The sequence below is a fragment of the Roseomonas aerilata DSM 19363 genome (assembly GCF_000711725.1).
Lineage (GTDB): Bacteria > Pseudomonadota > Alphaproteobacteria > Acetobacterales > Acetobacteraceae > Roseomonas > Roseomonas aerilata.
This window is the reverse complement of sequence record NZ_JONP01000015.1, coordinates 1-111,327: the sequence shown is the minus strand read 5'-3', so window position 1 is coordinate 111,327 and position 111,327 is coordinate 1. Positions and strand designations below refer to the sequence as shown.

104 protein-coding genes and 2 tRNA genes (1 of these 106 only partly in view) are annotated in these 111,327 nt (G+C 70.3%); 52 read left to right on the top strand and 54 right to left on the bottom strand.

All coding sequences use genetic code 11. The annotated features are described in order from the left end of the window. The 6 genes from BO39_RS17895 to BO39_RS17865 form a co-directional block, all read left to right on the top strand. Positions 1 to 223 carry the final stretch of an FAD binding domain-containing protein gene (locus tag BO39_RS17895; RefSeq protein WP_043835902.1) on the top strand. 569 nt of this gene lie to the left of the window's left edge, so the window shows 223 of its 792 coding nt (coding positions 570-792); its start codon lies off the left edge, out of view; it ends in the stop codon at positions 221 to 223. After that, positions 213 to 1,520 carry an NAD(P)/FAD-dependent oxidoreductase gene (locus tag BO39_RS17890; RefSeq protein WP_052402258.1) on the top strand — a complete coding sequence of 436 codons (1,308 nt, stop codon included), beginning with the start codon at positions 213 to 215 and terminating at the stop codon, positions 1,518 to 1,520. Before BO39_RS17895 ends, BO39_RS17890 begins: the two co-directional genes overlap by 11 nt. 82 nt (positions 1,521 to 1,602) lie before the next feature. Continuing rightward, positions 1,603 to 2,376: a cold shock domain-containing protein gene (locus BO39_RS31180; RefSeq protein ID WP_084698218.1), complete on the top strand. Its 774-nt coding sequence runs from the start codon at positions 1,603 to 1,605 to the stop codon at positions 2,374 to 2,376. 178 nt (positions 2,377 to 2,554) lie between these two features. After that, on the top strand, positions 2,555 to 3,391 hold the full coding sequence (locus BO39_RS17875; protein ID WP_043835894.1) for a flagellin: 837 nt from the start codon (positions 2,555 to 2,557) through the stop codon (positions 3,389 to 3,391). Between the two features lie 86 nt (positions 3,392 to 3,477). After that, positions 3,478 to 4,665, top strand: a complete 1,188-nt coding sequence (locus BO39_RS17870) for an acetyl-CoA acetyltransferase (protein WP_043835891.1) — start codon at positions 3,478 to 3,480, stop codon at positions 4,663 to 4,665. Continuing rightward, on the top strand, positions 4,662 to 5,804 hold the full coding sequence (locus BO39_RS17865; RefSeq protein ID WP_043835976.1) for an acetoin utilization protein AcuC: 1,143 nt from the start codon (positions 4,662 to 4,664) through the stop codon (positions 5,802 to 5,804). The genes BO39_RS17870 and BO39_RS17865 overlap by 4 nt, the downstream gene beginning before the upstream one ends. On the opposite strand, the gene ispD is transcribed toward BO39_RS17865, so the two are convergent. After that, positions 5,782 to 6,927 (bottom strand): 2-C-methyl-D-erythritol 4-phosphate cytidylyltransferase, encoded by a 1,146-nt coding sequence (gene ispD, locus BO39_RS17860; RefSeq protein ID WP_043835889.1) that lies wholly within the window; start codon positions 6,925 to 6,927, stop codon positions 5,782 to 5,784. The two genes, BO39_RS17865 and ispD, sit on opposite strands and share 23 nt — an antisense overlap. Positions 6,928 to 7,053: 126 nt before the next feature. Between ispD and dusB the strand changes: the two genes are divergently transcribed. The 10 genes from dusB to BO39_RS17810 all read left to right on the top strand — a co-directional run bounded on the left by dusB (position 7,054) and on the right by BO39_RS17810 (position 18,639). Further along, positions 7,054 to 8,163, top strand: coding sequence for a tRNA dihydrouridine synthase DusB (gene dusB, locus BO39_RS17855; RefSeq protein ID WP_043835887.1), 1,110 nt, complete (start codon positions 7,054 to 7,056; stop codon positions 8,161 to 8,163). 10 nt (positions 8,164 to 8,173) lie between these two features. After that, the gene (locus BO39_RS17850; RefSeq protein ID WP_052402257.1) at positions 8,174 to 9,310 is read left to right on the top strand and encodes a two-component system sensor histidine kinase NtrB; all 1,137 of its coding nucleotides are present in this window, start codon (positions 8,174 to 8,176) and stop codon (positions 9,308 to 9,310) included. Between the two features lie 44 nt (positions 9,311 to 9,354). Further along, on the top strand, positions 9,355 to 10,797 hold the full coding sequence (gene ntrC / locus BO39_RS17845) for a nitrogen regulation protein NR(I) (protein WP_043835885.1): 1,443 nt from the start codon (positions 9,355 to 9,357) through the stop codon (positions 10,795 to 10,797). 22 nt (positions 10,798 to 10,819) lie between these two features. Continuing rightward, on the top strand, positions 10,820 to 13,069 hold the full coding sequence (locus BO39_RS17840) for a sensor histidine kinase NtrY-like (protein WP_043835883.1): 2,250 nt from the start codon (positions 10,820 to 10,822) through the stop codon (positions 13,067 to 13,069). Beyond that, positions 13,059 to 14,459, top strand: coding sequence for a nitrogen assimilation response regulator NtrX (ntrX, locus tag BO39_RS17835; protein WP_043835881.1), 1,401 nt, complete (start codon positions 13,059 to 13,061; stop codon positions 14,457 to 14,459). The genes BO39_RS17840 and ntrX overlap by 11 nt, the downstream gene beginning before the upstream one ends. Positions 14,460 to 14,515: 56 nt before the next feature. Continuing rightward, positions 14,516 to 15,391 carry a D-amino-acid transaminase gene (locus BO39_RS17830; protein WP_043835878.1) on the top strand — a complete coding sequence of 292 codons (876 nt, stop codon included), beginning with the start codon at positions 14,516 to 14,518 and terminating at the stop codon, positions 15,389 to 15,391. Beyond that, positions 15,388 to 16,050: an HAD family hydrolase gene (locus BO39_RS17825; RefSeq protein WP_084698217.1), complete on the top strand. Its 663-nt coding sequence runs from the start codon at positions 15,388 to 15,390 to the stop codon at positions 16,048 to 16,050. Before BO39_RS17830 ends, BO39_RS17825 begins: the two co-directional genes overlap by 4 nt. Positions 16,051 to 16,185: 135 nt before the next feature. Further along, complete coding sequence (gene hfq / locus BO39_RS17820) at positions 16,186 to 16,518, top strand: RNA chaperone Hfq (RefSeq protein ID WP_043835875.1); 333 nt, start codon at positions 16,186 to 16,188, stop codon at positions 16,516 to 16,518. Next, positions 16,499 to 17,806 (top strand): GTPase HflX, encoded by a 1,308-nt coding sequence (gene hflX / locus BO39_RS17815; RefSeq protein WP_043835873.1) that lies wholly within the window; start codon positions 16,499 to 16,501, stop codon positions 17,804 to 17,806. The genes hfq and hflX overlap by 20 nt, the downstream gene beginning before the upstream one ends. After that, positions 17,803 to 18,639, top strand: coding sequence for an inositol monophosphatase family protein (locus tag BO39_RS17810; RefSeq protein WP_052402256.1), 837 nt, complete (start codon positions 17,803 to 17,805; stop codon positions 18,637 to 18,639). The genes hflX and BO39_RS17810 overlap by 4 nt, the downstream gene beginning before the upstream one ends. On the opposite strand, the gene mazG is transcribed toward BO39_RS17810, so the two are convergent. The 9 genes from mazG to BO39_RS17765 form a co-directional block, all read right to left on the bottom strand. Further along, entirely contained in the window at positions 18,636 to 19,433 is a 798-nt protein-coding gene (mazG, locus tag BO39_RS17805) for a nucleoside triphosphate pyrophosphohydrolase (RefSeq protein WP_043835870.1), read from the bottom strand. The genes BO39_RS17810 and mazG overlap by 4 nt on opposite strands. Before the next feature lie 42 nt (positions 19,434 to 19,475). Beyond that, positions 19,476 to 20,273 (bottom strand): MBL fold metallo-hydrolase, encoded by a 798-nt coding sequence (locus BO39_RS17800; protein WP_043835967.1) that lies wholly within the window; start codon positions 20,271 to 20,273, stop codon positions 19,476 to 19,478. A gap of 10 nt (positions 20,274 to 20,283) precedes the next feature. Further along, positions 20,284 to 21,057 (bottom strand): TatD family hydrolase, encoded by a 774-nt coding sequence (locus BO39_RS17795; protein ID WP_043835868.1) that lies wholly within the window; start codon positions 21,055 to 21,057, stop codon positions 20,284 to 20,286. Further along, positions 21,057 to 22,613 carry a methionine--tRNA ligase gene (gene metG, locus BO39_RS17790; protein ID WP_043835866.1) on the bottom strand — a complete coding sequence of 519 codons (1,557 nt, stop codon included), beginning with the start codon at positions 22,611 to 22,613 and terminating at the stop codon, positions 21,057 to 21,059. Before metG ends, BO39_RS17795 begins: the two co-directional genes overlap by 1 nt. A 32-nt stretch (positions 22,614 to 22,645) precedes the next feature. Further along, positions 22,646 to 23,662 (bottom strand): DNA polymerase III subunit delta', encoded by a 1,017-nt coding sequence (locus tag BO39_RS17785; protein WP_043835863.1) that lies wholly within the window; start codon positions 23,660 to 23,662, stop codon positions 22,646 to 22,648. Further along, positions 23,659 to 24,282, bottom strand: a complete 624-nt coding sequence (gene tmk, locus BO39_RS17780; protein ID WP_043835861.1) for a dTMP kinase — start codon at positions 24,280 to 24,282, stop codon at positions 23,659 to 23,661. The genes BO39_RS17785 and tmk overlap by 4 nt, the downstream gene beginning before the upstream one ends. After that, the gene (locus BO39_RS17775; RefSeq protein WP_043835966.1) at positions 24,272 to 25,486 is read right to left on the bottom strand and encodes a D-alanyl-D-alanine carboxypeptidase family protein; all 1,215 of its coding nucleotides are present in this window, start codon (positions 25,484 to 25,486) and stop codon (positions 24,272 to 24,274) included. The genes tmk and BO39_RS17775 overlap by 11 nt, the downstream gene beginning before the upstream one ends. Positions 25,487 to 25,534: 48 nt before the next feature. Beyond that, positions 25,535 to 26,365, bottom strand: coding sequence for a septal ring lytic transglycosylase RlpA family protein (locus BO39_RS17770; protein WP_156963733.1), 831 nt, complete (start codon positions 26,363 to 26,365; stop codon positions 25,535 to 25,537). A 74-nt stretch (positions 26,366 to 26,439) separates the two neighbouring features. Further along, positions 26,440 to 27,414: a lytic murein transglycosylase gene (locus tag BO39_RS17765; protein ID WP_043835964.1), complete on the bottom strand. Its 975-nt coding sequence runs from the start codon at positions 27,412 to 27,414 to the stop codon at positions 26,440 to 26,442. Positions 27,415 to 27,605: 191 nt separating this feature from the next. Between BO39_RS17765 and BO39_RS17760 the strand changes: the two genes are divergently transcribed. Beyond that, positions 27,606 to 27,695: transfer RNA gene (locus BO39_RS17760), tRNA-Ser, on the top strand. Positions 27,696 to 27,831: 136 nt separating this feature from the next. Beyond that, the gene (locus BO39_RS17755) at positions 27,832 to 28,635 is read left to right on the top strand and encodes an amidohydrolase family protein (protein ID WP_043835859.1); all 804 of its coding nucleotides are present in this window, start codon (positions 27,832 to 27,834) and stop codon (positions 28,633 to 28,635) included. Positions 28,636 to 28,641: 6 nt separating this feature from the next. Here BO39_RS17755 and BO39_RS17750 read toward each other — a convergent pair whose 3' ends face one another. The 3 genes from BO39_RS17750 to BO39_RS17740 are packed head-to-tail and all read right to left on the bottom strand — an operon-like array spanning position 28,642 to position 31,562. After that, entirely contained in the window at positions 28,642 to 29,526 is an 885-nt protein-coding gene (locus BO39_RS17750; protein ID WP_043835856.1) for an amidohydrolase family protein, read from the bottom strand. Between the two features lie 4 nt (positions 29,527 to 29,530). Beyond that, positions 29,531 to 30,505, bottom strand: a complete 975-nt coding sequence (locus tag BO39_RS17745) for a tripartite tricarboxylate transporter substrate binding protein (RefSeq protein WP_043835854.1) — start codon at positions 30,503 to 30,505, stop codon at positions 29,531 to 29,533. Between the two features lie 25 nt (positions 30,506 to 30,530). Continuing rightward, the gene (locus BO39_RS17740) at positions 30,531 to 31,562 is read right to left on the bottom strand and encodes a Bug family tripartite tricarboxylate transporter substrate binding protein (RefSeq protein ID WP_052402255.1); all 1,032 of its coding nucleotides are present in this window, start codon (positions 31,560 to 31,562) and stop codon (positions 30,531 to 30,533) included. Between the two features lie 288 nt (positions 31,563 to 31,850). Between BO39_RS17740 and BO39_RS17735 the strand changes: the two genes are divergently transcribed. The 5 genes from BO39_RS17735 to phnE (BO39_RS17715) all read left to right on the top strand — a co-directional run bounded on the left by BO39_RS17735 (position 31,851) and on the right by phnE (BO39_RS17715) (position 36,746). Next, positions 31,851 to 33,086, top strand: coding sequence for a CoA transferase (locus BO39_RS17735; RefSeq protein ID WP_043835852.1), 1,236 nt, complete (start codon positions 31,851 to 31,853; stop codon positions 33,084 to 33,086). Between the two features lie 84 nt (positions 33,087 to 33,170). Continuing rightward, complete coding sequence (phnC, locus tag BO39_RS17730; protein WP_043835850.1) at positions 33,171 to 33,977, top strand: phosphonate ABC transporter ATP-binding protein; 807 nt, start codon at positions 33,171 to 33,173, stop codon at positions 33,975 to 33,977. A 34-nt stretch (positions 33,978 to 34,011) separates the two neighbouring features. After that, a complete protein-coding gene (gene phnD, locus BO39_RS17725) occupies positions 34,012 to 34,929 on the top strand; it encodes a phosphonate ABC transporter substrate-binding protein (RefSeq protein ID WP_043835849.1) in 918 nt (305 codons plus the stop codon). A gap of 66 nt (positions 34,930 to 34,995) precedes the next feature. Continuing rightward, the gene (phnE, locus tag BO39_RS17720; protein ID WP_043835848.1) at positions 34,996 to 35,886 is read left to right on the top strand and encodes a phosphonate ABC transporter, permease protein PhnE; all 891 of its coding nucleotides are present in this window, start codon (positions 34,996 to 34,998) and stop codon (positions 35,884 to 35,886) included. Then, a complete protein-coding gene (phnE, locus tag BO39_RS17715) occupies positions 35,883 to 36,746 on the top strand; it encodes a phosphonate ABC transporter, permease protein PhnE (protein WP_052402254.1) in 864 nt (287 codons plus the stop codon). The genes phnE (BO39_RS17720) and phnE (BO39_RS17715) overlap by 4 nt, the downstream gene beginning before the upstream one ends. Here phnE (BO39_RS17715) and phnN read toward each other — a convergent pair. The 9 genes from phnN to phnF are packed head-to-tail and all read right to left on the bottom strand — an operon-like array spanning position 36,743 to position 43,707. Beyond that, a complete protein-coding gene (phnN, locus tag BO39_RS17710) occupies positions 36,743 to 37,291 on the bottom strand; it encodes a phosphonate metabolism protein/1,5-bisphosphokinase (PRPP-forming) PhnN (protein WP_043835846.1) in 549 nt (182 codons plus the stop codon). The genes phnE (BO39_RS17715) and phnN overlap by 4 nt on opposite strands. Further along, positions 37,288 to 37,989, bottom strand: a complete 702-nt coding sequence (phnL, locus tag BO39_RS17705) for a phosphonate C-P lyase system protein PhnL (RefSeq protein ID WP_043835843.1) — start codon at positions 37,987 to 37,989, stop codon at positions 37,288 to 37,290. Before phnL ends, phnN begins: the two co-directional genes overlap by 4 nt. Further along, entirely contained in the window at positions 37,986 to 38,762 is a 777-nt protein-coding gene (phnK, locus tag BO39_RS17700; RefSeq protein ID WP_043835841.1) for a phosphonate C-P lyase system protein PhnK, read from the bottom strand. Before phnK ends, phnL begins: the two co-directional genes overlap by 4 nt. After that, complete coding sequence (locus BO39_RS17695) at positions 38,759 to 39,604, bottom strand: alpha-D-ribose 1-methylphosphonate 5-phosphate C-P-lyase PhnJ (protein WP_043835840.1); 846 nt, start codon at positions 39,602 to 39,604, stop codon at positions 38,759 to 38,761. The genes phnK and BO39_RS17695 overlap by 4 nt, the downstream gene beginning before the upstream one ends. Beyond that, complete coding sequence (locus BO39_RS17690; RefSeq protein ID WP_043835839.1) at positions 39,601 to 40,731, bottom strand: carbon-phosphorus lyase complex subunit; 1,131 nt, start codon at positions 40,729 to 40,731, stop codon at positions 39,601 to 39,603. The genes BO39_RS17695 and BO39_RS17690 overlap by 4 nt, the downstream gene beginning before the upstream one ends. 4 nt (positions 40,732 to 40,735) lie before the next feature. Continuing rightward, complete coding sequence (phnH, locus tag BO39_RS17685; RefSeq protein WP_043835838.1) at positions 40,736 to 41,311, bottom strand: phosphonate C-P lyase system protein PhnH; 576 nt, start codon at positions 41,309 to 41,311, stop codon at positions 40,736 to 40,738. Next, positions 41,308 to 41,778, bottom strand: coding sequence for a phosphonate C-P lyase system protein PhnG (gene phnG / locus BO39_RS17680; RefSeq protein ID WP_052402253.1), 471 nt, complete (start codon positions 41,776 to 41,778; stop codon positions 41,308 to 41,310). Before phnG ends, phnH begins: the two co-directional genes overlap by 4 nt. Then, positions 41,775 to 42,944 carry an alpha-D-ribose 1-methylphosphonate 5-triphosphate diphosphatase gene (locus BO39_RS17675; protein WP_043835837.1) on the bottom strand — a complete coding sequence of 390 codons (1,170 nt, stop codon included), beginning with the start codon at positions 42,942 to 42,944 and terminating at the stop codon, positions 41,775 to 41,777. The genes phnG and BO39_RS17675 overlap by 4 nt, the downstream gene beginning before the upstream one ends. Beyond that, positions 42,931 to 43,707, bottom strand: coding sequence for a phosphonate metabolism transcriptional regulator PhnF (gene phnF, locus BO39_RS17670; protein WP_043835836.1), 777 nt, complete (start codon positions 43,705 to 43,707; stop codon positions 42,931 to 42,933). The genes BO39_RS17675 and phnF overlap by 14 nt, the downstream gene beginning before the upstream one ends. Before the next feature lie 252 nt (positions 43,708 to 43,959). Here phnF and BO39_RS17665 point away from each other — a divergent pair, with 252 nt between their 5' ends. Both BO39_RS17665 and BO39_RS17660 read left to right on the top strand, forming a co-directional pair. Next, complete coding sequence (locus tag BO39_RS17665; RefSeq protein WP_052402252.1) at positions 43,960 to 44,634, top strand: LbetaH domain-containing protein; 675 nt, start codon at positions 43,960 to 43,962, stop codon at positions 44,632 to 44,634. A gap of 23 nt (positions 44,635 to 44,657) precedes the next feature. Further along, entirely contained in the window at positions 44,658 to 46,103 is a 1,446-nt protein-coding gene (locus tag BO39_RS17660; protein WP_052402251.1) for an alkaline phosphatase family protein, read from the top strand. A gap of 46 nt (positions 46,104 to 46,149) precedes the next feature. Here BO39_RS17660 and BO39_RS17655 read toward each other — a convergent pair whose 3' ends face one another. The 8 genes from BO39_RS17655 to BO39_RS17620 all read right to left on the bottom strand — a co-directional run bounded on the left by BO39_RS17655 (position 46,150) and on the right by BO39_RS17620 (position 56,401). Continuing rightward, positions 46,150 to 47,037 (bottom strand): ABC transporter permease, encoded by an 888-nt coding sequence (locus tag BO39_RS17655; RefSeq protein WP_156963732.1) that lies wholly within the window; start codon positions 47,035 to 47,037, stop codon positions 46,150 to 46,152. Beyond that, a complete protein-coding gene (locus BO39_RS17650) occupies positions 47,037 to 47,972 on the bottom strand; it encodes an ABC transporter permease (protein ID WP_043835835.1) in 936 nt (311 codons plus the stop codon). Before BO39_RS17650 ends, BO39_RS17655 begins: the two co-directional genes overlap by 1 nt. Next, positions 47,972 to 48,991 carry an ABC transporter ATP-binding protein gene (locus BO39_RS17645; protein WP_043835833.1) on the bottom strand — a complete coding sequence of 340 codons (1,020 nt, stop codon included), beginning with the start codon at positions 48,989 to 48,991 and terminating at the stop codon, positions 47,972 to 47,974. Before BO39_RS17645 ends, BO39_RS17650 begins: the two co-directional genes overlap by 1 nt. Beyond that, the gene (locus tag BO39_RS17640; protein WP_043835831.1) at positions 48,988 to 49,968 is read right to left on the bottom strand and encodes an ABC transporter ATP-binding protein; all 981 of its coding nucleotides are present in this window, start codon (positions 49,966 to 49,968) and stop codon (positions 48,988 to 48,990) included. The genes BO39_RS17645 and BO39_RS17640 overlap by 4 nt, the downstream gene beginning before the upstream one ends. After that, on the bottom strand, positions 49,968 to 51,599 hold the full coding sequence (locus BO39_RS17635; RefSeq protein ID WP_043835829.1) for an ABC transporter substrate-binding protein: 1,632 nt from the start codon (positions 51,597 to 51,599) through the stop codon (positions 49,968 to 49,970). The genes BO39_RS17640 and BO39_RS17635 overlap by 1 nt, the downstream gene beginning before the upstream one ends. Continuing rightward, the gene (locus BO39_RS17630; protein WP_043835827.1) at positions 51,599 to 53,227 is read right to left on the bottom strand and encodes an ABC transporter substrate-binding protein; all 1,629 of its coding nucleotides are present in this window, start codon (positions 53,225 to 53,227) and stop codon (positions 51,599 to 51,601) included. Before BO39_RS17630 ends, BO39_RS17635 begins: the two co-directional genes overlap by 1 nt. Beyond that, a complete protein-coding gene (gene pehA, locus BO39_RS17625; RefSeq protein ID WP_043835825.1) occupies positions 53,224 to 54,762 on the bottom strand; it encodes a phosphoric/sulfuric ester hydrolase PehA in 1,539 nt (512 codons plus the stop codon). The genes BO39_RS17630 and pehA overlap by 4 nt, the downstream gene beginning before the upstream one ends. Before the next feature lie 139 nt (positions 54,763 to 54,901). Further along, positions 54,902 to 56,401 carry a CYTH and CHAD domain-containing protein gene (locus tag BO39_RS17620; RefSeq protein WP_169742778.1) on the bottom strand — a complete coding sequence of 500 codons (1,500 nt, stop codon included), beginning with the start codon at positions 56,399 to 56,401 and terminating at the stop codon, positions 54,902 to 54,904. A 335-nt stretch (positions 56,402 to 56,736) separates the two neighbouring features. Here BO39_RS17620 and BO39_RS17615 point away from each other — a divergent pair, with 335 nt between their 5' ends. Next, positions 56,737 to 57,699, top strand: a complete 963-nt coding sequence (locus BO39_RS17615; protein WP_245615240.1) for a glycosyltransferase family 4 protein — start codon at positions 56,737 to 56,739, stop codon at positions 57,697 to 57,699. A 40-nt stretch (positions 57,700 to 57,739) separates the two neighbouring features. On the opposite strand, the gene asd is transcribed toward BO39_RS17615, so the two are convergent. Beyond that, positions 57,740 to 58,678: an archaetidylserine decarboxylase gene (gene asd / locus BO39_RS17610; protein ID WP_211257477.1), complete on the bottom strand. Its 939-nt coding sequence runs from the start codon at positions 58,676 to 58,678 to the stop codon at positions 57,740 to 57,742. Between asd and BO39_RS17605 the strand changes: the two genes are divergently transcribed. After that, a complete protein-coding gene (locus BO39_RS17605) occupies positions 58,653 to 60,329 on the top strand; it encodes an aminotransferase class III-fold pyridoxal phosphate-dependent enzyme (RefSeq protein WP_043835819.1) in 1,677 nt (558 codons plus the stop codon). The genes asd and BO39_RS17605 overlap by 26 nt on opposite strands. Before the next feature lie 27 nt (positions 60,330 to 60,356). Here the strand turns inward: BO39_RS17605 and BO39_RS17600 are convergent, their stop codons facing one another. Next, positions 60,357 to 60,968, bottom strand: a complete 612-nt coding sequence (locus BO39_RS17600) for a hypothetical protein (RefSeq protein ID WP_043835816.1) — start codon at positions 60,966 to 60,968, stop codon at positions 60,357 to 60,359. Between the two features lie 28 nt (positions 60,969 to 60,996). Beyond that, positions 60,997 to 61,662 (bottom strand): class I SAM-dependent methyltransferase, encoded by a 666-nt coding sequence (locus tag BO39_RS17595; RefSeq protein WP_043835814.1) that lies wholly within the window; start codon positions 61,660 to 61,662, stop codon positions 60,997 to 60,999. Between the two features lie 453 nt (positions 61,663 to 62,115). Between BO39_RS17595 and BO39_RS17590 the strand changes: the two genes are divergently transcribed. Continuing rightward, positions 62,116 to 63,255 (top strand): ceramide glucosyltransferase, encoded by a 1,140-nt coding sequence (locus BO39_RS17590; RefSeq protein ID WP_043835811.1) that lies wholly within the window; start codon positions 62,116 to 62,118, stop codon positions 63,253 to 63,255. Positions 63,256 to 63,291: 36 nt separating this feature from the next. On the opposite strand, the gene BO39_RS17585 is transcribed toward BO39_RS17590, so the two are convergent. The 5 genes from BO39_RS17585 to BO39_RS17565 form a co-directional block, all read right to left on the bottom strand. Further along, positions 63,292 to 64,107, bottom strand: a complete 816-nt coding sequence (locus BO39_RS17585) for a UDP-2,3-diacylglucosamine diphosphatase (RefSeq protein WP_043835808.1) — start codon at positions 64,105 to 64,107, stop codon at positions 63,292 to 63,294. 264 nt (positions 64,108 to 64,371) lie between these two features. Further along, positions 64,372 to 64,938: a PqiC family protein gene (locus BO39_RS30105; protein WP_052402250.1), complete on the bottom strand. Its 567-nt coding sequence runs from the start codon at positions 64,936 to 64,938 to the stop codon at positions 64,372 to 64,374. Between the two features lie 8 nt (positions 64,939 to 64,946). Beyond that, a complete protein-coding gene (locus BO39_RS17575) occupies positions 64,947 to 66,656 on the bottom strand; it encodes a PqiB family protein (RefSeq protein WP_084698223.1) in 1,710 nt (569 codons plus the stop codon). After that, positions 66,653 to 67,933 (bottom strand): paraquat-inducible protein A, encoded by a 1,281-nt coding sequence (locus BO39_RS17570; RefSeq protein ID WP_052402249.1) that lies wholly within the window; start codon positions 67,931 to 67,933, stop codon positions 66,653 to 66,655. The genes BO39_RS17575 and BO39_RS17570 overlap by 4 nt, the downstream gene beginning before the upstream one ends. A 209-nt stretch (positions 67,934 to 68,142) precedes the next feature. Next, on the bottom strand, positions 68,143 to 69,276 hold the full coding sequence (locus tag BO39_RS17565; protein WP_052402248.1) for a YihY/virulence factor BrkB family protein: 1,134 nt from the start codon (positions 69,274 to 69,276) through the stop codon (positions 68,143 to 68,145). Positions 69,277 to 69,443: 167 nt separating this feature from the next. Here BO39_RS17565 and BO39_RS17560 point away from each other — a divergent pair, with 167 nt between their 5' ends. After that, complete coding sequence (locus tag BO39_RS17560; RefSeq protein ID WP_052402247.1) at positions 69,444 to 69,650, top strand: heavy-metal-associated domain-containing protein; 207 nt, start codon at positions 69,444 to 69,446, stop codon at positions 69,648 to 69,650. A gap of 155 nt (positions 69,651 to 69,805) precedes the next feature. After that, positions 69,806 to 70,057 (top strand): hypothetical protein, encoded by a 252-nt coding sequence (locus BO39_RS17555; RefSeq protein ID WP_043835806.1) that lies wholly within the window; start codon positions 69,806 to 69,808, stop codon positions 70,055 to 70,057. A gap of 48 nt (positions 70,058 to 70,105) precedes the next feature. Here BO39_RS17555 and msrP read toward each other — a convergent pair whose 3' ends face one another. From msrP to BO39_RS17535, 4 genes are all read right to left on the bottom strand, one after another. After that, the gene (gene msrP, locus BO39_RS17550) at positions 70,106 to 71,047 is read right to left on the bottom strand and encodes a protein-methionine-sulfoxide reductase catalytic subunit MsrP (protein WP_043835804.1); all 942 of its coding nucleotides are present in this window, start codon (positions 71,045 to 71,047) and stop codon (positions 70,106 to 70,108) included. Positions 71,048 to 71,139: 92 nt separating this feature from the next. After that, positions 71,140 to 72,132, bottom strand: a complete 993-nt coding sequence (locus BO39_RS17545; protein WP_043835801.1) for a Bug family tripartite tricarboxylate transporter substrate binding protein — start codon at positions 72,130 to 72,132, stop codon at positions 71,140 to 71,142. A 90-nt stretch (positions 72,133 to 72,222) separates the two neighbouring features. Beyond that, complete coding sequence (locus BO39_RS17540) at positions 72,223 to 73,650, bottom strand: glycosyltransferase family 39 protein (RefSeq protein ID WP_245615238.1); 1,428 nt, start codon at positions 73,648 to 73,650, stop codon at positions 72,223 to 72,225. Beyond that, a complete protein-coding gene (locus tag BO39_RS17535) occupies positions 73,647 to 74,750 on the bottom strand; it encodes a glycosyltransferase (protein ID WP_043835796.1) in 1,104 nt (367 codons plus the stop codon). The genes BO39_RS17540 and BO39_RS17535 overlap by 4 nt, the downstream gene beginning before the upstream one ends. Before the next feature lie 99 nt (positions 74,751 to 74,849). On the opposite strand from BO39_RS17535, the gene BO39_RS17530 reads away from it, so the two are divergent. After that, positions 74,850 to 75,629, top strand: a complete 780-nt coding sequence (locus BO39_RS17530) for a sulfite exporter TauE/SafE family protein (protein ID WP_052402245.1) — start codon at positions 74,850 to 74,852, stop codon at positions 75,627 to 75,629. Further along, positions 75,626 to 77,383, top strand: coding sequence for a chloride channel protein (locus BO39_RS17525; RefSeq protein ID WP_043835794.1), 1,758 nt, complete (start codon positions 75,626 to 75,628; stop codon positions 77,381 to 77,383). The genes BO39_RS17530 and BO39_RS17525 overlap by 4 nt, the downstream gene beginning before the upstream one ends. Before the next feature lie 11 nt (positions 77,384 to 77,394). Here BO39_RS17525 and BO39_RS17520 read toward each other — a convergent pair. The 5 genes from BO39_RS17520 to ssb form a co-directional block, all read right to left on the bottom strand. Continuing rightward, positions 77,395 to 77,470, bottom strand: a tRNA-Lys gene (locus BO39_RS17520). Positions 77,471 to 77,533: 63 nt separating this feature from the next. Next, on the bottom strand, positions 77,534 to 78,052 hold the full coding sequence (locus BO39_RS17515; protein ID WP_420493644.1) for a peptidylprolyl isomerase: 519 nt from the start codon (positions 78,050 to 78,052) through the stop codon (positions 77,534 to 77,536). Between the two features lie 94 nt (positions 78,053 to 78,146). Further along, on the bottom strand, positions 78,147 to 78,650 hold the full coding sequence (gene coaD / locus BO39_RS17510; protein ID WP_043835791.1) for a pantetheine-phosphate adenylyltransferase: 504 nt from the start codon (positions 78,648 to 78,650) through the stop codon (positions 78,147 to 78,149). Further along, positions 78,643 to 81,333, bottom strand: coding sequence for a DNA gyrase subunit A (gene gyrA / locus BO39_RS17505; RefSeq protein WP_408735173.1), 2,691 nt, complete (start codon positions 81,331 to 81,333; stop codon positions 78,643 to 78,645). Before gyrA ends, coaD begins: the two co-directional genes overlap by 8 nt. Positions 81,334 to 81,457: 124 nt before the next feature. Then, entirely contained in the window at positions 81,458 to 82,018 is a 561-nt protein-coding gene (gene ssb, locus BO39_RS17500) for a single-stranded DNA-binding protein (protein ID WP_043835789.1), read from the bottom strand. Between the two features lie 358 nt (positions 82,019 to 82,376). Here ssb and uvrA point away from each other — a divergent pair, with 358 nt between their 5' ends. Continuing rightward, complete coding sequence (gene uvrA / locus BO39_RS17495) at positions 82,377 to 85,274, top strand: excinuclease ABC subunit UvrA (RefSeq protein ID WP_408735172.1); 2,898 nt, start codon at positions 82,377 to 82,379, stop codon at positions 85,272 to 85,274. Between the two features lie 6 nt (positions 85,275 to 85,280). On the opposite strand, the gene BO39_RS17490 is transcribed toward uvrA, so the two are convergent. Further along, positions 85,281 to 86,063: a squalene/phytoene synthase family protein gene (locus BO39_RS17490; protein WP_043835932.1), complete on the bottom strand. Its 783-nt coding sequence runs from the start codon at positions 86,061 to 86,063 to the stop codon at positions 85,281 to 85,283. A 141-nt stretch (positions 86,064 to 86,204) separates the two neighbouring features. Here BO39_RS17490 and BO39_RS17485 point away from each other — a divergent pair, with 141 nt between their 5' ends. Then, positions 86,205 to 86,840 carry a superoxide dismutase gene (locus BO39_RS17485; RefSeq protein ID WP_043835788.1) on the top strand — a complete coding sequence of 212 codons (636 nt, stop codon included), beginning with the start codon at positions 86,205 to 86,207 and terminating at the stop codon, positions 86,838 to 86,840. Between the two features lie 86 nt (positions 86,841 to 86,926). Here BO39_RS17485 and yajC read toward each other — a convergent pair whose 3' ends face one another. Beyond that, positions 86,927 to 87,274, bottom strand: a complete 348-nt coding sequence (gene yajC / locus BO39_RS17480) for a preprotein translocase subunit YajC (protein WP_043835785.1) — start codon at positions 87,272 to 87,274, stop codon at positions 86,927 to 86,929. 116 nt (positions 87,275 to 87,390) lie between these two features. Here yajC and BO39_RS17475 point away from each other — a divergent pair, with 116 nt between their 5' ends. Both BO39_RS17475 and BO39_RS17470 read left to right on the top strand, forming a co-directional pair. Continuing rightward, positions 87,391 to 88,242: an ATP-binding protein gene (locus BO39_RS17475; protein WP_043835783.1), complete on the top strand. Its 852-nt coding sequence runs from the start codon at positions 87,391 to 87,393 to the stop codon at positions 88,240 to 88,242. Further along, complete coding sequence (locus BO39_RS17470; protein WP_043835781.1) at positions 88,239 to 89,192, top strand: MBL fold hydrolase; 954 nt, start codon at positions 88,239 to 88,241, stop codon at positions 89,190 to 89,192. The genes BO39_RS17475 and BO39_RS17470 overlap by 4 nt, the downstream gene beginning before the upstream one ends. Here BO39_RS17470 and BO39_RS17465 read toward each other — a convergent pair. Together BO39_RS17465 and prpB are read right to left on the bottom strand one after the other, a co-directional pair. Then, on the bottom strand, positions 89,189 to 89,656 hold the full coding sequence (locus BO39_RS17465) for a DUF192 domain-containing protein (protein WP_043835778.1): 468 nt from the start codon (positions 89,654 to 89,656) through the stop codon (positions 89,189 to 89,191). The two genes, BO39_RS17470 and BO39_RS17465, sit on opposite strands and share 4 nt — an antisense overlap. After that, entirely contained in the window at positions 89,656 to 90,597 is a 942-nt protein-coding gene (gene prpB / locus BO39_RS17460; protein ID WP_043835776.1) for a methylisocitrate lyase, read from the bottom strand. The genes BO39_RS17465 and prpB overlap by 1 nt, the downstream gene beginning before the upstream one ends. A gap of 256 nt (positions 90,598 to 90,853) precedes the next feature. Here prpB and BO39_RS17455 point away from each other — a divergent pair, with 256 nt between their 5' ends. The 12 genes from BO39_RS17455 (at position 90,854) to BO39_RS17400 (ending at position 101,311) form a co-directional block, all read left to right on the top strand. Beyond that, a complete protein-coding gene (locus BO39_RS17455; protein WP_043835773.1) occupies positions 90,854 to 91,624 on the top strand; it encodes an SRPBCC family protein in 771 nt (256 codons plus the stop codon). Positions 91,625 to 91,629: 5 nt separating this feature from the next. Further along, positions 91,630 to 92,541, top strand: coding sequence for an AAA family ATPase (locus BO39_RS17450; RefSeq protein WP_043835771.1), 912 nt, complete (start codon positions 91,630 to 91,632; stop codon positions 92,539 to 92,541). Beyond that, positions 92,538 to 93,701 (top strand): vWA domain-containing protein, encoded by a 1,164-nt coding sequence (locus BO39_RS17445; RefSeq protein WP_043835768.1) that lies wholly within the window; start codon positions 92,538 to 92,540, stop codon positions 93,699 to 93,701. The genes BO39_RS17450 and BO39_RS17445 overlap by 4 nt, the downstream gene beginning before the upstream one ends. Next, positions 93,698 to 94,018: an XdhC family protein gene (locus BO39_RS17440; RefSeq protein ID WP_043835766.1), complete on the top strand. Its 321-nt coding sequence runs from the start codon at positions 93,698 to 93,700 to the stop codon at positions 94,016 to 94,018. The genes BO39_RS17445 and BO39_RS17440 overlap by 4 nt, the downstream gene beginning before the upstream one ends. After that, complete coding sequence (locus BO39_RS17435; protein WP_043835764.1) at positions 94,015 to 94,698, top strand: XdhC family protein; 684 nt, start codon at positions 94,015 to 94,017, stop codon at positions 94,696 to 94,698. Before BO39_RS17440 ends, BO39_RS17435 begins: the two co-directional genes overlap by 4 nt. Next, complete coding sequence (locus BO39_RS17430; RefSeq protein WP_043835762.1) at positions 94,695 to 96,317, top strand: NTP transferase domain-containing protein; 1,623 nt, start codon at positions 94,695 to 94,697, stop codon at positions 96,315 to 96,317. The genes BO39_RS17435 and BO39_RS17430 overlap by 4 nt, the downstream gene beginning before the upstream one ends. A gap of 321 nt (positions 96,318 to 96,638) precedes the next feature. Continuing rightward, on the top strand, positions 96,639 to 97,142 hold the full coding sequence (locus BO39_RS30100; RefSeq protein WP_245615237.1) for a hypothetical protein: 504 nt from the start codon (positions 96,639 to 96,641) through the stop codon (positions 97,140 to 97,142). Then, positions 97,139 to 97,495 carry a hypothetical protein gene (locus BO39_RS17420; RefSeq protein ID WP_043835759.1) on the top strand — a complete coding sequence of 119 codons (357 nt, stop codon included), beginning with the start codon at positions 97,139 to 97,141 and terminating at the stop codon, positions 97,493 to 97,495. Before BO39_RS30100 ends, BO39_RS17420 begins: the two co-directional genes overlap by 4 nt. Before the next feature lie 6 nt (positions 97,496 to 97,501). Continuing rightward, on the top strand, positions 97,502 to 98,767 hold the full coding sequence (locus tag BO39_RS17415) for an MFS transporter (RefSeq protein WP_052402243.1): 1,266 nt from the start codon (positions 97,502 to 97,504) through the stop codon (positions 98,765 to 98,767). After that, positions 98,767 to 99,744 (top strand): Gfo/Idh/MocA family protein, encoded by a 978-nt coding sequence (locus BO39_RS17410; RefSeq protein ID WP_043835757.1) that lies wholly within the window; start codon positions 98,767 to 98,769, stop codon positions 99,742 to 99,744. The genes BO39_RS17415 and BO39_RS17410 overlap by 1 nt, the downstream gene beginning before the upstream one ends. 99 nt (positions 99,745 to 99,843) lie before the next feature. Beyond that, the gene (locus BO39_RS17405) at positions 99,844 to 100,194 is read left to right on the top strand and encodes a RidA family protein (RefSeq protein ID WP_043835755.1); all 351 of its coding nucleotides are present in this window, start codon (positions 99,844 to 99,846) and stop codon (positions 100,192 to 100,194) included. 283 nt (positions 100,195 to 100,477) lie between these two features. Further along, a complete protein-coding gene (locus BO39_RS17400; RefSeq protein ID WP_245615236.1) occupies positions 100,478 to 101,311 on the top strand; it encodes a CHAP domain-containing protein in 834 nt (277 codons plus the stop codon). 207 nt (positions 101,312 to 101,518) lie between these two features. Here BO39_RS17400 and BO39_RS17395 read toward each other — a convergent pair whose 3' ends face one another. The 3 genes from BO39_RS17395 to BO39_RS17385 all read right to left on the bottom strand — a co-directional run bounded on the left by BO39_RS17395 (position 101,519) and on the right by BO39_RS17385 (position 105,030). After that, positions 101,519 to 102,889, bottom strand: coding sequence for a PleD family two-component system response regulator (locus BO39_RS17395; RefSeq protein WP_043835753.1), 1,371 nt, complete (start codon positions 102,887 to 102,889; stop codon positions 101,519 to 101,521). A 300-nt stretch (positions 102,890 to 103,189) separates the two neighbouring features. Continuing rightward, positions 103,190 to 103,831, bottom strand: a complete 642-nt coding sequence (locus BO39_RS17390; RefSeq protein WP_043835751.1) for a VOC family protein — start codon at positions 103,829 to 103,831, stop codon at positions 103,190 to 103,192. Positions 103,832 to 103,845: 14 nt separating this feature from the next. Next, positions 103,846 to 105,030, bottom strand: coding sequence for a pyridoxal-phosphate-dependent aminotransferase family protein (locus tag BO39_RS17385; RefSeq protein WP_043835749.1), 1,185 nt, complete (start codon positions 105,028 to 105,030; stop codon positions 103,846 to 103,848). A gap of 134 nt (positions 105,031 to 105,164) precedes the next feature. Between BO39_RS17385 and atzD the strand changes: the two genes are divergently transcribed. From atzD to BO39_RS17365, 4 genes are all read left to right on the top strand, one after another. Continuing rightward, positions 105,165 to 106,268 carry a cyanuric acid amidohydrolase gene (atzD, locus tag BO39_RS17380; protein WP_043835924.1) on the top strand — a complete coding sequence of 368 codons (1,104 nt, stop codon included), beginning with the start codon at positions 105,165 to 105,167 and terminating at the stop codon, positions 106,266 to 106,268. 87 nt (positions 106,269 to 106,355) lie between these two features. Beyond that, positions 106,356 to 109,274, top strand: coding sequence for an FAD-binding and (Fe-S)-binding domain-containing protein (locus BO39_RS17375; RefSeq protein WP_052402242.1), 2,919 nt, complete (start codon positions 106,356 to 106,358; stop codon positions 109,272 to 109,274). A 275-nt stretch (positions 109,275 to 109,549) separates the two neighbouring features. After that, on the top strand, positions 109,550 to 110,305 hold the full coding sequence (locus BO39_RS17370; protein WP_052402241.1) for an OmpA family protein: 756 nt from the start codon (positions 109,550 to 109,552) through the stop codon (positions 110,303 to 110,305). Positions 110,306 to 110,461: 156 nt separating this feature from the next. After that, positions 110,462 to 111,327 (top strand): outer membrane protein (locus BO39_RS17365; protein ID WP_043835746.1); only part of this gene is annotated, 866 nt, incomplete at its 3' end.

Genomic DNA, 111,327 nt, shown 5'->3' with positions numbered 1-111,327 from the left:
GCGCGGCCCGGCTGGCGTGCGGGTGGTGGTGAACGGCGCCGGCCCGGGCGTGTTCCGCCAGGCGGAGATGGAGGCGGCGCTCGCGGCCAACTGGTCGCCGGAGGCGGTCGCCAATATCCGCCAGTCCGCGGACGGACTGAACGGCGACATCCACGGCAGCGCCGAGTACCGCGCCCATCTCGTCACCGTCATGGCGAAGCGCGCGATCGTCGATGCCGGCTGATCCGGCCGGGGCCGGATCGAGCAGCGGCCCCGGAGCGGGGAACCACCTGGTGGTGATCGGCGCCGGCATTGTCGGCGCCTGCACCGCTCTTTCGGCCCTCGACCGGGGCCTGCGCGTCACCATCCTCGACCCCGGTCCGCCCGGCGGGGAACAGGCCGCTTCCTATGGGAACGGCTGCTGGCTCTCGCATATGTCGGTCATCCCACCGGCGACGCCGGGGCTCTGGCGGAAGGTGCCTGGCTTTCTGATGGACCCGCTGGGGCCGCTGGCCATCCGCTGGTCCTACCTGCCACGGGTCCTGCCCTGGCTCCTCGCCTATCTCCGCTCAGGCGCCACCGAGGCGCGGGTGCTGCGCACCGCCGAGGCCCTGCGGACCCTCCTTCGGGACGGGCCAGCCCTCCACCGCGCCCTGGCCGAGCGCGCTGGGGTGTCGGGGCTGATTCGACGGGATGGCCTCATGTATGTCTATCCTTCCCGGGCGGAGTACGAGGCGGAGGCGCTCGGCTGGCGCATCCGCCGCGCGGTGGGGCTCGATTGGAAGGAGATCGGGCCGGAGGAGATGCGCCAGCTTCAGCCCGAGCTCGACCGCCGCTACGGCTTCGGCGCCCTGTTCGAGGAAGCCGGGCACTGCACCGATCCGGGCGCCTACGTGGCTGCCCTCGTGGCCCAGGCCCAGGCGGAGGGGGCGACCCTCCTGCAGGCGACCGCCACCGGCTTCCGGATCGAGCGCGGCCGCCTCTGCGCCGTGACCACGGGGGAGGGGGAGATCGCCGCTGATCGGGCCGTCATTTGCGCCGGCGCCCGATCCCGGGCGCTGGCTGCCCAGGCCGGCTCGCGCGTGCCGCTCGAGACGGAGCGGGGCTATCACGCCGTGGTGCGGGGGGCCGAGACCGGGCCGCGCATCCCCATCATGCCCTCCGACGGGAAGATGGCGATCACCGCCACCCGCGCCGGGCTCCGTGTCTCCGGGCAGGTCGAGATCGCGGGGCTGGAAGCGGCCCCGAACTGGGCGCGCGCCGGCATTCTGCGGGACCACCTGAAGCGGTGCTTTCCGTCGCTTCCGGCCGATCTGCCGGAGGATCGCGTCTCCCTGTGGATGGGCCACCGCCCCTCGATGCCTGATGGCCTACCCTGCCTCGGCCATTCACGCGCCACGCCGGATGTGATCCTCGCCTTCGGGCACGGCCATGTCGGGCTGGTCGGCGGGCCGCGGAGCGGGCAGGTGGCGGCAGCCCTGGCGGCGGGTGCCAAGCCCCCGATTGACATCGCCGCCTATGACCCGCGTCGATTCACCTAGCATTCCTTGCAGGACCGTGCGAGCATGACGATACCGGTCCTGCATCCCGTCGGGCCGACTGGTTTGCGGAAATAGAGATACAGTGTTCCCCGAGAATGAATCGCAGGGTGGCACCGGGCCCGTAGAGGCTGAGGTGAAGTGGTACAACGGCCGCAAGGGCTTTGGCTTTGTGCTTGGTCCCGATGGGCAGGACGTTTTTTTCCACGCATCCGCAATGGCTGAGGCCGGCATCCAGTCGGCCGAGACGGGCGACAAGCTCGTCTGTGAGATCGGGACCGACCGTCAGGGCCGCCGCCTCGTGACCCGCATCGTGGAGCTGAAGCCCGGTCCGGGTGGCGCCGCGGGTGGTGGTGGCTTCGGCGATCGTCCGCCGCGCCGTGATTTCGGTGGTGGCGGTGGTGGTTTCGGCGATCGTCCGCCGCGCCGTGATTTCGGTGGTGGCGGTGGGGGCTTCGGCGATCGTCCGCCGCGTCGTGACTTCGGTGGTGGCGGTGGTGGTTTCGGCGATCGTCCGCCGCGCCGTGACTTCGGTGGTGGCGGTGGTGGTTTCGGTGCCCCCGGCGGCGGTGGTGGCTTCGGCGCCCCGCGCCGTGATTTCGGTGATCGCCCGCCGCGCCGCGACTTCGGCCGCGACGAGGGTGGCCCGACCTACGCCGTGAACGGCACCGTCAAGTGGTTCGACCAGGTGCGCGGCTTCGGCTTCGTCACCCCGGATGATGGCGGCCAGGACGTGTTCCTCCACTCCTCGGTGCTCCAGCGCGCCGGCGTGACCGACGTGCAGCAGGGCCAGAAGGTGGCGCTGGATGTGCGCGACGGCCAGCGCGGCCGCCAGGCCGTCCAGTACAAGGGCGACTGATCGCCGCTTCGCGGCTCGATCATGGAAGGCCCCGGCCCCCGCGCCGGGGCCTTCTGATTCCGGCAGGTCGGTCGCCCATTGGCCGCGTGGACTCGGACGCCGTTAGCCTTTCCTTCACCTCCAGGGCCCATCCTCGTCGAGAGGGCAGGAAACCTGCCGACGCGAAGGGAAGACCCCGATGGCGACGAACTCGGTCAATACCAACATCGGCGCGCAGGTCGCGCTGCAATCGCTTAACCGGACCAATGAGTCCCTTGCTGCGACGCAGAAGCGCGTCTCCACTGGCTACCGTGTGGCAGATGCGAAGGACGATGGCGCGGCCTTTGCTGTTGCCCAGTCGGTCCGCGCTGACATTGCCGGCCTTACCTCCGCCAATGAGCAAATGGGCAGCGTCAAGGGAATCCTGGACACCACGCTCGCGGGCCTGAACAAGGTCTCCGAGTCGATGTCGCAGATCCGCGGCGTGCTCGTGAAGCTGGCGGACGGCACGCTGTCCGAATCACAGCGCACCCAGTACCAGTCGCAGTATACCTCCCTGCGCACGCAGGTCTCGAACTTCATCTCGGATGCGACCTATAATGGGCGCACCCTGCTGACGACCTCCACCGAGGCCGGCGGTGGCGACATCGCCACCACACGGAACGAGCAGGCGACCCTCTTCACCCTGACCGCCGTGGCGGGGGCTGAGACGCTGATCGTCGAGGAAGCGCCGACCACTGCGGAAGCCGCAGCCTCGGCCCTGGCGGCCGGGGGCGACTTCGTGACGAAGATGACGTCGGTGAACACCGCACTGAACACCTTCGGCTCGAACTCGAACTACCTCGACGCCCAGATGAGCTACAATAAGGAGAAGCTGGACGCCCTCGACACCGGGCTGGGCTCGCTCATCGACGCGGACCTCGCGAAGGAGAGCGCCCGGCTCGAAGCCCTGAAGATCAGGCAGCAGCTCGGCACGCAGGCGCTCGGTATCGCCAACCAGTCGCCGCAGGGCCTGCTCAGCCTCTTCCGCGGCTGATCCCGGTCCGGCGGCGGTCGCCGCCGGCCATTACAGTTCGCCGGGCGCCGCCCTATCTTTCCCGCTGACAGGGAGAGGAGGGCTGAATGTCCGCACCGGCGAACAACGGGGCCTGCATCGTTGGCTGGTCCCACACGCCCTTCGGCAAGCTGGAGGACGCGCCCGACGCGGAGGCCCTGATCGGCCGCGTCGCCAGGGCCGCCATTGAGGACGCAGGGATTGATCCCTCTGAGGTGGACGCCGTCTATGTCGGCCACTTCAACGGCGGGTTCCAGAAGCAGGATTTTCCCTCCTCCCTCGTTCTGCAGTCCTTGCCGGAGCTTCGCTTCAAGCCCGCTACTCGGCTCGAGAACGCCTGCGCCACTGGTTCCGCCGCGATCCACGGCGCGATGGACTACCTGGGCGCCGGGCGAGGCCGCTTCACCCTGGTCGTAGGCGTCGAGAAGATGACGGCCATCCCCGGCGCGCAGGTAGGGGATGTGCTTCTCGGTTGTGCCTACCGGCGCGAGGAAGGCGAGATCCCCGCTGGCTTCGCCGGCGTTTTCGCCCGGATCGCGGACGCCTATTTCCAGCGCCACGGCGACCAATCGGACGCCCTCGCTGCCATCGCCGCGAAGAACCATCGTAACGGGGTGGACAATCCCTATGCCCAGATGCGCCGGGACCTCGGCTACGAGTTCTGCCGCACCGAGAGCGAGCGGAACCCGGTGGTGGCCGGTCCGCTCAAACGCACGGATTGCAGCCTCGTCTCCGACGGCGCGGCCGCCCTTGTCCTGACCGATGCCGGGACGGCCGCGGCGATGGGCAAGGCGATTCGCTTTCTGGCGGCGGAGCAGGTGAACGATCTGATGCCGATCTCGGCCCGCGACATCACGCGCTTCGAGGGCGCGCGCGAGGCGTGGCGGCGAGCTTACGAGTCGGCTGGCATCGGTGTCGGCGACCTCTCCTTCGCCGAGGTGCACGACTGCTTCACCATCGCCGAGCTGATCGATTACGAGGCCATGGGGCTTGTGCCCGAGGGCCAAGGTGCCCGCGCCGTGCTCGACGGGACCGTGGCCAAAGGCGGGCGGCTGCCGGTGAACCCCTCGGGCGGGCTGAAGTCGAAGGGTCATCCGATCGGGGCTACTGGCGTCTCCATGCACGTGCTCGCGGCCATGCAGCTGGCGGGGGAGGCCGGCGGGATGCAGGTGCCGGGCGCGACGCTCGGCGGTGTCTTCAACATGGGTGGGGCGGCCGTGGCCAACTACGTTTCGATCCTGGAGAGGCTGCGCTGACGGTCCCACGCCCGCTTCTCATTGGCTCCGAGATCTATCGCGGCTCTACTTATGGGCCAAAGCACCCGCTGGCCATTCCGCGCGTGCCGGCGACACTGGACCTTCTGCGTGCGCTCCGCTGGATCGACCCGCGGCGCTATCTCGACAGCCCGCGGGCGACGGTGGAGCAGCTCACGCGCTACCACACGCTCGACTACGTCGCCGCCCTCCGCCAGGCGGAGGAGGACCAGTCCGTCTCACCGGCGATCCGCGAGCGGCACCACATCGGCGCCCACGGCAACCCCGTTTACCGGGAGGTCTTCCGTCGCCCCGCCACCAGCGCCGGCGGGGCCATCCTGGCAGCACGGCTGACGCGGGGAGGGGGTGTTGTCCACGTCCCCGGCGCCGGCACCCACCACGCCCTGCCCGATCGCGCCAGCGGCTTCTGCTACATCAACGACCCCGTGCTCGGTCTGCTGGAATGGCTGGACCTTGGGCTGACCAACATCCTCTACGTCGATATCGACGCGCATCACGGGGATGGCGTTGAGCTCGCCTTCCGCAACGATCCTCGGGTCTTCACCCTTTCCATCCACGAGGCCGGCCGTTGGCCTTTCACCGGCCGGCTGGAGGACCGCGCGGGCGGCCATGCGCGCAACATCCCCGTTCCCGTCGGCTTCAACGACACGGAGATGGACCACGTGCTCCACGCGGCCATCCTGCCGATCCTGCGGCATCTCCGCCCCCAGGCCGTCATGCTCCAATGCGGCGCCGACGCGCTGGAGGAGGACCCTTTGGCGCGCCTCTCCCTCTCGAACAACAGCCACATGGCCGTCACACGCGCCCTGAGGGATGAAGCACCGCGGCTGATCGTCACGGGGGGAGGGGGCTACAACCCATGGACGGTCGCCCGTTGCTGGTCGGCGATCTGGGGCACGCTGGACGACCGCCCTATGCCCACCTTCCTGCCGCCGGCGGCGGAAGCGGTGCTGCGCGGTCTTGAATGGCACCGCGCGGCCGGCCGCAACCCTCCGGAGCACTGGTTCACTACTCTGGTGGACCCCCCGCGCCCCGGGCCTTTGCGCGATGAGGTCGTCGCCGCCTGCGCCGCCGTGACGCGGGACCTGCCGGAGCCCGCTACGCCGGCACCAGCAGGCTGACAGCCGCCTGCGCGGCGATGCCCTCTTCGCGCCCAGGGAAGCCCAGCCGCTCGGTCGTCGTCGCCTTCACCGAAACGCGCCCCTCGTCCACGCCGAGCAACGAGGCAACCCGCGCGATCATGGCGGGCGCGTGGGGGGTAATCTTCGGCCGCTCGCATACGAGGGTCACGTCGGCATTGGCCAGCACGCCTCCGCGCGCCGCGATCCGGCCAGCGGCGTGGCGGAGGAAGGCGGCACTGTCCGCGTTCTTCCACTGCGCCTCGCTCGGCGGGAAGTGACGGCCGATGTCGCCCTCCGCCAGCGCGCCGTAGATCGCGTCGCAGAGGGCGTGCAGGCCGACATCCGCGTCCGAATGCCCGTCCAGCCCCATGCTGTGCGGCACTTCCACGCCGCAGAGGAAGAGGGGACGACCCGCCACCAGCCGGTGCACGTCGAAACCGGTGCCGACTCGCGGTAGCATCTCTCTCATTATGGTGGCCTCCACTCTCTCGAGGTCACCCGGCAGGGTGATCTTCACATTGCTCTCAGACCCGGGCACCAGCCGTACCGCGTGGCCGGCGGCCTCCAGGAGGAAGGCGTCGTCGGTCGCGCCCTCCGGCGCGGCACGGTGCAGGGCCAGCAGAAGGGGGAAGCGGAAGCCCTGCGGCGTCTGCGCCCGGAACAGACTGTCGCGGGGTATGGTGCGCAGCACGGTCTCGCCCTCGGCCAGCTTCAGGGTGTCGGCCACGGGCTGAGCGGGGATGGCGCCCTCGGCCTCCGCCAGGGCGGCAAGAAGCGAGGCGACGGTGCCGCCTGGCAGCACCGGCCGCGCCGCGTCGTGAACGAGCACGAAGGCAGGCGCGCGGTTCTCCAGTGCCTCCAGCCCGGCGCGCACGCTCGCCTGGCGCGTGGCACCGCCGGCCACGGCAGGCAGGGCGGCGAGGCCTTGCAGCATGTCGTCCACCCGCGCGCGCTCTGCTTCCGCGCAGACGGGCTGGATCGCGTCCACCAACCCGTCACGCAGCAGCGCTTCGGCCGCGCGGCGCAGTACCGGCAGGCCGAGCAGGGGCAGGAACTGCTTCGGTTCCGCCCCGCCGAGGCGTTCCCCGCGCCCCGCCGCCATCAGCAACGCCGCCACCTTCATCCGGCCATCCCCTTCCGAGCGGCGCGGAACCTAGCCGCAGCCGCTGCTCGCGCCCAGGCCCGCTCCGGCACTTGCCGCGGCATTGCCGCTTGACCGCGCGCGTGCCCGTTTGATAGGCACTTGCCCATGCCGACACCTTCATCCCACGCAGAGGCTGCCCAAGCTGGCGGCAGGCCGTCGCTGCGCCCGATCATCCTGGGCGATGTCAGCATCGATCGCCCCGTGATCCTCGCGCCGATGTCTGGCGTGACGGACCTTCCCTTCCGGCAGGTCGCGCGGGGGCTCGGCACGCCAATGGTGGTGAGCGAGATGATCGCGAGCCAGGCCATGGTGCGCGAGAACCGCCAGACCCTGAAGATGGCGGAGACGGACGGCTTCGGCGGCCCGGCCAGCGTGCAGCTCGCCGGCTGCGATCCGGAGGTGATGGCCGAGGCCGCGCGCCTCGCCGTCGACCACGGCGCCGCGCTGGTGGACATCAACTTCGGGTGCCCCGTGAAGAAGGTCGCGGTCGGCCAGCAGGCCGGCAGCGCCCTCATGCGCGACGAGGTCAAGGCCGCCCGCATCCTGGAGGCGACGGTTCGCGCCGTGCCGGTGCCCGTCACCCTGAAGATGCGGATGGGCTGGGATCATTCGACCCTGAATGCCCCCAACCTCGCCCGCATCGCGCAGGAATGCGGGATCCGCATGGTCACCGTGCACGGGCGCACCCGCCAGATGCTCTATACGGGCACGGCGGACTGGGCCTTCGTCGCGCGCGTGAAGGCCGCGGTCACCATCCCTGTCATCGTCAACGGCGACATCCTCGGCCCGCTGGATGCCGAGGAGGCGCTGCGCCAGTCGGGCGCGGACGGGGTGATGATCGGCCGCGGTGCCTATGGCCGCCCCTGGCTGCCCGGCCTCGTGGCGGACTACCTCGCCACCGGGATCATGCCAGAGGCGCCGCCGCTGGCCGAGCAGTACGCCACGCTGCTGGCCCATTACGCGGCCATGCTTTCGCACCACGGCAGCAACCCCGGGCTGCGCCTCGCCCGCAAGCATGTCGCCTGGTACTCGCGCGGCCTGCCCGGCAGCGCGGAGTTCCGGGTGCGCATCAACGCCGCCGACACGGTCGAGGAGGCGATGGCGGCCATCGAGGGCTTCTACCGTCCGCTGCTCGACGCCGGGGTGGAGGGCGTGCGCGACATGTACCGCGACGCCGGCCGCGGCCACGACGACAACGCCGCCCTGGCCGCCTGAGGGAGCCGCCATGCCCGACACCTCGTTCGCCGATCCTCTGGCCGGGCTGCCCAGCAGCACGCACCTGCTCTCGGCGCTGCCGGTTCCGGTGGTGCTGCTGGACGCGGAGGAGCGGTTCCGCTTCGCCAACCCCGCGGCGGAGCTCTTCCTCGGCATTTCGGCCGCGAGCCTGCGGCAGATGCAGCTGACGGACCTGCTGCCGGAGGACTCGCGCCTGCCCGCCCTCGTTCGCCAGGTGCGCGCGGCGGATGCGCCGGTCTCGGACCACGACCTCACCCTGCAATCCCCACGGATCTACCGCGATGGCGTCTCGGCCCGCGGCGCGACGCTGCCGGAGATGCCCGGCGCCGTGCTGCTGACCCTGCAGGACGGCTCCACGGCCCAGAAGCTCGACCGCCAGCTCAACTTCCGCGGCGCCGCGCGCGGAGCCAGCGCGATGGCCGCGATGCTCGCCCATGAGGTGAAGAACCCGCTCTCCGGCATCCGCGGTGCCGCCCAGCTCCTGGAGCAGGCGGCTTCCGAGGGCGACCGCGAGCTCTGCCTCCTCATCCAGGACGAGGTGGACCGCATCCGTGACCTCGTCGAGCGGATGGACATGTTCTCCGAGCGCCCGATCGTCCAGGAAGCCGTGAACATCCACGAGGTGCTGGACCATGTGCGCCGCATCGCCTCGACCGGCTTTGCCTCGCATATCCGCATCGTCGAGGAGTACGACCCCTCCCTCCCCCCGGTCTGGGGCAACCGAGACCAGCTGGTCCAGATCCTGCTGAACCTCGTGAAGAACGCGGCGGAGGCGGTGGATCCGCTGAAGGGCGAGATCGTCCTCTCCACCGCCTATCGCCACGGGGTCCGCCTCGCGGTGCCGGGCTCGCTTGAGCGCGTCCACCTGCCGCTCGAGGTCAGCGTGCGCGACAACGGGCCGGGGATCGACGAGGAGGTGCGAGCGAGCCTGTTCGAGCCCTTCGTCACCACCAAGCGGGGCGGCCAGGGTCTTGGCCTCGCGCTCGTCGCCAAGCTCGTGGCCGATCACGGCGCGCTGATCGCCTGCGACAGCCGGCCCGGCCGCACCTCCTTCCGCCTGTCCCTTGCCATGCCCCCCGCCAGCAGCGCGCCGCCCGCCCGCGCGCGGCTGAGACAGCCCGCCTGAACGCCAGCGCCGCCCCAGTCCGCCCGAGCAAGCCAGCGAAGTAGATGACCGAACGCACCATCCTGATCGCCGACGACGACCGCGCCATCCGCACCGTGCTGGCCCAGGCGCTCGGCCGCGCCGGCTACAACGTGCGCGCCACCTCCTCCGCTGCCACGCTCTGGCGTTGGGTGGAGGATGGGGAGGGCGATCTCGTCATCACCGACGTGGTGATGCCCGACGAGAACGGCCTCGACCTCGTGCCGCGCATCCGCCGGGTGCGGCCGGAGCTGCGGGTGGTGGTGATGAGCGCGCAATCCACCTTCGCGACGGCGCTGAAGGCCGCCCAGCGCGGCGCCTTCGACTACCTGCCCAAGCCCTTCGACCTGAAGGACCTTCTCTCCCTCGTCGGCCGGGCCCTCGCGGCGCCCGTGGCCCCGGAGCCCGAGTCGGAGGATGCGGAGGAGGAGCGGCTGCCGCTCGTCGGCCGTTCGGCGGCCATGCAGGAGATCTACCGGACCGTCGCCAGACTCACGACGACCGACCTGACCGTGATGATCACGGGGGAGTCCGGCACCGGCAAGGAGCTGGTTGCGCGCGCCTTGCACGACTACTCCCGCCGGCGCAGCGGCAGCTTCGTGGCCGTGAACATGGCGGCCATACCGCGTGACCTGATCGAGGCGGAGCTGTTCGGCCATGAGCGCGGCGCCTTTACCGGCGCCATGTCCCGGGGCGTGGGGCGCTTCGAGCAGGCCGCCGGGGGCACGCTCTTCCTCGATGAAATCGGCGACATGCCGGCGGAGGCCCAGACCCGCCTCCTCCGCGTGCTGCAGGAGGGGGAGTTCACGACCGTCGGCGGCCGAACGCCGATCAAGGCCAATGTACGGATCGTTGCCGCCACCCACCGGGACCTGCGGCAGTCCATCCGCCAGGGCCTCTTCCGCGAGGACCTTTTCTACCGCCTCAACGTCGTGCCGATCCGCCTGCCGCCGTTGCGGGAGCGGGCCGAGGACATTCCGCTCCTCGCCCGGCACTTCCTCGACCGCGCGCGGGAGGCCGGATTGCCTGCCAAGTCGCTGGACAACGGCGCCGTGGAGCGGCTGAAGTCCCATCCATGGCCAGGCAACGCGCGCGAGCTCGAGAACCTGATGCGGCGCCTCGCGGCGCTCTACCCGCAGGAGGTCATCGGCGAGGACGCGGTGGCGGCCGAGCTGGCGGAGGCCGAGCCCGGCCCCGGCGCCCCCCCGGTCCCTACCAGCGCCGAGACGCTGGAGCAGGCGGTGGAGCGCCACCTCGCCACCTTCATGAGCGCCCAGCGGGACGGGTTGCCCGTTCGCGACCTCTACGAGCGCGTGTTGGCCGAGGTGGAGCGGCCCCTGCTGCGCCTCGCGCTCGCCAATACGCGCGGCAACCAGATCAAGGCCGCTGCCATGCTCGGCCTGAACCGCAACACCCTGCGGAAGAAGATCCGGGAACTGGAACTGCCGGTGGTGCGCGGCCTCTCGTGACCGGCGTGATCGTGGCGGGCGCATGAGCCGCCCGCGGGAGCAACCCGTCGGCCTCGGTCGCCGACTGGCGGACATGCTTCTGGGCCGGGTGATGACCCTCGCGCTGGCGGTGGGCGCCCTGCTGCTCGGCGTCGCCTCTTTCGCGGTGCTCTCGGGCGGCAACCCCTTCGGCCCGACCAGCCCCTCGCAAACCGCCGTTCTCGTCTTCTTCAACGCGGCGGTCGTGCTGCTGCTGCTGGCGAGCCTTGCGGGTCGCCTCGTGCGGGTCTGGGCGGAGCGGCGGCGGGGCAGTGCGGGCTCGCGCCTGCATGTCCGGCTTGTAATGCTCTTTGGCGTCGTTGCCGTCGTGCCCGCGCTACTCGTCGCGGTCTTCGCCGCTTTCTTCTTCGAACTGGGCATCCAGGCCTGGTTCGGGGACAAGGTGCGCGACACGCTGGAGGCGAGCCTCGTGGCCTCCCGCGCCTATCTCGACGAGAACCGCAACACGATACGCGCCGATGCCCTGGCGATGGCCGCCGACCTGAACCGGGCGGCGCCTCTGCTGCCGGACAACACCATCGGGTTCAGCCGGGTACTGACGACCCATACGGCGCTCCGCGGGCTGACGGAGGCGATCGTTTTCGAGCCGGTGCTCGGCCGCGTGATCGCGAGCGCAGGGCTCGGCAGCTCGCTCGTCATCGACCCGCCGCCGGCCTGGGCGATGGAAATCGCCCGCCAGGGCGATGTTGCCGTGCTCGCCTCGGAGGGTGAGGAGGGGCGGGTGAGGGGCCTCGTCGCCCTCGACATTGACCCCGGGCTGATGCTGCTGATCAACCGGCCGCTCGATCCCTCCATTATAGAGCACATGCAGCGTACCGAACTCGCCTTTCAGGAGTATGACCAGCTCGATCGCAACCGCTCGGGGTTGCAGATCACCTTCGTGCTGATCTTCGCGATTGCGACCCTCCTCGTGCTGCTCGCGGCGGTTCTCATCGGGCTGGTCATGGCAAACCAGATCGCGCGTCCCATCTCTCGTCTCATCAACGCAGCGGAACGGGTGAGGGGAGGCGATCTCTCCTTCCGCGTGGAGGAAGGGCGGGCAGATGACGAGGTCGGTAGCCTATCCCGGGCCTTCAACCGCATGACGAACCAGTTGGCCGCGCAGCGAAGCGAGTTGCTGGAGGCCTATCGCCAGCTCGACGACCGCCGGCGCTTCACCGAGGGCGTGCTGGCGGGCGTCTCGGCCGGCGTGATCGGCCTCGATGCGGATGGGCGGATCAATCTGCCGAACCGCCCGGCAAGCGAGCTGCTCGGCCGCGACCTGGAAGCCGCGGTGGGCGAGAAGCTGGAGGAGGTGGTGCCGGAGTTCCGTGCCTTCCTCCACGCCGCCGCCGCGACCCCGGAGCGCGCGCGGACGGAGGAGATCCCCGTGCCCGGCCCTTCCGGCCGCCGTACCCTGCTCGCGCGCATCGGCGCGGAGTTCGACGCGGGCGGGCTTTCGGGTTATGTTCTCACTTTCGACGATATCACCGCCCTGCTCTCCGCCCAGCGCACCGCCGCCTGGGCGGATGTCGCCCGGCGCATCGCGCATGAGATCAAGAACCCCCTGACCCCCATCCAACTTTCGGCCGAGCGGCTGAAGCGCCGCTACCTGAAGCAGATCTCGGACGACCCCGACACATTCCGCGCGTGCACCGACACGATCGTTCGCCAAGTGGGCGATATCGGGCGCATGGTGGACGAGTTCTCGGCCTTCGCGCGGATGCCGCACCCGGTGATGCGCCCGGAGGATCCCGTGCGCCTCGTGCGCGAGGCGCTGGTCCTCCAGCGGGATGCGCACCCTGCCATCCGCTACGACCTCCTCATGCCAGAGAATACGCCGGCGGTGCGCTGCGACCGCCGGCTGGTGAACCAGGCGCTGACGAACCTTCTTCAGAACGCGGCGGACGCGATCGCCATGCGCCCTCAGGGCGAGGCGGACGGCCGGGTGACGGTGGAGGTCTCCGTCGCGGGCGCCTGGGTGCATATTGCGGTGGAGGACAACGGCATTGGCCTGCCCGGCGATGCCGAGCGGGACAGGCTCACGGAACCGTATGTGACCCATAAGGTGAAGGGAACCGGCCTCGGGCTTGCCATCGTGAAGAAGATCATGGAGGACCATGGAGGCGGGCTGACGCTCGCGGATGGATCGGACGGCGGCGCCCGTGCGACGCTCACCTTGCCCCAGAACGGAACGGCGGAGCCCGAAGGATTGCACGACAGAGGAACGGAGATGCTGCGCCATGGCGCATGACATCCTGATCGTGGACGATGAGCCGGATATCCGGGCCCTGATCGACGGCGTTCTCGCCGACGAGGGCTACGAGGTCCGGCAGGCCGCGAACAGCGACCAGGCGCTGGCGGCCTTCCGCCAGAAGCGACCCAACCTCGTTATCCTCGATATCTGGTTACAGAATTCCCGCCTGGACGGCCTCGGTATCCTTGAGGCCATCCATCGTGAGGAGCCGCGCGTGCCCGTGGTGATGATCTCGGGCCACGGCACGATCGAGACCGCGGTGCAGGCGATCCAGCAGGGCGCCTACGATTTCATCGAGAAGCCCTTCAAGTCGGACCGGCTGCTGCTGATCGTTGCCCGCGCGCTGGAGGCTGCCCGCCTCAAGCGCGAGAACAGCGAGCTGAAGCTCCGCGGCGGCTCGGAGACGGAGCTGGTCGGCACCTCCTCCCTCATTGCCCAGATCCGGAACGCCATCGAGAAGGTGGCGCCCACCGGATCGCGCGTGCTGATCACCGGCCCCGCGGGCTCGGGCAAGGAGGTCGCGGCGCGCGCCATCCATGCCCGCTCCCGCCGAGCGGACGAGCCCTTCGTTGCCCTCAACTGCGCGACGCTGAACCCCTCCCGCTTCGAGGAGGAGCTCTTCGGCGTGGAGGGCGGGCCCGACCCGATGACCCAGCCCCGCCGCCCCGGCGTGCTGGAGCGCGCCCATGGCGGCACGCTCCTGCTCGACGAGGTCGCGGACATGCCGCTGGAGACCCAGGGCAAGATCGTACGCGCCCTGCAGGAGCAGGGCTTCGAGCGGATTGGCGGCGCGACCCGCGTGAAGGTGGACGTGCGCGTCACCGCGACCACCAACCGCGACCTGACCGCCGAGATCGCCGCCGGCCGGTTCCGCGAGGACCTCTTCTACCGCCTCGCCGTCGTGCCCATCCGCATGCCCGCCCTGCGCGAGCGGCGGGAGGATGTGCCGGCGCTGGCCCGCCACTTCATGGCGAAGTCCGCCGAGAACTCGGGCGTCCCGGCGCGCGAGATCAGCGAGGACGCCATGGCGGCGATGCAGGCCTATGACTGGCCGGGCAACGTGCGCCAGCTGCGGAACCTCGTGGACTGGCTGCTGATCATGGCCCCGGGCGGCCCCGCCGACCCGATCCGGCCGGAGATGCTGCCGCCCGAGGTGGGTTCCTCCGCCCCTGCCATGCTCAAGCTGGACCGTTCCAGCGAGATCATGACCTTGCCGCTGCGCGACGCGCGGGAGCTCTTCGAGCGCCAGTATCTCGAGGCACAGCTTCTTCGCTTCGGCGGTAACATCAGCCGCACGGCCAATTTCGTGGGAATGGAGCGTTCGGCCCTGCACCGTAAGCTCAAGTTCCTGGGCGTGCAGGCGGAGGACCGGGCATCCGTTTCGTGATAGAAGCGGCCGCCTGAGTCGCCCCCTGTAAGTGCCTTCGTGAACGGACGGTCCCTATGTCGCGCATTGCCTATGTGAACGGGCGCTACGTCGCGCAGCGCGACGCCTGCGTGAACGTCGAGGACCGTGGCTACCAGTTCGGCGATGGCATCTACGAGGTGGTCCATCTCTACGATGGACGCTTCGTGGACGCCGACCTGCACCTTGCGCGGCTGGAGCGCTCGGTGCGTGAGATCCGGCTCGACCTGCCGATGCCGCTGGCCTCTCTCCGCCTCGTGCTCACGGAGGTGGCGCGCCGCAACCGGGTGACGGAGGGCCTGCTCTACATGCAGGTCGGCCGCGGCGTGGCCCGGCGCGACCATGCCTTCCCGAAGGTGCCGGTGCCGGTGAGCCTCGTGGTCACGGCGCGCCGGATCCCGCCCTATCCGTCGAGCCTCGACGGCTGGAGCATGACGGCCATTACGCAGCCTGACCACCGATGGACAAGGCGCGACATCAAGAGCGTGAACCTCCTGCCCAACGTCCTCGCCCGCCAGGCCGCGCGGGAGGCCGGGGCAGGGGAGGCGATCCTCTACGATCCCGCGACCCGCATGGTGTCAGAAGGCGCGGCAACCAGCTTCTGGATCGTGGACGCGGCGGGCACCATCCGTATCCCGCCACTCGGGGAGTCCATCCTGCCCGGCTGCACTCGCGCTGCCCTGCTCGCCGAGATGAAGGCGCACGGCCTTCAGGCAGAGGAACGGCCCTTTTCCCTGGATGAACTCGCAGACGCTCGAGAGGCCTTCATCACCTCCGCCACCTCCTTCGTAAAGCCCGTGCTTGCCGTGGACGGCCGCCGGGTGGGGGAGGGGGTGCCTGGCCCCGTGACCCGCCGCCTCTTTGACATTTTCACCCGCCACGTGAAGGGCGGCCCCCGCAACAGCGCTGCATGATACGCCCCCGCGCCATCGTCTGGGATTGGGACAACACCCTGGTGGACGGTTGGCCAGCCATCCAGGCGGGGCTGAACGCGGCGCTGAGCGATGCCGGCCTGCCGGAATGGACGCTTGAGGAGGTGCGCGCCCGGGTGCGCCACTCCCTCCGTGACAGCTTTCCCGCCCTGTTCGGCGACCGCTGGGAGCACGCGCGGGACATCTTCTACGCCGCCGTGCGCGCGACTCACCTCTCGGTGCTGCGCCCGATGGAAGGCGCCGAGGCCCTGATCCGGCAGGCAGCCGAACTTGCCCCCCTCGCGGTCCTCTCCAACAAGTCGGGCCCACTGCTGCGTGCTGAGGCCGCGAGCCTCGGCTGGTCACGGCTGTTCCGGGCGCTGGTCGGCGCCGGCGACGGCGTGGCGGACAAGCCTGATCCCCGGCCCATGCGCCTGGCCTGCGCCGCCTGCGGCATCCCAGCCGGCGAGGCTGTCTGGTATGTGGGGGATAACGCCCTGGACATGGAGGCCGCCCGCCGCGCCGGCTGCGTGCCGGTGCTGCTGGGCGATGCCGCCCATGACGGGGGGCCTGCAGCATCTGCCCCGGCGCACCACTTCCTGACCGCCGCGCAGATGACGATTGCGCTATCCGCGCTTGCCAACACCCGCCCCGCGGGCTGAGTTACAGGACTTCCACAGGGCGAGGGTGCGCGCCCCGGAAGGACGGGCCGCAGGGATGCGGGCCGTGAAAAAGAACCGCACCCTTCATCCGCCACGGCAAAGCCGGGTGGAACACGAAAAGAAGGACATCAGCCCATGGCTGCCGACAAGTCCCAGAACGTTCAGGACGTGTTCCTGAACCATGTCCGCAAGAGCAAGACCCCGGTCACGGTCTTCCTCGTCAACGGCGTGAAGCTCCAGGGGATCATCACCTGGTTCGACAACTTCTCGGTGCTTCTGCGCCGCGACGGGCACACGCAGCTCGTCTACAAGCACGCCATCAGCACGGTGATGCCGGGCGCGCCTATCATGCTCTTCGACGCCTCCTCCGCCGGTGCCCAGGCACCGACCCAGGGCGGCGCCCCAGTCCGCGAGACCACCATGACCCTCACGCCCCGCGAGCCGAGCCCTGTCGGAAGCCACGACTGATCCGGCGGGGCCGACCCCGGCCGCTGTCATCCTGCCATGGGAGCGACCCCACGGCATCCCCGATGGAAGGGGCGCCACCCGCGCCGCCGAGGCACGGTTGGCCGAGGCGGTTGGGCTGGCCGCCTCGATCGGTGTGGCCATCGTCCACACCGCCATCTTTCCCCTCCGCGCCCGCCGGCCGAGCACCCTGCTCGGCGAGGGGCAGGTGGAGGCAGCCCGCGCCGCCATGGCGGAGCACGGCGTGCAGGTCGTCGTGGTGGACGCCGCACTCAGCCCGGTGCAGCAGCGCAACCTCGAGCGCGCCTGGGGCTGCAAGGTCATCGACCGCACCGGTCTGATCCTCGAGATCTTCGGCGAGCGCGCCCGCACGCGGGAGGGCTCGCTGCAGGTTGAGCTGGCGCACCTCTCGTATCAGCGGACCCGCCTCGTCCGGTCCTGGACCCACCTTGAGCGGCAGCGCGGCGGCTTCGGCTTCCTCGGCGGCCCCGGTGAATCGCAGATCGAGATCGACCGGCGCCTGATCGACGAGCGCATCGTCAAGCTGAAGAAGGAGCTGGAGCAGGTGCGCCGCACCCGCGGCCTGCACCGCAAGCAGCGCGGCAAGGTGCCCTACCCGATCGTCGCGCTCGTCGGCTACACGAACGCGGGCAAGTCCACCCTCTTCAACGCCCTGACCGGTGCGGGCGTCTACGCGCAGGACCAGCTCTTCGCGACGCTGGACCCGACCATGCGCGCGATCCGCCTGCCCTCCGGGCGCACCGTCATCTTGTCGGACACGGTCGGCTTTATCTCCGAGCTGCCAACGCAGCTGGTGGAGGCCTTCCGCGCCACGCTGGAGGAGGTCGCGGCCGCGGATGTGATCCTGCACGTGCGAGACATCGCCCATCCGGACAGCGCCGCCCAGCGGGCCGATGTGATCGGCGTGCTGAACGACCTTGCCTCCGGCGATGACGCCCCGCTGGACGAGGACTGGGAGTCGCGCGTCATCGAGGTGCTGAACAAGACGGACCTGCTGGAAGGGCCGCCGCCGGCGACCGCCTCCTCCGTCCCGGTCTCGGCGCTGACGGGGGAGGGGCTGGAGCCGCTTCGCACCATGCTTGATGAGCGTGTGGCGGCTGGCTACGTCACCGAAGCCTTCACGCTCGAGCCTGGCGACGGCGCGGGCCTTGCCTGGCTGTACCAGCACGGCGAGGTCATCGAGCGCAACGATGAGGAGGACGCGATCCGCCTTTCCGTCCGCCTCTCGCCCACGGATCTCGCCCGCTTCGCCCAGCGCGGCGCAGCGTGAAGGGCCTCGACGCCGCGGGCCTCCTGGCCGTGGACGCCATCCTGCGCGAGGCGGCGCGCACGGAGATCATGCCGCGTTTCCGCCGCCTCGCCGCTGCCGACATCCGGACCAAGACCGGACCGTTGGACATGGTGACGGATGCGGACGAGCTGGCGGAGCGGGCTATTGCCGCGGCGCTCACCCGGGCCTTCCCCGGATGCCTGGTGGTGGGGGAGGAGGGCTGCTCAGCCGATCCTACCCTCGCCGACCGGCTGGCGACCGAGGAACTCGCCTTCGTGGTGGATCCCGTGGACGGCACCGCGAATTTCGCGGCGGGCATGCCGCTCTTCGGCTGCATGGCCGCGGCCTTCCTGCGGGGCGAGGTGGTGGCCGCCTGGATCCACGACCCGACCGGCGACGACACGCTGATGGCCGCGCGCGGGGAGGGGGCCTGGCTCGCCGCCGCGGATGGCAGTCGGAGCGCACCGCTCCGCGTGGCGCCCTCAGCCCCTGTCGGTGCCATGGTCGGCTGCGTCTCCTACGGCTATCTCGCGGAACCCCTGAAGAGCCACGTCGCCGCCCGGCTACCACGACTGGCGAAGACTTGGCAGCTCGGCTGCGCCGCCCATGAGTACCGCCTACTGGCCGGCGGCCACATTCATGTCTCGCTCTACAATCGCCTGATGCCCTGGGACCACGCGCCGGGCTGGCTCGTTCACCAGGAGGCGGGTGGCCACGCCGCCCATTTCGACGGGAGCGCCTACGACCCGGCGCGGGATCGCGCCGGCGGCCTGATCTGCGCGCCGGACAAGTCCTCCTGGGACGCGGCCTGGGGCGCGCTGCTCGGGGACTAGCGGCGCTCTGCTGCCTTCGCCGCAGTCCAGAGCGCCTCCATCTCCTCCAGGCTCGCCTCGACTGGGGTCCGGCCCTGGCGGGAGAGCCCGTCCTCGATGGCGCCGAAGCGTCGCTCGAACTTCGCGTTCGCGCCGCGCAGGCATTGCTCGGGATCGAGATCGAGCTTCCGCGCGAGGTTGGCGACGACGAAGAGCAGGTCACCGACCTCGTCAGCCAGCCGGGCCGGATCGGCGCCGGGCAACTCGGCCCGAAGCTCGGCCGCCTCTTCCTCCAGCTTGTCCAGCACCTGTCCAGCGTCCGGCCAGTCGAAGCCGACCCGCGCGGCCCGGCGCGTGAGCTTGGCCGCGCGGGCGAGGGAAGGGAGGTTGCCCGAAACCCCTGCCAGCGTGCCCGTCTCCGCGCGAGAGGCACGCTCGGCGGCCTTCTGGACCTCCCAGGCAGCAGTCTGCTGTGCGGCATCCCGCGCAGCATCCTCGCCGAAAACATGAGGATGGCGGCGGATCATCTTCTCATTGATGGATTTTGCCACGTCGGCGAAGGCGAACCATCCGGCTTCCTCTGCCATGCGCGCGTGGTAGACGACCTGGAGCAGCAGGTCGCCCAGCTCGTCCTGCAGCCCCGCCCAGTCCTGCCGGGCAATGGCGTCAGCGACCTCATGTCCTTCCTCGACCGTGTAGGGCGCGATGGAGGCGAAATCCTGTACCTGGTCCCAGGGGCAGCCGTCCGGCGCCCGCAGCCGGGCCATGATTCCGAGCAGGCGCAGCAGCTCGGCGGCGGGAGCGGACTCGCTCATTCCTGCGCCGCCCCGAACCGCGTAATGTAGATTATGTAAAAATCACGCGCCATCTTGGGGGCTCTCCAGCACCATGCCGTCGTAACCAGGCTCCAGGCCCTCCGGCAGCGACTGGCGCATCCAGGCCCAATCCAAGTCTGGGCCCATATGGGTCAGCACCGTCCGCGCGGCACCCACCCGCCGGGCCCAGTCGATCGCCTTCTCGACATGCGCGTGCACTGGATGCGGCGCACGCTGAAAGCAGCCCACCACCCAGTCCCGCACGCCTGCCAGGGCTTCAAAGCCAGCCTCCGGCATCTCCACGACATCCGTCGAGTAACCAAAGCCGTCGATCCTGAGACCCAGCGTCTCCATGACCTTGTGGTCCTGCGAGAAGAGCCGAACGTCGAGCCCCGCCATCCGGACCACCTGTCCGGGCTCCACGGCCACCGCCTCGAGCGCTGGCCGGAAGAAGCCCGGTGTGGGCGGCCGAAATGCGTACTCGAAACGACCGGTCACGTCGGCCAAGGTCCGTGCCGTGCCGTAGATCGGCAGTGCCTTTCCCATAATCCGGTTCATGATCCGCAACTCGTCCAAGCCCATGACGTGGTCCGCATGAGCATGGGTCAACAGCACGGCGTCCAGCCGCCCGATGCCGTGGCTCAGGAGTTGAGCCCGCAGGTCCGGTCCTGCATCCACGAGAATTGTTTGACCTTCAGTAGACTGGATCACGATGCTCGACCGTGTCCTCCGGTTGCGGGGTTCGGTCGGATCGCACGCACCCCAGGCGCCGTGGCCATCGTCCCCACCTAAAAGCGGAACGCCACCAGAGCCGCCGCAGCCTAGAAGTATTATTTTCAAGATCAAAGCCTTACCGGCATCGGCTGAACAAACGCATGAAGTTGGTGGTGGTCACCTCAGCCGTGCGCGCGACATCCCAGCCGCGCACTCGCGCCAGCACTGCCGCGGTGTGGGCCACCAGCGCCGGTTCGTTACGCTTCCCGCGCTGCGGCACCGGCGCCAGGTATGGGCTGTCGGTCTCCACAAGCAGCCGGTCCTCCGGTAGGTCCGTCGCGATGGCGCGGAGTTCCTCGCTCTTTGGGAAAGTCAGGATGCCCGACAGCGAGACATAGCCCCCGTCTGCCACCACCTGCTCTGCCAGCGCCCGGGTGGAGGAGAAGCAGTGCAGCAGTGCCGGAAAGTCGCCGCCAGCGGCGCGCTCCTCCGCGAGGATCGCCGCGATGTCTTCGTCGGCGTCGCGCGCGTGGATCACCAGCGGCAGGCCCGTCTGCTGGCTGGCCCGGATATGCCGGCGAAAGCTCTCCTGCTGCACCTCGCGCGGGGCCTTGTCGTAGAAGTAGTCGAGGCCCGACTCACCGATGCCGATCACCCGCGGGTGGTCTGCCAGGGCGACAATCTCCTCCACAGTCGGGATCGCCTCTTCGCCCGCGTTCTGCGGGTGGACTCCGACCGTGCCCCAGACTTCCGGGAAGCGCTCCGCCAGCGCCTTTACTGCGGCCCCTTGCTCCATCCGCACGCCGATCGTCACCATCCGCCCGACGCCGGCCGAGCGGGCACGGTCCATGACGGCGTCGATCTCCTCCTCGCCGAAGTAGTCGAGGTGGCAGTGGCTATCGACAAGCATCAGGCGGCCTCGTCGATCTTACGGAACAGCGGCGCCGGCGGCGGCAGGGCCGTCCCGTCGGCCAGGGGAGTCGCGAGGTCCGACAGGCCACGAGCCCCCTCCCCGACCGCCAGCTGGTCGAGCATCGCCGCCATGGTTCCGGGCATGAAGGGCTGGAGGATGGTGGCCAAGCCCCGCAGCAGCGTGTGCAGGCTGCGCAGAACGGCCTCCATCCGCACGGGATCGGTCTTCTTCAGCGACCAGGGCTTCTGGGCGTCGATCCAGGAATTGCCGAGACGCACGACGGTCCAGATCCGCTCCAGCGCCTCGCCGAAGGCCTGGCGGGAGATCGCCTCGTCGACCGCGGCCGGCAACGCCTCCAGCGGCCCGAGCAGCTCCCGGTCCGCTTCCGTCGGCGCCGTCAGCGCGGGCAGGCGCCCCTCGCAGTTGCGCTGGATGAGAGAAAGGCTGCGCTGGGCGAGATTGCCGAGGTCGTTCGCCAGCTCGCTGTTCAGCCGCCCGACGACCGCCCGGCGGGAGAAGTCGCCGTCATTGCCGAAGGGCACCTCCCGCAGGAGGTAGTAGCGCAGGGGATCGAGCCCGAACTCCTCGGCCAGCAGCAGCGGGTCCAGCCCATTGCCGAGGGACTTCGACATCTTCTGCCCCTCGATGGTCAGCCAGCCGTTGGCATAGACGCGCTTCGGCGGCTCCAACCCGGCCGCCATCAGGAAGGCCGGCCAGTAGACGCAATGGAAGCGCGTGATCTCCTTGCCGACCATGTGCACGTCGGCCGGCCAAAAGCCCCACCGGTCCGCGCCGGTGTCCGGATAGCCCGCAGCGGTGATGTAGTTCGTCAGGGCGTCGAGCCAGACATACATCACATGGGCCTCGTCGCCCGGAACCGGCACGCCCCACTTAAAGGAGGTGCGGGAGATCGAGAGGTCCTGCAGCCCCGCGCGCACGAAGGACACCACCTCGCGCCGCGTGCTGGCCGGCGCCATGAAGTCCGGGTTGGCCTCGTAGAAGGCGAGCAGCCGGTCGGTCCAGTCGGAGAGGCGGAAGAAATAGGAGGGCTCGCGCGTCCACTCCACCGGCGCGCCGGAAGCGATGGCCACCTTCTGCCCGTTGCGGTCCTCGATCTCGTCGGGGCCGTAGAAGGCCTCGTCGCGCACCGCGTACCAGCCCTCGTAGTGCCCGAGATAGATGTGCCCACCGGCCGCCAGCTTCTCCCACAACGCCGCGCAGGAGCGCTTGTGCCGCTCCTCCGTCGTGCGGATGAAGTCGTCGAAGGAGATGCCGATGCGCTCCGCCATGGAGCGGAAATCGCCGGCCAGGCGGTCCGTGAACTCCTGCGGCGAGAGCCCGGCCGCGACCGCCGCCTGCTCCACCTTCTGCCCGTGCTCGTCCGTGCCGGTCAGGAAGAAGACGTCGTGCCCGCTCAGCCGCTTCCAGCGCGCCAGTACGTCGGCCGCGATGGAGGTATAGGCATGGCCGATATGGGGCTGGCCGTTCAGGTAGTAGATCGGCGTGGTGACGAAGAAACGTCCCCGTGTTCCCGCCGTGCCGCTTTCACTCATGCCAAGACCCCGCGCCGATAGCGGCTGGTCCGTCAGGTCGAGAGCCGCGAGAGGCCCGTCAGCACGGCCTGCTTGCGGTCCAGGTTGAGCGTCTCGGTCTCATCGGCCAGCCGGCCGAGCATGTCCCACAGCCCCGCCCAGTCGGCAAGGCCGCGGCCCGCCAGCCAGGGCGGCGCCCCCTGCCCTCGCGCGGCCCCGCGCAGCGCCGCGGCCAGACTGGCGCGCAGCAGGGCCATGAAGGTGACGAAGGCGCTGCCGTCCCGCTTCGCCGCCAGGCGGTCGGCCAGCGCGTGCAGTTCCGTGGGGTCCGGGCGGGGCAAGCGGGCGAGGAATCCCTCCACCTCCCGCGCCATGGCCAGCCCCTCGCCCTCTGCGAGCACGAGGGCGCGCCCTGGGCTGCCGCCGGAGAGGCGCGCAAGGGCCGCGCGGTCCCCCTCCCCCATCTCTGGCAGCCAGCGCTCCAGCACCTCGTCCATCAGCGGCGCTTCCAGAGGAAAAAGGTCCAGGCGCCGCACGCGGCTGCGGATGGTCGGCAGCAACCGGTCTGGCGCGGAGGTGGTCAGCACCAGCACGGCCCGCGGCGGCGGTTCCTCCAGCGTCTTGAGGAGGGCATTCTGCGCCGCCTCGTTCATCGCCTCCAACGTCTCAATGACCACGACGCGCCAGCCGCCCTCGGCCGGCGTCATGGCGAGGAAGCGCGTCAGCTCGCGCACCTCCTCCACCCGGATCATCACCTTCTTGCCCTTCTCTCCGGTGCCGGGGACCAGCGCCCGAAGGTCCGCATGGGCGCCAGCCGCGACGCGGGAGAAGATCGGCTCGGCCGGCGGGAGAAAGAGCGGCGCCTCGCCTGGCGTGACCGCGCGCGGCATGCCCGCGAGCATCCAGCGCGCATAGCGCCAGCCGAGCGTCGCCTTGCCGACCCCCTCGGGCCCGGCCAGCAGCCAGCCGTGATGCATCCGGCCAGACAGCGCCGCGTCACGCAACGCCGCCGCCGCCTGATCATGGCCGTAGAGTGCGGGATTGGCGCGGGGTTCGGGAGGAGGGCTCATGCGGCGAGCGCTAGGTCGAGGGCCGCGTCGAGGACCTCCAACGGCGGGCGGGAAGCGTCGAGCACGGCGCAGCGGTCCGGCTCCGCCGCCGCGATCGCGAGGAAGGCCGCGCGCACCCGGGCGTGGAAATCCGCGTCCTGCAACTCGTAGCGGTTGGCATCCCCGCGCTGGAGCGCCCTGCCCATGCCCCTCTCCGGCGGAAGGTCGAGGACGAGGGTCAGGTCCGGCCTCAGCGATCCTAGCGCGAGGTCGCAGAGCCGCTCCCATACCTCCCGCGACAACCCCTGCCCCGCGCCCTGATACGCAAGGGTGCTGTCGGCGAAGCGGTCGCAGACAACCCAGATCCCGGCTTCCAGCGCGGGCGCGATGGTGCGCGCCACGTGCTCCCGGCGCGCGGCGAAGTGCAGCATCGCCTCGGCCACCGGGTCCCAGGGCCCCTGCCCCAGAATCAGCCCGCGCACCGCCTCCGCCCCGGGCGCGCCGCCGGGTTCGCGGGTCCGCAGCACCGGCACGCCTTCCTCAGCGAGGCGTGCCGAGAGAGCGCGGGAGAGGGTCGTCTTGCCCGCCCCCTCGCCGCCCTCCAGCGTGATGAAGCGTCCCCGGCTGCCCTCAGGCGCCACTGACGAGCCGCCCCAGCACTGCCGGGATGCGCGGGATCAGCCCAAGCTTCGGCACGTCCACCCCGGCCAGCAGCGGCACGGACATCGGCGGCACCCCCGCGCCCGAGACCTCCAGCTTGCCCAGTTCCTGCCCCTTCGCGATCGGCGCGGGCACCGGGCTGTCGTAGCGGAGCCTCACCTGCAGGCTGCGCCGCCACTGCTTCGGCAGGGTCAGCACCACGTCGCGCCCGCCCACCAGCGGCACCTTCAGCCGCTCCCCGAGATAAACCGGTGCTTCCTCGATCGTGTCGGAGGCGCGGAAAAGGGCCACGTTCTCGAACTCGCGGAAGCCCCACTCCATCAGCCGCTCGGTCTCCTCCCGCCGCGCCGCCATGCTCGACAGCCCGTTTGCGACGAGGATCAGCCGGCGGTCGCCGCGCTTGGCGGTGCCGGTCAGGCCGTAGCCGGCTTCATCCGTATGGCCGGTCTTGAGCCCGTCCGCCCCGGCGACGCGGCCGAGCAGCGGGTTCCGGTTCTCCTGCGTGATGTTGTTCCAGACGAAACTCCGCTCGGAATAGATACGGAAGTACTCCGGGAAGTCGTTGATCAGCCGCCGCGCGAGGATCGAGAGATCGCGGCAGGTCATCCGATGCTCTGGATCCGGCCAGCCGGTCGCGTTGCGGAAGCTGCTCGCGGTCAGGCCGATCTTGCGGCCATAGTCGTTCAGCATCTCCGCGAACTGGGTCTCGCTGCCCGCGATCCCCTCGGCCAGCACGATGCAGGCGTCGTTGCCGGACTGGATGATCACGCCGCGGATAAGGTCCTGCACCTTCACGCTGGTGCCGAGCTGGACGAACATCTTGCTGCCGCCCATCCGCCAGGCGCGCTCGCTGACCGGCAACTCCTGCTCCATGGTCAGCCGCCCCTGCTTGAGCAGGTCGAAGACGACGTACATCGTCATCAGCTTCGACATTGAAGAGGGCGGCATGCGCTCGTCCGCGTTCTTCTCGAGCAGCACCGCGCCCGTATCGGCGTCGACGATCAGCGCGAGCCGCGCGGCGGTGTCCACGGGGCCGAGAGGCGTGCTCGCCGGGCTGCCCGGCGGCGGGGGCGCGGGCCCTCGGGCCGGGCGCGGGCGGGCCTGGGCCCTCGCCTCCCCGGACAGCACTCCCCCGGCAAGACCGATGGCGGCGACCGCCCCGATCATGTCCCGACGCTTCGGCATCTTCACGCCCCCAAATCCCCGCCGCCATCCAGGCACAGGCGGCGGCCCCTAGTCCACGGTGATCCGCGCCTCCGATACGCCAGCGCGCAGGGCGCCGTCGAGCGCCCTGTCCGCCTCTGCCGGATCGAGGAAGGGGCCGAGGCGCACGCGCCACTCCGGCTGCCGCGCCGGGCCGGTGGCCTCAATGCGCGCGCCACCCATCCGCACCGCCTGCCGCTGCGCCGCAGCCCGGCTGGAGAAGCTGCTTCCCTCGACGAAGAGGCGCCCCGGCGCCGGAGAGCCCTGAACCACTCGCTCCGGCAGCACCGCGGCCGCGTTGGCTCTTCCCGGCCCCGTCTCCGCCACTGCCAGAACGGGCCCCCTGCCCTCTCTCACCCGGTCGGCCTGCCTTGCGCCGGGGGGTGGGGCCAGCGTCTCACGCTCGACGCCTCCCGTCGGCGCTGCCTCGATACGCGGGCGCAGCCCCTCCGGCACGGGCAGCCCCGCGGACAGCGCGCGCGAGGCATCGCCCTGCACCGCCAGCCGTACCTGGGCCGGCCGGCCGGGCGCGATGCCGAGGAGTTCGCCCGCGCGTCGGGATAGCTCCACCACCCGCCCGGGATCAGCGGGGCCGCGGTCGTTCACCCTCACTTGGAGCGTGCGCCCGTTCTCGAGATTGGTCACTGCGACCACAGCTGGAATCTGAAGCGTCCTATGGGCCGCCATGAGCGCGGCGGGGTCGTGCACCTCGCCATCGGCGGTCCGGCGCCCCGACCGTGAGTCGGCCGCCACCGAGGCGAGCCCCGCCTCGACGAGGCCGAAATCCTCCCGCGGGTAGTACCACCGGCCCCGCAGCTGATAGGCCTCGCCGACCACGTAGCGCGGCTCTCCCGCTGGCACAGGCGCCTCCGCGCTCCAGCAGCCGCTGAGAAGGATGAGCGGGAGAAGCCGTACCCCGCGCGCCAGTCCGCGACTCACGCCACGCGGTCCGAGAGCAGCCCGACCGCCAGAGCGTAGAAGTTCGAGGGGTTGTAGCGCCGGATGGCGTTGAAATTGCTGAGAACGAGGAAGGCCTGGGTGCCGCCGTTCGGCAGCCCGGGGATCAGCACCGCGCCCCCCGTGTCGCTCGCCGGCAAGGCGGTGCCGTCCGTGAAGACGAGGCCCTGCCGCGCCCATTCCCGCAGCGGCCGGACGTTCTCCCGCGTGGCGGTCGCGGTGTCGAAGCCATCCGGCAGGCGTATCTCGCGCCCCCATCGCTCCTCCTCCCGCCAGCCGGAGCGGGCGAGATAATTGGCGATGGAACCCAGCGCGTCCGCTCGGCTGTCCCAGATATCCTTTCGCCCGTCACCGTCCGCGTCCACCGCCAGGCGCTCAAAGCTGCTCGGCATGAACTGCGGCTGCCCCATGGCCCCGGCCCAGGAGCCGCGCATCCGCTCCGGCGTGACATGCCCGGCCTCGATGATGCGGAGTGCCGAGATCAGCTCGCCCCGGAAATAGGCCGCCCTTCGCCCTTCCCAGGCGAGCGTCGCCAGGGCCTCCACCACGCCGAAGCCGCCCGTGTTCGTGCCGTAATTCGTCTCCATCCCCCAGATCGCCACGATGACCCGGCCAGGCACGCGGAAGCGGTCCTGCAGCGAGTCGAGAAGCGCGCGGTTGTCGGCATAGGCGCGACGGCCATTGTCGATCCGCGTCTGGTTGACAATGCGGTCCCGGTACGCCTCCCAGGTGAGGCTACTCTCGGGCTGGCGCCGATCCAGCTCGATCACGCGGTCCACCGGGCGGATGCTGCCGAGCGCCCGCTGAAGGGTCGCCGCCGAAATCCCGGCCCGCCGCGCCTCGACGCGAACCCCGTCGAGGAAGCTGTCGAATCCCTCCGTCTGCGCGAGCGCCGGCCCAGCCAGCATGAGGAGGGGAAAGGCGAGGACGGACCGGCGGCCAGGGCGGTTCATGCCGGCAGAGGTGCCATTTTCGGCCGCCCGGGGCAACGGAGGGCTGGGCCCCGCACGAACTTCCCGGCCGTTCGTGGCGGCGGAGCGGCTCGGCCCAGCGACGGCGGTCGCCGCAGGTGGTTTCCTTGGCACCGCCACGGGTGTAACCCGCAACGCGCAAGGTGCCGTTCAGGCGCCGTGCCCGCCTGTCCGGATGGGTGGCCGAGCGGTCTATGGCAGCGGTCTTGAAAACCGCCGTGGGGGCAACCTCACCGTGGGTTCGAATCCCACCCCATCCGCCATCCCGGTCCGGACGAGGCGCACCAGACCGCCCCTCCGCGGCCCACCGCCTTGCTGCGGAAAGCCGGTGCTGGTCTAGTCCCCCCACACGCCGCCCAGGACGCCGGCGCAAGCTGGGGAGGGGCAAGGCCCAACCGCATGACCACGCACCCGATCATCGACTGCCACTTCCATCTCTACACGACGGACATGCCGCGCGTGGCGAGCGCCTGGCACCAGCCGCCTTTCGACGCGACGGCGGAAGGCTTCCTTGAGATCATGGACGCGCACGGCGTCGCCTTCGGCGTCATCGCTGCCGCCAGCATGTACGGCGAGTACAACGACTACACGATCCGTGCGACGCGCCGGCACAAGCGCTTGCGCGGCACCGTCATCCTCCCGCCCGAGGCGGATTTCTACCGCATGGAGAGGATGAAGGAGGACGGCATCGTCGGCATCCGGATCTTCTACCGGCACGTTGCCAGCCCGCCCGACCTGAAATCCCCGGAATACCGGCGCCTGCTCCGCCGCGTGCGGGACCTCGACTGGCACGTGCACGTCCTCGCCGAGAGCCACGACCTGCCCGCGGTGATCGAGGGCGCGGAAGAGGCGGGCGTAAAGCTCGTGATCGACCATTTCGGGCGCCCGGACCCCGCCGAAGGCGTGAACTCGCCCGGCTTCAGGGCCATGCTCGCGGCGGTGGAGCGTGGCAATACCTGGGTGAAGATCTCGGCGGGCTACCGCATGCCCTCGCCAGAGGCGGCGCGCGACTACGCGGCCGCCCTGCTGCGCGTCGCCGGCGGCGAGCGCCTCGTCTGGGGAAGCGACTGGCCCTTTGCTGCCTTCGAAGACCGCGTGACCTACGCCGACGCCGTCGCCACCCTCGCCGAATGGGTGCCGGACGAGCGGGTCCGCCAGCAGATCGCCGGCGAAACCCCGCTCCGCCTCTATTTCAGCGACTGAGGCCGGTCAGGCCCTCTTTGGTGAAGGGAAATCGTAAAGCGCCCGTGCCTGGTCCGAGAGGATGCGGTTGCGCACCGCCTCATCCGGCACCCATTCGAGCATGAGGTCCAGCAGGTCGCCGTCATTTGGCATGACGCGACCGGCCATGTTCACATGCGGCCAGTCCGAGCCCCATACCAGCCGCTCCGGGGCATGGGCCACCAGCGCCTGCGCGATCGGCGTAACGGAGGGATAGGGGAAGTCCTCCTTCGTGCAGCGCATCGGACCGGATATCCGCACCCACACCCGCCCGGTGTCGAGCATCCGCAGCAAGGTCCGGAAGGCCGGCTGATCGGTTCCTCCCGCCGCTGGAATGGCCGCGAAATGGTCGAGAACGATGCGCCCGGGCAGCGCGAGCAGGCGATCCGCGAAACTCTCCAGCTCGCCCTGGCCGGGATAGAACTGGGTCACCCAGCCCAGCTCGGCGGCCATGGCGGCCACCCGCTCGGATATCTGCGGCAGGTGCGTGCCGTGGCGCGGGCTGACGAAGCGGGTGCCGCGCACGCCCAGCCCGTGCAGTCGCTCCATTTCCGCCATCGATGTCTCCGCGGGCAGCAGCGCCACGCCGCGGAAGCGATCAGGGAAGCGCCGCAACGTGTCGCAGAGGTGACGCGTATCCATCCCGTACCCCCCGCCGCTGACTATAACAGCGTGGTCCAGCCCGAGGATGTCCTGGATGCGGATGGACTCCTCCGGCAGCATGTCCTCGGAGACGTATTTGCTCCCGGGATCGAAGGGATACTCGGTGGCGGGCCCGAAGAGATGGATCTGGCAGTCCACGGAGCCGGGCGGGCAGCGCAGCTTTGGTGCCTTCGGGTTCGGGTCCGGCGGGGGCGTCAGCGGCGGGCTCATTCTTCTACTCCGGTCGGATGTTCGCGTCGCGGATCACGTCGCGCCACTGGGGGATCTCCTTCGCGATCCGGACGGCGAATTCCTCGGGCGTGCTGCCCACAGCCTCGACTCCCTGCTGGGAGAGAACGCCCGCCACCGAGGGTGAGCGCACCGCGTCCCGCACCGCCCTGGCGACTCGGTTCACCGCGTCCGTCGGCGTCCCGGCGGGCGCGAGGTAACCCATCCAGAGAATTCCTTCGAAGCCCGGCAGGCCCATTTCCGCGATCGTCGGCACGTCAGGTGCCGCCGGGGAGCGCTGGGCGCTCGCGATCGCGAGCACGCGGATGGCCCCGGCCGCGATCTGCGCGGCGGAGGTGGCGTAGGAGTCGAGCTTCAGCTGCACACGGCCCGCCACCAGATCCGTGAAGGCCGGCGCCGCACCGCGATAGGGGACGTGCAGCACATCGAGGCCCAGCCGGTGCAGCAGCAGCTCCATTGTCACATGCGGGTGCGAGCCGATACCGGCGGAGGAATAGGTCAGCTCGCGCGGGTGGGCGCGGGCATAGGCGACGAATTCCTGGAAGGTCCGGAAGGGCGCGTCCTTGTGGCAGACAAGGATCTCCGGGATCTGCGCGCAGAGGGAAATCGGCGCGAAGTCCTTCTGCGCGTCGAACCCCGCATTGGGCATGAGCCCCGGGTTGATCGTGTGGTTGGGCGCGGTGAAGAGCAGCGTATACCCATCCGCCGCCGCGCGCGCGACGCGCTGCGTGCCGACATTGCCGCCCGCGCCGGGCTGGTTGTCGATGACGATGGGCTGGCCCAGCAGGTCGGAGACGGCGGCCGCGATAGGCCGGGCGGTGACGTCCACCGTCCCGCCCGGCGGGAACGGCACGACGAGCCGGATCGCGCGGTCGGGGTAGCCCGCCGCCAGCGCCGGGCGGGCCAGCGCCGCACCGGTCGCGCCCAGCAGCGCGCGGCGCGGCAAGGAGAGATCGCTCATCCCAGTGTTTCCTCCGCAGCGGGTTCTACTGCCGCTGAATATTAGCCTTCTCGATCACGCTCGCCCATGTCGCGACATCCTGGCGAAGCCGCTCCCCCATGGACTCCGCCGTGCCCGGCGCGGGCTCGATGCCGAGGTCGAGCAGGCGCTTCCGGATCTCCCCCGTTTGCAGCACATCCGTCACGTGCCGGTTCAGCAGGTCGACAACGGGCTTCGGCGTGCGCGCGGGGGCAAAGAGCGCGTTCCATCCCACCACCGCGTAATCGGCCAGCCCGCTCTCCCGCAGGGTCGGCACATCCGGAAGAAGGCTGGACCGGCTGGAGCCGGTGCTGCCGACGGCGCGAAGCTGACCGCCTTCCAGCAGGCTGCGCGCCGTGGCGTAGGTCTCGAACCCCAACTGCACGTCGTCCCGCTGCACCGCCGTCAGCACATCCGCCGTCGTGCGATAGGGGACGATGGTCGCGTCCATCCCGGCCGCGACGCGCAGCCATTCCCCCGCGAGGTTCTGCGTGCTGCCGGGACTGATCGTGCCGATGGCCAAGCCCTCCCGCTTGGCGGCGAGCACGTCCGCCACGCTGCGCAGCCGCGAGTTGGCGGCGACGAGCAGCAGCAGGTCGAAATTTGCGAGGCCCGACACGGGCGTGAAATCCGTGACGGGATCGTAGGGCAGGTGCCGGAAGAGGGTTTTGTTGATGGCGTTGCCGGTGCTCAGGATGGCCAGCGTGTGCCCGTCCGGCGCGGCCGGAACCACGGCCATGGCGGCCGGCGTGCCGGCGCCGCCCGGCCGGTTGTCGATCACCACCTGCTGGCCCAGCCGCTGCGACAGCGCCTCCCCAATGACCCGCACGGTGATATCGGCCAGCCCGCCCGCTGCAAAGCCGACCACCACCCGGATCGGCCGCGACGGGTATCCTCCAGTGTCCTGCGCTCGCGCGATGGAGGGGCCGGCGAGTGTTCCAGCCAGGGCAAGAAGCTCGCGGCGACCGGGAGCGCCGCGGGCGGGAAGCGGCGCAACGGGGGCGCGGCCGTGGATGAGGCTGCCGAAACCACGGTGCATGGACTTCCTCCTGGCCCCTCTGAGATGAGCCGTCTCACGATCTTTGATTGTCCCGTAGGGCGGAAGATCACCCCAGTCGCATCACTTTTCCAAGCCTTCCCGGTTCAACCTTGCCCGGCGTTAAGCTGCGGGTCCGGGCAGGCGGGGCGCATGTGCCGTACTCTTCCGCGGACCCCTCTCGCGCCGGGCCTGTTGTCCCCTGGGGAAGGGCTGCGCCAAACTCTGGCGCCGCGCCCCGTCCCGAAGGGCGGAACGGCCCCCTTCCCCGAGTGAGAGGCAGGCCAACGCATGGCTGGTTCCCCGCCCATCCTGTCCGGCCTGCGCGTGGTCGAGGTCTCGGCCTTCATCGCCGCACCCCTGGGCGGGATGACCCTCGCGCAGCTCGGCGCCGAGGTGATCCGCATCGACCCGATCGGCGGCAACATCGACTACCGCCGCTGGCCGCTCGCGCCAAGCGGGGCGAGCCTCTACTGGTCGAGCCTGAACAAGGCGAAGCGCTCGGTGCAGATCGCCCTCAACCGCCCCGAGGGTCGGGAGATTGCCCAGGCGCTGATCGCCTCCCCCGGGGAGGACGCGGGCATCCTCCTCACCAACCTCCCGGCCAGCGGATGGATGGACTACGAGACGCTCCGTGCCAGGCGGCAGGACCTCATCATGCTGCGCCTGACCGGCAACCACGACGGCACGGGGGCGGTGGATTACACCGTCAATTGCGCCAGCGGCTTCCCCATCGCCACCGGGTCCGACACGACGCCGATCAACCACGTTCTCCCGGCCTGGGACATCGCGGCAGGGCTCTACCTCTGCACCGGTCTCCTCGCGGCCGAGAGGGCGCGGCGGCGCGACGGCAAGGGCCAGGAGATCACGTTGGCGCTCTCGGATGTCATGCTCGCCTCGGTCGCCAACCTTGGCTATGTCGCGGAGGTTCAGGTCAACGGCACCGTCCGCCCACCCATGGGCAATGATCTCTACGGTGCCTTTGGACGCGACTTCGAGACGTCGGACGGGCGCCGGGCCTTCCTCTGCGCCATCTCCAACCGCCAGTGGCGGGCGATCGGCAAGGCGACCGGCCTCGCGGCGAAGCTCGCCATGATCGGCCCGATGATGGAGGTGGACCTCGACGACGAGGGCGGCCGCTTCCAGGCCCGGCACGCCATTGCCGCCGTGCTGGAGCCCTGGTTCGCCGCGCGCAGCCTCGCAGAGGTCACCGCGGCCTTCGCGGGCAGCGGTGTCCTCTGGGGCCCTTACCAGGATTTCGGCCAGCTCGTGCGCGAGGACCCCCGCTGCTCCGCGGCAAATCCGCTTTTCGCCGAGGTGACGCAGCCAGGGATCGGCACGGTCCTGACACCAGCGGCGCCGCTGGGGTTTGAGGGCACGCATGGGCGCCGGCCCCCCTCCCCCTCGCCGCGCCTCGGGGAGCATACCGACGCCGTGCTGGCCGAGGTGCTCGGCCTGTCCGGCGCCGCAATTGGCCGGCTGCACGACGAGGGCGTCGTCGCGGGTCCGGAGGCCAGTACGGTCTGAGCGGCGCTGCGGCGGCGGCCTCTGTCATCATTCCTTCACCGCGCCGTCATCGCCGCGTCAGTCGCCCTCACTAAGCCGCCCACCATGTTGGTGATCGAAGGACTGACCCGGCGCTTCGGCGACCGCGTCGCCGTGGACGACATGTGCCTCGAGGTGCCGCGCGGCGCCTTTGTCGGCGTGATCGGCCGTTCTGGAGCGGGAAAGTCTACCCTGCTCCGCATGGTCAACCGCCTGGCCGAGCCAAGCGCGGGACGCATCCTCTGGGACGGCGCCGATGTCTCGGCGCTGCGCGGGCGGGCGTTGCGGGACTGGCGGGCGCGCTGTGCGATGGTCTTCCAGGGCTTCAACCTCTCGGGACGGCTGGACGTGCTCACCAACGTCCTCGTCGGGCGGCTGAACAAGGTGCCCGCGCACCGCTCGCTCCTGCGCCTGTGGTCCGATGCGGACCGCGCTATTGCCCTCTCCGCCCTGGAACGCTTCGACATCGCCGAACTCGCGGCGCAGCGGGCCGAACATCTCTCCGGCGGCCAGCAGCAGCGCGTCGCCATTGCGCGTGCCCTGGTGCAGGAACCTGAGATCATCCTCGCGGACGAGCCGATCGCCTCGCTGGACCCGCGCAACACGGGGCTGGTCATGGACGCCCTTGCGCGCATCAACCGCGACTACGGCATCACCGTCCTCTGCAACCTTCACTCGCTCGATATCGCGCGCCGCTACTGCGACCGGCTCGTCGGCCTCTCGGCCGGGCGCCTGGTCTTCGATGGGCCACCGGATGCGCTCGACGCCGATGCCGCTCGCAAACTCTACGGCCTGGAGGCCGCCGAGGTGATGGACGCGGCGCCATCTGCACCGGCCCATCCCTCCGCGGTCCCTTTCCTGGCCGCCACCTGACGGGCCCCCGCCCGCCGACACGAGAGAGGTCATTATGATCACCCATCGCCGCGCCCTGCTGGGCGCCACGGCCGCGCTGCTGGCTGCCCCCTCGGTCCTGCGCGCGCAGGGCGCCGCGCCCTGGGCCTCCCGCTACCCCGAGCTCGTCTTCGCGATCATCCCCTCCGAGAACGCCTCCGGCGTGACGGAACGCTACGGCCCGTTCATCGACTACCTCTCGCGCCGCCTCGGCACGAAGGTGACGCTGCGCATCGCCAACGACTACGCGGCGGTGATCGAAGGCCAGCGCTCGGGCAACGTGCACATCGCCTCCTATGGCCCCTCCTCCTTCGCGCGCGCGCTGATGACGGGCTCGCAGATCACGGCCTTCGCGATCGAGACGAACCTCGACGGCACCAAGGGCTACTACTCCGTCTTCTACGTGAAGAAGGACAGCCCCTATCAGCGCGTCGAGGACCTCCGTGGCAAGAACCTGGGCCTCGTGGACCCCAACTCCACCTCCGGCAACAACGTGCCGCGCTTTGCCCTCAACAAGATGAACATCACGCCCGAGCAGTTCTTCGGCCGCGTCGTCTACACCGGCAGCCACGAGAACGCGGTGATCGCGCTCAACCAGGGCACCGTCGACATGTGCGCGAACTGGTGGAACGACGAGCAGGAGAGCAACCTGCTTCGCATGGCCCGCAAGGGGATGGTGAAGGCCGAGGACTTCCGCATCGTCTTCAGGTCCGACCAGATCGTGAACTCGCCGATGGCCTATCTCAACGCCCTGCCGGATGACCTCAAGTCCGCCATCCGCACCGCGGTGCTGGAGCTGGCGACCGCCGACAAGAAGGCCTTCGATGCGATCTACGAGGGCAAGCAGGGCCCGCTGATGGCCGTGGACAATGCCGCCTACGACCCGATCATCGAGCTGAACCGCTTCGTCGACAACCTGCGCCGCCGCGGCTAGCAGCCCGGGCCCGCCGCCCCGGCATTCCGGCCGGGGCGGTCGGTCCATCTTGAGAAAGCCGGTCCCCTGGCCACCACCCTTCCCCCTCTTCCCAACGCGCGACTTGCCGAGCTGCTGGATGGATACCGTGCCTCCGGCCAGGCGCCGCGGCGCCGCGCCCTGATCCTTGCGGTCACGATCGCAGCCCTCACTCTCCTGGCCGGTCACGTCGCCGAGGTCGATCCCGCGAGGCTCTGGAAGCATCTCGGTGACTTCTTCGGGTATTTCGACCGCATCACCAGGCTGGAAGCCGGCGGCGGTCGGGTATGGACTGATCCCGGCGAGTGGTTCTGGGGCTGGAGGAAATGGGGCCTGCTGCTCGCGGACACCCTGCTGATCGCTTATGTCGGCACGGCTCTCGGCGCGATCGGCGGTTTCCTCCTCTCCTTCGTCGCGGCCGCGAACCTTGTGCCGAACCCGTGGATCCGCGGGACGGCCAGGCGCTTGCTCGAATTCTGCCGCACCGTGCCGGATATCGTCTTCGCGCTGATCTTCGTCATCGCCTTCGGGCTGGGGCCAGTGCCGGGCGTTCTCGCCATCGCGATCCACAGCATGGGCGCACTCGGCAAGCTCTTCTCCGAAGTGGTGGAGAACATCGACCCCAAGCCGGTGGACGGCGCGGTGGCGGCCGGTGCGTCCTGGGCAGCCATGGTGCGCTTTGCCGCGCTGCCCCAGGTGCTGCCCAACTTCGCGAGCTACGCCCTGCTGCGCTTCGAGGTGAACGTGCGTCAGGCCTCGGTACTCGGCTTCGTCGGCGCGGGCGGCATCGGACAGGACCTGATCGAGGCCATCCGCAAGTTCTACTATAACGACGTCGCGGCCATCCTCCTGCTCATCATCGTGACGGTCATGATCATCGACCTCGGCACCGAACGCCTGCGCCACAGCCTGATCGGGTCCATGGAGCGCGGCGCATGAGCGCGTCGCCCGTCCTCACCTTGCGCGAGGCCGCGCTTGCCGACCGCACAGGCCTTGCCGCCCGCCACCCGGAGGTTTTCCGCCGCATCACCGGCGCGCGGGTCCAGACTGTGCTGCTCATCGCTGCCGCCCTCGGACTCCTCGTGTTCGGCCTGTGGCGGCTCGAGTTCTCACCCGGCCGCATTGCGGGCGGCTTTGGCCAGCTCCTGCAATTCCTCGGGCTGATGCTGCCGCCGGATCCTGGCACCACCTCGCGAGCCCTGCTGATCCTGCGCGGCCTTGGGGAGACCTTGGCCATTGCCTTCCTCGGCACGCTTCTCGCCGCAGGCATCGCCTTTCCGCTCAGTTTCCTCGCGGCCCGCAACACCTCGGCCGGGCGGCTGGTGCATTTTCTCTCCCGCCGCGCGCTCGACAGCATCCGTGGCATCGATGCGCTGATCTGGGCGCTGATCTGGGTGAGCGTCGTCGGCCTCGGCCCCTTCGCCGGCGTGCTCGCCATCGCGACGGGCGATATCGGCACTTTCGGTAAGCTCTTCTCCGAAGCGATCGAGGCCGCTGACCGCCGGGCGGTGGAGGGTGTCACCTCCACGGGCGGCGGCAAGCTCGCTGGCATCCGCTTCGGCGTGCTGCCGGCCGTGCTGCCAGTGATGGCCGGCCACGTGCTCTACATGTTCGAGAGCAACACGCGCTCCTCCACCATCATCGGCATCGTCGGCGCGGGCGGGATCGGGCTGATGCTGTCAGAGATGATCCGCACCCTCGAATGGGGCGTCGTCTCCTTCATCGTGCTGCTGATTCTGGTCGCCGTTGCCGTGATCGACGCGATCTCCAGCCGACTGCGCGCGGGGCTGGCCGGCTAGGCCCGGCCGCCCCGGAGCACCCGGACCACCCGCTCCGCGCCGGCTTCCACGCTGCCGTCGTTCACCACCGTCTCCACCGGTAGACCCGCCGGCAGCGGCACCTGGCGCGAGAGCCGGCGGGTGACATCGGCCGCGCTTTCCCGACCCCTGGCGGCGAGGCGGGCCGCGAGGGTGGCGGGCGAGGCCGTAATCTCCAGCACCCGCAGCGGGTGGCGCGCCGCCGCCTCGCCCAGCACCCGCCGGGAGAGGTTAGCGACCGCGACCCGTCCGGAAGCCACCGCCTCTTCCAGCGCCGCGCGCGGCAGGCCATAGAGAAGCCCGTGCGCCTCCCACCAAAGCGCGAAGCCGCCGGCCTCACGCTCAGCGATGAAGGCCTCGCGCGAGAGCGGAAGGTGATCCTCCCCGCCGGCCTCCGCAGGGCGGGTTACGGCGCGGCGGATAAAGGTGATCCGCTCGTCGCCAGCCAGGGCCGCGCGGGCCGCCTCCATCAGCGTGTCCTTGCCGGCGCCGGAAGGGCCGACAACCGCCACCAGCACGCCGGTCACGCTGCCTCCTGCAGCGGCGCCACATCGAGGACCCGGTCCGCCACGCGGTCGCGCACCTCCGCATCGTGGAAGATACCGACGAGGGCCGCTCCCCGCGCCTTGACCTCGCCGATGAGGGCGATCACCACTTCACGGTTGGCCGCGTCGAGGCTCGCGGTGGGCTCGTCGAGCAGCATGAGCGGAAAATCCGCCACGAAGCCCCGCGCGAGGTTCACGCGCTGCTGCTCCCCGCCCGAGAAGGTGGCGGGCGGGAGGGCATGCAGCCGCTCCGGCAGGTTCAAGCGGTGCAGCAGGGCCGAGGCGTGGACGCGCGCCTCCTCGCGAGGGATGCCGCGCGCGACCAGCGGCTCCGACACGATGTCCACAGCAGGAACACGGGGGATCACGCGCAAGAATTGCGAGACATGGCCGATCGTGTCCCGCCGGAGCGCGATCACCTCGCGCGGTGAGGCACCCGCCAGGTCCGCCACACTCCCATCAGGGCGGCGGAGAAGAATGCGCCCCGCATCGGCGCCGTAGTTCCCCTGCAGCAACCGCATCAGCGTGGACTTGCCGGCGCCCGAGGGACCGGAAAGCGCCACGCACTCCCCCGGGGAGACCTCCAGCGCCGCGTCGCGCAGCACGGGGATCTCGACGCCGCCCTGCAGGTGCAGGGTGAATCCCTTGGCCAACCCTTCGGCCTTCAGAGTCCAGCTCATGCCGCGAGCACCGAGGAGACGAGGAGTTGCGTGTAGGGGTGCCGCGGGTCGTCCAGCACCCGATCGGTCAAGCCTTCCTCCACCACGCGCCCATGGCGCATCACCACGAGCCGGTGCGCCAGCAGCCGCGCGGCGGCGATGTCGTGGGTCACGAGGATCACCGCGATCCCGAGATCGGCCACCAGGGCGCGGATCATGTCGAGCAGCCGGGCCTGGACGGAAACGTCGAGCCCGCCGGTCGGCTCGTCCATGAAGACGAGGCGCGGGCGGGTAACGAGGGTGCGCGCGATCTGCAGCCGCTGCCGCATGCCGCCGGAGAAGAGCCGGGGCGCGTCGTCAATCCGAGCCGCCGGGATCTCCACCCGCTCCAGCCATCGGGCGGCCTCGGCGCGGATATCGCCGTAATGGCGGGCACCGCTGGCCATCAGCCGCTCCCCGACATTGCCCCCTGCCGAGACGGCCAGCCGGAGCCCGTCGCGCGGGTCCTGGTGAACGAAGCCCCATTCGGTGCGCGCCAGGCGCCGCCGCGCGGGTTCGCCCATCCCGTGCACGTCCAGCGTCGCACCGGAGGGGTCGCGGTAGAGCACGGTTCCCGCATCGGGCCGAGCCTCGCCGGCGAGCAGCCGCAGAAGCGTCGACTTGCCCGAACCCGACTCGCCGACGATGGCGAGGACCTCGCCCGGCCAGAGGTCGAGCGAGACGCCGTCCACCGCCCGCACCGCGCCGAAGGCGATCGACACGTCACGTGCCGAGAGAATGGGCCCGTCGCTCATTCCGCGGCCTCCCGCATGGTCTGCCGTTCGGTGCAGAAATCCGTATCGGAGCAGACGAAGATTCGCCCTCCCCGGTCGTCCGTCACCACCTCGTCGAGATAGCTGTCCCCCGCGCCGCAGAGGGAGCAGCGGCCATTCGCGCGCAGCGGCACGAAGGGATGGTCCTCGAAGTCGAGGCTCCGCACCTCCGTATAGGGCGGCACCGCGTAGAGGCGCCGCTCCCGCCCCGCGCCGAAGAGCTGGAGCGCGGCGGAACGGTGCATCTTCGGGTTGTCAAAAGAGGGGATTGGCGAGGGCGACATGAGGTAGCGCCCGTTCACCATGACGGGGTGGTCGTAGGAGGAGCCGACCCGCCCGTGGCGCGCGATGTCCTCGTAGAGCTTCACCTGCATCAGCCCATAATCCGCCAGCGCGTGCAGCCGGCGTGTCTCCGCCCGCCGCGGCTCCAACCGGAAAAGCGGCTCCGGCTGCGGCACCTGGTAGACGAGCACCTGCCCCTCCCGAAGCGGCGTCTCGGGGATGCGGTGGCGGGTCTGGATCACCGTCGCCTCCGCCGTGCGCTCGGTAGTGCGCAGCCCCGGTGCCACGCGGGCGAAGAAGCGGCGGATGGAGACGGCATTGGTGGTGTCGTCCGCGCCCTGGTCGATGACCTTCAGCGTGTCGTCCGCACCGATCACGCTCGCCGTCACCTGGATGCCGCCCGTGCCCCAGCCATAGGGCAGCGGCATCTCGCGGGAGCCGAAGGGAACCTGGTGGCCGGGCACCGCGACCGCCTTCAGCAGCGCGCGGCGGATCATCCGCTTCGTCGCCTCGTCCAGGTAGGCAAAATTGTAGCCGCTCATCCGCCGGCTCCCTCGGTCTCGAATTGCCGCGCGGCAGCCTGCGCGGGCGCGCGCTGCCGCTCCGCCTCCACCGCGGCCCGCATGGCGCGAACGGATTCCAGCTCGCTCTGGAAATCGACGTAGTGCGGCAGCTTCAGGTGCTCGAGGAAGCCTGTCGCCTCCACGTTGTCGGAATGCGAAAGAACGAATTCCTCGTTCTGCGCCGGTGCTTCCACGTCCTCGCCCAGCTCCGCCGCCCGCAGCGCCCGGTCCATCAGCGCCATGGCCATGGCCCGCCGCTCCGTGCGGCCGAAGACGAGGCCGTAGCCCCGGGTGAACTGCGGCGGCTCCGTCCGGGAGCCGTGGAACTGGTTCACCATCTGGCACTCGGTAACGACGAGGTCGCCGATCTCGATCTCGAAGCCCAGTTCCGGCGGCGTGAAGCACACGGCGAGGTCGCCCTGGCGCAGCTCTCCCACGAAGGGGTGGTTGTTGCCGTAGCCGCGCTGGGTGGAATAGGCCATGGAGAGAAGGAAGCCCTCGTCCCCGCGCGCCAGGTTCTGCAACCGCAAGGGCCTTCCGGCGGGAAAGGTGACGGGCGTGCGCGTCAGGTCGCCCGGCTCCGCGTCGGAGGCTTCCTCCGCAGCCATCAACCCCTCCGCGGCCAGCAGCCCAGTGACGCGGGGCGGAGCGGCGTCCTCGCCGGGGTCGGTCTCGGCCGCCGCCGGCGGCGTCAGCCCCTCCGCCGCGAGGGCGAAGTCAAGCAGGCGGTGGGTATAGTCGAAGGTCGGCCCGAGCACCTGCCCGCCCGGCAGGTCCTTGTAGGTGGCGGAGACGCGCCGCCGCACCGTCATTGCCCCCGTGTCGATCGGCGCGGAGGCGCCGAAGCGCGGCAGCGTGGTGCGATAGGCCCGGAGAAGGAAGATCGCCTCGATCAGGTCGCCGCGCGCCTGCTTGATCGCCAGGGCTGCGAGATCGGGGTCGTAGCAGGAGCCCTCCGCCATCACGCGGTCCACGGCGAGGGTGAGCTGCTCCCGGATCGCGTCGGTGCCGACCTCCGGCAGGCTGGCGTCGCCGCGCCGCTCCTCGGCCAGCCAGGCATGGGCATTGGCGATGGCGGCCTCGCCGCCTTTAACCGCGACATACATCGGCTCAGCCCTCCCGGATGGTGATGCTGCGCGGCAGGGCAGCCACGCAGTCGCCCGCGCAGAGGATGATGTCCACGCCGAGCGGGAAGCGCGCGCGGCTCGCCGTCCATGCCGCGAGGAAGCCGTTCGGCACGCCCTCCACCTGAAGCCGGTGCTCGCGCTCGATGCCGGGGCCGGTCAGCCGCCAACCCCGCCCCTCCGCCAGCGAGGCGACCTGCAGGATAAGCGTCGCCGCGCGCTGCGGCTCCTCGTCCGTGCCTGGGTCGAGGGAGGAGAGCGCGGGAGGCGTGCCGGTGGCGAGAGCGAAGGTGGCGGCGCCAGCGTCCTCCACCAGCGGGCAGCCGGCGTGGAACACAGCCCATTCGGCCACCTCCGCGCCGGCATCGAGCCAGAGCGGCGTCTCGGCATCCGCCAGGGCCAGCAGGACGGCACCCGCAGCTGGGGAGAGCGGCGCTGGCGGGGCCGGCGGGCGGGGCAGGCGCTGCACGCGACCAGGGCGCGCCATCGCCTCGAGCACGGCGCGGAAGGCGGATTGCGCGTCCGCGACGGGATCCGCGAAGCCGGGCAGAAGGCCGCTCATCGGGTCGTCTCCATCGCGAGGAAGCGCACGCGGGTGGCGGCGGCCTTGCGCGCCGTCGCGGCCCGGGCCTCTGTCTGCTTGGCGGCCAGGGGCTCCACCACGGCGGCCAGCAGCGCCGGGCGGCGGACGGGGTCCTGCAGGGCCGCGTCCAAGGCGGCTGCCAGCTCGGCGCCGCGCCGGTCGCGGCCGGCGAGATAGGCGTGACCGACGGTGCCGTCCTCGAGGCGCACGGCGCAGCGCGTCACCGTCATCTCGCCGAGGTTGAAGGGTGCGCCGTCACCACCGGCGCGGCCGCGCACCATCACGAGGCCGGTCTCGGGCCCCCGCAGCCGGGTGTGCGGCGGCAGCGGCGCGGTCTCCGCCAGCCGCGCCTCGATCCCCGCGGCGCCGGCACGGGCGAGGATACCCATCCAGCGGCGACGTTCGTCGTCCGCGCGGCGACGTTCGTCATTCGGTTCCGCGCTCATGCGGCCTCCGCCACCGCGTCGACCATGCCCGTCCATCCGTCGGAGTGGATCATCCGGCCGTCGCGCCAGACCGCCCGAACCCGCGGCGGCGGGGCGCCCGGCGCTTCGGAGACATCCAGCAGCACGAGGTCCGCGCGGCGTCCCGGCGCGATGACGCCGCGATCCGCGAGCCCGGCCGCGCGGGCAGGGTTGGCGGTCAGCAGCGCGATGGCCGCGTGCAGTGGCAGCCGCCCCTCCCGTACCCAGCCGATTGCGGCCGGCAGCATCGCCCCCTGGTGGTAATCTGCCGCCAGCGCATCCAGCAGCCCGGCTTCGAGTACCGCCGCCGCCGTGATGTTGCCGGTCATGGAGCGGCCACGCAGTGCGTTCGGCGCACCCATCAGGGTTGTCATCCCGGCCTCGCGGGCGGCCCGTGCCGCCTCCAGCGTGACCGGAAACTCGGAGATGGTGGCGCCGAGGTCCCGCATCAGCGCGACCTTGGCCGGCGTGTCGTCGTCATGGGAGGCGATCGGCAGGCCCTGGGCGCGGGCCAGCTCTGTTACGCTACGCGCCACCTCCCAGGCGGGCGGCACCGCCATGCGGGCGCGGGCGCGGGCCTCCGCCTCCTCTGGCGCATGGCCGTGCGCGCGGGCGGAGTAGGCGACGTACTGCTCCACGTCGCGGTACTGCCCCTGGCCAGGCGTGTGGTCCGTCAGGGAAACCATGTCCACCATCCGGCGGGCGAGAAGGTCGCGCAGCACAGGTTCCGCACGTGCATTGGTGATCTCGAAACGCGCGTGGACGCGGAGGTCGGTGCGAGCGTGGCTGCGCATCCCCGCGACCGCCTCAACCATGGCACGGGCCGTCTCCTCGCTCCGCAGCCCGCGCTTGCCCTCGGCGAAGGAAACGCCGGCATAGGCCGTGGTGACGCCCGAGGCGGCGAGGCGTGAGTCGAGGTTGCTGACGGCCACTTCCAGCGGGAAGGAGCAGTCCGGGCGCGGCTCCACCTCTTTCTCGATCATGTCGCCGTGCAGGTCGACGATGCCGGGAATGAGGGTCAGCGCACCGGGGCGATTGCCGAAGCTCGGCACCTCGATCACCTCGACGATGCACCCGTCCTCGACGCGCACGGCGCCGCGCGGGATCACGCGGTCGGTCAGGACGATCCGCAGGTCAGCGATCCACATCGGTCTTCTCCTCGCGCCCGCGGGCCTCGCCTGCCGGCGAGGGGGCGTTGTCGACCAGGAGCTGCACGCGCTCCCCGGCCCAGATGGTTTCGGAACAGGCGATCGGGACGCCGCGCAGGTCGGCATCCACCTTGCGCACCACCAGCACAGGGTGCTCGGCGGGCTGATCCAGCCACGAGGCCTCCTCGGCACCGGGAAGCCGCGTCACGATGGTGCTTCGCAGCCGGAGGTAGTCCTCAATCCCATGGGCGGCGAGAACCTCGCTGGCCCCCTGCCCCGCCTCCCAGGCCTCCAGCATCCCGGGAAAGCGCTGCGCCGGGTACCAGGCGTCCGAGAGGTTGATCGGCACGGCATCGGCGAAGCTGAGACGGAGGATGTTGAGGGCGGGCGTGCCGGGCGTCAGGCCCAGCGCCTCCGCCACCTCGGGCGGGGCGGGCAGCTCGGCCCCGCGCAGGAACCGGCCGGAGGGCTCGCGCCCCTGGTCGAGGAGGTTCCGCGAGAAGCGCGTGCGCTCCGAGAGGCGGTAATCCAGCAGCGCCGCCGGGCGGACATAGGTCCCGCTTCCCTGGAGGGTCTGCACCAGGCCTCGCGCCTGCAGGGCGGCGACGGCACGGCGCACGCTGTGCCGGCCGACGGTGAAGCGCGCCATCAGCGCCGGCTCAGGGGGGAGTCGCTGGCCCGGGCTCAGCTGCCCGTCGCGGATTTCCGCCGTCAGGCAGGTCTCCACGGTGCGCCAGTCGGAAGGGGAGGAGGTCTTCGTCATGATGTCCGGGGCGTTCCTTACCACTCATTCGAATGAATCCGTGGTGACCTCTCGATGACAAATCCGTGGCGTGTTCCACCCGCTGGCAAGGCTGCTCCGCGGGCGCTCAGTCGTCGTCAAAGCTTCACCGGACTGACGCAGGCCCGTCGCGGACCGACGCGCAGAGGACCCCGGCTCAGGCCGGTTCGACTATCCCGCCAGCGGAACGCGACCAGCGGCCAGCCACCGCCAAGCAAGGAAGGGACAGCGGCGATGCTTGAAGAGGGGCAAATCGCGTCCGGGCTGCTGCTTCCGGACCCCGACACCGCCGGCAAGTCGCTTGGCGAAGCGCCCTCGGTCCACCCGACGGCCCAGGTCCGTGACAGCCGCTTCGGCCGCTTCTGCGAGGTGGGCGCCGGAACCCGCGTGGCCGAGAGCGTCTTCGGGGACTACAGCTACGTCGCCCGCGACAGCGACATCATCTACACGGAGATGGGCCGCTTCTGCTCGATCGCGGCCGGGGTGCGGATCAATCCGGGCAACCACCCGCTGGAGCGGGTCGCTCTGAACCACTTCACCTACCGCTCCTCCGCCTACGGCCTCGGCGAGGACGACGCTGCCTTCTTCGACTGGCGCCGCTCCCACCGGGTCACGCTCGGGCACGACGTCTGGATCGGCCATGGGGCGGTCATCCTGCCCGGCGTGACGATCGGCACGGGCGCCGCCATCGGGGCGGCCGCTGTGGTGTCGAAAGATGTGCCGGACTTCGCCATCGTCGTCGGCGTCCCCGGCCGCGTGCTGCGCTACCGCTTCTCCCCGGAGATCATCGCCGCCCTCCACCGCATCGCCTGGTGGAACTGGCCGCACGAGCAGCTCGGCGAGGCGATGCACGACTTCCGCCACATGAGCGCCGAGGCCTTCTGCGCGAAGCACGATCCCAGCGCCTGATCCCTCCCGACCGGAGCCACACCTTGCCGCCCATCAATGCCAGCCGCGTCCTCATCGTCCTCTTCGACGGGCTCCGCCCCGACATGGCGACGCCGGAGCGCATGCCCGCCCTCGCCGAGTTCCTGAAGGGCGCGCGGCGCTACAACGAGTCCTCCTCGGTCTTCCCCTCCCTCACCCGCGTCTGCGCGACGACCATCGGCACGGGCCAGCCCCCGGCGGTCGCCGGTATCGTCAACAACGCCTTCCCCGATCCGGCCGCGCGTGAGGGGCGCTTCCTCGATACGTCCTCAGCAGAGGACATGCGCCGCGGCACCGCCACGCACGGCCCCGGCTTCATCGCGACCCCGCGCTTCGCCGACTCGCTCGCCGCGGCCGGCCGCCGCTTCGCCCTCGTCCATAGCGGCTCGGCTGGCGGCGCCTACCTCCTGGACCCGCGGGCGCAGGAGAACGGATCCTTCATCGTCAGCCTCTCCGGCCGCGACGCCGTCGAGACGCCGGAGGCCTGGGATCGGGTGGTGGAGCGCCTCGGGGCGCCGCCGGCATCACCCCCGAACAAGATCCCGCTGGTGGAATACGCGGCCCGCGCCATGGCGCAGGTGGTGCTGCCGGAGTTGCAACCCGACGTCGCGCTGCTCTGGCTGACGGAGCCGGACTGGTCCTTCCACTACCGCGGCATGGACGCACCCGAGACCCGCGAGGCCATGCTCGCGGCCGACCGCGCCTTCGCGAGCGTACTCGAGGCAGCCTCCCGCCTGCCGGAGGCAGAACGGATGGCAGTCATCGCCATGTCCGACCATGGGCATGTCGGCACCACCGACCGATTCGACCTCGTCGCCGAACTCGCCGCCCTCGGCGTGGAGGCGGTGCTGGACCGGCCAGGCACGGATGTCTCGGTCGCGGCGGGCACCATGTGCTGGCTCTGGCCGCGCGAGGCGGACACGGCGCGGCTGGCACGCCTCGCGGCCGCGCTGCAGGAGCAGCCATGGTGCGGCGCGGTGCTGGCGGCCGGCGGCAACGGCCTGGAGGGCCCCTTCCCCGGCACCTTCGACCTCGCACTGGTGAATGCCGACCACCCCCGCGCCGCGCCGCTCCTGATCGGGATGCGCGGCGGGCCCGAGGCCGATCCCTACGGCCTCCCCGGCCATAGCCCGATCGTCGGCAAGGACTTCCCACCTGGCGGCGGCATGCATGGCGGGCTGCACCGGCGTGAGATGGGCAATCTCATGGCGCTCTCCGTGGCCGGCATGGCGCCCGGCGACGACCTCTCGCCCGTCGGACTCGTGGACTTGGCGCCGACGCTGCTGTCGCTTCTCGGGGTCGAGCCCGTGGCGCCGCTTCCAGGGCAGCCACTCTGGGCCCCGCCGCGGACCGCGCGGGTGCTGACGACCGCCCGTGGCGAGTATCGGCAATACCTTGCTGTCGCCGGGGAGGGTCGCGGGAGCATCGTGCGGGACGGCGGCCGGCTCTAGGAGCGCCAGGGCGCCCCGGCCATCCGGCGCGGCGCCCCCCTCGCGCTCAGCGCAGGGTCGGATCCAGCCGGTCCCGCAGCCAGTCGCCCAGGAGGCTGACCGAGAGCGTCGTCAGCACGATCACCGAGGAGGGCGCCAGCAGGATCCAAGGCGCCCGCGTCAGGTACTCCCGCCCGTAGCCCACCATATTGCCGAGCGAGGTCATCGGGGGCTGCACGCCGAGGCCGAGGAAGGAGAGGCCGCTCTCCAGAAGGATGATCTCGGGGAACGCCAGCGTCATGGAGACGATGAGGGTGGAGGCAATGTTCGGCAGCACGTGCCGGCCATAAACTCGCCACGGGGAGGCGCCGAGCCCCGTCACGGCCGCCGCATATCCCTGCGAGCCCGCGCTGACCGCCAGCCCGCGCGCGATGCGGGCATAGCGCTCCCACCCGTTCAGCCCCAGCAGGCAGATGAACAGCGGCAGCGCGTTGCCGAAGAAGGCGAGCACGGCCAATGCCAGGATGAGGAAGGGCATGGAGGCCTGGAAGTCCACCAGAGCCAGCACCGCCTGCTCCACGAGCCCGCGGAAATGGGCCGCGAGGAAGCCGAGCGTCACGCCGAGCACCGCGGAGATGACCGTGGCACCAAAGGCGATCAGCAGGCTCATCCGAATGGAGGTGATCAAGCGCGACAGCACGTCCCGCCCCAGCTCGTCCGTGCCGAGCGCGTGCAGCCACACCCCGCCCATGCCCACCGGCGGCGAGAGACGGTTGCGCAGGTCCAGCGCCGTATAAGGAAAGGGGCTGAGAAGGTCGGCCGCGAAGGCCACCACCAGCATCAGCACCAGCCACAGGACCGCCAAGACCACGAGCACCGGCACGCGGGCCCGCCGCCGCGCGGGAGGGGCCCAGACAGCCGGCGCGGGCATGGCGGAGAGAGGGATATCGGACATCAGGCGGTCGCCTCCCTGGGCGCCGAGCGGAGGCGCGGGTCGAGCACCCCGTAGAGAAGGTCCACCACCAGGTTCGCGCTCACCATGGTGGCAGCGACGAGGAGAAGGATGCACTGCACCACCGCCAGATCCCGGTTGGCCACCGCCACCACCAGCAGCCGGCCGACGCCGGGCCAGGAGAAGACGCTCTCCACGACCACCGCCCCCGCGAGCAGGCTCCCGACCATGAAACCGACGATGGTGACCGTGGGGATGGCCGCGTTGGGCAGCGCGTGCCGCCGGACTGCCCGCGCCCAGGGCACGCCCTTGGCGAGCGCGGTGCGCATATAGGGCTGGCCCAGTACCTCCAGCATGGCGGAGCGGGTGAAGCGCGCCAGCACCGCGGCGCCTCCGATCCCGAGGGTGAGGACGGGCAGCACCCCGTGGCGCCAGCTCTCCTGCCCTCCGGAGGGCAGCCAGCCCAACTGCACGGCGAAGACGAGCACCAGCACGAGGCCCAGCACGAATGAGGGCACCGTAAAGCCCGCCACCGCCAGCAGCATCACCGCCCTGTCCGCGAAGGAGTTGCGATGCAGCGCCGCGTAGATCCCTGCGGGGATGCCGAGGCCGAGCTTGATTGCGAGCGCCGGCAGCGTCAGCGCGAGGGTGGCCGGAATGCGCTCCGCCACCAGCTCGATGGCAGGCCGCCCGTCCCGCATGGACTGGCCGAGATCGCCGCGGAAGATCGCCGCGAAGTAGCGGAGGTATTGCTCCCAGATCGGGTCGTTCAGCCCCCAGGCCTGGCGGAAGGCGGCGATCGCCTCCGGCGGCGCGTCGGCGGACATAATGAGTAGCGCGGGGTCGCCGGAGAGCCGCAGCACGATGAAGGCGAAGGTCACTACCAGAACCATCGTCAGTAGCGCCCGCGCAAGGCGCAGCCCGAGGAAGCGGAGCATCAGGCGGCCTCCATCGCGATCTGCGGCAACCCAGCGCCGGCAGCGGCATCGCCCTGTGCCACGTGGCATGCGACCAGCCGGCCATCCGACGGGCGCCGCTTCAGGGCCGGCACCTCCCGCGCGCAGACAGCGGCGGCGACGGCGCAGCGCGGATGGAAGGCGCAACCCGCGGGTCGCGCGGCGGGGTTAGGCGGGTCGCCCTTGAGCACGATGCGCCCGCCACGTCGTCCCGGATGGGGAATGGCGGAGACGAGGGCCTGAGAATAAGGGTGGGCGGGAGCGTGCAACACGTCGTCCGGCTCGCCCTCCTCCACCACGCGGCCGAGATACATCACGGCCACCCGGTGGCTCATCTGCCGCACCGCGCGCAGGTCGTGGCTGATGAAGAGCATGGCGACGCCCGTGCGCGCCTGCACCTCGGACAGCAGGTTCATCACCTGCGCCTGGATGGAAACGTCGAGCGCGCTGATCGGCTCGTCGCAGACGAGCAGATCCGGCGCGGTCGCCAGCGCCCGGGCGAGCACAGCACGCTGGCGCTGCCCGCCGGAAAGCTCGTGCGGAAAGCTTCGGGCATGGTCCGGCCGCAGCCCGACGCCCCGCAGAAGCGCCTCCACACGGCCGGGACGGTCTGCTCGGGTGCCGATGCCGTGGATCTCCAGCGGCTCCGCCACCTGCGTCCCGATATCGAGGCGCCGGTCCAGCGCCCCCAAGGGGTCCTGGTAGACCATCGTCATGCGCGCCCGCAGCCGCCGCCATTCCGGCGTGCCGGGCAACGGCATCCGCTCGTTGGCGAAGGCTACGCCGCCGGCATCCGGCACCTCAAGGCCCAGCACCATGCGGCCGGTCGTGGACTTGCCGCAGCCGGATTCGCCCACCAGCCCCAAGGTCTGCCCGCGCCGGAGGGTAAGGGAGACGCCGTCCACCGCCCGCACCTCCACCGGCTTGCCGAACATCCCGCGGCGCATCGTGTAGCGGCGGACGAGGTCCTGCGCGTGAAGAAGGGGTTCGTCCCCGGTCATGCTCTCATCAACTCCCGCGCGGTGCCCTCAGGCAGCGGCCGTATGCAGGCGGCCCGGTGGGCGGGTGCGACGGTCGAAAGCCGCGGCACCGCCGCGTCGCAGCCCGCCACGTGCCGCGGGCAGCGCGGGGCATAGGGGCAACCCGGCGGCATGGCCCAGGGTTCCGGCACGCCGCCGGGAATGGCGGCCAACGGCCGGCGCGGTCCGTCGATCGGCGGCAGCGCGGCAAGCAGCCCCGCGGCATAGGGATGCGCCGGCGCGGCGAAGAGGTCGGCCGCGGTCGTCTCCTCCACGATGCGCCCGGCATACATCACGCAGACGCGCTCGCAGGTCTCGGCGACCACGCCGAGGTCGTGGGAGATGAGGACGAGCGCCATGCCGGTGTCCCGCCGGATTTCCGCCAGCAACTCCAGGATCTGCGCCTGGATGGTGACGTCGAGCGCCGTGGTCGGCTCGTCCGCCACCAGCAGTTCCGGCGACCCCGCGAGGGCCATGGCGATCATCACGCGCTGGTTCTGCCCGCCCGAGAGCTCGTGCGGATAGGCATCTAGCCGCCGCCGCGCATCGGGCATGCCCACGCGGTCCAGCAGTCGCCGCGCCTCCTCCCGCGCGGCGGTGCCGGTCATGCCGCGATGCAGGGCCAGCGCCTCGGTGATCTGCCGCCCGATCCGATGGACCGGGTTAAGGCTGCTGGCCGGGTCCTGGAAGATCATGGCGATCCGCCCGCCGCGCATGGCGTCCAGCGTGGCCGCCGGCGCGTGCAGGATCTCCGCCCCATCCAGCCGTACGCTGCCGCCGACGCGGGCCTTGCCCGGCAGCAGGCCGAGCGCGGCGAGCCAAGTCACGGATTTCCCGCAGCCGGATTCCCCGACCAGCGCCACGGCCTCGCCGCGCTCGACGGAGAGGTCCACGCCGCGCAGGGCCGGTACCCCGTCGAATGCGGCCGTGAGGCCGGTGATCTCGACCAGCGGCGGCATCACGCGGCCCAGTTCCGGGCGGAAAAGTCCATGAAGAAGGACGCCCCCGCCTTCCAGGGCAGGTCCCGCCGCTTGGCGGTGAAGTTCAAGGTCTGGTGCAGCACGGTGTAGCCGGGATCCTCGCGCTCGATGATCTCGAGCATGCGGCGGAAGGCATGGCGCCGCTCATCCAGCGACATGGAGCCCTCCAGCACGGAGGAGAGGCGTCCGAACTCCTCGTTCCGCCACTCGTTGATCTGCCACTGCTGCCCCTCGGGCCCGTGCGCGCTGGTCAGGGAGGAGACGGGATCGTTGAAGGCCGCCGAATTCGACCAATCGCGTACTCCCCGCCCCGCCGCCGTGCCGGCGCCCTGGTTCGAGAGAACCTGCGGGAAGTTCTCCTTCATCTCGATGACGACGTTCAGCCCGACAGCGCGCCAGCCCTCCACGAGGATCTGCGCCGTCGGCACCTGGGCCGTGTAGTAGTTGTTCAGCAGGCGATAGGGGATCGGCTCGCCCTTGTAGCCGGCCTCACGCAGCAGGCGGTGTGCTTCGGCCGGGTCATGCCGCGGCGCCTCCCAATCCCCGATCAGCATGGGGCCGTAGAAATCGAACTGCTCGCCGCGCGGAACGGCCGCCTGCCCCGCCCAGAGCGCATCCACGATCGCCTTGCGGTCGATCGCGTGGGTGAAGGCACGGCGAACGCGGGCATCGCGGAGTTGCGGGTGGTTCTTGTCGAAGACCGTGATGCGGTGGTTCATGATCGGCCCGCCAACCACCTCGTGCCGGGCGGAGCGCTCAAAGGCGCCGATCTGGTCGGGCGGGATGTCGCAGGCGAAGTCGGCCTCGCCCGACAGGAGCATGTTGATGCGGCTCGCGACCTCCGGCACCTCCACGAAGCGGATCCCGCGGAGCGGCGGGCGGCCCCGCCAGTGGTCGTCATGCGCCACCAGCGTGAGCGACTGGTCCGGCCGGAACTCAGCGACCTTGTAGGGACCGGTGCCGACCGGCCGCCGCGCCCAGTCGAGCCAGGAGGATGCTGCCTCGAACCCTCCGCCCGAGAGAACCATCCCTGTCGTGCGCGAGAGGCGCCCCTCCAGCGCCGGATCCGCCACCTTGTTGACGAAGCGCACGGTGCGCGCGTCCACCACCTCGATCCGCTCGAAGCCGGGGTAGGTGCGCCGGGCGATGGCCGCTGCCTCCGGTGGTGGGGCCTTGCCCTGCGTGCGGCCGGGAACATTGCCGAAGAGGTTGCCGGCGGGCGCGGGATCGGGCCCCCACATGCGCTCGGGCCCGAAGGAGAAGACCACGTCCTCCGCGGTCATCTCCCGCCCGTCGTGGAAGCGCACGCCAGGGCGCAGCTCCAGCTCCAGGGTCCGGTCGTCCACCCGGCGCCAGGCAGTGGCAAGGCCGGGTTGAAGACGCAGATCGCCAAGCCAGTCCTGCTCGATCAGGGCCTCGCCGTAGGAGCCGCCGTGGCGTGTGCCCACGTTCGACTGCTCGCGCAGGGTCTCCAGCGTGTTGCTGTTGGCGATCTTCTGCACCGCCACCGTGACGGACGGCCGCTGGTCCGCCTGCGCGATGGCAAAGCGTGGCAGAACGAGCGACGCGCCGGCGGAGGCTAGCGCGGCGCGGCGCGAAAGGCGTGCCATCACCCGCCCCAATTGCCCTGGCGGAAGTCCATCGCGAAGGCCGGCGCTGCCCGCCACCTGATGTCCCGCCGCTTGGCCGTGAAGGTCGCGTTCTGGTGCAGCACGGTATAGGCGGGGTCCTCCCGCTCGGCGATCTCGAGCATGCGGCGGAAGGCGGCCTTGCGGCGCGCGCGGTCCGTCCCCGTTTCCAGCTCGACCGACAGGCGATTCAGCTCGTCGTTGCTGTACTCGCCCACCTGCTGCTGCTGGCCATTCGGCCCGTGCTGCGCCACCAGGGAGGAGACGGGATCGTTGAAGGGCGCGGAGTTGGACCAGTCCCGCACCGCGCGCGTGTCGCCGCGCTCGAGGATCTGGGACCAGTTCTCCTTCATGTCGATGGAGACGTTCAGCCCCACCTGCCGCCACATCTCCACCAGGACCTGCGCGGTGGGCGTCTGGTTCGTGTAGTAGTTGTTCAGAAGGCGGTAGGGGATCGGCGCGCCCCGGTAGCCGGCCTCGCGCAGCAGCCGCCGCGCTTCCGCCGGATCATAGCGCGGCACCTCCCAGTCGGAGATGAGCATCTCCCCGTAGTAGTCGAACTGCAACCCGCGCGGCACGATCGTTCGGCCGCCCCAGAGGCTGTCCACGATCGCCTTGCGGTCTATGGCATGGGTGAAGGCGCGGCGCACGCGGGCGTCGCGCAGCTGCGGGTGGTTCTTGTCGAAGCAGGTGAGCCGGTGGTTCAGGATGGTGCCGCCCTGCACCTCGTAGGCCCGGTCGCGCTCGATTCCGTCGATCTGGTCGGGCGGGATGTCGCAGGCGAACTGGACCTCCCCCGTGCGAAGCATGTTGATGCGCGCCGGCACCTCCGGCACCTCGAGGAAGCGGATCTGCCGCAGCGGCGGGCGCCCGCCCCAGTACTCGTCATGGGCCACGAGCGTCAGCGAGTGGTCCGGGCGGAACTCCACGACCTTGTAGGGGCCGGTGAGGACGGGCTTGCGCGCCCAGTCGAACCAGCCGGCGGCTTCCTGATAGGCGCGCCGCGAGATGACCTCGCTGCCGAAGCGCGAAAGGCGCCCCTCCAGCGTCACGTCGGGCGTCGCGTTGTGGAAGCGCACGGTGCGCGCATCCACCACCTCCACGCGCTCCAGCGCGGGCCAGGAGCGGCGCGCGACGCCGGTCACCTCCGCCGGCAGCTCGCGCTGCGCGGGGGAAGGGATGACGTCGCCCCGGATGGAGATGGTGCGGCCCTGCGCGGTCGGTTGGGTATCGCCGAACATGCGCTCCCGCCCGAAGGAGAAGGCCACGTCCTCGGCCGTCATGATGTCGCCGTTGTGGAAGCGCACGCCGTCGCGAAGCGTCACCTCCACCACGCTGTCCGAGATCCGGCGCCAGCTCGTCGCGAGGGCGGGCACGGTCTTCAGCTCGTTCAGCCAGTCGCGGCCGATCAGCGGCTCCCAGAGGGAGGAGAAGAAGATCCGCTCGCCGACGTTGGACTGCTCGCGCAGCACCTCCAGCGTGTTGCTATTGGAAATTTTTTGCACGGCGATGGAGATAGAGGGCCGCTGATCCGCCTGGGCGATGGCGAAGCGCGGTAGCGAGGCCGCTGTGGCGGCCCCGAGAAGCAGGTTGCGGCGGGAGGCGATCATGATGCGCGTTCCTCGAGGCCTTGGGGGGTCGCACGGAAATGGGTCAGCGTCCGCTCGGCATGGGACATGCGGTGCGACAGGGCACGCTGCGCGTAGTCGCGCACCACCGCGGCATGGGCGGGGTCGGCGGCCAAGTCGGTGAAGCAGTGCGGGTCCTTCTCAAGGTCGAAGAGAAGGGGCGGAAGCGCGGCGAAGTGGACGTACTTCCAACGCTCGTCCTGCACCACACAGAGCGAGCAGTCGTCCATGGAGAGGCCGAGATCATCCTCGGGGCGAGAGTAGAAGACGTCCCGAAAGTCATACTCGTAGAACAGATGCTCGCGCCACTTCGCGGGCCTTTCGCCAGCGATGAGCGGCAGCAGCGAGTGACCGTCGCAGGCGCGCGGGGCCTCGCCGCCCAGCCACTCGAGGATCGTCGGCATCACGTCCACGCTCTCGGTAAAGGCATGCTCAATGCGGCCAGCCGCCTCTGGCGCGTCGGGATCCTTGATCACCAGCGGGATGCGGAAGCTCTCATCGTGGTACCCGACCTTACCGAGCAGGTAGTGGTCGCCGAGCTGCTCCCCGTGGTCGGAGGTGAAGACGACAAGCGTGTCCTTCCACTGCCCCGTTTCGTCGAGATGCGCGATCACCTGGCCGAGCGCCGCGTCCACCTCGGAGATCATGCCGCTATAGGTGGCGCGCATCTGGGCGACGGCGCCTGGGTCCAGCTCCGTCGCGGCGCCGCCGGCACCGTGGAAGAAGGAGCCCTGGCTGATACCGCGAAGGTAGAAATCCACCAGCGGGTGCTGCGCCGCTTCCTCCTGCCAGGTGGCGGCGCGGCGCAGCGGAGGCATGCTCTCTGGCCGGTACATCGCGTGATAGGGCGCGGGCGCGATAAAGGGCGGGTGCGGGCGGTAATAACCGAGATGGAGGAACCACGGCTTGCCGTTGCGCCCCTTGAGATAGGTCAGCGCCCGCTCGGTGAAGTAGGCGGTGTCGGAGAGCTCGGCGGGGATGCGGCTCGGTCGTGCCGTGACGCCGGGGAGGTGGTCCTCGCCCTCGGGCAGCCAGATGTCCTCGCGGTTCTGGGGCAGCGCGTAGCCCTTCTGAGCCAGCCAGCCGAAATAGCCGTCCATGCTCGGCTCGAAGGCGCCGACGGCCCGGAAGCCGTCCATGAGGTCGCCGAGCGTGGTGAAGCGTGGGTCCAGGCGCCCGGTCGTGCGCGGGTCCGGCGTGGTGGTGGTGTAGCCGATCAGCGCCGGGTCGTAGCCGATGCGGCGCAGCTCCTTCGCCAGATTACTGTGCCTGGCATCGAGCGGCACTGTGTTCTGCACGGCGCGGTGGTTCATCAGGTACAGGCCCGTCAGCAGGCTCGCACGCGCGGGGCCGCAGGGGACGGTGTTCGTGATGTGGTTGCGGAAGGTCACTCCCTCTCGGCAGAGCCGGTCGAGGTTCGGTGTCTTCAGGAAGTCGGCACCGAGCGCGGGTACGAAGTCCGCACGCCACTGGTCGACGACAACAAGCAGAACATTCCGTGGCTGTTTGGCGGGCATGGGGCGGTGTGGGGGCTCTCGTGGGCGAGCGGCGCTCTAGCCGCTGATCCACGACAGGCTGAAGTCATCCGGATGTCACTCCTGTGTCACCCACCCTAGCTGCTGCATCTGCTCGGCGACGCGCCTGTCGCAAGCTGTCCTATCTGACCGGCCTCGGCAGCTCTGCGTCGCGGAAATTGCGCCATCCCTTCCGAAGATCGTGGCGTGCCTCCTCCCGGCGCTCCTCAGCCGAGCGGTGCAGCGCCATGACCGCCGACCGCAGGGCCGGGTTCTCCTGTGCAAGCCGATCGGCCAGGGAGATGGCCGCCACGGCATCATTCAACCCGCCCAGCTTCTCCTGCAGGCGCTTGCAGTGTTGCAGGTAGGCTGAAACGCGCTTTTCCTTGTGGAGAGAGGCCATGAACTCCACCCCGTAGCGGAGCTTCTTCAGCGCCTTGCGGAGTTCGTGTAGCTCAGCCTCGGAGCGGCGGCGGATGTGCCGACCGCGGCGCCGCGCCGTCCGGGCCAGCCTCTCCAACAACTCGGGAGCCAGGTGCCGCAGCGGCTCCGCGAGCCGGCCGCCATCCGCCTCGCCGGAAAGGGCGGCTGGATCCTCCGCCCAGCTCGAGAGGCGGAGGACGAGCCGGGTCATGGCAGGGCGCCCCAACTCCTCCGCCAACCTTCGATGCGCCGCCTGCCGTTCAGCCTCCGCCGCGGCGCGCAATTCATCCCTCGCCGGCGGATCTATCCCCGGCAGCGTCTCGGTGACAAACACGTCCCAGTCGCGCGCCGCACCGAGGATGCCTGCCAAGTCCCGCAGCTCCGAAGTGAAACGCGCTTCCGGCTCGGCTGCCAGGCAGGGGCGGAAGAGCGCCAGGAGGGCACGCAGCCTGCGGGTAGCGACACGCATCCCGTGCACCCCCTCCATGACGCCAGCTCCCGCCGCCGGCTGGTGAGCCAGGAGCGAGCCAAGGAGCATCGCTGCGATCCGGCGGAAAGCCTCGGCCGCGATGATGTCCCGCGGAAGGTCGATGTCCTCGCCCTTCCCTCCGTCGCGTGCCTCGCCGGTCACCAGCCGCCATCCGCGGTCGGATTTGCTCTCGGTGCCGAGGACGAGGCCGAACTCCGCCTGCAGCCGCTCCGCCAGGCGGTAGAGGGCCCCTGCGTCCCCTTCCTTCAACTCCAGCTCAAGCTCTCGGATGGGTTCGGTGCGCTCGCCGGCGTGCAGGCTTCCCTCATCCACCGTGATCTCGATGGTAGCTCCCTCGTAACGAAGCCGCCTCAGGGTGCGGACAACCTCCGCCGTGAAGACAGCGCCCAATGCGGTTTCCGGCACGGGGAGCGGCGTTTCCTTCAGACGCCCCGGCTCGGGCTTGTCTCCTTTGACGCGCCACTCCCACTCCCCTCGCCCGAAGGGGCCGCCCTGCCCGCGGAGCTTGAGCGTCTGCACGCACCCTGCCCCGTTGCGGCGGAGGCGGAAGCTGGCACCGGCGCGGGCGAGGGCACGATCCGCCGTGTCGAAATAGGTAGCTACCTGTCGCGAGGGCGGCTTCACGGTGCATCCGTGGAACAGCGGATGCCCGTCGAGCCCGGCCGGGACCTGTTCCGGCAGGAGGAATTTAACTTCGGTCTCAGTAGCTTGGGATACGGTAGCGATCATGGTGCGCTCAAACGTTGCCTCCGGCGCGGCTGTTGCCGACGGATCGCGGAAGTTCATAAAAACTTAACTGAAACCCTGGGGTTGCCAACTTGTAAGGCGGCGCATGCCCGGGTCCTGCCCCTTCGTCACGGCGCAAGCATGACTCGCTCACGAGGCAAGTCATAGAAGATTCACGCCAGTTTTCGCCGCTCCTGCGTATGTACTGCATCGCAACACGGCACGGTCATGGCGTGGAACCGAACTTTCGCGACACCACCGGCCGGACGGCCAGCTTAAACTCCCCCGCACGCATCCTCATCATCTCAGACGCGTGGCAGCCGCAGGTAAACGGGGTCGTGCGCACCCTCTCCACGCTGGTGGATCATCTCCGCCGAGGGGGAGACGTAGCGGAGGTGATCGGGCCCGACAGGTTCCGCACCCTCGCCCTGCCCTCTTACCCCGAAATCCGCCTCGCGCTCGTGAGGCGCCGTGCCCTGGAGGGCATGGTCGAGGACTTCGCGCCGGACGCGATCCACATCGCGACCGAAGGCCCGCTGGGCTGGGCTGCGCGCAACCTCTGCCGCCGCCGGAACTGGCGCTTTACCACCTCCTTCCACACCCGTTTCGCCGAATACCTGCACATCCGCGCCCGCGTGCCCCTCGCCTGGTCCTGGGCGCTGCTGCGCCGCTTCCACGCGCCCGCCCTAGCGACCTTTGCGGCGACCACCTCCCTGCTCGAGGAACTCCACTCGCGAGGCTTCGGCCCGTTGCGCCGGTGGTCGCGCGGGGTGGACCTCAAGCGCTTTCCGGCGGAACCGAGCGATCCCTGGGCCGGCCTGCCGCGGCCCGTCTTCCTCTATGCCGGCCGGGTAGCGGTGGAGAAGAACATCGAGGCCTTCCTCTCCCTCGACCTGCCCGGCTCGAAGGTCGTGGTCGGCGACGGCCCGCATCGGGCCGCCCTGGAGGGGCGCTTTCCCGCGACGCATTTTACCGGCTACCGGGAGAACGGCGCCCTCGCCGCGGCTTACGCCGGGGCGGATGTTTTCGTATTTCCCTCTCGCACCGACACCTTCGGCCTCGTGCTTCTGGAAGCACTGGCAACGGGTACGCCGGTCGCGGCCTACCCGGTGGCGGGTCCGCTCGACGTCATCGGCAACGCGGTCGAGAAGGTCGGGGCACTGAACGAGAACCTGCGCACCGCCTGTCTGGCCGCCCTCGGCACATCGCGCGCAGCCTGCCGTCGCCATGCGGCAAGCTGGTCCTGGGAGGCCTCGGCCGCCCAGTTCCGCGGCGCACTGGCAAGCCTCTCCGCGGGCTGATCCGGCCATGCCGCAGCAGCCACGCGGCATGCCGCAGGCGTCAGCCAGCAGCCTCCGACGGCAGGTGCATCAGAGGCTGCCCTGCACGAATCGTCCCGCCTTCCCGCACCGCGTCGTGCAGCCGGAAGCCGGCCGGCGCGAAGAGGATGATCGTGGAGCCGTGCTCGAACCATCCCATTTCCTCCCCCTTGCGCAAGCCGGCATCGCAGGAGATCTGCCTCGCGCCTCCCTGGCGCAGGTCGAGCGACGCGCCGAGGAATCGCAGGCGGATGCTCGCCACAAGGATCGCCGCGACCGGAACGAGCGTTACCCGATGCCCGGTGCCGCACAGCACCGTGCAGATCGCCGCGCGCTCGTTCCGGCAGAACAGCTGCTCGATCCGCCGGAGCGCGATCGGGTTGACGTTCCACGTATCGCCGGAGATGTAGGTCACGGACTCCACGCGCAGGTCATGCGGCGCGTGGAAGCGGTGATACATGGCCGAGGTGAGCCGCAGTGTGACATAGGCCCCGCCCTCATGCGCCACCGCCATCTGCTCGTCACCGAGCAGGTCGCGCAGCGAGTAGGGCATGCCCTTTACCTGGAGCACCTGCCCAGCCTTCACCGTGCCGGAGGCGCCGACGATCGCGTCAGAGGGGCTGGCCAGAACTGCCGGATCGGGATCCGCCAGCCGTGCACCCGGCTTCAGCTCCCGGATGAAGAGATCGTGCAGGCTGCGGAAGGAAGTCTTCCGCGCATCGCTCAGGTCGAGATCGGCGAAAAGCCGCCAGAGGCCGATGGAAAGCCCGCGCACCACCGGGTTCTCGATGCGGCCAAACCAGCCGATGAAGCGCGTCGCCAGCCGGCGTGGGATGCGGTTCGTCAGGAGGAAGTTGATGTCCTCCTGCTGCGCGACGCGCGCGAGCGTGGAGCGGAGAGTCGCCATGGCATCAGCCTCGTGAAGGAACAGCAGGATGTTGACGACTGAGCTCGGAACCATCGCGACCTATCTCGCCGGCGCCGGAGCCTGCGCAGCCTTTTTCACCCGCGGCCGAGCCAGGCTCGCCCTCTCGCGGGCGAAGCACCGTTCCCTCACGGGGCACGCGCGGATGGCGCGCCGGGTCGCCTCGCTCGTTCGCTTCTACGACTTCGACGAGGCACGGTTCTTCGCATCCGACGGTGCGGCCGAGGAGGTGGCCGCACGGCGGCGCGAGGGCTTTCACCGCCTCGCCGCGCTCTACCGGACGCGCTTTCCGCAAACTGCCGCCCTGACCGAAGAAGCGAAGGCCGGCCTCTCCGACCTCCAGTTCACGGCCGCCTATCGCGTGCCATTCCAGTACAGCCGCTTCGTGCGCCGGCATCTCGCGAGCGGGTCCTTTCTCGCCTCCTCCGCCGGCGTGACGGTGACAGACCTGGATGGCAACAGCTTCTACGATCTCACCGGCTCCTACGGCGTGAACCTCCTTGGCTATGACTTTTACAAGAAGTGCATCGCGGAAGGATCTGAGGCGGTGCGGGAACTCGGCCCCGTGCTCGGCGCCTACCATCCCGTGGTCGCCGAGAACGTCGCGCATCTGCAGCGCATCTCGGGCCTCGACGAGGTCTCCTTCCACATGTCCGGCACTGAGGCGGTGATGCAGGCCGTGCGGCTCGCCCGCTATCACACGCGCCGCTCCCACCTCGTCCGTTTCTCCGGCGCCTATCACGGCTGGTGGGGTGACGTGCAGCCGGGCATCGGCAACCCCGTGCCCGCGCGGGAGACCTACACGCTGGAGGAGATGTCCGAGCGCGCCCTGCATGTCATCCGCACCCGCGCGGACATCGCCTGCGTCCTCATCAACCCACTGCAGGCGCTGCACCCGAACGCGCCGGCCCCTGCCGACTCCTCGCTCGCGGACAGCAGCCGTCGCGCCGGCTTTGACAGGCCCGCTTATGCCGAGTGGCTGCATCGCCTGCGTGACGCATGCACCGACCGCGGCATCGCGCTGATATTCGACGAAGTCTTTCTCGGCTTCCGGCTCGCTCCGGGCGGCGCGCAGCAGTATTTCGGCGTGCAGGCGGATCTTGTCACCTATGGCAAGACACTCGGCGGCGGCTTGCCGGTGGGCGTTCTCTGCGGCCGGGGCGCGCTCATGAAGCGCTCGCGCGAGAGCAGCCCCGCCGACATCTGCTTCGCCCGCGGCACCTTCAATGCCCATCCCTATGTCATGGGCACGATGCGCGCTTTCCTCCGACACCTGCAAAGCGCCGAGGTGCAGGCGCTTTACGACGGCCTCGACGACACCTGGGACCAGCGTGCGGCGGAGCTTAACCGTTGCCTCTCGAACGAAAATCTGCCCGTGCGCGTGGCCCATATGCAGACGATCTGGACCGTCCTCTATACACGGCCATCCCGTTACAACTGGATGCTGCAATACTACCTCCGAGCAGAGGGCCTGGCGCTGAGTTGGGTCGGGACGGGGCGCCTGATCTTCAGCCTCAACTATACCGAGGACCAGTTCGCCGAGGTCGCCAAACGCTTCCTGGCTGCGGCGCAAGCGATGGAACGCGACGGATGGTGGGCCGGCCCGGCCACGACCGACCGGGCGTTGCGGCGGCAGATCTTGCGGGAGGTGCTGATTCATCGCTGGGCCAGGCGGGCGCGAGAGTAATTCTCACGCCCGCCTGCTCCGACATCGCTAGCGGGCTTGCCCGCCCTGGATCGAAGGGTCGATGCGCTCGCCGCGCAGCAGATAGCTGGGGGCCTTATGGTAGAGCTTGATGTCGTGGAACGGGTCCGTGAGGATTTTCGTGACCCAGACAAGGCCTGTCTGCACGTCACGGATGACGAAGAGCTGCACCATGCGGAAGAGCAGACCGCCAACCCCGATCGCAAGCCACAGGTACCCGACGTTCCGCACGAAATCGCCAGCAGCCTGATGCGGCTCCGTAAAGCCCAGCAGCGTCGGATCCAGCAGCAGAAGAAGCGGCGACAGCGCCCAGACCAGCATCAACAGGATCTTGCGATGCAGGTTATAGCCGACCTTGATCTCCTCCTTATGCTCGTGCGTCGCCTGATTGACGTCGTCGTATCCCTTCGGCTCGAAAAACAGGTGGCCTATTTGGCGGCTGGTCATCGCCACCAACCACCCGATCAGTGCGGCCAGCGCCGGGTCCTTGAACGCCAGCATATAGGCGAGCACGAAGCAGATGGCACTCACCAGGTGAAGGCTCTGGTTGATGCGGCTGTGGTGGTAGTAGCGATGGTCGTCCCAACGCTGTTCCCTTAGATGCTCGACGAAGCCTGTCATCACGGATCCTCTGTAGGAGTAGGAACGATCAATGTTCCGCCAGGAGCGCCGCATGCGCCTGGCGCTTCTCGAACTGGATGAGCGAAAAGTGGCCGAGCGGCGGCAGCGATAGCCGCTGAACCAATTGCACCCCTTCGGCGCCCGCGGCCCAGTTCGCGTAACGCGCCCAGGGGAATTCGGTGCGCCAGCCCAGCCGGCTCGTCACGGGCATTAAGCGGCGCTCGATTACGGCGCGCAGGCCGCCCTCCGCGCCGATGCGCGTGGTGATCACCATCGTCCCGCCCGGACGCAGCACGCGCAGGAATTCGTCGAGCGCGCGCTCCGGGCTCGGGACGGCCGTCACGACATACTGCGCCACGACAACGTCGAAGCTGCCATCCGCAAAGGCCAGTTGCTCGGCATCCATGACAGCGAGGCCCCCAACATGCCGAAGGCCCTGCTCCACAACCCGGTTCCTCGCTTTCCAGAGCATGGGCGCGGAGATATCGACGCCGAGCACAAGATTCCGGCTGCTGTAACCAGGCAACGACAGCCCTGTGCCGACCCCGACTTCGAGGATGCGCCCTCCCACCCGTTCCGCCGCCTCGATCGCCGCGCGCCGCCCCCGGTGGAAGACGGGGCCGAAGACAAGATCATAGATAGGGGCCCAGCGGTCATAGGCCAGGGCGACGCCGTCCGACTCAGTGGCAGCCATCTGCACGCATCTCGATCTCCTCGCCGCAGGCGGCGCAGATGGCCAGGAGCACGTTGCAGGTCGATGGCACATCGGTGCTGCCTCGATGACACATTCCAACCTAATGCGATCCGTGCGCGCCGCGGGCGCGGCGTTCGTCTGCAAACAGCGCTTCAGGCCGCGCTCATGGAAGGCACGCCCTTCCCTGCCTTGCACCGGGGCATGGCCGCTCGCGCAATTCGGGTCGGCCCGGCTCATCAGCAGAGCCCGTCATCATAGATTCATGCCCCTGTCACGCGCTCATGACCGCCATGTGTCGATTTCCCGTGTTCATGCATGACCGGAAAGAGGCAGGGCCGATTTGAGCGTAGTCGCACCCCCGAGAGGCGAAGGCTGCTTCGCCGGTTGCGTCCTGCACAGGCGGGCGAGACCCTGGCGTAAAGCTTGGGGACGCCACGCGACGCGCAGCGGCGCATGAGCAGCGCCGCCTTTGCTCCCCTTGCCGGGTGCGCGCTGCTCGGCGCCCTGAACTTGGCCAGCCTCTTCATTGCGGGCCTCCGGCTTCGCCGCCGCGTCCGATTGCCACCTTCGAGCCGGCAGCCCGTGAGCATTGTCTGTCCGCTTTGCGGCGTTGAGCCTTTCATCGAAGCGACTTTGGCCAGTGCCTTCGCCCTCGAGCATCCCGAGTACGAGTTGCTCTTCTGCGTAGAGAACCCGGATGATCCCGTGATCCCCACCGTCCGGCGCTTCATGGAAGGCCACCCCGCAACACCCGCGCGGCTCCTCATCGGCGAGGACCGGGTGAGTGGGAATCCCAAGCTGAACAACTGCGTCAAAGGCTGGGCAAGCGCGCAGCATGAGTGGATCGTGCTGGTCGACTCCAACGTTCTCATGCCGCCGGATTATCTCGAACAGCTTCTCTCGCGCTGGCGGCCTGCCACCGGACTCGTCTGCTCCACACCACTTGGCACGCGCGCGGAGGGCTTCTGGGCAACTGTCGAGTGCGCGATCCTCAACTCGCATCAGGCGCGCTGGCAGTATGCCGGCGAGGGACTCGGCTTGGGCTTCGCGCAGGGGAAGAGCATGCTCTGGCGACGATCCTTCCTTGAGGCGCATGGCGGTATCCGCGCGCTGGGCGCGGAAGTCGCGGAGGATGCGGCGGCAACCAAGCTCGTGCGCAGGGCGGGTCGTCGCGTGCATCTCGTCAACAGCCCTTTCGAGCAGCCGATCGGCCGGCGCAGGGCCACGCAGGTCTGGCAACGCCAGCTCCGCTGGGCTCGCCTGCGCCGGATCACCTTTCCGCTCTTCTACGCCCCTGAACCCATGACCGGACTGCCGCTCCCCCTGCTGCTCTGCATCCTGGGTTGCTTGGCACTCGGCGTGAATCCGCTGCTCGCCGCCATGGCCCTGGCCATCATCTGGTATGGGTCTGAAGCGGTGTTCTGCCGGTCAAAGTGCTGGCCGCTTACGTGGATGATGGTCGTGGCCTTCCCAGTCAGGGACGCGATGATGCTGGGCGTCTGGCTGAGGGGATGGACAACGGGCAGTACCGTCTGGCGAGGCAACGCCCTTCCGCTGGACGCAAAACCCGCGCTGAGCGCCAGGAGCCGCTGAGCGGGCCGCAGCGATGCCGGCCCTGCCCAGATGCCGTCAGGACAGGATCTCCGCCGGCGCAGGGCCCGCATTGCGGCGGGAGCGGAAGAAGGAAAGCTTTCGCTCCTCGGCCCAGGACACCAGTTCGAACCGCCCGTCCATGTGCTCAACCAGCGCGGTGCAGCTCTCTACCCAATCGCCATCGTTCATGTAGAGCACCCCACCGATCGAGCGCATCTCCGCATGATGGATGTGCCCGCAGATTACCCCGTCCATGTCGCGCCGGCGCGCCTCGTTCGCGAGGGCCTCCTCGTAGCGGTCGATCGCCTTGACCGCCCCCTTCACCTGACGCTTCAGCCATTGCGACAGGGACCAGTAGGGATAGCCCAGCCGCCTCCGCGCGAGGTTCAAGAGGCGATTGAGCTCGAGCGCCGCGTCATAGGCCCAGTCCCCCAGCAGTGCGAGAAACTTGGCGTAGCGCACGACGCTGTCGAAGGCGTCGCCGTGCACCACCAGCAACCGGCGCCCGTCGGGCGTTACGTGCACGGCTTCGGCCGAGAGGCGAACCCCGGCGACTTCCAAGCCGAGCCAGTCGCGGAACTTCTCGTCGTGGTTTCCGGGAATGTAGGTCACCGTCGCACCTCGGCGTGCGTGCCGTAGGACGAGGCGGATCACCTCGTCGTGGTGCGTGTCCCAATACCAGGATTTGCGCAGTCTCCATCCATCCACGATATCGCCGACGAGATACAGATGGCTGCACTCGACGGAGTGGAGGAAGTCGGCGAGGAAGTCTGCCCGGCAGCCCTTCGTGCCGAGATGCAGGTCGGAGATGAAGACGCTGCGATATCGCCGGGGACTCTCGGTCTGCTGCATGAGGATTCCTGCGAGCCGTTCGGACGTTGCGTAGCCCAGCCCCCTGCCGCAGGACGTGAAGCTTATTTGATTTCTGTCGGTACACGTCGTTGCCGGGTGCCTCGCTACGGGCGGGAGATGCACTGCCGGCGCGTGCACCAGGTGCCACACCCTCAGCGCCACCATGGCCCGTTCACTGCCGGCGGTGTTGAGGCCCGCTCTCAGCCGCAGCCGGTTCGCCCCATGCGCGCCGGTGGTCGGCCGCCACCAGCGAATGCCGCTGACCTAACGCCCCACCGCCATCCCGGCGATCGTGTCGGCCAACCCGCCCAGCGCCTCGCTCATCGCGGCCACCATCGCCGCCGTGTCAGGACTGGCCGGCAGGGCGTCAAGCCGGACGATGCGGGTGTTCCGTCGGTCGCGCGCCGCTCGCCGCCGCACGCTCACCTGCGCGACCAGCTCCACACGTCCCGCCTCCCCCGCCTCGAAGCGCTGGATATCCACCTCCACCACCACCTCGCCCTCGGCCCGCAACGCACCACCTTCGGTCGCGACCGTCGTGCCCGGCAGGCGGAGCGTCAGGTTCTCGCCCAGCACGCTGCCGACGAGGTCGCCAAGCGGCTCCGCCCAGCGCTCGTTCGGCAGGGAGCGCAGCCGCGGCCCCTCTCCCGCCCGCACGATTTCAGGCCGGTCGAGGTAGCCGGGAACCCCCACCTGGCGCAGTTCCAGCAGCCCCGGGCCACCCGCACGCTGCACCCCCGGCCGCGGCAGCAGCCGGTAGAGGCTTGGCTCCGGCGAGGCACAGCCGGCGGCAAGCAGGCCCAGGCCGAACAGGACCAGGCGGCGTTGCACCGGGCGGCTCAACGCTCTGTCGCCCTGTCAGTCCGTCCGCGCACAAGCGCCTCCGGGTGCCGGTCGAGATAATCGGCCAGGAGCCGGATGGAGCGCGCGGTCTCGTTCGCGCGGCCCAGCAGCCGCTCCAGTTCGCGGTTCACGACTGAGTCTCCACCGTAACCGCGCTGGATCGAGGCTACCGCCGTGTTCGCCCGCCCGATCGCCTGGTCCAGATTGGCGGCAATCCCCGGCAGCCGCCGCATGAGCGGCGTGAGACCCGCGTCGGCCGATCGCACGAGCTCCTGCACTCCCTGCAGCGCGGAGGAGAGCGCTCCGACGGCCCCACGCAGCTCCGGGCCGCCGACCAGTCCGTTCACCGAGGCCAAGGTATCATTCAGATTGCGCGCGATCTCCTCCAACGGCAGTCGCTCGATCTTGCCGGCGATCCCACTCACCGCGCCCATGATGTCGCCACCGCCGCCGAGCGTCGGAAGCACGATCGTCTCCGCCTCCATGCGCACCTCAGCCGGGGGGGCATCGGCCAGGAAATCCATGGAAACGAGCATCTGTCCGGTCAGCAGGCTCGCGCTCTGCAACTGCGCCCGCATCCCCTTGGCCACCATCCGTTGGGCGAAGGCCAGGACGTCGTCCTGCGTGCCGCCCTGCTCTCGCCCGGAGGGAAACGAGATCCGACTCGGCTCGATCGCAATCCGCACGGGCGTGAGGAAGGCGTCACGCGTCGCATCGAAAGCAAGTCCGCGGCTCAGCACGGTGCCGACGCGCACACCGCGCAGCTCCACCGGAGCCCCAGGCGAGAGCCCGTGCAACGAGCCATCGAAATAGAGAAGGAACTCCAGCCGCTCGCGCGACGTGGCCGCGATCGCCGCTTCCAAGTCTTCAAAGAGCTGGAAGCGCGCACCATCGGCCACCGGTGGCTGGTCACGGAACTCGGGCGGTGTATCGAAGGCCACGCCCCCCGAGAGCACGGCACGAAGGCTTTCCAGCTGCAGCTTCACCCCTTCCGCTCCCACCCGCAGATCGATGCCCGAGGCGTTCCAGAAACGCGAACCCTCCCTGAGGAACTTGTCATAGGGAGAGCGGACGAAGACCCGCAGCGTCACACTGCCTTCCAGGCCCGGCGGGTCGTAGCCGAGCACCTCGCCCACCGCCACGTCGTGGAAGATCACGGGAGAGCCCCGGTCGAGCGAGCCGATCCGCCGCGCCTCCAGCGTGAAGACCCGGCCCGGTTCGTCGGAGCGCACGCCAGGCGGATCCTCAAGGCCCGCGAACTCGCGCTTTGCCTCCCCCTCGTTGCCACCCGGGTCGAATTCGATATAGCTCCCCGAGACGATGGTCTCGAGGCCGGAGACGTTGCCCGCCGTCAGCCGCGGCCGCACCACCCAGAAGCGCGCGTGCTCCGTCAGGCGCCCCTCCATCTCGGCGTTCATGCGGATGCCCACGCGCACGCGCTGGAGGTCGTTGCTCAGCCGCACGGTCTCCACGGCTCCCACCGGCACTGCCTTGTAGCGAACCTGCGTCTGCCCAGCGGTCAGCCCATCCGCGTTCCGGAAGGTGACGGTCACCACCGGCCCACGGTCAGACAGCGTCCGGTAGCCGAGATAGCCCGCGACGAGCAGTGCGACGACCGGCACCAACCAGATGAGGGAGAGGCGACGCCGCCGCGTGCGCGCCTCCGCGGGCTCCGGCCGCCCCAGCGCATCCCCCTGCCCGCTCACGCGCGTTCCCCGCCGGGCCGCCCGGCCGCGTCCCACATGAGCCGCGGGTCGAAGGACTGCGCGGCGAGGATCGTCAGCACCACGACCGCCGCGAAACAGGTCGCCCCGATCTGTGCGTTGATCGAGGCGAGATTCCCGAACCGCACCACGGCGATCAGGACCGATACGACGAAAACATCGATCATCGACCAGCGACCAATCGCCTCGACCAGATGGTAGAGCCGCGTGCGCGCGCGCAGCCCGGTCGCGGAGCGGCGATGCACACCGAGCAGCATCACCACCAACCCGAGAAGCTTCAGCATCGGCACCGCGACACTTGCCAGGAAGACGATCAGCGCAAGCGGCCAGAAGCCGGTCTGCACGAACTCCTTCACACCGCCCAGGATCGTGTGTGGGCCACCCCGGCCAAAGCTGACGATCTCCATTACCGGGTAAGCATTGGCCGGCACGTAGAGGATCAGCGCCGCCACCACGAGCGCCCAGGTGCGTGCCAGGCTGTTCGGCTTGCGCGGATGCAGCCGCGTCGCGCAGCGCGGGCACGCGCTGCCCGGCGCCGCGACGGAGAGCCGGCGGCAGCGCTCGCAACTCAGCAATGGACCCTCCGCAGGCTCGCTGGCGCCGGACAGCGCCGCCGCCGTCGCCCCGCGCCGCTCCAGTGCCTCCCATATAACCGACGGCCGCAACACCGCATTCACGGCGACCAGCGTGAAGGCAAGCGCCGCAAGCCCGTAGGCCGCGGGGCCCAGTTCCACCTGTGCGAGGTCCCTCAGCCGCGTGTAGGAGACCAGCGCTCCGAAGAGGAACACCTCGACCATCGCCCAGCCACCTAGCCATTCGTGCCAGCCGAAGGGGCGGAAAAGCCAGCGCGGCGCCTCCCGCATCCGCAGCCCGAGCAGCACCAGCAGCAGCAGCAGGAGACGGGCGAGGGGAACGAAGACGAGGGTGAACACCACCAGCACCGAGAGCAGTGGGTAACCCTGTTGCACGAAGGCCCCTGCCCCGCTCTCAACGCCGCTCACCCGTACCCGCCCGAGAAGGTTCAGGCTGAGAAAGGGCGCCGCCATCGTCACCGCGTAGAGCGCGAGTCCTCCCAGGGCGAGCGCCAGCGGCGCGTCAGCCGAGCCTGAGGTGCCACGATGCAGGAGCGTGTCGCAGCGCGGGCAGCAGGCTTCGACACGAGGACCGACGGCGGGCAGGCGGACCCGCTCACCGCACCCATCGCACTCCAGCACCGGACGCACCGAGGGCGCACCGGCAAACGGCACCGCGCCCGTCATCCCGCCACGCTATCACCTTGCCCGGGCCAGGCTGGCGCGACGCGTTCGCGGAAGCGCCAGCCTCGGCGACGGGCAAGGAAATCCGGCATTGGCGGCAAGCGCGCTCCGTCACATGATGGAGAAGGAATGCCGCAAAGACCGGTTCGGTTTCCGAGCCCCGCCCCGCTATTCCAGGGGTTAAGAGCCCTCCGACCCCGTCTCTGGCGCCCTCAGGCGACGGTGTCGGCCATCTTCGCGCCGCGGGCGCCCATGGGCTGCTCCGGACCTTCCGTGGTGTCCCGCTCGGTCTGCCGCTCCATCTCCGCATCCAGCTCGGCGCCGACGAGGACGATGGCGGTGGAAATCCAGATCCAGGTCATGAAGCCGATGATGGCGCCGAGCGTCCCGTAGGTCTCGTTGTAGCTGCCGAAATGCGAGACGTAGAAGGAGAAGCCGACGGAGCCGATCAGCCAGGCGACGGCCGCGAAGGCCCCGCCCCAACTCACCCAGCGCCAGCGCGCGGCGTCACGGCTCGGCCCATAGCGGAAGAGACAGGCGAGAAGCGCGCCGATCGCGACCAGCAGCAGCGGCCAGCGAAGCACCCGCAGCAGCGTCTCCACCGTCGGCCCCAGCCCCACGAAGTCGAGCACCACCGGCAGCACCACCACCGCAACCATGGCCAGCAGCGCGAAGACAATGGCGCCGACCGTGAAGGCGAGCGTCGTAAGCGTGCGCCGGACGAAGCCTCGCTTCTCCTCCTCCTCGTAGACGACGTTCAACGCGTCGAAGACCGCCTTCGTCGCCCCGTTCGCGCTCCAGAGCGAGAGCAGGATACTGGCCACTGCCCCGAAGCCCAGGGCGCCGCCGCCCTGGCTCGCCACACGCTTCACCTGGTCGGTAATGATGCTCATCCCACCCTCCGGTACGAAGCCGGCGAGTGCCGAGAGGTGGTCGTTGATCGTCGCCGGGTCCGCGACGAGGCCGTAGAGCGAGACAAGCGCGCTGACCGCCGGAAACAGCGCGAGAATCGCGTAGAAGGTCACGCCCGCCGCCTCGGTCAGCAGCCGGTCGTTCGAGGCCTGGGTGGCCGTACGCTTCAGGATGTCCCACCATCCCCGCGCCGGGATCTCGGAGGGGGTGCTGGCATCGCGCCCGTGTCCGTTGGTGCTCACGTCACCCCTGTCACCCTTGCCGCGCGCGTCGGCCCTTCCCCGAGGCCCTCCCCGCGCGACCGCCTCCAGCCCGCGCCGGTGCGCGGCTGCCGCGGCCTCCTCATCCCGCCGGCGAAACCCGCCGGCCATCAGCGCCAGCGAGGCGGCCATGGCGGCCACGAGAACGCCGAGCCGCTTGGTGCCCGTCTCCATCCTGCCTCCAACCGCCGGCCTCGCAGGGCCGGCACCCGAGTTACACAGGCCTGAACGCGCAACCTTGAAGCTTGCTGCAACGCCGCGCGACGATCGCCTCGCAGCTCTTGACCTTCCAACGGTGGGAAGTTCCATCTGCCCGTCTTCCGGTGGCAGAGGAGAAATGCGTGATCCGTTTCCACATCGCCAACATGAACTGCGGCGGCTGCGCCAAGGGCGTGGCCGCGGCCCTGCGGGAGGCCAGCCCGCGCGCCGAGCTCCGCTTCGACCTCGACCGGCGTGAGGTCGCGCTCGATGCCCCCGCGACAGAGGTCGAGCGCCTTTCCGCGGCCCTCGTGAAGGATGGGTGGGAGGCGAGGCTTCTTTCCGCCTGAAAATCTTCCACCGCCCTGAGGGCAGTGGAAGGTTCATCCACCCGGTGAATAGGTTACATCCAGGATCCAAAGTGGTAGTTGCCGAAGCGAAGGCGCATATCCGGGCTCAAAAGACGACGACACTGCGCCGCCGCCATCCTTCTAGGATATGGACGATGTCCGCATTCACCCTTCCCCGCGGCCTGCGCGCACTCGGCCTTGCCGCCGTGGTGCTGAGCCCCTTCGCCGCCGGCACCGCCTTCGCCGAGGGTTATGACGGCCTCGGCCCCAGCGCCTATCCGGCCTGGACCGCAAGCCAGAGCCGCACTCCCCTCGCGGCTTCCAGCCGGCCCGACGTGACCCGCACCCCTGCCCAGGTCTTCCTGCAGCGCAGCGGAGCCACCGGTGGCGACGGCCAGCACGGCTAAGCGCCGCGGGCCAGGGGCGCCCGAACACCGGGCGCCCCGTCCTGCTTCCTAGTACCAGATGCGCTCGTTCTGCATGTTCGCGTAGAGCGGCGCCACGAACTCGCCATAGCCGTTATAGATCCGCGTCGGCACCCGCTCGTTCGAGCCCAGCAGCCGCTCGCTCGCCTGGCTCCAGCGGGGATGCGCCACCTCCGGGTTCACGTTCGCCCAGAAGCCGTACTCGCTTGCCTGCAGCTTCTCCCAGTAGCCGACCGGCCGTTCCGCCTGGAAGGTCACGCGCACGATCGACTTCGGCGCCTTGAACCCGTACTTCCAGGGAAACAGCGCGCGGATCGGCGCCCCGTTCTGCGGCGGAAGCGGCTTGCCGTACATGCCGGTCGCGACGAAGGCGAGTTCGTTCCTCGCTTCCTCGACCGTCACACCATCGGTATAGGGCCAGGGATACCAGGCCTGCCGGAGCCCGGGCATCGTGTCGCGCTGCGTGGCCGTCTCGAAGACCACGAACTTCGCATCCGGCCGCGGGGCCGCCAGCCGGATCAACTCAGACATCGGGAAGCCCGTCCAGGGCACCGTCATCGCCCAGGCCTCGACGCAGCGATGCCTCAGAACCCGCTCCTCGAGCCGCACCTGCTTCAGCAGGTCTTCCAGCCCGATCTCGCGTGGCTGGGACACCAGCCCGTCGAACTTCACGCTCCAGGGATTCACCTTCAGGCGCGCCGCGGCCGAGGCAACGCTCTTTGAGCCGCCGAACTCGTAGAAGTTGTTGTAGTTTGTCGCGTCCCCTTCGGGCGTGACATCGCGGCCAGGCTGGAAGCGTGGGTTGCGCATCGCTGCCTGCGCCAGCGCGGTGCCGGCGAGCCCAGGCGAGAGCAGCGCAGCCCCGGCGAGCGCGGCGCCCGTGCCGAGCGCGCCCCGCCTCCCCATCACCACCGCCTCGGGGGTAGCCGCGCTCTCGGGCAGTTCCCAGCCGCGGCGGATCTTGATCAGCATGGCCGTCTCCGTATCGGTCCCCCTTGAACTCGGTTGCCCCGCGCGCGAGTCAAGACCGCGGCCGCCCCGCTGGGCGAACGTGGCAAAAAGTTTTAGCCGGCCAGCCGCAGCCCTGCCCTCTCCACGATGCCGCGGAACTTGGCCAGTTCCGACACCAGAAAGGCGCGGGTTTCCTCAGGCGTGCTCGGGGGCGCGGGATCGACGCCCGCCGCCACCAGCCGCTCCCGCGCGGAGGAATCGGCCAGGACCGCGTTCACCGCCGCGTTCAGCGCCGCCTGCACCGGTCCCGGCAGCCCGCGCGGTCCGAGAAGCACGTTCCAGGTGGTCACCTCGAAGCCTGGCGCCACAGTCTCCGCGACCGTCGGAATTTCCGGAAACAGCGGGTGCCGCTCCCTGGACGTCACCGCCAACCCGCGTGAGAGCCCGTCCCGCAGGTGCGGCGCCGTGGAGGCCAGGACCTCGAAGGAGTAGGCCACCTCCCCCTTGGCCAGCGCCTCCATCACCGCCGAGCCGCCCCGATAAGGTACGTGTTCCGCCTGGAGCCCGCCGACCGCGATCTTAAGGTACTCCCCGGTCAGGTGCCCCACTCCGCCGACGCCGGAGGTGGCCCAGGACAGCGCCCCCGGCCGGGCCCGGATGCCCGCCACCAGCTCGGCCATCGTCCGGTAGGGAGAGGCCTGTGGCACGACCACCACCAGCGGGCCGCCACCGAGCATCGCGATCGGCGTGAAGTCCGAGACGGGGTCGTAAGGCGTCTGCGAGGGCAGCGCCGCCGGGTTGGTCGCGTGGGAGGAGGCGGTGGCGAGGAGGAGCGTCGCTCCATCCGCCGGCCGCTGCCGCACCCACTCGCTGCCGATCGCCCCGCCGGCGCCGGCTCGGTTTTCCACGATCACCCGGGCGTTGGGCCCTAGCCGCGGCCCCATCCGGTCGGCCATCACCCGGCCCGCGATGTCTGTCGATCCCCCCGCCAGAAAGGGCACTACGAGCGAGATCAGCCGGTCCGGCACCCATCCGCCCTGCGCCCGCACCGCCGATGCGAGGAAGGGTACTGAAAGACCTGTGGCGAGCAGCGCGCGTCGTTGCATGGCGTCCTCCTGGCCGGCAGTCCCGCGGCCTCCCCGCCAGCTTGCCAGCCCCGGCGCCGGGTTGGGAATGCCGCCCCGAGGGGGGCTCGCTCAGCGCGGCCGAGGCAGCACGGCCATCGGCTCGGCGCCCGCCGGCGTCTCCACGCGCAGCAGCCGGTAGCGCTCGGCCACGATCCCCCTGCGCGAGCGGACCACCTCCCCGGCCGGATCCGCCCCGGGCCAGAGCGACGGACCCTCCCCCCGCCTGAGGCTCCGCAGCATCAGCCCGGCCCTCCCCGGCGCGGGCGCCTCGAAGGAGAAGAGTGCCCACCGGTCGCCGATTGCCACCACCGGCACCCCCGGCGGCAGGTGCAGCGCCAGTTCCGAGGCCAGCCCGTACTCCTCCGCCGCGACGAACCCTGCCCCGGCCTCGACCCGTGCCGCCTCCACCTCCCGCGCGAATTCCTGCCAGCCGCCCAGCCGCGCGAGAGTCGGGTCCGTCCCCCGCGGGAGCGGCAGCGGCGCCAAGCCTGCCTGGACCAGCGCGAGCACCGTCATCCCGAAGCCGATCCCTGCTCCGATCCGCTGCCAGCGAGGCGCCGTGAAGGCAGCCGCCGCGATGCAGGCCGCGGGATAGAGGATCGCTGGCCAGTTCCCCTGCACCCGGCTCCCCGTCGCCTGCCAGAGGAAGAGTGCAGCCGCCGGCAGGGTCAGCGCGGCCAGCAGCCCCACCCCGCCGTCGCGCCGCCGCAGCCATGCCGCCGTCGCCGCCCCGGTCCCGACGACGCAGAGCACGAGCAGCACCGGCGAGGCGAGCCCGAGCTGCCCCGCGATCAGCTCGCCGAGGAAGCGAAGCTCCAGGTCATCGCCCGACCCCGTCCGCCCACCCTGCTTCGCAAAGGAGGCCCAGCCATGCGCCGCATTCCACGTGACCACCGGCATGAAGAGCGCCAGCGCGAGAGCCCCGCCCGCGTAAAGCCGCCAGTCCCGCCACCAGCGCCGCGCAGTGGGTTCGGCCAGCAGCCAGAACACCAGCCCCACACCGAACAGCGCCGCCGTATATTTCGAGGCCAGCGCCGCGCCCGCGAGTGCCCCCACGGCCAGCCACCACCGCCCGTCGCCCGAAGCGTGCAGCCGCGCCGCGGCCCAGAGCGCGAGGCACCAGAAGACGAAAAGCGGCGTGTCCGGCGTCATCAGCACCGCGCCCGCATTCGTCACGGGCATGGCGCTCATCAGCAGGGCGGCCCACACCCCCGGCCGCCGCGCCGGCATCAGCGCATTCGCGGCCCCCGCCACGGCGAGTGAGGCCGCCACCAGACCGATCGGCCCGAGCAGCCGTATCCCGAGCTCGTGATCCCCGGCCAGCGCCGTCCCGGCCGCGATCCAGAGTGCCACCATCGGCGGGTGGTCTAGATATCCCGCCTGAAGGTCGCGCGCCCAGGTCCAGTAATAGGCTTCGTCAGGCGAGATCGGCAGCAGCGCCGCCGCCAGCAGCCGCGCCGCCGTCAGCAGCAGCAGCGCCGGAACCCACGGGTTCAACGGCTCCGCCAAACGAGGGTGGAGGAGACGGCGTAGTTCCATACGCCCGTCAGCAGCGCGCCCGCGGCCCCGGCCAGGCCCCAGCCCGCCAGATTCTCGCGCACCAGCAGCCCCGCGATGCCCACATTGGCAACCGCCCCGATCCCGCAGACGAGATAGAAGAGCAACAGCCCCGGCAAGAGGCGTCTGCCCTTCAGCCGCGAGTCACGATAGGTGATCCGGTTGTTCAGCAGGAAGTTTGCGGTCATCGCGACGAGGGTCGCCATCCACTGCGCCACCTCGAACTGCATCCCCGGCACCCGGGAAGCGAGGCCGAGCACCGCGAGGTGCACCCCGACGCCGATCAGCCCGACTGCCGCGAAGGAGATGAAGCGCCAGGGCAACCAGCCGCCCAGCGCCTTGTCCAGCAACAGGCCGAGGAACTCGAGAAGCACCGCGGCGTCGAGCTTCGACTCCCCTGCCACCCGGGGCCGGAAGCGGTAGGGCACCTCCGCCACCCGGAGCGGCCGCTTGGCCGAGAGCAGCAGGTCGAGCAGGATCTTGAACCCGCGGCTCGAAAGGTTGGGCGCGATCGCCTCGAAGAGCGATTGCCGCATGAGGAAGAAGCCGCTCATGGGGTCGCCAACCGGGGTCGGGAGCAGGAGGGCCGCCATCCGGGTGCCGGCGTCGCTCACCTTCGCGCGGGACGCCGAGAAGCCTGAGCCCGCCTCGCCGCCCTCCGTGTGGCGGCTGCCCACCGCTACTTCGGCGCCGCCCTGCACGGCGGCCAGCATCGCCGGCAGGATGGTCTCGTCGTGCTGAAGGTCGCCATCGATCACGGCAACGTGCACCGCAGATGAGGAGAGAACCCCCTCCGTCACGGCCGAGGCGAGGCCGCGGCGGCCGATTCGGCGGATGCCCCGCACCCGCGGATCATGCGCCGCGATGGCGCGTACCTCGCGGATCGTGCCGTCCGGGCTGTCGTCGTCCACGAAGACGACTTCCCACGCAATTCCGCGCAAGGCCGCCTCCAGCCGCTGCACCATGGGCGCCACATTGGCCGCCTCGTTGTAGCAGGGCACGACGACGGTCAGTTCGGTGGTGTTAGGTTCTTCCGTCACGGCACCGCCTTAGCCCGCGCGACCGCGGGCCGGAAGAGGGCCGCACCCTTCCCCCCGCGGGCGGATCGGCGTAGCGCATCGTTCCGCCCGGAGCCGCGCATGCCCGAAAGCCTCATCCCGCCGGACATGCCGTCCCTCGCCACGCTCGGGCCCGTGGTGGTCATCATCGCCCTCTCGGCCCTGTTCCGCGGCTTCACCGGCTTCGGCTTCGCGATCATCGCCGTGCCCCTGCTGAGCCTCGCCTTACCCCCGCTGCTGGCGGTGGCGCTGGCCGCCGGGCTCCAGTTCCTTGGCGGGCTGATGGACTTCCGCGGCGCCGCGCGCACCTGCCACTGGCCCTCGGTTCGCTGGCTCGCGGCGGGGGCGGTGGTTGCCTCGCCCTTCGGCACCCTCCTCCTCGCCTGGCTGCCGGCCGACGCGGCGCGGCTCGTCCTGGCCGCGGCCTGCGGGGTGGCGGTGCTCGCTCTCCTCGTCACGCCCGGGTTCAGAACCCTCCCCGGACACGCCACCACCATCGCCGCCGGGGCGCTGTCCGGCCTCTTTAACGGGATGGCGGCCATGCCCGGCCCGCCGGCCCTCGCCTACTATCTCGCCCTGCCGCTGAAGCCCGTCCAGGTGCGCGCCTCCCTGATGGTCTTCTTCCTCTTCTCGGCTGCCCTTTCCACTGCCAGCCTCGTCCTGATCGGCGCCATGGGGCGGCGGGAGCTGGTGCTGATCCTTGCGGGCATGCCCCTGATGCTCGGGGGGTCGCGCCTGGGCGCCGCCCTCTTTCGCCGGGCCGGCGGTGCGCACCGGAACGTGTCGCTCGCCACACTCGCCCTTGTCGCCCTCCTCACGGCGGCCAAGGGGATGGCGGGTCTGCTCGGGGGCGGGCCATGAGGATCCGCCGGCAGCACCTCACCCAGGGGCTCGGCAGCCTCCGCGCCTGGATCCGGGGCACGGAGCCGGGCCTCGTGGTGCTCGGCGCCGTCGTGGGCATCGCCAGCGGCGCGGTCGCCGCCTCGATGAGCGGCATCGCCCAGGGCCTGCATACCCTGCTCTTCGGTCCGGAGGTCACGCACGGGCTGAGTGCGCTGCGAGACATCGATCCCGACCTCGCCCTGCTGATGCCGGCGGCCGGCGGGCTGCTCCTCGGCCTGATCAATCTCGGCCTCGCCCGCTGGCACCCCCGCGTGCCCGTGGACCCGATTGAGGCGAATGCCCTGCATGGCGGCCGCATGGCCCTGCAGGACGGCGCCGTGGTCGCCGGCCAGAACCTTGTTTCAAATGGCTTTGGTGCCTCGGTCGGCCTTGAGGCGGGCTATACCCAGGTGGCCGGCGCCGTGGCCTCGCGCACCGGCATCCTCTTCGGCCTGCGCCGTGGGGACCTCAGGGTGCTGGTGGGCTGCGGCGCCGCGGGGGCCATCGCGGCGGCCTTTGACGCCCCGCTCACCGGCGCCTTCTACGCGTTCGAGCTGGTGATCGGCACCTATACCATCGCCAGCCTCGCGCCGGTGATTACCAGCGCCGTGGTGGCGACGCTCGTTGCCCGGCTCGTGCACGGCCAGACCTACGTCGTCCAGCCCGGCGGCGTCGCCTCCCCGGGCTGGGACGGCTACGCCCTGGCGCTCTTGCTCGCCCTGATGGCGGCGCTGGCGGCCATCGCGCTCATGCGCGGGGTGAGCCTCGTCGAGGCCGTGCTGAAGCGCGTCGTCCGTCCCTCCTGGCTGCGCCCCGCAGCGGGCGGCCTCGCGGTCGGGCTCCTCGCCCTCCTCTCGCCTGGCGTCCTCTCCGCCGGCCACGGGGCGCTGCACCTTGCCTTCAACACGGAAGGCACGGCGCGGGCGGCCCTTCTGCTCCTCCTGCTGAAGGCCCTCGCCTCGGCGATCTCGCTCGGGGCCGGCTTCCGCGGCGGGCTGTTCTTCGCCTCCCTCCTGCTCGGCGCCCTTCTCGGCAAGGTCGTGGCGGCCGCGATCAACCTCGCGGGCCTCGGCCTGGTCGATCCGCTCCTGCTCGCGGTGGTGGGGATGAGCGCCTTCGGCACTGCCGTTATCGGCGCGCCGCTCGCCATGACCTTCCTCGCGCTCGAGACCACCGGCAACTTCCAGGTGGCCGGCGCCGTGCTCATCGCGGTCGTCGTCACCGGCCTCGCGGTGCGGCGCCTCTTCGGCTACTCCTTCGCCACCTGGCGCTTCCACCTGCGCGGCGAGGGCATCCGCTCCGCCCACGATGTCGGTTGGCTGAGGGAGCTGACGGTCGGGCGCATGATGCGGCGGGATCTCCGCACCATCGCAGCAGACACCCGCATCAGCGCCTTCCGCCGTGACTTCCCCCTCGGCTCCGCCGAGCGCGTCATCGCCCTCGACGAGGCTGGTCGCTACGCCGGCATTGTCCTGGTCGCCGAGGCCCATGCTGCGCCGGATGAGACGGAACCCCTCGCGACGATCCTGCACCATCGCGAGGCCGCGCTGTTGCCTGCCATGAACGCGAAGGAGGCCATGGCCGCCTTCGACGCCGCGGAGGCTGAGGCCATGGCCGTAATCGACGGCGTGGAGAGTCGGCGTGTGCTGGGGCTGCTGACCGCCACCTTCGTTCTCCGCCGCTACGGCGAGGAGCTCGACAAGCGACGGCAGGAGGAAGTGGGCCTCGCATGAAGGCCGTGTCTTGGTGCGCCCGCTGGGGCTCGAACCCAGGACCCCAAGATTAAAAGTCTCGTGCTCTACCGACTGAGCTACAGGCGCGCGCCGCCGCTCCTATGGGAAGCGCGCGCCCCTGCTGTCAAGACAGTGTCAGCAATGCGCCGCTCAGGCCACGCCCGCCGGGCGCATCTTCACGATGCGATCGGGGTTCTGCACCTGGCCGTTGCTGCCGCTGCCACGCTTGATCTTGTCCACGATCTCCATGCCGGAGGTGACGCGCCCCCAGATCGTGTACTGGCCGTCGAGGCTCGGGTAAGGCCCGAACATGATGAAGAACTGGCTGTTCGCGCTGTTCGGGTCGCCCGAGCGCGCCATGCCGCAGGTGCCGCGCAGGAAGCGCGCCTTGGCCGGGGGCGAGAACTCCGCGGGAACATTGGGAAGCTGGCTGCCGCCCGTGCCCGTGCCCGTGGGATCGCCGCCCTGGGCCATGAAGCCCTCGATCACGCGGTGAAAGGGGGTGTTGTCGTAGAAGCCCTGCGCGGAGAGCGTCTTGATGCGCTCCACATGCTTCGGCGCGAGATCCGGCCGCAGCTCGATCGTCACCCGCCCGTCCTTCAGGTCGAGATAGAGGGTGTTGTCGGCATTGGCCTGGGCCTCGGCCTCATTGGTGGTGGCGTCGCTCATCATGGCTCCCGTGGCGGTGGCGATCGAGGTGGCGATCAAGGTCCGGCGCTGCATGGCCTTGGCTTCCCGGATGGTTGGCGTGTTGCCCCGCCGTTCAGGCGGGGCGGACGCGGGCGAGCGTGCGCTCATGCGTCAATTGGGGCACGAAGCTCGAAATGTCTCCCCCCAGGCGCGCGATCTCCTTCACGAAGGAGGAGGAGATGAACTGGTTCGTCTCGCTGGCCATGAGGAAGACGGTTTCGACCCCGTTGTCCAACCGCCGGTTCATGCCGGCCATCTGCACCTCGTAGTCGAAGTCTGAGACCGCGCGCAGGCCGCGCACGATCATCCCGGCCCCGTGCTCGCGCGCGAAGGTGACGAGCAGCCCCGCGAAGGGCACCACCTCGATGGCAGTGCCCGTAGCGGTGGAGATGCTGTCCGTCTCCGCCCGCACCAGCTCCACCCGCTCCTCGATCGGGAAGATCGGGCCCTTGCCGGCGTTCATGGCCACCCCGATCACCAGTCGGTCCAGCAGGCGCGCGGCCCGCTGGATCACGTCGATATGCCCGTTCGTCACAGGGTCGAAGGTGCCGGGATAGACCCCGATCCGCTCAGGCATCGCCGACGACCACCCCGTCATCGACCACCGGGAAGCAGGAGGTCACCGCCTCTCCCTTGTCCAGGCGGAAGAGGGTGACGCCCGCTGCCCCGCGGCCCATCACCCGCACCTGGTCGGCGGGCAGGCGGATCAGGCGGCCGTTGTCGGTCACCAGCATCACGTCATCGCCCTGCCGAACCGGGAAGGTTGCGACCGCCGCGTGGCCCTTGTTACGCCCGAGCGGAATGCTCGAGATGCCCTGCCCGCCGCGCCCGCTACGACGGTACTCATAGGCCGAGGCGCGCTTGCCGAAGCCGGTATCGGTCACGACCAGCAGGATCTCCTCGGCCCGCTCCAGCTCCTCTGTCCGCTCGGCGCTGAGCGCCACCTCCTCGGTGGCCTCCTCGCCTTCCTCAGCAACGGGCGTTGGCTCCTCGGCGCCAGCCTCCCCGGCCGGGTCCCCCACCTGCTCCCCCTGGGCCCGTCGCTTCGCCGCCGCGAGCTTGAGATAGGCCGTCCGCTCGCCCGGCGTCGCCGGCACGTTCCGCAGCACCGAGAGTGCGATCACCGCATCCCCCTTGCCCACGAGCTTGATGCCGCGCACGCCCGTCGAGTCACGCCCGGCGAAGACGCGCAGCACGCCCTCCTCCGCCGTGAAGCGGATGGCGCGGCCGAGGCGCGTCGCCAGCAGGATGTCGTCGCCTTCCCGGCAGGTCTGCACGCCCACCAGGCTGTCGCCCTCGTCGAGCTTCATCGCGATCAGCCCCGCCGCCCGCACGTTGCGGAAGTCGGACAGGCGGTTGCGCCGCACATTGCCGCACTCCGTCGCGAAGACGAGGTGCAGGTTCTCCCACAGGCTCTCGTCCTGCGGCAGCGGCAGCACCGCCGTCACCGTCTCGCCGTCCTGCAGCTGGAGAAGCTGGCGCAGCGAGCGGCCGCGCGCCGTCGGACCTGCCTCCGGCAGCCGCCAGATCTTCTCGCGGAAGGCGATGCCGCGGCTGGTGAAGAACAGCACGTGCTGGTGCGTGTGCGCGTTGAAGCTGCGGATGACGACGTCGTCCTCGCGCGTGCCGGCCGCGCTGCGCCCACGACCGCCCCGGTTCTGCGCGCGGAAGGTCTCGAGCGGCGTGCGCTTGACGTAGCCGTCCCGCGTCATCGTCACGACCATCAGCCCTGGCTCGATCAGGCTCTCGTCGTCCTGGTCCGACACGCCGTCGAGGATGGAGGTCAACCGCGGTACCGCGATCTGCGCCCGCACCTCGGCCAGCTCCTGCGCCATCAACTCCAGCCGCCGCGGGCGGGAGGAGAGGATGTCCAGCAGCTCGCGGATGCTGGCCGCGATCTCGTCCAGCTCCTGGATGATCTTCTCGCGCTCGAGCCCGGTCAGGCGCCGCAGCGTCAGCTCCAGGATGCCGCGCGCCTGCGCCTCGGTGAGGCGCACCGTGTCGCCGGTCACGATGTTGCCGGCATCGTCCACCAGCGCCAGCAGCGCGCCGACGTCGCCCGCCGGCCAGTCGGTCGCCATCAGGGCCTCGCGCGCCGCGGCGGCGTCCGGGCTCGCGCGGATGACGCGAATCACCTCGTCGATATTGGCCACCGCGATGGCCAGGCCGATCAGGATGTGCCCGCGGTCCCGCGCCTTGCTCAGCCGGAAGCGGCTGCGGCGGGTGATCACCTCCTCGCGGAAGCGGATGAACACCTGCAGCGCGTCGCGCAGCCCCATCTGCCGGGGCGTGCCGTCGTCGAGTGCGAGGAAGTTCACGGGGAAGGAGGTCTGCAGGTTCGTGAAGCGGTAGAGCTGGTTCAGCACCACCTCCGCCGTCGCGTCCTTCTTCACCTCAATCACGATCCGCATCCCGTCACGGTCGCTCTCGTCCCGCAGGTCGGAGATGCCCTCGACCTGCTTCGCGCGCGCCAGTTCCGCGATGCGCTCGATCAGCGTCGCCTTGTTCACCTGGTACGGCACCTCGGAGACGACGATCGCCTGCCGCCCGCCGCGCATGTCCTCGATCTCACAGCGCGCGCGCACGGGAATGGAGCCCCGCCCCGTCTCGAAAGCCGCGCGAATGCCGGCGCGCCCGAGGATCAGGCCGCCCGTCGGGAAGTCCGGCCCCGGCATGATCTCCATTAGCCGCTCGAGCGTCACCTCCGGATCGGCGATCATCGCGAGCGTCGCGTCGATCACCTCGCCGGGGTTGTGCGGCGGGATGTTCGTCGCCATCCCGACCGCGATGCCGTTCGAGCCGTTGACGAGAAGATTCGGATAGGCCGCCGGGAGAACGCGCGGCTCCTCCGCGCTCTCGTCGTAGTTGGGCTGGAAATCAACCGTGTCCTCGTCGATCCCCGCCAGCAGCGCCGCAGCGGACTTCGCCAGCCGCGCCTCGGTGTAGCGCATGGCGGCCGCCGGATCGCCGTCCATGCTGCCGAAGTTGCCCTGCCCGTCGATCAGCGGCACGCGCATGGCGAAGGGCTGCGCCATCCGCACCATGGCGTCGTAGATCGCGCTGTCGCCGTGCGGGTGGTACTTACCCATGACGTCGCCGACCACGCGGGCCGACTTCTTGTAGGGCTTGTCGGCCGTGAAGCCGTTCTCGTTCATCGCGAACAGGATGCGCCGGTGCACAGGCTTCAGCCCGTCCCGCGCGTCCGGCAGCGCGCGGGAGACGATCACGCTCATCGCGTAATCGAGGTAGGAGCGGCGCATCTCCGCCTCGATCGTCACCGGCCGCGTCTCGTCCGGGGCCCGCTCGTCGGAGGGGCCGCCGCTCTCGGTATCGCTCACTTATTGGTATCCAGAAAGATCAGAGAGGGATCGCCTGGGGGGGCGCTCAGAAGGGGATGTCGTCGTCGAGGTCGGCCTTCGGCGCGTCCCACCCGCCGCCGCCGGCGCCGCCGCTCCGCGCCGGCTTGGAAGCCCCGCCCGAGGAGCCGCCGCGCCCGCCAAAGCCGCCGCCCGAGGAACCGCCGCCGTAGCCGCCCCCGCGCTCGGCGCGGTCCCCGCCGTAGCCGCCGCCGGCCTCGTCGCCGCCGCCGCCCTGGCCGCGGCCGCCGATCAGCGTCAGCTCGCCCCGGAACTGGCGCAGCACGATCTCGGTGGAGTAGCGGTCCTGCCCGTCCTGGCCCTGGTACTTCCGCGTTTCGATCTGGCCCTCGAGATAGACCTCGCTGCCCTTCTTCAGATAGCGCTCGGCGATCTCACCCAGCTTCTCGTTGAAGATGGCCACCTTGTGCCACTCCGTCCGCTCCTGCTGGTTGCCCTCGCGGTCCTTGTAGCGCTCGCTCGTCGCGACCGTGAGGTTCACGACCTTGCCGCCGTTCTGGAAGTTGCGGACCTCCGGGTCCTTTCCCAGGCGCCCCAGGATGATCGCCTTGTTGACGCTGCCGGCCATTCTACCCACATCCTCGAAAGGCCGGGCGAGCCCGGCCGAAACCTTCTATGGACCCGGCGGCCCGCGCCGCCACCGAATCCTTCAACATTCTCCGCAGCCGCAAAATCCCCTTGGGATTCGCGCACGAGCCGACGAAGCTACCCTCCGGGGGCCGGCGAGGCCACCCCTTAGGGGGTGACAAAGCCGGCCCCCGGAGAGGCCTGGGCAGGGGCGCCCCCCGGCGACCCCTTCCCGTCACCATTATATGGTGGCACATACCCAAGAACACAATGCGAACAGAGGCCCCGTTCCCTTGCCCGACAGCCTGCCCGAGAATGCCTCGAACCTGCCTGGCTCGAACCTGACGGGCGCCAACCGCCTGGCCAAGCGCGGCAGCCTGGAGATCGGCACCGGCGGCCATATCCGCATCCGGGGGGCCCGGCAGCACAACCTCAAGAACATCGACCTCGACCTCCCCAAGGGGACGCTGACGGTCATCACGGGCGTCTCGGGCTCGGGCAAGTCCTCCCTGGCTTTCGATACGATCTACGCCGAGGGCCAGCGCCGTTACGTCGAGAGCCTCTCGGCCTATGCCCGCCAGTTCTTGGAGCTGCAGCAGAAGCCTGACGTGGACAGCATCGAGGGCCTCTCCCCGGCCATCTCGATCGAGCAGAAGACCACCTCCCATAACCCGCGCTCCACAGTGGGCACGGTGACCGAGATCGCGGACTACACTCGCCTCCTCTGGGCGCGCGTCGGCATCCCCTACTCCCCCACCACGGGCCTGCCGATCGAGGCCCAGACCGTCTCCCAGATGGTGGACCGGGTCATGGCCATGCCCGAGGGCACGCGCCTGCTCATCCTCGCCCCCGTCGCCCGCGGTAAGAAGGGCGAGTGGAAGAAGGAGCTGGCCGAGCTCCAGCGCCGCGGCTTCGAGCGGGTGAAGGTGAACGGCGCCCTCCTCCGCATCGACGAGGTGCCGGCGCTGGACAAGAAGAAGAAGCACGATATCGAGGCGGTTGTGGACCGCGTCGTGGTCCGCGAAGGCGCCGCCCAGCGCCTGGCCGACAGCTTCGAGATGGCCCTCGGTCTCTCCGACGGCGTCGTCTACCTCGAAGGCGCCGACACCGGGGAGCGGACCGTCTTCTCCTCCCGCTTCGCCTGCCCGGAGTCCGGCTTCACCATCGAGGAGATCGAGCCCCGCCTATTCTCCTTCAACTCCCCCCAGGGCGCCTGCCCCGCCTGCGACGGCCTCGGCAGCGAGACCTTCTTCGACGCCGCCCTGGTGGTGCCCGACGATGCCAAGTCCATCGCCGAGGGGGCCGTGGCCGCCTGGGCCGGCGGTGCTTCCTCCCCCTACTACGACCAGACGCTCGACAGCCTGGCGCGGCACTTCAAGGTGTCGACGAACACGCCCTGGGCGGACCTCGCCCGCCCCGTGCGGGACGCGATCCTTGAGGGCACGAAGGAGGTCATCACCCTCCGCTACAAGGACGGCCTGCGCGCCTACGAGGTGAAGAAGCCCTTCGAGGGCGTCATCCCCAACCTCGAGCGCCGCCTGCGCGAGACCGACAACCCCTGGATCCGCGAAGACCTCAGCCGCTACCAGTCGCAGCGCCCCTGTCATGTCTGCAAGGGCGCCCGCCTGAAGCCGGAGGCCCTGGCCGTGAAGGTGGCCGGCCTCAACATCGCGGAATCCTCGGACCTCTCCATCCGCAAGGCCATGGAGTGGTTCGCCGGCGTCTACGACCAACTCACGCCGCAGCGCCAGGAGATCGCCCGACGGATTCTGCGCGAGATCAACGACCGCCTGCGCTTCCTCGTGGATGTGGGCCTCGATTACCTCACTCTCGCCCGCGGCAGCGCCACCCTCTCGGGCGGCGAGAGCCAGCGCATCCGCCTTGCCTCCCAGATCGGCAGCGGCCTGACGGGTGTGCTCTACGTGCTGGACGAGCCCTCCATCGGCCTGCACCAGCGCGACAACGAGCGTCTGCTCGGTACCCTCCGCCGCCTCCGCGACATCGGCAACACCGTGCTGGTGGTGGAGCATGACGAGGACGCGATCCGCGCCGCCGACTACCTCGTGGATATCGGCCCCACGGCCGGCAAGGGCGGCGGGAGCATCATCGCCCACGGCACGCCCGCGGAGGTCGCGGCCAACCCGGACAGCATCACCGGCGCCTACATGTCCGGCCGCCGCTCCATCCCTGTGCCGGAGACACGCCGCGCGTCGGATCCCAAGCGCCAGCTCCGCGTGGTCGGCGCCAGCGGCAACAATCTGAAGAACGTCACGGCCTCGCTGCCCATCGGCACCTTCGCCTGCGTCACGGGCGTGTCGGGCGGCGGCAAGTCCACGCTGGTGATCGAGACCCTCTACAAGGCCGCAGCCCGCCGCCTGATGGGGGCCGGCACCGTCCCCGCGCCGCACGAACGGCTGGAGGGGCTGGAGCACCTCGACAAGATCATCGACATCGACCAGTCGCCGATTGGCCGCACGCCCCGCTCGAACCCCGCGACCTATACGGGCCTCTTCGCCCCCATCCGCGACTGGTTCGCTGAGCTCCCGGACAGCCGCGCCCGCGGCTACAAGTCCGGTCGCTTCTCCTTCAACGTGAAGGGCGGCCGCTGCGAGGCCTGCGGCGGCGACGGCCTCCTCAAGATCGAGATGCACTTCCTCCCCGACGTCTACGTCACCTGCGACACCTGCAAGGGCAAGCGCTACAACCGCGAGACGCTGGAGGTGAAGTTCCGCGGCAAGTCCATCTCGGACGTGCTCGACATGACCGTGGACGAGGGGCTGGAGTTCTTCTCCGCCGTCCCGGCCATCCGCGACAAGCTGAAGGTGCTGAGCGAGGTCGGCCTCGGCTACATCCATCTCGGCCAGCAGGCCACCACCCTCTCGGGCGGCGAGGCGCAGCGCATCAAGCTGGCGAAGGAGCTCTCCCGCCGCGCCACCGGCCGCACCCTCTACATCCTCGACGAACCGACCACCGGCCTGCACTTCGAGGACGTGCGCAAGCTGCTGGAGGTGCTGCACGCCCTCGTTGCCCAGGGCAACACGGTCGTGGTCATCGAGCACAACCTAGAGGTCATCAAGACCGCCGACTGGCTGCTCGACATGGGTCCGGAAGGCGGCGACGGCGGCGGCAGGATCGTGGCGGAGGGCACCCCGGAAGAGGTGGCAGCCAACTCGGAGAGCCATACCGGTCGCTTCCTGGCCCCGCTCCTGGCCGGGCGGCCCGTTGCGGCGCCGGCCAAGCGCCGCAAGCGGGCCTGAGGCGCCTCAGGCTCTCCCCCGCCACCCCGCCCAGGTCACGACCAAGCGGTCGCCCAGCCCGCGCGGGCCGGGTTCCGCACCCGGCTGCCAGGCAGGCGAGAGAACATGCCGCAGGTCCCGCCCGGCAAGCACGCCTGGGAGGGCCGCGGCCACCGCGCGAGCAGGAAGCGATGCCAGGCCCCTGCGCCCCGCTTCCAGCAGGTTGAGCCCGTCCCGCGCGAGCGCTCGCGCAGCCTCCGCGGGTTCTGCATGGGGCGGCAGGGGGCCGCGCTTCTGGGCCGCCAGCGCGGCGAGGCTCCGGAGCGTGCCGCCGATCCCGTAGGCCGTGCCGACCTGCCGCAGCCCCGTCATGAAGGCCTCGGCCGCCCCGAGCACCCGTCCCGTCTCTGCGGCCATCACCCCGGCCGTGGCTCGCATCCGCTCCGCCAGCGGCACGGCGTCCTCCCCGACTTCCTCCATCTCGCGCCCCTCCACCATCGCCAGCAGGGCCGCGGGTTCCAGCCGGCCCTCCCGGATGGCCGCGGAAAGGGGCGCTGCTACCTCGTGCCGACGCGGTGAGGCGCCGACGGTGGCCTCCTCTACCACCTCGCGCCACCATTGCAGGCGGATCATCGCCATCATCGGTTCCCGCGCCGCCTCGCGCGCGCGCGCCAGCTCGTGGTTGAAGGCGATAAGGGTGAAGATCGTCTCCCGCTCCGCCGGCGGCGCGAAGAGGGCACAGAGGAAGCGGTCGGGATCGTGCTGCCGGGCGAAGGCGGCGAGGCCCGGAAGGTCAGGGTTTCGGTCCATCGGCGCGAATTGGCCCGCCCGCCCCCCGCTGGCAAGCGCGGCCCGGCCTCCCATGTCTCGCGCCGGCGTGACGCCCCCCTCCCTTGGCCGGGGCGCTCACAAGCGCGACAGTGCGCGCCGACTCACCAAAAGGAGATGCCTATGGCCTTCAGCCTTCCCCCCCTGCCCTATGATCCCGGCGCGCTCGCGGCCCGCGGCATGCAGCAGGAGACGCTGGAGCTGCACCACGGCAAGCACCACCAGGCCTATGTCACGGCGCTCAACGGCCTGATCGAGAGCAAGGGCCTGCAGGGCAAGACGCTTGAGCAGATCGTGGCCGAGGCCGGCAAGGCCGGGGCGGACGGGCTGCCCGTGCTGAACCAGGCCGGCCAGCACTGGAACCACCTTCTGTTCTGGCAGGTGATGTCGCCCCAGGGCGGCGACGACAAGATCCCAGGTGCGCTGGCCTCCAAGATCGAGAGCGATCTCGGCGGGCTCCAGAAGTTCAAGGACGACTTCAAGCAGGCCGGCGTGACGCAGTTCGGCTCGGGCTGGGCCTGGCTGATCCAGGATGCCTCCGGCAAGCTGAAGATCACCAAGACCCCGAACGGCTCCAACCCCATCGCGACCGGCGAGGGCACGCCGCTGCTCGGCGTGGACGTCTGGGAGCACTCCTACTACCTCGACTTCCGCAACCGGCGGCCGGACTACCTCACCAACTGGCTCGACAAGCTCGTGAACTGGGAGTTCGTCGCCTCCCTGCTCGACAAGGGGCTGACCTCCGGCCAGACCGCCTGAGGCCCCCGCCCGAACCACGGGCCGAAAAGACGAAGGGCGCCGCGGGTCCTCCCCGCGGCGCCCTTCGCGCATCGGTGATCCCGCGATCAGACCTTGGCGGGCGCCGCATCGTTGGCGGCCTGCGGGCGGATCACGCTACCGATCGTCGTCCGCACGATGGTCACGCGCACGTTGGGGGCGATCTCGGCCTCGATCTCGTCCGAGCCCTCCTTCACGTTCGTGATCTTGGCGACCATGCCGCCGCCCGTGACCACGCGGTCCCCGCGCTTCAGCTGGGTGAGCATGTCGCGGTGCTCCTTCATCTTCTTCTGCTGGGGGCGGATGAGGATGAAGTAGAAGACGCCGAAGATGAGCAGCAGCGGCGCGAACTGCATCAGCATGCCGGCGGCGCCGCCAGCGGCCGCGTCCTGCGCGAAGGCCGGGGAGATGAACATGGGGCTGGGCTTCCGTCCGGGCGTTGTGGGTGCGAAGAGGGGCGGAAACTAGCCGCCCGCCCCCCCGCGTCAAGCGCGCCGGGAGCGCCCCGCCCGGAAACACCCCAGGAAGCCCGATGGAAGAAGCCCTCCTCACCCGCATCGCGGAGGCGCTGGAGCGCATGGCCCCCCCGCCCGCGCCCCAGGCCCGGCTCGTCGGCGCGGATGCCTTCATCTGGCACCCCACGCCTCGCCCGCGCCTCGCGCCCGTGCGCCGGGTCTCCGCGGTGGACATCTCCCTGCTCCAGGGGGTGGAGCAGCAGAAGCGCCTTCTCCTGGAGAACACGCTCCGCTTCGCCCGCGGCCTGCCTGCCAACAACGCCATGCTCTGGGGCGCCCGCGGCATGGGCAAGTCCTCGCTCGTGAAGGCCGCCCATGCCCAGGCGAACGAGGAGATCAAGGGCAGCCTCGCGCTGATCGAGATCGCGCGGGAGGACATCTCCACCCTGCCCGAGCTGCTGGAGATCCTGCGCGAGCAGCCGCGCCGCGTGCTGGTGTTCTGCGACGACCTCTCCTTCGAGCGCGAGGATGCCGACTACAAGGCCCTGAAGTCGGTGCTCGATGGCGGCATCGCCGGGCGGCCGGAGAACGTGGTCTTCTACGCCACCTCCAACCGCCGCCACCTGATGCCCCGCGACATGATCGAGAATGAGCAGCAGCGCGCTATCCACGCGAGCGAATCGGTGGAGGAGAAGGTCTCCCTCTCCGACCGCTTCGGCCTCTGGATCGGCTTCCACAACTGCGACCAGCCGACCTATTTCGCGATGGTCGAGGGCTACGCGAAGGCGCTGGGCCTGCCGATCGAGACGGAGGCGCTGCTGGCGCGCGCGAAGGAGTGGACGATCACCCGCGGCTCCCGCTCCGGCCGGGTCGCCTGGCAGTTCGCCCTCGACATGGCCGGCGAGCTGGGCGTGAAGGTGAAGGCTTGAGCCGCGCGCCCGCCCGGCGGGACGCCGAGGGGCGCTTCCTCAACCCCGACGGCGGACCCTCCGGCCAGCCGCTCGGCCAGGTCTGGCGCATGATGCGGGAAGGCTCCGGCACCCCCTGGCCGCGGGAGGTGCGCGACCCGCCGCAGCCGCCCGCTGCCGAGCCCCCGCCCGGCCACGCGGCCGTCACCTTCGTCGGCCACTCGACGTTCCTCATCCGTATCGCCGGCGGCCCTACCCTGCTGACTGATCCCGTCTGGTCCGAGCGGTGCAGCCCCTTCACCTTCCTCGGGCCCCGCCGCGCCCGCGCCCCAGGCCTCGCGCTGGAGGCCCTGCCGCCGTTGGACGCCGTGCTCGTCTCGCACAACCACTACGACCACATGGATGTCGCGACCCTCCGCAAGCTTCGCGGGCCGCGGATCATCACCGGCCTCGACAACGCCCCCATCCTCGCGCGCAACAGCATCCCCGGCGCGGAGGAACTGGACTGGTGGGGGGAGGCGCAGGTTGGCGCCGCGACGGTCATCTATATTCCCGCCCGCCACTTCTCCGCCCGCGGCATCCGCGACCGCGGTCACTCACTCTGGGGCGGCTTCGCCATCCGCACACCGGCGGGCTCGATCCTTTTCGCAGGGGATACGGCCTATGGCGGGCACCTCGCCGAGGTCGGCACTGAACTCGGCCCCTTCGGCATCGGCCTCATCCCCATCGGCGCCTACGAGCCCCGCTGGTTCATGCGCGCCGTCCACATGAACCCGGAGGAGGCGGTGCGAGCCCGAGCGGACCTGCAGGTCCGAACGGCCGTCGCCATGCATTTCGGGACCTTCAAGCTGACGCAGGAAGGAATCGAGGAGCCGCCCCGGGCGCTGGCCGCCGCGCGCGAGGCCGCCGGACTGGATGCCGGCGACTTCGTCGTGCCGCGCTTCGGGGAAACCCTCCTCCTGCCGCTCTAGCGCGCGGTCCCGAAGATGCGCTGCTCGACCTTGTCGCCCACACGGATGTCAAGCCGCTCGGCCGTGCCCGCCGCCAGCTCCAGCGTCGCCCGCACCGGCCCGTTGGAGCTGACCGTGGCAAGGCTGCGCGGCACCGTGCGCTCGGCAATGCGCAAGATCGTACCGTTCTGGGTAATGAACACCATGTCGAGGGAGGCGATGGTGTTGCGCATCCACATGCTGCTCTCGCGCGGCTGGCCCCAGTCGAAGAGCATCCCCTCGTTCGGCCCGACCGTGGGCCGGAACATCAGCCCCACCGTCTGCTGCTGCGGGTCCAGCGCCATCTCCACCTGGAACTCGTGGCGCTTCCCGTCGCGCGTGACGATCACCAGCGGTTCCGTCGGCAGCTTTGGCTGGGGCCCATCCTGCGCCAGCGCCGCGGCGGGAGAGAGGGCGAGGAGGCCCAGCAGGGACCGGCGCAGCATCAGCGGGCGGCCCCCTCGGACTCGCGCTGAGGCATCCCCTCGGGGATCACGGTCTTCACCAGCGTCGCGTCCAGGGCCTCGTACTCGTGGTAGCGGATCGTCTGGTAGAGTTCGGCGCGGGTCTGCATCCGGTCCACCATGCGGTGCGTGCCGCCGTCACGGTTGATGGCGGCGTAGAGTTCCTCCATCGCCTTGTTGGCGACCCGCAGGGCAGAGACCGGCCAGATCACCATCGCGTAACCCATCTCCTCGAACTCGCGGTCCGTGAAGAAGGGCGTGCGGCCGAACTCGGTCATGTTGGCCAGCAGCTTCACGCCGGGCATGCGGCGGGCGAACTCGCGGAACATCTCGGCGGTCACCAGAGCCTCCGGGAAGATCGCGTCGGCGCCGGCCTCGATGTAGAGCTTCGCCCGCGCGACTGCCCCGTCCATCCCCTCGCTCGCGGCGGCATCCGTGCGGGCGATGACGTAGAGGTGGCGCCGCGCCTTGCGGGCGGCGGCGACCTTGGCGGCCATGTCGTGGGGATCAGCGAGCTTCTTGTCGTTGAGGTGGCCGCACTTCTTCGGCAGAAGCTGGTCCTCGAGATGAACGGCTGCCGCCCCCGCCTCCTCGAAGGCGCGGACCATGTGCATGACGTTCAGCGCCTCGCCGTAGCCGGTGTCGCCGTCCACCAGCACCGGCAGGGCGGAGGCGCGGGCCACCTGGCGGATGTACCAGCAGACATCGTCCACCGTGATCATCCCCAGGTCCGGCAGGCCCATATTGGCCGACATGGCGGCGCCGGACATGTAGAGCGCCTCGAACCCGGCACCCTTGGCCAGCAGGGCTGCCATGCCCGTATGCGCGCCGGGCAGGCGGAGGATGCCAGGGCGCTCCAGCAGGGCGCGGAAGCGGGCGCCGGCCGGCGCCTCCGGCAGGTCTTCACCAATCACGTAGGGCATCCGCACCTCCCGGAATGGGGCCGCCGGCCCGGCCCCTCGCCCGTCGCGGCGCGGGGGCCGCCTGGCGGCACCTTTGTCACGAGGAAGGCTATCATCGGCCCTTCGAGCCGGCCAGACGCGCGGCCGCAGGGCCGCCCCGCCCCGCTCAAATGGCTGGCCGCTTCTCCCCCGGGGCCTTTCCCCGCGCCCGCTCTGCCCCTAGCTTGCGCGGCGACGGAGCACGTCGACAACGCATGGCAGACACGGAGCACGCCTGATGGACATGACGGGGAGCCGCCTGATCGAGGCGCCGCGGCAGCGCGTCTGGGAGGCGCTGAACGACCCCTCCGTCCTCCAGGCCTCCATTCCCGGCTGTGAGTCGGTGGAGCGCACCGGGGACGACAGCTTCGCGGCCAAGGTGGCCGTCCGCATCGGCCCCATGTCCGCCAAGTTCGGTGGCAAGGTGACGCTGACGAACATCCGTCCGCCCGAGGGCTACACCATCACCGGCGAGGGCTCCGGCGGCGCCATGGGCTTCGCCCGCGGAGGCGCGGACGTGTCGCTGGTCGAGGAAGGCCCTTCCACCACCACGCTGAACTACGCCGTGAAGGCGCAGGTCGGCGGCAAGATGGCCCAGCTCGGCGCCCGGCTGGTGGACAGCACGGCCCGCCAGATGGCCGACCAGTTCTTCGACCGCTTCGCGGCGCAGCTTGCGCCCGCCCCCGCCGTTGAACCCCTCGACGAGGTAATTCCCGGCACCCAGACCGGCGTGAGCCACCTGGCCACGCCCTCGGCTGCCACCGCCCATACGACCGCAACGGGGAACATGGCCAGCACCGACACCGTCCCGACCATTCCGCGCCCGGACGGCGCTCCGATCGCGGTCGGCCGCACCGCGACCGCGGCCCTGCGCCCGGCCAATGCCAAGCGCAGCATCTGGGAGACGCTGGACGCCATCCCGCGCGAGCCGATGGGCCTGCCCATCACGCTCTGGATCGGGGGCGCCATCTTCCTCGGCATCCTGATGCTGCTCTTCGTGCTCGGCTGAGCGGCTTGGCCGAGAGCAGCGCGCCGCCCCTTCCCGCCAGCGTCGCCGCGACCCAGGCGCTGCTGGAGGCCGGCGGCTACGTCGCGGACAGAGCACTGGCCACCACGGTCCACCTCGCCCTCACCATGGGCCGCCCCCTCCTGCTGGAGGGGGAGCCCGGCACCGGCAAGACCGAGATCGCCAAGGTGCTGGCGGCCCAGCTTCCGCGCCGCCTGGTGCGGCTGCAGTGCCACGACGGGATGGACCTCTCCTCCGCCGCCTATGAGTGGAACCATGCCCGCCAGCTGATGGCGATCCGCCTGGCCGAGAGCGCGGGGGTGTCGGAGCGGCAGGGGCTGGAGCGCGGCCTTTACGACCGCCGCTTCCTCGAGGCCCGGCCGTTGCTGCAAGCGATCGAGGGCAGCCCCGCCCTGTTGCTGATCGACGAGTTGGACCGCGCGGACGAGCCCTTCGAGGCCTTCCTGCTCGAGATCCTGGCTGATTTCCAGCTGACGGTGCCGGAACTGGGCACCATCCGCGCCGAAACGCCGCCCGTGGTGGTCATCACCTCCAACCGCACGCGGGAGGTGCACGACGCCATCCGGCGCCGCTGCCTCTACCACTGGGTGGATTACCCGGATGCGGGACGGGAGCGCGCCATCCTCGCCCGCCGGGCGCCCGAAGTGCCGGCCGCGCTCTCGGCTCAGGTGGTCGCCTTTGCCCAGGGGCTGCGCGGGGACGAGTTCTTCAAGCCGCCCGGGGTCGCCGAGACCATCGACTGGGCGCGCGCCCTGACCGCGCTCGACAAGCGCGAGCTGGAGCCCGCCACGGCCGAGGCCACGCTCGGCGTGCTGCTGAAGTACCAGGACGACATCGCCCGCCTGCGCGGCGCCGAGCTGGCCCGCCGCGTGGAGGAGGCCCACGAGGCCGGCTCTTGAGCGAGGGGGCCCTCGCGCCGAACCTCATCGCCTTTGGCCGGGTGCTGCGCCGCGCCGGGGTCCCGGTCGGCCCCGCGGAGACGCTCGGCGCGGCCGAAGCCCTGGGCCACGTACCCCTGGCCGACCGCGCTGCCTTCCGCGCGGCGCTACGGGCAACGATGATCCACCGGCGCGAGCATTTCGAGGTGTTCGACGCCGCCTTCGACCTCTTCTGGCGCAACCCCGAGGCGCCGCTCGGCGCCTTTAACCCGGACGAGCCGCCGCCCGAGAGCCTTCCCCCCGCCGCCCGGCGCGTCTCGGACGCCATGCCCGGCGCGTCGCCCCCCGCCCCGCCCGCGGCCGAGCCCGAGACCCGGGAGGGCGCGGCCCTGGCCGTCAGCGAGCGCGAGCGGCTGGCCCGGCTCGACTTCGAATCCATGACGGCCGAGGAACTGGCCGAGGCCAAGCGCGAGATTCGCCGCCTCGTCCTGCCGCTGGCCGAGCGCCCCACCCGCCGCTTCCGCCCGGACCCAAGCGGCCCGCGGACGGACCTTCGGGCCACGATCCGCGCCTCCATGCGGATGGGCGGGGAGATCGCCTCCATCTCCCGCCGCCGCCGCGTGACCCAGCCACCGCCACTCGTGCTGCTCTGCGACGTCTCGGGAAGCATGGCGCATTACGCGCAGATCCTGCTGCATTTCCTCCACGCGGTCGCGAACCACCGGGCGCGTGTCCACAGTTTCGTCTTCGGCACGCGGCTGACGAACATCACGCGGGCGCTGCGGAACCGGGACCCGGAGGTGGCCTTCCAGGCCGTCTCCCACATCCTGCCCGACTGGTCGGGCGGCACCCGCATCGGGGAGGCGCTGGACCGCTTCAACCGCCTCTGGGCCCGGCGTGTCCTCGGCCAGGGCGCGGTCGTGCTGCTCATCACCGATGGCCTCGACCGCGGCGGGGCGGAAGGGCTTTCCGAAGCTGCCGAGCGCCTCTCCCATTCCTGCCGCCGCTTGATCTGGCTGAACCCGTTGCTCCGCTATGCCGGGTTCCAGCCCCGCGCCGCCGGCATAAGGGCCCTCCTCCCCCACGTGCACGAGCATCGCCAAGTGCATAACCTGAACAGCCTTAGGGCCCTGGTCGCCACCCTCTCGGCACCCGCGCCCAACAGAGGAGGATCGGCATGAGCGGCAGCGAGGACATCCTGGAGACCGCTCGCGCCTGGCGGGCCGAGGGCGAGCGCGTGGCGTTGGCGACCGTCGTCGAGACCTGGGGCTCCTCGCCCCGCCCCGCCGGCTCCCGCCTGGCGGTGACGGGGACGGGACGGCTTGCGGGCTCGGTCTCGGGCGGCTGCATCGAGGGCGCGGTCGCGGACGTGGCCAAGCAGGTCATGGAGACCGGCGCGCCGCAGTTGCTCGACTTCGGCATCACCGACGAGCGCGCCTGGGAGGTGGGCCTGGCCTGCGGCGGCAAGCTGAAGGTCTTCGTGGAACCGCTGACGTGACGCCGGAAACCCTCGAAACCCTTCAGGCCGCCCGCGCCGCCCGCCGCCCGGTCGCGCTGCTGACGCGGCTGCCGGACGGCGCCCAGCGCCTGCACCCCGATGAGGCGCTGCCGCCAGCCCTGGCCGAAGCCGCGGAGGCCGCGCTGCGGGACGACCGCGCGGGGCCGGTGACGGCCGAGGGGGAGAGTTGGTTCATCCAGCCCCAGACCCCGCCGCCGCGCCTGATAGTGGTCGGCGCGGTGCACGTCGCCCAGGCGCTGGTGCCGATGGCGGCCGCGGTGGGGCTGGCGGTGACGGTCGTGGACCCCCGCCGCGCCTTCGCGACGGAGGAGCGTTTCGCCGGCGACGTGACGCTGGTGGACGACTGGCCCGACGACGCCCTGCTGGCGCTCCGCCCGGACCTTCGCACGGCCATCGTGACCCTCACCCATGACCCCAAGCTGGACGACCCCGCGCTGGACGTGGCCCTAAAGTCGGAGGCCTTCTACATCGGCGCCCTCGGCAGCCGCCGCACTCACGCGAAGCGGGTCGCGCGGCTGACCGAGCTCGGCCACGGCGAGGAGGCCATCTCCCGCATCCGCGCACCCGTCGGGCTCGACATCGGCGCGGTCACCGCACCCGAGATCGCGCTCTCGGTCATCGCCCAGGTGGTCGCGGCTCGCCGGGGCAAGCTCGCGTGATCTTCGGCCCCACCCTGCTGGAGGAGGCGCGCGGCGCCATCCTCGCCCATACGCTCCGCCTGCCCGCCCGGGTGCTGAAGAAGGGCACGGTGCTGGACGCCGAGGCCATCGAGGCTCTGCGTGCCGCCGGCCACGCGGAGGTGGTTGCCGCGCGGCTCGAGCCCGGCGACGTGCCGGAGAACGAGGCCGCCGACCGCATGGCGGAGGCCGTGCTGCGCCCCCTCATCGCCCGCACGCGGGCCGCGACCGGGCGGGTGAACTTGCTGGCCGAGACCGCGGGGCTGCTACGGGTGGATGCCCCGATGGTGGACCGCCTGAACGCCCTCGACGAGAGTCTGACGCTGGCCACCCTGCCCGACAATTCGGTCGTGCAGCCGAAGGACATGCTGGCGACGCTGAAGGTGATCCCCTTCGCCGCCCCCGCCGGCGCGCTGCAGGTGGCCGAGGCCATGCTGCGCGGCGCCCCTGCCATGACCCTTCACCCCTTCCGCCCGCTCCGCGTCGGCCTCGTCGCGAGCGAGCTGCCAGGGATGAAGGAGAAGGTGATCGAGAATGGCATCGAGGCCACGCGCACCCGCGTTGAGGCCCTTGCCGGCAGCCTTCTCCCCGCTGAACGCTGCGCGCACGAGACCGGGGCCATCGCCGCGGCCCTCTCGCGGCTCCGCACCGCCGGGGCCGAGATGTTCCTCGTGCTCGGCGCCTCCGCCGTGGTGGACCGGCGAGACGTGGCACCAGCCGCCATCATCCGGGCTGGCGGCACGATCGAGCATTTCGGCATGCCGGTCGATCCCGGTAACCTCCTCTGCCTCGGCCGCATCGGCGAGGCGCCGGCCATGGTCCTGCCGGGCTGTGCCCGCAGCCCGAAGGTGAACGGCTTCGACTGGGTGCTCGAACGCCTCTTCGCCGGCGTGCCCGTTGCGCCGCGCGACATCATGCGCATGGGCGTCGGCGGTCTGCTGAAGGAGATCGAGACCCGCCCTCTGCCGCGCGGCGACGCGCCGGCCCAGCCCCGAACCCTCGCGCCCCGCCGCCCGCGCCGCGTCGCCGCCCTCGTCCTCGCCGCCGGTCGCTCCCGCCGCATGGCGCCGCTGAACAAGCTGATGGTGCCGGACCGGCAGGGGCGCGCCATGATCGCGCGCGTCGTCGAGAACGCGCTGGCCAGCCGCGCCCGCCCCGTCATGGTTGTGACCGGCCACGAGCGCCAGCGGGTGGAGGAAGTGCTTGCCGGCCGCCCCGTGCTGATGACCCATGCTGAGGATTACGCGGAGGGCCTCTCCGCCTCCCTCAAGGCCGGCATCGCCGCCCTGCCGGAGGACGTGGAGGGCGTGCTCGTCCTCCTCGGGGACATGCCGCTCGTCTCCCCGGCCATGCTCGACCGCCTTCTCGGCGCCTTCGACCCTGAGGAAGGGCGCGCCATCATCCAGCCGACCTTCCGCGGAAAGCAGGGCAACCCGGTCCTCTGGGGCCGGGAGTTCTTCGCCGAAATCCTCGCCATCACCGGCGACGTGGGCGCCCGCTTCCTGACGGGACGGCACGGCGATCGTCTTTTCAACGTTGAGATGGCTGACGACGGCGTGCTCCGCGACTTCGATACGCAGGATACGCTGAAGGATTTCTAGACCTCTCGTTCGACGGCGCTGGTGACTCCGGGGAGAGGAAGAAGGAATTCTTCCTCTCCCCGGCCCCCTCACCATCATCTTTCTCTCTAAGTTTAAGTGACTGAACGGCCGGTCCGCCTCGGGCCATGGACCCGAGGCGACTGCACGCGCGGAAAGGGCACCCGCAACAGGAACCCGCCCTAATCACCATATCCGCGACAGCCAGAAGGGGATTCAAAGCCCTCAGACCCTTGGCGGGTGAAGTCCGGAAAGGGCGGAGCCCTCTCCGGAGCCAGCAGCAACCGGCCCGAACCCCGTCAAGCCCTGACCTTCCGCGCGGGAGTGCCCATCTCCGTCGCGATCATGCCGACCGCCTATGCCATTCCCTTCGCGCCGGAGGCGACGCCTGCCGTTGCCCCGCGCTCGCTTCTCTCTGCCTGGGACGCCGCCCGCGACGCGGCCTCTGCCGCCTTGGAGGGTCCACCCCGCGCCTTCCGCTTCGCCGGCGATCCGTCGCTGGACCTGCTGCTGGAGGATCGCGACGCCTGCTGCTGGGCGGAGGCGCTGGACCGCCGGATCGGGCTGGACCACGTCCAGGGCATCGCGGTCCTGCTGCGTCTCCTGGCCCTGCTGGAGGTGATGGGGCGCGCCCCCTGGATGCGCGGGTTGTTCGACATCGGGCGCGACGGAACGGTGCTGCACCCCGACCTTCTGCGCGCCGCGGCGACGCAGCCCCTGGACGGCGCGGCCCGCTTCGATGAAGACGGGTTGCGGCATCGCCTGGCCCGGCCGAGCTTGCCGCTACCACGCCCGCCGAACGCCGCCACCGGAGCTTCGCCCCCATGAAACGCCCCCTTTCCGCGCTGCTCCCGGCCCTTGCCCTGCTGGCGGCCTGCAGCGGACCTCTACCCTCCGGGCTGTCCTCCTCGGCGCCGTCGGCGAGCCGTTCCGGGGAGCGCGGCGCGGTGGCGGCGGCCTGCCGCAGCCAGGCCGAGCGCGTGGTGAACTACCGCGACCGCGGCCAGACCATGCGGGCGGACGACTACAACGCGCGGATCGGCACCACTTCCTATCTCGGGCCGCAGGTGATGACCGACCAGATCGCGCAGGTCTATGAGCGTGACCGGATCGCGGCTGACTGCGTGCGCAGCGCGGAACCGCCGCGCACCGCGCCGAGCGGGGGCCTTTCGGGGCGCTGAGGCGCCTTGCCCTCCCCCTTCGCCCGCATCGTCGCGGGGCCCCTCTTCCGCGCCCTCGGCTACCGCGACTCGCGGATCTTCTTCGGGGCCAGCCTCGGTGCCTGGACCGGGCTCTGGATGCACCGGATCGGCGTCGCCTGGCTCGCCTGGGAGCTCTCCCGCAGCGCCGCCTGGGTCGGGCTGATTGCCTTCGCCGACCTGGCGCCGGCGGTGCTGGTCAGCCCCGTGGCCGGCGCGCTGGCAGACCGGGTGGACCGGGTGCGGCTCACCATGGCTTCCCAGGCGGTGATCGCCGTCGAGGCGCTGACGGTCGCCTCCCTTACCGCCACAGGCCACATCACCGTCGGCCTGCTTTTCGCGCTCGAGATGGCCAGCGGCAGCGCTGCCTCCTTCGCGCAGCCGGCGCGGCAGACGCTGATCCCCGCCCTTGTCCCGCGCGAGGACCTGCCGGCGGCCGTCGCGGCGAACAGCCTGCTCTTCAACGTGGCGCGCTTCATCGGCCCGGGGATAGCGGGCGCGGTGATCGCCGCCTGGGGCGTGGCGCCGGCTATCCTCTGCAACGCGATCGGACAGATCTTCGCCAGCCTCTCCATGCCCTGGCTGCGGATCGACCCTGAGCAGCGGCGCGGCCATCCCGTCACCAGTTCCCTCCTGGCGGAGACGCTGGAGGGGTTCCGCTACGTCGCGCGCCACCCGGGGCTCGGGCCGATCATCGCCTTCTCCGCCGCGACGTCGGTCCTGCTGCGCGGCGTGCAGGAGATTCTGCCGCCCTACGTCGAGCGGCTCTTCGGGCGGGGTGCCGAGTCGCTAGCGGCGCTGACGGCCTGCTTCGCGGTCGGGGCGCTGGTCTCCGGTCTGGTCGTCGCGTCGCGCGGGCGGCTGGGGGGCACGACGCGGATCGCCGTCCTCGCCATCGCGGCCCAGGCCGTGGCGACCGTGGGCTTCGTTGCGACCGGTTCATTTCCCGTCGCCATGCTCTGCGCGGCACTGATTGGCGCCTCGGCCTCGGCGCACGGGATTTCCGTGCAGGTGCTGGCGCAGACGGCAGCCTCGCCGGCGCTGCGCGGGCGGATCATGTCGCTCTGGGCGCTCGTCAGCCGCGCTTGCCCGGCGCTCGGGGCGCTCGCCCTCGGCTCGGCGGGGGAGGCGCTGGGGCTCCGCCTTCCCACCGTCGCGGCCGCCCTCGGCGCCGTGGCGATCTTTGCCTGGGGCCTGTCCCGCCTGCCCCGGATCGCGCGACAACTGGAGCGACCGAAGGAGGAGACGACCTGATGCTCGACGCCGCGATCGTGGGGATGGGGCGCTGGGGGCAGACCCTGGTGAACAGCGTGCAGGGCCGCAATGGTGCAGGCATTCGCTTCGTGGCTGGCGCCACGCGCACGCCGGAGAAGGCCGTGGCCTGGGCGGCGGAGAAGGGCATCGAAATCCTGCCCGACCTCGAGGCCGTGCTGGCCGACCCGCGCGTAAAGGCCGTCGTACTGGCGACGCCCCACCAGCAGCACGCGGAGGGCGTGATCGCCGCCGCGCGGGCGGGCCGGCACGTCTTCATCGAGAAGCCCTTCACGCTGTCGAAGGCGAGCGCAGAGGCGGCGGTCGCGGCGTGCCGGGAAGCCGGCGTGGTGCTCGCCCTTGGCCATAACCGCCGCTTCCTGCCGGCGGTCGCGGAGATGAAGCGGATCCTGGCCGAGGGCGCGCTCGGCACGCTGATGCATGTGGAGGGGCAGATCAGCGGCGCGATGGCGGAGGGCTGGAAGCCCGGGATGTGGCGCGCCGACCCGCATGAGAGCCCGCTGGGCGGCATGGGCGCCATGGGCATCCACATGATCGACATGCTCATCAACCTCGCCGGCCCTATCGAGCAGGTCTCGGTGATCAGCCAGGCGAGGGTCCTGACCAACGGGCTCGACGACACGACAGCCATGCTCTGCCGCTTCCGGGCTGGGCCGACGGGCCTGTTCGCGACCCTTGCCTCGGCACCGCGCGTCTGGCGCATCGGCCTCTTCGGCAGCCAGGGGCGGCTGGAGCAGCGCGATCCGGAGACGCTCGTCTTCCACCCGCGGGAGGGCGAGGGATGGGAGCGGCGCTTCGAGCCGGCGGACATCGAGCGCGCCGAACTGGAAGCCTTCGCCGGCGCCGTGGAGGGCGGCCCCGCCTATCCGCTGCCGCTGGAGGAGGCCATCCACGGCGTGAGCGTCTTCGAGACCATGATCCACGCGAACGCCGCCGGCGGGCCCGTCCTGGTGGCCTGAACGGGGTCCTCCCGCACTCGCGCGGGGCCGGCGCCTTGCAGCGCCCCCGTCCCGCGCCCTAGAAGCCCCGCGCCATTCCGGCCTCGGAGTTTCCACGACATGAGCGCGATCCTTCGCAAGGGCAACGGCCCGGTCCTCTCGACCTCGGTCGAGTACCACGGCTTCGTCTATCTCGCCGGCATCACCGCCGACGACCTCTCCCAGGATGTGTCCGGGCAGACCCAGCAGATCCTCAACAAGATCGATGCCGCCCTGGAGGAGCACGGGACGGACAAGACCCGCCTTCTGCAGGCCCAGGTCTGGCTGAAGGACATCCGTGACCGCGACGCGCTGAACAAGCTCTGGACCGCCTGGCTGCCCCAGGGCGGCGCCCCGGTCCGCGCCTGCGTGGAGGCCAACATGGCCGACCCGCGCCACCTCGTGGAGATTATGGTCACCGCCTGCCGCTGACCTCGACAGGGCGGGGCGGACCCACCGCCGCCCCGTCCACTTCGCTGCTCGGAGCACCCACGACACCCATCTGATTCGTCGTCGGAACGTATGTGGCCTTCCTGCAGCAACAGTGTGTCTCTCACCCGATTGAGAGCGTATTCAGAAGAATTAATTCCTCAACTTTGAACGGCAGTGGTGCTTTATCAAGCAAATCAAGGCTTGTTGCGCCCTGCAATAAACTCCGTCGTTGCTGTCTTTTGCGGCAAGCCAGTAACACCGCCGTGACAGCGCCAGCCAAGGCGTGACCGGCGAAACGCCGGTGGGGGCGAAGGACATCGCGTTGGGGGTTTTCATGCAGGCAAAGAATGCTGCAGCGATTTTCGCGGTTTGCGGACTGGTTTTCGCACCGCAGCTCAGCTCCTCGGCCGCTGCCTCACCGAGCCGGAGTGGAACGAAGCAGGTCTCTGCCTCCCGCCAGGCTGCCGATGCCGGCCGCGATATTTCCGCCGCGAGCCCCCTCCGCAGCGCCGGCGCCAAAGCTCCAGGCCGTCGCAGCGACGAGCGCGAAGCCCCCGGCATTTACGCCACCCCCGCTTACGAGTTCCGGGGCAGCCTCTCTTGCGTTCCCTATGCTCGGATGGTGACGGGCATCGAGGTGACAGGGAACGGCGGAACCTGGTGGCACAACGCCGCCGGCCTCTACCAGCGCGGGCAGAGGCCCGAAGCCGGTGCTGTCCTCGTCTTCCGCGCCTCCGGCGGCATGCGTTCCGGCCACGTGGCTGTTGTTGAGCGTCAGGTTTCGGCCCGCGAGATCACAGTCCACCACGCGAACTGGGAAGGCCCGGGCATCCGCAAGGGCACCGTTACGCGCAACATCGCCGTGATCGATGTCTCGCCCGCTAATGACTGGACCGAGGTGCGCGTGCAGGTCGGCCGTGAGCCCGGCACCTTCGGCCGCGAGTACCCGACCTACGGCTTCATCTTCAACCGCCCCGAGCCTGGCGCCATGCCGCGCGGGCCGATCATGGTGCGCGGGCGGGACATGCAGGAAGTGGCGGAGGCGCCGGCTCCGAGCGCTCACCTGCGCTTCATCAATACCTCGCTTGGCGGCCTGGGGATCGAAGGGGCCCGCTGAGCGGGCTTCGCTTCTCCGCATACCGGCGCCCGGCACGGTTGCTGCGCCTGGGCCGGCCGGCTGCTGCTGTGAGGGGCAGTTTTCTCACCGGTGGCCATCCTGTGCACGACCGCCCCGGGCCACCAGGTCAAGAGGCACCAGCCGCGCCATAGTCCCGGCAAATAGAAGCCGGTGGGCCGAAGGCACAGCCTCTCGCGCCGCCCGCAATCAGGCCGGGCGCCGCTCCCAATCCCTCGGTCCCGCCAGTTCCACGCGGTTCCTGCCCTTGGCCTTCGCTCGGTAGAGGGCGACATCCGCGGCGGCCGCCAGGGTCTCCACCGTGCATTCCGGCATGGCGACGGCCACGCCGATGCTGATGCTGACGTCGAGCGAGCGATCGCCCACCCGGATCGGTACGTCGCAGATTGAGAGGCGGAGGCGCTCCGCCACGAGCCCGGCATCGTCGGGCGGCTGGTGCGCCATGGCGACGACGAACTCCTCGCCTCCGAAGCGGGCCACCACGTCCACGGCGCGCAGGTGCATGCGCAGGCGGTCGGCAACCTCCTTCAGCACCGCGTCGCCCGCGACATGGCCGTAGGTGTCGTTCACGGTCTTGAAGCGGTCCACGTCGATGAGCAGCAACGTGGCACCGCTGGCGCGGAGCAGGCCCTCAAGGTGGCGGGTGACGTAGCGGCGGTTGCGCAGCCCGGTGAGACTGTCCGTTACCGCCAGCTCCAGGCTGCGCTGAAGGTCGCCGCGCAGGCGTTCCTGGTAGCGCCTGCGACGGATCTGGTTGCGGGCGCGGGCGCGCAGTTCGTTCGCGTCCACCGGGCGCAGCACGTGGTCGTTCGCGCCAATATCGAAGCCACGCAGCACCTGGTGGCGCTGATCGGTGTCGGCGATGAGCAGCACGGGCACCTCTCGCATCGAGCTCTGGGCCCGCATGCGGGAGGCCAGGCGCAGCCCCTCCCCGTCGTTCAGCCAGAGGCTGAGCACCGCGAGGTCGAACTCCTCCTGCAGGAGGCAGTCCCAGGCGGCGTTCACATCGGGCGCGCGCGTCACGACGATGCCATCCTGCGCGAGGATGCTCGAGAGCGTCATGGCCTCCGCCTCGTCCTCGGTCGCCAGGAGCGCGTGCGCGCCGGCCACACTGCGCGAGGGGTCGGGCAGCGGCTCGAAGCCGAGGTCCTTCGCGGTTTCCGCGCGCAGGCGGAAGGCGTCCAGCACCTGCTTGGTGCGCAACAGGGCACGCAAGCGGGCGAAGAGAGTCGCGTGGTCCACGGGCTTCGAGAGAAAGTCGTCGGCCCCGGCCTCCAGGCCGCGCACGCGCTCGGCCTGATCGACCAGGGCCGTGATCATCACCACGGGGATGTAGGAGGTGAGCGGCGAAGCCTTGAGGTGACGGCAGACCTCGTAGCCGTCCATGCCGGGCATCATGACGTCGAGCAGGATGACGTCGGGAGACCAGGAATGGGCGAGCCGCAGCGCCTCCGGGCCGGAGTTGGCCAGGGCGACCTCATAGTACTCGGCGTTGAGGCGCGCCTCGAGAAGCTTCAGGTTGGCGGCGATGTCGTCCACCACCAGCACACGGGCGGTCATGCCAGCCTATCCTGCTGCCTCTATGGCCTGCTTGCTCACCATGCCTGATGAACGGGCCAGGCAGACCGGGCTTTCCTGCAGGTCTCTGTAGAGCGGCATTTCATAGCTGAATGGCGAATCCCGACAAGCCCGGCCTGGGCTGGTGCAGCCTCCGCCTCCCGCGCGAGGTGCGCAAGGCATACGGCTGCGCAAACCCTTGGCGGGGATCCGGGCCGCCCACCTCGCCCGGACGCGACCGCTATCCCACGCAACCCGATGGTGTGAACAGGGGAAAAATAGTCCCGTGCGCGTCCCGGCCGATCACGTCGAAGCAAGGCTGCGCGGACGGCCGTCGGGTCCGGAGAGGGTGATCGCGAGGCGGGGAACGGGTGAGTGCCCGATCCGCATGGCGTGCGAGAGCCCGCGCTGGGCGAGCGCGGCGGCGAGGAGGTCCGGCTCCGGGTGCCCGCCCTCCAGGCCGAGGAGCCGGCAGCCGCTCGCCGGCAGGGAGGGCGGCCGCGCCGGTTCCGCCCACTCTATCATCGACGGAAGCAGCCCGCCGAAATCCGCGCCCGCCGGCGGGGAGGCGAAGCGCCAGCTCAACCCGACGCGCGACATCGGCCGCACGGGGCCCAGGTCACGGTGGCCGAGGCGGGCCGCGAGAGCGTCCAACTCCTCCGTCCGCGCCACCCAGGCGATGAGCGCGGGTCGGGCGGCGAGGCGGCGGAGAAGGCGCGCGTCGTCCAGCCCGAAAAGCCTCGGCAGCGCGGGCTCGGGCTGGGCGGGATCGGGTGAGATCACCTCGAGATAGGCCCCCTCCCCCAGGCCGAGGAGGAGGTTGTGGGTGCCCGCGCCCTCATGCACGCCGCCGGGTCCCGCCCGGACGCCGAGCAACGCCTCGACGAACTCGGCGCCCTGATCGAGGTTCGCGGCGCCGATGACGACGTGGTCGAGGCTGGCCATCGGCGCCGCGCGTCTCAGGCGTTGCCCGCGAGGTAGTCCATGGCCGCCTTCACCCCGCCATCCTCGTGCGGAACGCCCGCGACGCGCAGTCCCATCTCGACCCCGCCGAGCGTGCCGAGGAGCGAGAGGTCGTTGAAGGCGCCGAGATGGCCGATGCGGAAGACCCGGTCGTTCAGCCGGCCAAGGCCGTTGCCGAGCGACATGTCGAAGCGCTCGAGGATCGTCGCCCGCAGCGCATTGGCCGAGTGGCCTTCCGGCATGCGAACGGCCGTCAGCACGGGGGAGAAGTGCCGGGGCTCAGCGCACTGCACCTCGAGGCCCCAGGCGCGCACGGCGCGGCGCGTGGCTTCCGCGTGGCGCTCGTGGCGCGCGTAGACGTTGGGCAGGCCCTCCTCGGCCAGCATGTCCAGGGCGGTGTCCAGCGCGTAGAGCATGTTCGTCGCAGGCGTGTAGGGAAAGTAGCCCGTCGCGTTGGACGCGATCATTGGCTTCCAGTCCCAGAAGCTACGCGGAAGCTTCGCCGTCTCGCTCGCCTTCAGCGCCTTCTCCGACACCGCGTTGAAGGAGAGGCCGGGCGGCAGCATGAGGCCCTTCTGGCTGCCGGAGACGGTGACATCCACGCCCCACTCGTCGTGCTTGTACTCGACCGAACCGAGGGAGGAGATCGTGTCCACCAGCAGCAGCGCCGGGTGGCCGGCGGCGTCCATCGCGCGGCGCACCTCATCCACGCGGGAGGTGCAGCCGGTGCTCGTCTCGTTGTGGACGACGCAGACCGCCTTGATCTCGTGCGCCTTGTCGGTGCGAAGCGCCTCCTCGATGGCCGGCACGTCGGCGGCGCGGCGCCAGTCGGTCTCGATCAGGCGCGGCTTGAGCGACAGGCGCTCCGCCATCTCCTGCCAGAGATGGGCGAACCAGCCGGTCTCGCACATCAGCACGGTGTCGCCGGGGGAGAGGGTGTTCACCAGCGCCGCTTCCCAGGCGCCCGTGCCGGAGGCGGGGTAGATCACCACCGGCCCCTGGGTTCCGAAGACCGGCTGCACCTTCTCCAGCACCCGCTTGCCGAGAATGCCGAAATCGGGGCCGCGGTGGTCCATGGTCGGGTTGTCGAGGGCGCGGAGCACGCGGTCCGGCACGTTGGTCGGCCCGGGGATCTGCAGGAAGTGGCGCCCGTTCTCGGGTCGGGTGGTGAAATAAGCCATGGGGCGTCCTCCGCTCTGGCGCCGGTCTAGCTCCCCGCCCCCCGTGACGCCAATGAGTTCGGCACCTGTGATTGATGAGGATTATGGATGCCGGGGCCTTTCCCTCGGCCAGGGTTGCGGTAAGCCTTCCCGCCATGACCCGCCGCGCCGCCCTGCACCGCGTCTCCATGGCCCATCCGGGCGACGGCTCCGCCATCGAAGCCCTGATCGATGCCGGCGGGCTGGACCCGTCCACGATTGTGGCGATCCTCGGCAAGACCGAGGGCAATGGCTGCGTGAACGACTTCACCCGCGCCTATGCCGTGGCGGAGCTGGGCACGATGCTAGCGGGGCGCCTGGGCACCACGCGCGCGGCGGTGCTGGAGCGGGTGGCCATGGTGATGTCCGGGGGAACGGAGGGCGGGCTTTCCCCGCATTTCCTCGTGCTGACGGTCTCCGAAACCGACGAAGCGCCAAAGGGCGCGCTGGCCATCGGCACCGCCTTCACGCCGGAATTCCGGCCCGAGGAGATCGGCCGCATGCCCCAGGTGGAGGCCACCGCCGCCGCCGTGCGGGAGGCGATGCGCGCGGCCGGGCTCTCTCGCCCCTCGGAAGTGCATTTCGTGCAGGTGAAGTGCCCGCTTCTGACCACCGCCCGCGTGGCCGAGGCCGCCGCGCGCGGGCGGGATGTCGCGACAGCCGATACCTATGAGTCGATGGGCCTGTCCCGCGGCGCCTCTGCCCTCGGCGTCGCCCTGGCGCTTGAGGAGATGCCCCATGCCGTCCTTTCGGACGCGGTGATCGGGCAGGACTTCTCCCTCTGGTCCCGCCGCGCCAGCGCCTCGGCCGGGGTGGAGCTGACGCGGAACGAGGTGATCGTCTTCGGCGTCAGCCCCGACTGGGCGGGGGACCTGACCATCGCCCACGATGTGATGCGCGACGGTATCGACCTGCCGGCAGTGCAGCGGGCGCTGGCCGGCGCCGGGCTGGATACCGGCGGCGGGCAACTCGACGCTGCCCAGGCCGACCGGCTGGTCGCCCTGCTGGTCAAGGCCGAGCCCTCTTCCACTGGCACGATCCGCGGCCGACGCCACATCATGTGGGACGACAGCGACATCAACGCGACCCGCCACGCGCGGGCGCTCGTCGGCGGGGTGGTCGCGGCCGCCGTGGGGCGGACGGACCTCTTCGTCTCCGGCGGCGCCGAGCACCAGGGGCCGGATGGCGGCGGGCCCGTCGCGGTCATCGCGCGCCGCTGATGAGTTCGGCGCATCCTATTGATGAGGATTATGGATGCGACGGCGTGACCTGCCTCGGCTAGGTTCGCCCGCGCAGGAGACGTCCGAATGAACGCCATCACCCGCTCGCGCATCGCCCCCGGCGACAGTCGCCTCGCTGCCCGCCTGAAGCGGGAGACGGGCGGCGAAGTGCTCTTCGGCGCCGGCGATCGCGGCCGCTACGCGACCGATGCCAGCATCTACCAGGTAGAGCCCGTCGGCGTCCTCGTGCCCCGCAGCATCGAGGACGTAGCGGCGGCTATGTCCATCTGCCGCGAGGAGGGCGTGCCCGTGCTGCCGCGTGGCGGCGGGACGAGCCAGTGCGGCCAGACGGTGAACCGCGCCCTCGTGCTCGACTGCACGCGGCACCTACGCAACGTGATCTCGGTGGACAAGGCGGCGATGCGCGCGAGCGTGCAGCCGGGCATCGCGCTCGGCGCGCTGAACGATGCCTTGAAGAAGGACAGGCTGTTCTTCCCCGTGGATCCTTCGACCTGGGCGCGCTGCACGATCGGCGGGATGACGGCCAACAACTCCTGCGGCTCGAAGTCCATCCGCTACGGGCTGATGGCGGACAACGTGCTCTCCATCGACGCCATCCTGCCGAGCGGCGAACGTTTCGCCTTCGGCGAGCTGCCGGACAATCTCGGCGAGGGCGTGCCGGGCTCGGTGGCGGAGCTGGTGAATCGGCTGCGCGCGCTCGGTGCCTCGGAGGCTGCGGAGATCGCGGCGCGCTTCCCTAAGGTGCTGCGCCGGGTGGGCGGCTACAATCTCGAGGCGCTGACGCCGGAGGCGCGAGCGAACGGCCGGGGCAACCTCGCGCGCATCCTCGTGGGCAGCGAGGGCACGCTCGCCTTCTCCGCCGGCATCGACCTGAAGCTCTGGCCGATCAAGCCGCGCAAGGCGCTCGGCATCTGCCAGTTCCCCACCTTCCGCGCGGCGATGGAGGCCTCGAAGCACCTCGTCACGCTGAACCCTGAGGCGGTGGAGCTGGTCGATCGCACGATGATCGACCTCGGCCGATCCATCGACATCTACCGCCCGACGATCGACCGCATGGTGACGGGCGAGCCGGACAGCCTGCTGATCGTCGAGTTCCACGGGCACGAGGACGCGGCGCTGGCGCGCGAGCTGCGCCGGCTGGACGAGATGATGGCCGACCTCGGCTATCCCGGCGCCGTGGTGGAGTGCATCGATCCCGGCTTCCAGGCAGCCGTTGCCGAGGTGCGCGAGGCCGGGCTGAATATCATGATGTCCATGAAGGGCGACGGGAAGCCGGTCTCCTTCATCGAGGACACGGCGGTGCAACTCGACGACCTCGCCGACTACACTGAGCGGCTGAACGAGGTCTTTGAGCGCCACGGCACCAAGGGCACCTGGTATGCCCATGCGAGCGTCGGCTGCCTGCATGTCCGCCCCGTGCTGAACATGAAGAGCGGCGAGGACGTGCGGCGGATGCGCGAGATCGCCGAGGAGTGCTTCGCCCTCGTCCGCGAGTACAAGGGAAGCCACTCCGGCGAGCACGGCGACGGCATCGTGCGCTCCGAGTTCCACGAGGAGATGTTCGGCCCACGCATCGTGCGCGCCTTTGAGGCGGTGAAGGACGCCTTCGACCCGGAGGGGCTGATGAACCCTGGCCGCGTGGTGCGCCCGGCGCGGATGGACGACCGCACGCTGTTCCGCTACCCGCCGGACTACGCGGCCGACCCCTCGGTGAAGCCCGTGCTGGACTGGTCGGCCTGGCCGGGACCGCAGGGCGGTTTCCTCGGTGCCGTCGAGATGTGCAACAACAACGGCACCTGCCGGAAGTTCGACGCGGGCGTGATGTGCCCGAGCTTCCGCGCCACACGCAACGAGCGCGACCTGACGCGCGGGCGAGCCAACACCCTGCGCCTTGCGCTCACCGGCCAGCTCGGCCCCGACGCGCTCGCCTCGGACGAGGTGGCGGAAGCGCTCTCGCTCTGCGTCTCCTGCAAGGCGTGCAAGCGCGAGTGCCCGACGGGCGTGGACATGGCGAAGATGAAGATCGAGGCGCAGCACGCGCGAGCGAAGCGCGACGGCGTCTCCGCGAAGGACCGACTGATCGCGACCCTGCCGCGCTGGGCACCGATGGCGTCCCGCCTGCCTGCTCTGGCTAACGCGCGCGAGTGGGTGCCCGGCGCGCGCGGAATCGGGGAGCGCGCGCTCGGCTTCTCGCGGGAGCGCGCGCTGCCACGCTTCTCCGGCAAGCCCTTCCGCGACATCGAGGCCGACGCGCCCGCCCCGCGCGGCGACGTCGTGCTGCTGGCGGACACCTTCAACCGCTATTTCGAGCCGGAGAACCTGCACGCCGCCCGGCGCGTGCTGCGAGCGGCCGGCTACCGCGCGGTCTCGGCACGCGCGGCCGACAGCGCGCGGCCGCTCTGCTGCGGGCGCACCTATCTTGCCGCGGGCATGGTGGACGAGGCGCGGGCGGAGGCGCGGCGCACGATGGATGCGCTCTCTGGCTCGGACCTTCCCGTGGTGGGGCTGGAACCCTCCTGCCTCCTCACGCTGCGGGACGAGTTCAAGTCGCTCCTCCCCGGCGCCCAGGCGGACCGGCTTTCCGATCGCGCGGTGCTCCTCTCGGAGTTCCTCGTGCGCGAGAAGGCGGAACTGCCGCTGAGGACGGTGGCACCGGCCGCGCATATCCACGGCCACTGCCACCAGAAGTCCTTCGGCGCGTTCCCGGACGCGGTGAAGGCGCTGCGCGCCGTGCCGGGGCTGGAGGTGAAGCCCATCACCTCTTCCTGCTGCGGCATGGCCGGGGCCTTCGGCTACGACGCGCGGCGGGTGGAGGTCTCGAAGGCGATGGGCGAGCTCTCCCTCGCCCCCGCGGTACGCGCCGCGCCGACGGAGGACCTGATCGTGGCCGACGGCACCTCGTGCCGCCACCAGATCCAGGAACTGACGGGGCGCGAGGCACTGCACAGCGCGCGTGTACTGGATCGGGCGCTACAGGAGGGATGAACGGCCTCTATTTCGCGGGTGCGGGTGGCGCGACCTGACTCCAGGATTCCGATCCGACATCGAATGCAGGTTTCGCGCTGGCCGGTGTCGCCAACGGCAGCGCCAGCTTCAACACGGGCTGTACCCTCGTTGGCAGCATCGGCTGGGGCTATGGACACGGGCTCCGCACGGAGATCGAGGGCAACTACCACCGCAACGACGTCGATCGCCTCGGCGGCTTCGGCGCCCTCCCCCGCCCGCTGACGAGCAGCGGGCACCAACGCAGCTACGGGGTGATGGGAAACGTCTTCTACGACTTCATCATCCCGGCGGTTCCGATCATCTCCTACCTCGGGGCCGGTGTCGGCTATGGCTGGACCAATTATGAGACCGTGCGGGTTCGCAGTGCAAACAACACCGGCCTCGAGATCATCGGGACGGAGCGCCGCTTCGCGTATCAGGGCATCGCGGGCATCGCCGTGCCGATGGCGGCCGCGCCCGGTCTCTCTCTGACGGCCGAGTACCGGTACTACGGCACGCTCGATCCCAGCCTGGACACGACCTATCTCTCGGCCGCGACCGGCGCGCGGCGAATCAAGACCGACGCTGAAGTGAACACGCATTCGGTCCTTCTGGACCTTCGCTACGCATCCGATCCGCCGATCGTCCCGGCGGCGGTTGCGGTTGCGATCGCCCCGGCTCCGGCCGCGGCGCCGGCGCCTGCCCGCACCTACCTCGTGTTCTTCGACTTCGACCGCGCCGACCTGACGGACCGCGCCCGCCAGATCATCGCCGAGGCCGCCCAGGCCGTGAACACGACCGGCACGACCCGCATCGAGGTGGCCGGCCACGCCGACCGCTCGGGCACCCCGCAGTACAACCAGCGCCTGTCCCAGCGCCGCGCCGAGGCCGTTGCGGCCGAGCTGTCGCGCCGTGGCATCGCCCGCAACCAGATGTCGATCCAGGCCTTCGGCGAGAGCCGTCCGCTGGTCCCGACCGCCGATGGCGTGCGCGAGCCGCAGAACCGCCGCGTGGAGATCGTCCTGCGATAGATAAGGTTGGCGAACCGCAACACTGTGTCGGTTGAGGCACAACCGCTCGTTGCGTAACGGACAGGGCTTCTACCGTAAGCTCGCGAAGGTATGATCTGGCACTCGCTTAGCGTCGTCCCTCCTGGGCGGCGCAGCAGCCATTGAAAGATCAGCCTGATGAGCCGCCTGCGTGCCATTGCCCTTGCCAGCACGATGCTGGCCCTGCCCCTTGCGGCGAGGGCCCAGCCGGTCACGGGGCTGTATGTCGGGGCCGGGGCCGGCCTGAACTACCTCCAGGGCAGCGAGGGCAACCTCACCGGCAACGCCGCGGCCGCCGCGCGCGCCGCCGGGATCTCCACTGGCATCGAGGTGGGCTGGCAGAACGGCTACGCCGTGGTCGGCTCCCTAGGCTGGGGCTTTGGGAACGGCCTGCGGACCGAAGTTGAGGGCTTCTACCGCAACAACGACTATCACGGCACCACGATCGCGGGCCTCGCGAGCCGGACCAATGGCGGCAACCTATGGCAGGCGGGCGCCATGGCGAACGCCCTCTATGACGTCGACCTCCGTCGCCTCGGCTGGGCGCAGCCCGTCTTCACCCCCTATATCGGCGTGGGCATCGGCTGGTCGCACGTGACGCAGGATGATGTGCGGAGCGACTTCCGGCCCGTCCGCTCGCAGGTCATCACCGGCAGCGGCGAGGACGACGCCTTTGCCTTTCAGGGAATCGCCGGTGCGTCCTTCCCGCTCGGCGACACCGGGCTCAGCCTGACGGCCGAGTACCGCTTCTTCGGCACGACCAAGCCGACCTTCGACGTCGCTCAGCGCCAGACGATCACCAACACGGTCACCCTGACCCGCCAGGGCCAGGAGAACTTCAACCACAGCGCGCTCCTCGGCCTGCGCTACGTGTTCAACCAGCCGCGCGCCGCTGTGCCGGCGGCGATCGCCCCGGCGCCTGCCGCGGCGCCGGCGCCTGCCCGCACCTACCTCGTGTTCTTCGACTTCGACCGCGCCGACCTGACGGACCGCGCCCGCCAGAT

What these genes read in the sequence shown, in the direction of transcription:
- BO39_RS17385 (WP_043835749.1), bottom strand. Translation starts at nt 105,030, where the DNA reads ATGGCTTATTTCACCACCCGACCCGAGAACGGGCGCCACTTCCTGCAG.
- ispD (WP_043835889.1), bottom strand. Translation starts at nt 6,927, where the DNA reads ATGAAGGTGGCGGCGTTGCTGATGGCGGCGGGGCGCGGGGAACGCCTC.
- BO39_RS17630 (WP_043835827.1), bottom strand. Translation starts at nt 53,227, where the DNA reads ATGATCGCCTCCCGCCGCAACCTGCTTCTCGGGGCCGCCACAGCGGCC.
- BO39_RS17590 (WP_043835811.1), top strand. Translation starts at nt 62,116, where the DNA reads ATGAGCAGCGCCGCCTTTGCTCCCCTTGCCGGGTGCGCGCTGCTCGGC.
- BO39_RS17795 (WP_043835868.1), bottom strand. Translation starts at nt 21,057, where the DNA reads ATGCTTGTCGATAGCCACTGCCACCTCGACTACTTCGGCGAGGAGGAG.
- ntrC (WP_043835885.1), top strand. Translation starts at nt 9,355, where the DNA reads ATGACCGAACGCACCATCCTGATCGCCGACGACGACCGCGCCATCCGC.
- BO39_RS17475 (WP_043835783.1), top strand. Translation starts at nt 87,391, where the DNA reads ATGGAAGAAGCCCTCCTCACCCGCATCGCGGAGGCGCTGGAGCGCATG.
- BO39_RS17485 (WP_043835788.1), top strand. Translation starts at nt 86,205, where the DNA reads ATGGCCTTCAGCCTTCCCCCCCTGCCCTATGATCCCGGCGCGCTCGCG.
- BO39_RS17745 (WP_043835854.1), bottom strand. Translation starts at nt 30,505, where the DNA reads ATGAGCGATCTCTCCTTGCCGCGCCGCGCGCTGCTGGGCGCGACCGGT.
- phnE (WP_052402254.1), top strand. Translation starts at nt 35,883, where the DNA reads ATGAGCGCGTCGCCCGTCCTCACCTTGCGCGAGGCCGCGCTTGCCGAC.
- coaD (WP_043835791.1), bottom strand. Translation starts at nt 78,650, where the DNA reads ATGCCTGAGCGGATCGGGGTCTATCCCGGCACCTTCGACCCTGTGACG.
- pehA (WP_043835825.1), bottom strand. Translation starts at nt 54,762, where the DNA reads ATGCCCGCCAAACAGCCACGGAATGTTCTGCTTGTTGTCGTCGACCAG.
- BO39_RS17465 (WP_043835778.1), bottom strand. Translation starts at nt 89,656, where the DNA reads ATGCTGCGCCGGTCCCTGCTGGGCCTCCTCGCCCTCTCTCCCGCCGCG.
- BO39_RS17410 (WP_043835757.1), top strand. Translation starts at nt 98,767, where the DNA reads ATGCTCGACGCCGCGATCGTGGGGATGGGGCGCTGGGGGCAGACCCTG.
- BO39_RS17595 (WP_043835814.1), bottom strand. Translation starts at nt 61,662, where the DNA reads ATGGCTGCCACTGAGTCGGACGGCGTCGCCCTGGCCTATGACCGCTGG.
- BO39_RS17570 (WP_052402249.1), bottom strand. Translation starts at nt 67,933, where the DNA reads ATGACGGGCGCGGTGCCGTTTGCCGGTGCGCCCTCGGTGCGTCCGGTG.
- BO39_RS17840 (WP_043835883.1), top strand. Translation starts at nt 10,820, where the DNA reads ATGAGCCGCCCGCGGGAGCAACCCGTCGGCCTCGGTCGCCGACTGGCG.
- asd (WP_211257477.1), bottom strand. Translation starts at nt 58,678, where the DNA reads ATGGTTCCGAGCTCAGTCGTCAACATCCTGCTGTTCCTTCACGAGGCT.
- BO39_RS17775 (WP_043835966.1), bottom strand. Translation starts at nt 25,486, where the DNA reads ATGCCGAAGCGTCGGGACATGATCGGGGCGGTCGCCGCCATCGGTCTT.
- BO39_RS17635 (WP_043835829.1), bottom strand. Translation starts at nt 51,599, where the DNA reads ATGGCACGCCTTTCGCGCCGCGCCGCGCTAGCCTCCGCCGGCGCGTCG.
- phnF (WP_043835836.1), bottom strand. Translation starts at nt 43,707, where the DNA reads ATGACGAAGACCTCCTCCCCTTCCGACTGGCGCACCGTGGAGACCTGC.
- BO39_RS17740 (WP_052402255.1), bottom strand. Translation starts at nt 31,562, where the DNA reads ATGCACCGTGGTTTCGGCAGCCTCATCCACGGCCGCGCCCCCGTTGCG.
- phnK (WP_043835841.1), bottom strand. Translation starts at nt 38,762, where the DNA reads ATGAGCGACGGGCCCATTCTCTCGGCACGTGACGTGTCGATCGCCTTC.
- phnG (WP_052402253.1), bottom strand. Translation starts at nt 41,778, where the DNA reads ATGAGCGCGGAACCGAATGACGAACGTCGCCGCGCGGACGACGAACGT.
- BO39_RS17825 (WP_084698217.1), top strand. Translation starts at nt 15,388, where the DNA reads ATGATACGCCCCCGCGCCATCGTCTGGGATTGGGACAACACCCTGGTG.
- BO39_RS17665 (WP_052402252.1), top strand. Translation starts at nt 43,960, where the DNA reads ATGCTTGAAGAGGGGCAAATCGCGTCCGGGCTGCTGCTTCCGGACCCC.
- phnC (WP_043835850.1), top strand. Translation starts at nt 33,171, where the DNA reads ATGTTGGTGATCGAAGGACTGACCCGGCGCTTCGGCGACCGCGTCGCC.
- BO39_RS17375 (WP_052402242.1), top strand. Translation starts at nt 106,356, where the DNA reads ATGAACGCCATCACCCGCTCGCGCATCGCCCCCGGCGACAGTCGCCTC.
- BO39_RS17565 (WP_052402248.1), bottom strand. Translation starts at nt 69,276, where the DNA reads ATGGAGACGGGCACCAAGCGGCTCGGCGTTCTCGTGGCCGCCATGGCC.
- BO39_RS17875 (WP_043835894.1), top strand. Translation starts at nt 2,555, where the DNA reads ATGGCGACGAACTCGGTCAATACCAACATCGGCGCGCAGGTCGCGCTG.
- BO39_RS17735 (WP_043835852.1), top strand. Translation starts at nt 31,851, where the DNA reads ATGGCTGGTTCCCCGCCCATCCTGTCCGGCCTGCGCGTGGTCGAGGTC.
- BO39_RS17620 (WP_169742778.1), bottom strand. Translation starts at nt 56,401, where the DNA reads ATGATCGCTACCGTATCCCAAGCTACTGAGACCGAAGTTAAATTCCTC.
- BO39_RS17395 (WP_043835753.1), bottom strand. Translation starts at nt 102,889, where the DNA reads ATGACCGCCCGTGTGCTGGTGGTGGACGACATCGCCGCCAACCTGAAG.
- BO39_RS17655 (WP_156963732.1), bottom strand. Translation starts at nt 47,037, where the DNA reads ATGTCCGATATCCCTCTCTCCGCCATGCCCGCGCCGGCTGTCTGGGCC.
- BO39_RS17405 (WP_043835755.1), top strand. Translation starts at nt 99,844, where the DNA reads ATGAGCGCGATCCTTCGCAAGGGCAACGGCCCGGTCCTCTCGACCTCG.
- phnD (WP_043835849.1), top strand. Translation starts at nt 34,012, where the DNA reads ATGATCACCCATCGCCGCGCCCTGCTGGGCGCCACGGCCGCGCTGCTG.
- BO39_RS17545 (WP_043835801.1), bottom strand. Translation starts at nt 72,132, where the DNA reads ATGCAACGACGCGCGCTGCTCGCCACAGGTCTTTCAGTACCCTTCCTC.
- BO39_RS17650 (WP_043835835.1), bottom strand. Translation starts at nt 47,972, where the DNA reads ATGCTCCGCTTCCTCGGGCTGCGCCTTGCGCGGGCGCTACTGACGATG.
- hfq (WP_043835875.1), top strand. Translation starts at nt 16,186, where the DNA reads ATGGCTGCCGACAAGTCCCAGAACGTTCAGGACGTGTTCCTGAACCAT.
- BO39_RS17765 (WP_043835964.1), bottom strand. Translation starts at nt 27,414, where the DNA reads ATGAACCGCCCTGGCCGCCGGTCCGTCCTCGCCTTTCCCCTCCTCATG.
- dusB (WP_043835887.1), top strand. Translation starts at nt 7,054, where the DNA reads ATGCCGACACCTTCATCCCACGCAGAGGCTGCCCAAGCTGGCGGCAGG.
- BO39_RS17690 (WP_043835839.1), bottom strand. Translation starts at nt 40,731, where the DNA reads ATGTATGTCGCGGTTAAAGGCGGCGAGGCCGCCATCGCCAATGCCCAT.
- BO39_RS17490 (WP_043835932.1), bottom strand. Translation starts at nt 86,063, where the DNA reads ATGGACCGAAACCCTGACCTTCCGGGCCTCGCCGCCTTCGCCCGGCAG.
- BO39_RS17525 (WP_043835794.1), top strand. Translation starts at nt 75,626, where the DNA reads ATGAGGATCCGCCGGCAGCACCTCACCCAGGGGCTCGGCAGCCTCCGC.
- yajC (WP_043835785.1), bottom strand. Translation starts at nt 87,274, where the DNA reads ATGTTCATCTCCCCGGCCTTCGCGCAGGACGCGGCCGCTGGCGGCGCC.
- BO39_RS17555 (WP_043835806.1), top strand. Translation starts at nt 69,806, where the DNA reads ATGTCCGCATTCACCCTTCCCCGCGGCCTGCGCGCACTCGGCCTTGCC.
- phnL (WP_043835843.1), bottom strand. Translation starts at nt 37,989, where the DNA reads ATGAGCTGGACTCTGAAGGCCGAAGGGTTGGCCAAGGGATTCACCCTG.
- BO39_RS17675 (WP_043835837.1), bottom strand. Translation starts at nt 42,944, where the DNA reads ATGTGGATCGCTGACCTGCGGATCGTCCTGACCGACCGCGTGATCCCG.
- BO39_RS17890 (WP_052402258.1), top strand. Translation starts at nt 213, where the DNA reads ATGCCGGCTGATCCGGCCGGGGCCGGATCGAGCAGCGGCCCCGGAGCG.
- BO39_RS17390 (WP_043835751.1), bottom strand. Translation starts at nt 103,831, where the DNA reads ATGGCCAGCCTCGACCACGTCGTCATCGGCGCCGCGAACCTCGATCAG.
- BO39_RS17530 (WP_052402245.1), top strand. Translation starts at nt 74,850, where the DNA reads ATGCCCGAAAGCCTCATCCCGCCGGACATGCCGTCCCTCGCCACGCTC.
- BO39_RS17870 (WP_043835891.1), top strand. Translation starts at nt 3,478, where the DNA reads ATGTCCGCACCGGCGAACAACGGGGCCTGCATCGTTGGCTGGTCCCAC.
- BO39_RS17640 (WP_043835831.1), bottom strand. Translation starts at nt 49,968, where the DNA reads ATGCCGCCGCTGGTCGAGATCACCGGCCTCACGGCCGCATTCGACGGG.
- BO39_RS17605 (WP_043835819.1), top strand. Translation starts at nt 58,653, where the DNA reads ATGTTGACGACTGAGCTCGGAACCATCGCGACCTATCTCGCCGGCGCC.
- BO39_RS17850 (WP_052402257.1), top strand. Translation starts at nt 8,174, where the DNA reads ATGCCCGACACCTCGTTCGCCGATCCTCTGGCCGGGCTGCCCAGCAGC.
- metG (WP_043835866.1), bottom strand. Translation starts at nt 22,613, where the DNA reads ATGAGTGAAAGCGGCACGGCGGGAACACGGGGACGTTTCTTCGTCACC.
- prpB (WP_043835776.1), bottom strand. Translation starts at nt 90,597, where the DNA reads ATGCCCTACGTGATTGGTGAAGACCTGCCGGAGGCGCCGGCCGGCGCC.
- BO39_RS17440 (WP_043835766.1), top strand. Translation starts at nt 93,698, where the DNA reads ATGAGCGGCAGCGAGGACATCCTGGAGACCGCTCGCGCCTGGCGGGCC.
- BO39_RS17515 (WP_420493644.1), bottom strand. Translation starts at nt 78,052, where the DNA reads ATGAGCGACGCCACCACCAATGAGGCCGAGGCCCAGGCCAATGCCGAC.
- msrP (WP_043835804.1), bottom strand. Translation starts at nt 71,047, where the DNA reads ATGCTGATCAAGATCCGCCGCGGCTGGGAACTGCCCGAGAGCGCGGCT.
- BO39_RS17755 (WP_043835859.1), top strand. Translation starts at nt 27,832, where the DNA reads ATGACCACGCACCCGATCATCGACTGCCACTTCCATCTCTACACGACG.
- BO39_RS17370 (WP_052402241.1), top strand. Translation starts at nt 109,550, where the DNA reads ATGGGAAACGTCTTCTACGACTTCATCATCCCGGCGGTTCCGATCATC.
- atzD (WP_043835924.1), top strand. Translation starts at nt 105,165, where the DNA reads ATGACCCGCCGCGCCGCCCTGCACCGCGTCTCCATGGCCCATCCGGGC.
- mazG (WP_043835870.1), bottom strand. Translation starts at nt 19,433, where the DNA reads ATGAGCGAGTCCGCTCCCGCCGCCGAGCTGCTGCGCCTGCTCGGAATC.
- BO39_RS17785 (WP_043835863.1), bottom strand. Translation starts at nt 23,662, where the DNA reads ATGAGCCCTCCTCCCGAACCCCGCGCCAATCCCGCACTCTACGGCCAT.
- BO39_RS17750 (WP_043835856.1), bottom strand. Translation starts at nt 29,526, where the DNA reads ATGAGCCCGCCGCTGACGCCCCCGCCGGACCCGAACCCGAAGGCACCA.
- ntrX (WP_043835881.1), top strand. Translation starts at nt 13,059, where the DNA reads ATGGCGCATGACATCCTGATCGTGGACGATGAGCCGGATATCCGGGCC.
- ssb (WP_043835789.1), bottom strand. Translation starts at nt 82,018, where the DNA reads ATGGCCGGCAGCGTCAACAAGGCGATCATCCTGGGGCGCCTGGGAAAG.
- BO39_RS17645 (WP_043835833.1), bottom strand. Translation starts at nt 48,991, where the DNA reads ATGACCGGGGACGAACCCCTTCTTCACGCGCAGGACCTCGTCCGCCGC.
- gyrA (WP_408735173.1), bottom strand. Translation starts at nt 81,333, where the DNA reads ATGCGCCGCTCCTACCTCGATTACGCGATGAGCGTGATCGTCTCCCGC.
- BO39_RS17420 (WP_043835759.1), top strand. Translation starts at nt 97,139, where the DNA reads ATGAAACGCCCCCTTTCCGCGCTGCTCCCGGCCCTTGCCCTGCTGGCG.
- BO39_RS17455 (WP_043835773.1), top strand. Translation starts at nt 90,854, where the DNA reads ATGGACATGACGGGGAGCCGCCTGATCGAGGCGCCGCGGCAGCGCGTC.
- BO39_RS17830 (WP_043835878.1), top strand. Translation starts at nt 14,516, where the DNA reads ATGTCGCGCATTGCCTATGTGAACGGGCGCTACGTCGCGCAGCGCGAC.
- BO39_RS17695 (WP_043835840.1), bottom strand. Translation starts at nt 39,604, where the DNA reads ATGAGCGGCTACAATTTTGCCTACCTGGACGAGGCGACGAAGCGGATG.
- BO39_RS17585 (WP_043835808.1), bottom strand. Translation starts at nt 64,107, where the DNA reads ATGCAGCAGACCGAGAGTCCCCGGCGATATCGCAGCGTCTTCATCTCC.
- phnH (WP_043835838.1), bottom strand. Translation starts at nt 41,311, where the DNA reads ATGAGCGGCCTTCTGCCCGGCTTCGCGGATCCCGTCGCGGACGCGCAA.
- BO39_RS17600 (WP_043835816.1), bottom strand. Translation starts at nt 60,968, where the DNA reads ATGACAGGCTTCGTCGAGCATCTAAGGGAACAGCGTTGGGACGACCAT.